Origin of the sequence: Anaerococcus porci, from assembly GCF_009696575.1 — a bacterium.
GTDB classification, from domain to species: Bacteria; Bacillota; Clostridia; order Tissierellales; family Peptoniphilaceae; genus Anaerococcus; species Anaerococcus porci.
This window is the reverse complement of record NZ_VULQ01000005.1, coordinates 1-115,343: the sequence shown is the minus strand read 5'-3', so window position 1 is coordinate 115,343 and position 115,343 is coordinate 1. Positions and strand designations below refer to the sequence as shown.

The window sequence follows — 115,343 nt, the reverse complement described above, 5'->3', positions numbered from 1 at the left end:
TGTTGGTGCTGAATACATAAACGAATTTGGTGAAGATGCTGAAAATCCCGGCAAAAATATTCCGCTAGCTATGATAATTTCAACTGTATTGGTTTCAATAATATATTTATGTGTTGGTTTTGTAGCAACTGGAGTACTTCCTATTGAAGAAGTTGCTTATAAAACTTTAGGAAATGTAGCAAATGAAATATTCACGAAACCTATTTACTATTTCTTTATGGTAGGTGGTGCTATGTTTGCAGTTGCATCATCTTTAAATGCTGTTTTTGCGTGGGCTCCTAAAGGATTAGCTGTTGCTGTTGAAGATGGTTGGTTGCCTAAAATTTTAGCTAAAAGAAATAAGAAATTTAATACCCCTCACTTCCTTTTACTAATATTTTATATTCTTGGAATGATTCCAATAGTAACTGGTGGAACACTTGAAATAATTGCTGTTTTAGGAAATAATATAGGTCTAATATTTGCAGCGATGCCTATTATAGCTGTTATGTTTCTACCAAAAAGAAATAAAGATGCTTATGAAAAGGCTTACTTTAAACTTCCTAGATGGGCTATGACTGTTCTACCTATATTTTGCCTGTTTGTATTTGCAGGTGGGTTTTATTCTAATATTGACTTTATAGGTCCATTTGGTATAGGGGTTATGTTTATCTATTGTGTAATAGTCGCCATTTACGCTAAGTTAAGAGAACCATATGTAAAAATAAGGAGTAAAGATGATAAATAAAAAATCTTATGATTCTTATAAAAAATCAGCTGATTATATAAAATCAATAATAAAAGATGAAGTATCTTATGCAGTAGTTTTAGGAACAGGTCTTGGAAAGCTATTAGATACTATGGAAGATAAGATAGAAATACCATATACAGATATACCTGATTTCCTAGAATCTACCGTAAAAAGTCACCCGGGGAAGTTTATATATGGAAAACTTTCTGGAAAAAAAGTCTTATGTATGGCTGGAAGATTCCATTATTATGAAGGATATGAATATAGTGAACTTGCAAGACCAGTATATGTTATGAAACTTTTAGGTATAAAAACCCTAATTTTAACAAATGCAGCTGGTGCTATTAATTACAATATTCATCCTGGTGATATATGTCTAATAACAGACCACCTAAACTTTGCATCTGTTAGTCCAACCAGAGGAAATAATCTATATGAGTTTGGGGAAAGATTTTATCCAATAGATAACTTATATGATAAAGAATTAAGAAAAGTAGCAATAGAGTCAGCAATCGAAGAAGGTTTTGCCTTAAAAGAAGGAGTTTACTTCTATACAGTGGGGCCTTTTTTTGAAACACCAGCAGAAATTAGAGCTATGAGACTTTTAGGTGCAGACATGGTTGGTATGTCTACCTTAACAGAATCACTTACAGCAGGCCATTGTGGTATAAAGGTCTTATGCCTATCTCTTGCAACAAACTACAGTTCAGATAGGATAGAAAATATGGACGGAAGTGAAGTGGAAGAAGTTGCTGAAAAAGCATCAGATAAATTCCAAAGACTTATTTTAAATATCTTAAAGAAAATATAATAGAAAGGATTACTCATGGAAAGATACGATTACAATTTGCCTTATATGCTCCAATATGAACATGTGGCTTGGTATGAAGAAGGAGAAGTCAAAATCTTAGATAGGAGAATATATCCAAAAGAAGTATCATACGTTAATTGTAAATCATACATGGATGTTCGCCAAGCTATAAAGGACATGGTAACCCAAAGTGCAGGTCCTTATACTGCAGCTGGAATGGGAATGGCTCTTGCAGCTTATCAGGCAAGAAATCTTAAAGATGATGATAAAATAGAGTTTCTAAAAAATGCGTCCGAACAAATTGCAACCGCTCGCCCAACTACAGAAAATAGGATGAGAAAAATTACTGAAAATAGTCTGGATATTGGAATTAAAGCTATAAAAGAGAAGAAAGATCCAGCTGAAGCTATTAAGAATGATACCATAAAATCTCTTAATAGAAGATATTCAACTATGGAAATTGTAGCTAAAAATCTATGTTTACTTATAAAAGATGGGGATAAGATTCTAACTCAATGTTTTGGCGAAACAATTATCGGAATGATGTTAAGAATCCTAAAAGAAGAAGAGAAAAATGTAAGTTTTTACTGTGCCGAAACTCGTCCATACTATCAGGGAGCAAGACTTACAGCAACTTGTTGTAGTGAAATGGGATTTGAAACAACCATTGTTACAGATAATGCCATAGCATATCTTATGGAAAATATTGGTATAGATTTATTTACATCTGCAGCTGATACAATAACAAGAGATGGAAATGTTGCTAATAAAATAGGAACCTACCAAATAGCTATACTTTCTAAACATTTTAATATTCCTTACTATGTAACAGGTATACCAGATGATGATAAATATACAAGAGAGGATATTACTATAGAAATGCGTGACCCAAATCTTGTCCTAGAAGGAAGAACAGCAAAAAATGTCAAAGCACTGTATCCTTCATTTGATATAACAGGAAAGGAATTTATAGATAAGATAGTAACTGATAAGGGAAACTATGATCCTGAAAATCTCCACACATATTTTGATAGTGAAACCAAGAGATTTTATTAGTTTTATAACACAAAAATAGAATTTTTATTAATTTATAAAAAGCGAGATTAAAAACTCGCTTTTTACTATGATATAAAGTCTTCTTACTTAAACAAAATCGCTACTATATAGAAGACTCTATAATATATCATTAACAAAGTATTTTTAATCTTTTTGTTATTTCCATAAAAATAAAATCATCGAAAAAAGAAATGGTCTAATAAGAATTTTATATAAAACTTACTATAAATTAAATATTTAGAAAATTAAAGATTAGTGTTAGTCTTTCTTAAGTATATTGTAACATTAATCATAAAAAGCAATATTGCGAGAACTACAATAATTACTTGTTCAAATTTTTCAAACTACATTTATATTAGACTAATCAATAATAGTTGTAATTGTAGTACTTTTTAGTTTTAACATTATTAATTACAAAAACTATTTATCAAAAAAATAATTTTATAAAACTAAGTTTAGTATTAGTAGATGAAAATTTAAAGCTCATAAATTTCAAAAAGTCCGAATTTATATTGTGGAAGATTTATTAGGAAAAATTCTTAAAAGTACTGAAATAAAATAAGATAGCTTATTAATATTGAAATTAAGCTATCTTATAAAAATTGGTGGAGAATAGGGGACTTGAACCCCTGACCTCATGGCTGCCAGCCATGCGCTCTCCCAGCTGAGCTAATTCCCCATGAATTTAATAAATATAATATATCATATTGAACTTAAAAAGTCCATATAAAAATACCCTAATAAATAAGATAATTCTACTAATTTAAATAATCCTATTTTAATAAATATTCAATTTAAACATTTAACCATCAGATTTTTTCAAGTTATCGATTTGTGTCTTTAAATCCTCACTTAAGCTCTTGCGGACCCTTAAGCTATCCATATCCAATAAAGCTTTACTTTCCTTAATATTTTTACTTCCAGTATTTGCTAATCATAAGTCAATAGCCTTATTAAGATTAATATTTTCTTTAGCCTTTGCTTTTGAATTACCATAGTGTGTATATTTTGCCCACTTTAAAGCAAACTGGCTTATTTTAAATTCAAATGATTCAAGCTCTATATTATCAAATTATTCTTTAAAATAGTAAAATAATTCATATCACAAGATATAAAAAGTAAAAAATACCAGAGAAAGTGTTAAACTAGCTCTGGCATTTAGTTCAAAATTATGAAATTACTATAAATAGTTAAAATTCTTATTAAATTAAGTCTATGACATTGTCCATCCACCATCAACTGGTAGGGCATGTCCTGTTATATAAGATGATTGATCACTAGCTAAAAATAGAGCTGCTTTAGCTATATCTTCAACAGTTCCAAATCTTGCCATAGGTATTGGTGAAAGATAAGCATTACACATATCTTTATCTTCTAGAGCTTCTTTTGTCATTCCTGTCTTTGATGTACCAGGACATATTGCATTAACTCTTATCCCATCTTTGGCATAATCTACTGCTAAAGCTTGAGTTAGAGAAATTACTGCCCCCTTACTTGCACCATAAGCTACTGCTTGAGGAAATCCTATGATTCCACCAGCTGATGCGGTATTTACAATCACTCCTTTAGATTCTTTTAAATATTTCATAGCATACTTACATGCTAAAAAGATAGAATCAACATTTACACCGAAAGAAGTTTTGAAATCATCAAAGCTTACTTCTTCAACATTACCTGGCTTAAATACACCAGCGTTGTTAAAAAGTATATCTATCTTTCCAAATTCATTGACTGCTTCTGCTATAAAGTTTTTAACATCAGAATCCTTTGAAACATCTGCCTTAACAGAGATAGCTTCTCCTCCATCTTTTTTTATTTCTTCTACAGTTTCCTTTGCAGATTCTTCATTATAATCTACTGCCACAATCTTAGCTCCCTCTTTTGCAAAAAGCTTTGATGTAATCTTACCAAACCCTGAGCCTGCACCTGTAATAACTGCTACCTTATCTTTTAATAACATAGTATACTTCCTTTCTTAATTTTCCATCTTAATATATACCCTATTTTTTCAAAAAATCACCAAAAATAAAAATATTATTAATTCTTCAATATAAATAAAACTATCTCATTTTATAAATAACAAGTTATTTAAACTTTTCCTAACTAATACAAATCATAATAATATATTATTGAACTTATTAAAAGAAAATCTTTAAATTAAGTATTATTTTTATTGCACTCTTTTCTAAATATATCTAAGATTTGTTATATAATATAGCAATAGCTTGATATATAATTTTAAGAAATATCTAACAAGTTTAAGTGAAATCTAGCTATATTATAGAAAATTCTAGAGTATGAGAACTCTTCAAATACAATAGTTAAAAAAATGCGAATTTTGATAAATAGGAGATTTGAAACTTTTATGCTTCTTCAAACTTATATTTTAATACTCAATTTTAACTTATTTTACTATTATATGAACAAAACTTATAAACACTGTATAACTTAAGTAAAAAATTATTTTCGTTTATTTTCTATTGGTCAACTCAAAGATTTATCTTACTATTCAACTAATTTATTATACTTTTTTATAATTTTCTCATCAAATTTGTCTGTTTTTTATGGTTATCATTGTATAAAGCTTGGTAAATAGTGATATAACTAGGTAATATAAGACCTTATCATGATGATTTTCTATAGAAAATTCTATTCCTACCCTATCGTCAAAATCTGCCAAAATTTTTTCTTTTGCATCTTGGAATATTTCTACAAAATTATCATACACAGCTTTTAGGGTAAAAGTTTTTACCTCAATTTCGATTCCTTTTGAAATTTCATCAATTTGCAAGGCTTGTTTGAATATAATAATTGTTAAAAGTTGGGCTATAGAATCTCTATAATACTTTTTCTTAATAGGCTCCTTAATATGACCTTGCTTTACATAGTTATTTATCATTGATGATGTTATGAAATTTTCTCCATATATAAAAAGAGGCTCTAAAATATTTTTAACAAAACTTATTAGCTCTTCTTTATAAAGCCCATCATTTGGAATGTTTTTCCAACTTGGTAAAGTAAGCTTTCTTAATTGTTCCAATTCTTTCATCGTTCCTATATTTTTCATAAGTCACCTCAAAGCTATTATACTTTATCTAGTATTTGAAAGTAATATAAAAATAAAAAATCATTATTCAATTAAGCTTTTATTAAATCACTTAAAACTAGTGACTTAGTTCTAATATCTTTATTTATAAAAAATTCATAAGGAATTTTATTCTCATTTTCTTATATTAAACTTCTAAATCTATAATTTTATATGCCAAAACATCAACAAGACCTAAATCAGTTAAACCTAATTTTGGCACTACTGGAAGAGCTATAAAACTTAGGGTCATAAAAGGTGATTTCAAATCACAGCCTAAGTCTTTTGCTATCTTATTCAAAGCACTTATTTCACTTTCTACTTCTTCTACACCTTTCTCGCTCATAAGTCCACCAATAGGAAGTTTCATTTCGCCAATTATTTCACCATCAAGGCTTATTGCTATACCACCGTTTATCTTCTCTATATGATTTACAGCCTTGGCCATGTCATAATCATTTTCTCCTACTACAACTATATTATGGTTGTCATGACTCATTGAGTAAGCTAAAGCTCCCTTTTTAAGTCCCATCCCATGAACAAAACCTAAACCTATATTTCCATTTTTTCCATATCTTTCAATAACTGCAATTTTTATAATATCCCTAGCAAGATTATTTTGAATTTCTCCTTTTTTTACATCAAGCTCTTGTATTAGAATATTATTTATAATTTGATCTTTGATAAGATCAATCACCCTTACCATAGTCTTGTTTTCTCTATTAGATTTTATTGAGAAAGACTTAAAATCTATAGGATTTAAAAGCTTTACTGTATCTTTAATCCAAGCCGGATACTCTCTTTTTTCAATCTTTCTAAGCATCTTTCCATTTTCTGCTACTAAATCTCCTTCATAAAACACCATGTCAGGGTATTTTTGACTTAAGTCTTTTGATATTACTATATCTGCAAGTCTTCCTGGAGATATAGAACCTATTTCATCTTCTATTCTAAAGTGTTTAGCTGCATTTACACTTGCAATCTTTATAGCATCTATCATATCCATTCCTAGTTCTATCGATCTTTTTACGTTGTAGTTAATATGACCTTCTTCTAGGGTATCGTCAACATGCTTATCATCAGTACAAAACATGAAATTTTCTATAGGAAGATTATGATTAAGAATAGCCCTAATCATTGTATCAAGATTTCTTTCAGATGAACCTTCTCTTATAAATACGCTCATTCCAACTCTAAGCCTTTGAATCATTTCTTCTTTTGTTACACATTCATGATCATCTAAAATTCCCGCTGATGCATAAATATTTAAATCATGATCTAATCTTCCTATAGCATGACCATTGACTATTTTTCTTCTTTTAATTGTATTTGAAATCATTTGGATATAGTCTTCATTTATAGATAAGATTTTAGCAGGATCAATCTCGCCCATACTCAAACTTTCATTTTTTTGCATAAGTCTATCCATAGATCCTACATCTATTATATCTCCTGTTGTCTCAAGACCTGGTGCTGCTGGAACACATGAAGATACTTCTACAAACATATGATAAGGAAGATTTTTAGAAGAAATTAACATCTCTTCTATTCCCTTTTCACCAGCTACATTTGCAATCTCCATCATATCAGAAAATATACTAGTTACTCCAAATGGAACTATAAGATTTGCCAAAGCTTCCGGTGAGAGCATTGTTGATTCAAAATGCATATGGGAGTCTATAAGGCCAGGATAAGCATACATCTTCTTGCAATCGATTTCTTTTCTTGCATGTAAATTTGTATTTGGATCTATAGATACTATTCTTTTATTATTTATGTAAATATTGGTTTCTAATATTTCTTTAGAATAAACATTTATTAGTTTAACATTATTAAGAACCAAATCGCAATCTTCTTTACCTAGTCCAACTTTGATATTTTTTATTATTTCATCTTTACTTCTCATCTTATGAGCCTCCATATATGTATATTTAAATATATTATATCACATATCATTAAGGCATTATACTAAAAAAGGGATATTGCTAAACGAATTAATCGTTCTATCATTACAAGATTCTCAAAGACAATTTGGCCTCCATGAGCTGAAATGATATTCTCAAATTGTCTATAAGTAACTTGTAATGATAGAAATTCATAATTTTGCAACAGTCCCTTAATTGTTTATTAAGCTGTCATTATTTTGAGATCATCTTCTACATTTGTAATTGGTGCAATATTGAAGTTTTCTACTAAAAAGTTTACTACTGTTTCTGAAAGAAATGCAGGAAGTGTAGGTCCAAGGTGGATATTTTTAACTCCAAGACTTAACAAGGCAAGTAAAACTATAACTGCTTTTTGTTCATACCAAGCTATATTAAATTCAAGTGGTAGGTCATTTACGCTATCAAGTTCAAATGCATCTTTAAGTAAAAGTGCAGTTTTAACTAATGAGTATGAATCGTTACATTGACCTGCATCGAGTACTCTTGGTATTCCATTTATATCTCCAAGATTTAATTTGTTATACCTATATTTAGCACAACCTGCAGTCAATATTACATAGTCTTTTGGAAGTTTTTCAGCAAATTCTGTATAGTAAGACCTATCTTTAAATCTTCCATCACATCCTGCCATTACTACAAATTTTTTGATATTTCCTGCCTTTATTTCTTCTACTATATTGCCTGCCAAAGCTTCTACTTGATTATGGGCAAATCCACCTACAATTTTTGTATCTTCTAAGTTTTCTGGAGCATTGCACTCTTTAGCTTTCTTAATTATTTCAGAAAAGTCTTTGTATCCATTTTCATCAGCACAAATGTGTTTGGCTCCTGGATACCCTGCATTTCCTGTCGTATAAAGCCTATCAAGATAATCATTATCTTTTTTAAGTGGAACTATACAATTAGTTGTCATTAGAATTGGTCCATTAAATTTTTGGAATTCATCATTTTGAGTCCACCAACTATTTCCATAATTTCCATGGAAGTGTTCATACGTCTTGAACTTAGGATAATAGTTTGCTGGAAGCATTTCAGAATGAGTGTAAATATCTACTCCACTGTCCTTTGTTTGTTCAAGTAGCATTTCCATATCATTTAAGTCATGACCTGATATAAGTATTGCTGGTCTATCTCCTGCAGAAAAATCAACTTCTGTTATTTCTGGATTTCCAAACTTTTCTGTATTAGCACGGTCAAGGGTTTCCATCGCCATAAGACCATGTTCACCAGTTTTTATAGTTAAATCTATTAGGTTATTTATATCCTTATCATCTTTTAGACTTTCTTCTAAAGTTTTTGCTATAAACCTATCAACTTCTTTATTTCTATATCCTAGGACATTGGCATGATGATTGTAGGCTGCCATACCTTTAAGTCCGTATGTTATAAGCTCAACTAGAGATCTTTCGTCCTCATTTACTATATTGAGTACACCTACTTCTATCGCCTTTCTTTTTAGCTCATTCCTATCGTCAGTTGTGTAAAGAGCAGCCTCTGATAATCCTGCTAAGTTATTTTCTTCTATTAACTTATCTTTTAACTTTATAGTATCTTCTACCTTATCTAGTATATCTTCCTTATCAAAGTTTGCATTTGTGATTGTTACAAACATATTGTTTGAAATTAAATCATAGTATTTTTCATCTACATTTTCTATATTATTAAGAACTTCAGCAAGTCCTTTTGTTACATATATTAATAAATCTTGGCTATTTGCAGTATCTTCATTTTTTCCACAAACTCCAACCTTAGTACAGCCTTTGTTGCCAGCTGTTTCTTGACATTGAAAACAAAACATAATCAAAAATCCTTTCTTTTTCTTTAACTTACATACCTATCATACAAAAGATGAAATTTTAAATCGGTAACCTATGTTACATGGGTAAATTTTTATTGGAAAATGTAAAAGTATAAGTAAGAAAATCATGATTTTATAAGTTTTTATATATTTTTTATAATTAAATGACTTTAAGAATAATTATTAGATAATATAGGGATATCTAAAAATAAATTCTACTTATTTTTAAACAAATAGTGGATAAATTTGATTAAAAGATTCTGTAAAAAAGCATTCTATAGTAGATTTCCTAATAAGATAAGCTCCAAGCTAACATTAGTTTGGAGCTTATCTTTACCTATCTAATTTTTTTAAATGCTCTTTTGCATACTTTATATACTCTTGCATAACCTTGATTCTTGCATATTTTTTTTGGTTTCCCTCAACAATAATCCATGGTGCATAGTCTACATTTGTCCTTTCCAGCATCTCATTCATAGATTCTATATATTGATCCCACTTTTTTCTATTTCTCCAATCTTCATCTGTAATCTTATATTGTTTATCTGGCTCTCTTTGTCGATCTTTAAATCTTTTTAATTGTTCATCCTTATCAATCATTACAAAAAATTTCAAAATCAGAGAACCATGATCATAGATTTGTTTTTCCATATCAAGTATTTCATCATAGGCTCTATCCCATTCATTTACCTTGGCAAAGCCCTCTACCCTTTCAACCATAACCCTTCCATACCATGATCTTGAAAATATTCCTACATATCCATCCTTAGGAAGTTTTTTGTAAAAACGCCATAAATAGTTATGATCAAGTTCCTCTTTTGATGGAGCTGATATACCATGGACTTCAAAAAGTCTTGGATCGACTTCTTTTATAAGCCTTTCAATCGCCCCGTCTTTTCCTGCCGCATCAACCCCTTCAAATACAATAACTTGACTTATTCCCTTTTCATAGTATTTATACATAATTTCAGCAACCTCTTTTTGAAGTTTATTTTTTTTCTCTTCATAATCCTCGTCAGAAATTGCCTTTGATAGGTCAATAGCTTGCAAAATATTACTTCTTAGCCTATAATCACGCTCAACATTCTCATTTTCTTCCCTTTGTCTTATAACCCTCTCAATTCCTTGGGTAATTTTGTCTATGGCAAGTCCTAAGACTTCCTTACTGGCGGACTTTTTGTCATTTGCATCTATAATATCCCAGGGAGAGTAAGAAAGATCTGTCATCTCAAGCATTTTTGAAAAGTGTTTTTCATATTCTTTGTAATTTTCTTGTTGATCCCAATCAAGACCATCTAGGTAAAAATCTTCCTTCACAGAATCTTCTAATTTCTCAATTCTTTTCTTTTGCTCCTCTTTATCAACATTTAAGAAAAATTTAAGGATAATAGTTTGGTCATCATAAAGAGCTTTTTCTATAGACTTTATAGAATCGATTCTTTTTTTTAGCTTTTTCCCATCAAAATTCTTTTTCTCAAATAACTTATAATAAAAAGACCTATCAAATATCTTAATATGACCCTTCTTAGGCGTATTTATCCAAAATTTTCTTATAAAAGGATATAAATTATCCTCACGCTCATCCTTATCAAAAACTTCAACATCATAGTTTTTGGCCGCAAATTCACGAGTCAAGTCTTTTATAACATATCCACGGCCTGATGATTCCCATCCATCTACGATTATTAATATTGGAATAGAAAAGTCATTACAAATTCTTGCAACACGACCAAGTCTTTCAGCAAGCTCTGATCTTTTAAAATTTTGAAACTTCTTTTTTCTATTATCATCAATTAATTTACTCATAAAGCCCCCTTTTGAATATTTTTACCCGAAAATTAGACTAATTTATAAAATTTAATAAACTTAGCTTATAAATATAAAAAATCAAAACTTTGAAAAAAATTTGATACTAACTTTTTTCTATTGAACTTAATTATTGAAATATTGCTTATATTTATATCTTAGCAAATGGTATAAATTATTCAGAAGTCAAGATTTACATAGCTTATGAAAGTTTTTATTATTACAAACAAACCTTCAAATAGAATCAATATATAACTGATTATGAAATATTTGTTAATAGTATGGATATTAAATACTTACAAATTACTTTTGGAGATATTAACGATATAAATAAAAATGAGCTAAAAGATATAAGAAGATCTAGAAAAAAATAATCTTAAATTAACAGGAAATGTGCTTTTACATATTTTAGAAAATTTATTTGTAAAAAGTGAAGAAGATTCAAAAAACAATTTATGGATTTAGCCAAAAGTATTATATATCTAGATAATAATGATATAAAAATATGAAGATATAATTATATAAGGAATAATTGAAATATTAAAATATGAAAATATCGACGATATAACTAGAAGATTATTACCAAATAAAATGAAGCTTATAAATTATTATAGAAACAACGCTAAAGAAATTGATAGGTTATAAAAATCAACATATATTGTGAACTTTTTATTAAATTATATTTGAGATTTTACCATCTACTATTTCAAAATTATAAAATTTCGTCTCCACTATAAACTTTTCTAGCTCCTATTCCTCTTTAGATTTGTAAGCCATTTGAGATCTTTGAAAAAATGCTTGTTTTCTTTTCCATAAATTTTCCTCTTTTCTCAAATATTTTTAATATTATTACCCATAAATTTATTATATAAAACATTTTTTATAGCCATTAAAGTAGCCATGATTTTGATAGTTATTATATTTTAAAATCATGGCTTAGGTTAGTTTATAAGTTCTCTTCAATTAATTTTACAATATTTTTTACACCACTTTCAGTAGGAGCGTATGCATTGAATGGTATTTGGACTATTTTTTTATCATTTTCATTGGCGATTTTTTCAAATTTTTTAAAATTCATTCTCATTTGAGGACTCAACAGATAAAGATCATATTCTCCATCTTTGATAATAGTTTCCCCTTGCATAACTGTTGTAGCAGTTACTTTTATTTCCTTATTTTCTTTTTTAAAATAATCAAAAGCTTTTTTTGCTATCAAGGAACTTGACATCCCTGCATTACATAAGACTAATACTTTTTTCATTTAATATCCTCCATTTTTTTAAATTTTAAATAAATTCTTTTGAATCGTTCAGCAAATTCTATACTTGTGCTTGCCATTGTAAAATGATCTTGAGCATGGATTAAGAATATATTTACATCATTCTTATCTCCACCCGCTTCTTTATTTAAAAGATCAGTTTGCAAATTATGACAAACTACCAGTTCATTTTTAGCCTTTTCTAACATATTCTCAGCCTCAATAAATTCATAATTTTCTAAATAATTAATAGATTCATTGGCTAAGCTTCTAGCTTCTCCTGCATGCATAATAATTTCAAAAATACCTTCATAATCTTTTTCATTAATTTTATCCATATTATTTATCTCCGTCACTATCTTTTATATCTACTTCATTTTTTAGCTCATCTTTTTCCATTACCTTAAAGAATGGATAATAAATTAGTACTGAAAGTATTAATATAAGTATTTGTAAGATTGTTGATTTGAAAGATAAGTTCATCAAGTATCCTTGAAGAAAAAATGGTGTATATCCTGGTGATTGTATGAAAGCTCTTTCAACTATTCCTGATTCAAAAATCTTATAAATTGGTAATGTTATTAAGGTTGGACCTATAACATATGGTATAAATAAGATTGGATTATAAACTATTGGAGTTCCAAAAGTTATAGGTTCATTTATACCAAATACAGCTGGAAGCAGTGAAATTTTTCCAAGCTCTTTATATCTTTTTGACTTTGAAAATAGCATAAGGATTAATAAACCAACTGTTATTCCTGAACCAGACATTAGTAAGAAATTGCTAAGAAATGTTTCGGTAAATACGTGTGGTATAGGTTTTCCCTGAGCATAAGCAGCTGCATTTTCTGTAATATTTTGAAGGGCTACTGGTAAGAATATTGGTCCAAGAGTAGCATCGCCATGTATACCAAACCACCATAAAAGTTGGATTAAAAATACTAAAAGCATTACACCAAATACATTATTTAGTCCAATTGATAATGGTTTCATTATAGATAAAATTATTTCAGGCACCAAACTTCCTGTTAACTTGAATATCAGTATTCTAATTGATAGGAATACTAAAGAATTAACTATTAGTGGAATGATTAACTCAAAGTTTTTAGATACCATGTCAGGGACGCCTTCTGGCATTTTAATTATGAAATTTTTCTCCTTTAATTCTCTAGAAATTTCAACACTAATTATAGCTACAAATATTCCTGTAAACATTCCTTTTGAATCTAAGTATGTCATGTCTATACCAGATTCTGTTACCGATGAATTTAAAATTAAATACATTACCAAACCATTCAAGCAATCTCCGATTGTATACATATCATAAGATCTTGAAAGATTATATGATACAAAAAGAGCTGTAAATAATCCCATAAGACCCATCGAAAAGTTAAATAGGGTCATTATTTCCAATTCATAGCTTGATACAAAGTTTGCATAAAAAGTATTTTGGAATACTTGAGCAAGATTTACTGCAACAAGAGTAAAAGAGCCAATAATTGTTACTGGTAATAAGGCAAGCATAGAGTTTTTTATAGCTTGAAGGTGAACTTGTCCTTCCATTTTTTCAACAATAGGTAATAATTTCTTTTCTAGAAATTCTACAAATTTATTAAATCTGTTCATAATCTCTCCTTATGATAATTCTGGCCAATAGCCTTTGTTTACTACTATAAATTCATCTAAAACTTCTTTAGCAAGTTTTGCATTTGGAACAGTTTGATTTAGTGTAAATGCTTCAAGTGCCTTTTGATATGAATTTTCAAAAAATGCATCTACTAATAGTTTTTCACTTGCAACTTGAGCTTCCATGAGTCCTTTATGAAAATCTGGAATATCAAATCTTAATGATATAGGTTCTGCTCCATTTTTATTGATATAACAAGGTATTTCAACCACTACATCATCTCTAAAGTTTCTTATTGCTCCTTTATTAGGAACTATAATCATAAACCTTTCATTTTTGTTATTAATTATAGATGCACAAATATCCACTATATAGTTTCCATGAGAAGATGATTCATAATCTATGGTATTTAGGTCTTTGTTATTTTCAATTTTTCTGACGGTTTGTTTGATTTTTTTAAGTCTACCATCCATAATTTCATTAGCTCTGGTATAATCTTTGTTTGATTGCTCAACTATTTGTTCTGAAAATAGATAGTATTCAAGATAGTTGTTTGGAAGATTTGACGGAAAGTATTCTAAGAGATTTTTATATCTTGTCCATGTTTTAGCCCAACTTTCTTCCTCATCGTCAACATATAAACCTTCTGACTTAATTTTTTCAATAATCTCTGGCATAACATCTCTATTAAGTTTTTTATCATAAATTGAATTATAAAAGCCAAAATGATTTAAACCATAGTAAACTGGTATCCAGTTTTTCCTATCATAATCAAAACTTTTACAAATCATATCCTCAATTCCTATAGTCATATCACAAGCATTTATAATCTTTAAATTAGGATATTTTCTTCTTACAGACTCAGCTATAATTGTTTCAGGATTCGTATAATTTAAAATCCAGCAATCTGGTGCATATGTGTGTATCTTTTCAACTAAATCAAGAAATCCATTCATTGACCTTAAAGCATAGGAGAATCCTCCCAATCCACATGTCTCTTGACCTATAAGACCGTATTTTAGAGGTATTTTTTCATCCATTTCTCTCATTTTCATACCTCCAACCCTTATTTGAGAAAATACAAAATCTACATCTTCAAAGGCTTCTTTTGGGTCTTCTGTCGACATAATTGATATCTTATAATTATCTTTTTTTATCAAAAAGTTAATTATGATATTCATATCATCATTTCTCTCTTTCTCTATATCATAAAGTCTAATTTCATCTATATCTAGCTCATCATGATTTAAGAGTGAAAGTACTATTCCTGGTGTATGTCCACTTCCTGCTCCTGCAACAGCAACTTTTAATCCTTTTTTCATTTTATTGCTCCTTATCTATAAATATTTCCATAAATTCTTTAATATTATCAATTTTACTAGCCCTATCAATTGACTTTTCATTATCTAAAAACCTTCCTAGATAATCATAAAAAATATTTAAATCTTTTGCTTTCTCATTTAATACCAAGGATACTATTAACTTAACCTCTAATCTATCCCATATAATGGGACTATCTAAACTAATAATAATTAAAAATGTATCAGCTTTGGTCGTTTGAAGTATATGAGGAATTGCTATCATTTTTTCATATTCTGTAGCTCCCATTTCTTCTCTTTGAATCATTTGTCCTAAAGACTTATCAATATCGATACCAGATTTCAACTTTATAATTTTTGCTATTTTTAAAAGAACTTGATCTTTTGTTTTTATATTTGAATCATTTATAAGAACAGATTTTTTAAATATTTTGTATATACAATCTAGATTATCTTTTTTAAAGGCATTCTTAATATTATAAAGATCATTTTTTGTAAATAAAATATCTACATAAACTATTGGTGTTTTTGTATTTATATCTAAATCAACTGATGAAATGATAAAGTCATAATTATCAAGTTTATATCTTTTTAAATTTCTTAAATCTGTTATTGTTATCTTTTCAATATTTTTCTCGAATTGTTTTTTTAGTTGTGCTTTCATTATTTGAGCAGATGAGTTTCCAGAACCACATACAATAAGTATATTTTTGTTCTTATTTGATGAGCTTTCTATAGCAGCCATTATATGAAGAGCAATATAACCTATCTCATCTTCAGACAGCCTCGTCCTATATTTATTATTTATAACATTTGCTCCAACTGAAGCTATAATAAAAGAAATTTTATTTTCCTTTATATCTGAAAGAATTGGATTTTTCATGTTAAATCCATATTTTATCCTGTTAATTAAAGGACCTAGATGAATTGCAAGTGCAAAATATAATTCAATATTTTCTCTAAAATCATATTTTGTTACTTTATAAATTTCATCAATTATATCTTGAGATAATTTTAAAATATCTGATGATATTTTTTCTTGGTCTTTTACTATATTTTTTGCGATTAAGTGCATTGTTATATATACTAGTTCTTCTTTTGGAATTGTTATTTCAAGTTTGCCTTGAAGTTCTTTTACAATTTTATTAGCTATCTTAAATTCTTCATAAGATACAACTTTCTTTTCCATTTCTTTTGAAAGTTTGATGTATTTTTTCTGTCTTATTCTTAGTATAGATATATAGATATGTATAACTAAATTTTTGAAGTTTACATATGGCATATAATAATCTTCTCCAAAATCTAGTTCATCAACTATATCTTGAATCTTATTAAATAAAACCTTATTTTCATCATCATCAAATAATGAGGGATCTTCACCTATTTCATTTTTGATAGCAAGTCTTATATTTTTCTCACTCCCTTCAATTCTCATGCCATAATATGGCTTAGATACTAATTCTAGATTGTAATCTTTTAAGGTATCCCTAATAATAGGTAAATCCTTATTTATTTGAGATTCACTCACATGAAAGTTTTCAGCTAGTTCATGTTGTTTTATATAAGAGCTTGAAAATAAAAACATTCTTAAGATATTTTCATATCTTAATTCCTTATCTCCACTTTCTTCTTGAAAGTAAGCATATTTGTACCAATCATTTTTAAGGAAATTTTTAAACTTTTTTTCATCTAATATTTTGAAAAGATATCCCTTTCCTGTTTTAGATTCTATTATCGCCCCCTTATCTTTTATCTTTGAATTTAATAGATTTATCTCTTTTCTTATGGTTTTAGAAGATAATTCCATTATCTCTCCTATTTCCATAGACGTGTGATAATCATAGTCCGAAGTCAAGTAGTCAAATATTTGTTTTAATCTAGTTTCTATCATATAACCACCTTGTAAAATAATTATAACCAGTATTTAAGATAAGCTCCACTCAAACATTTTCCTTAAACTTACGGAAGATGTTTATTTGATTAAATTATTAAGTAAAATATAATCATAGAAAAGACAATTTTAAATATTATATTTTTGAAAAGATAAAGATGGAGGAATAATGAAAAAAATTATTGCTGTTGATATAGATGGAACTTTGCTGGATTCTAATAGACAGATTAGTCAGAGAACTAAAGAAGCCTTGATTAAAGCTCAAAAATTAGGTCATATAGTTGTTATAGCCTCAGGACGTGATCCTTTTGGAGTGTTTCCTTTTGCTAAAAAACTAGAGTTTGATAAATATAATGGACTTTTGTCTAATTTTAATGGTGGTAGGATTACTAATTTTCAAACTAAAGAAGTATTGATTAACCATGCTTTAGATATAGAACTTTCCAAGGAAATTCTAAAATTCAGTGAAGATAATATAGATATGGGCTATATTATTTATACAGATGATGGTATTATTACAAATTCTCACGATACCTATGTTTTAGATGAGGTTTGTGAAAAGGCCTTTACAACATATAAGGTTATTAAAAATTTAGCAGATACATTGGATTTTCCTATAAATAAAATCATGTTTTCCCAAGACCCAGCCCTCATAGATAAGGATGCTGAAAAGCTTAAGGATAAGTTTTTTGATAAAACTGCCCAAGTTAAGTCTACTCCTTATTATTATGAAATTATGCCAAAAGGAATTGATAAGGGAAGATCTTTGCTTGAAATTGCAAATTATTATAATATGGATATGAAAGATGTCATAGCTTTTGGCGATGAGGAAAATGACCTTACAATGATTGAAATGGCAGGGGTTGGTGTAGTAATGGAAAATGGAACTGATGAAATAAAAAAAATAGCAAACTTTGTTACAAAGTCTAATGATGAAGATGGTATAGCTTATTATCTAGAAAATTATGTTTTTTAGGAAACTTTATCATGTTAATTTTTTTTGACTTTGGGTATAAATATCTAGTACAATATTTTCTAACTAAGGAGGAAATATGATTATAGGAATACCTAAAGAAATAAAAGATCAAGAATCTAGAGTTGCTATAGTACCTGGCGCTGTAGCAGAGTTAGTAAAAGCAGATCATGAGGTTTGGATTGAAAAGGATGCAGGCCTTGATTCAGGAATAGATAATAAAGATTATGAAAATGTAGGAGCGAAGATTGTAGACAGTGCCAAAGAAATTTGGGAGAATTCTGATATGATTTATAAGGTTAAGGAACCTTTAAAAGAAGAATATAAATATCTAAGAGAAGGTCTTATTCTTTATACATATCTCCACCTTGCAGGAAATAAAGAACTTACAGATATACTAAGAGAGAAAAAAGTTACAGCCATAGGATATGAAACTGTTCAACTTGATGATAAGCTTCCACTTCTTAGACCAATGAGTGAGATTGCTGGAAGGATGTCTGTGCAAGAAGGTGCAAGATATTTAACAAAACCTGAAGGTGGCCGTGGAATACTTCTCCAAGGAGTTCCAGGAGTTAGACCTGCTCATGTAGTTATAATTGGTGCTGGTACTGTAGGAACTGCTGCAACAAGAATAGCAGCTGGTATGGGAGCTAGAGTTACAGTACTTGATGTAAATATAGATGCTCTAGCACATCTTCAAGACCTTTTCCCAGATAAGATTGAAACAGTTTATTCTAATCCGATGAATATAGAGTCATCTGTAAGAGATGCAGACTTGGTTATATCAACTGTTTTAATCCCAGGAAGACGTGCACCTCAACTTATTAAAGAAGATACAGTAAAACAAATGAAAGAAGGTTCTGTAATAGTTGATGTTGCTATAGATCAAGGTGGTTCTACTGATATTACAAAAGGTCATGCAACAAGCCATACAAATCCAGTATTTACGAAACATGGTGTAATCCACTATGCAGTAGCTAATATTCCAGGTGCAGTTGCTATAACTTCAACCTATGCCCTATCTAATGCTACAACAAAATATGCTAAAGCAATAGCAAACCTAGGTTTAAAAGCCGCTTGTGAAAAATTCCCAGAATTAATTTCTGGTATCAATACCTATGATGGCTACGTTACAAACGAAGGTATAGCTGAAGATACTGACAATGAATATAAAGAACTTAATATAAAATAACAAATTAATAGGCTCTTGCAATGAATAATTCATTTTGCAAGAGCCGTTTTTTAATGCTTTTTTAAATTTATTTGAGTTATTAAGGATACAGATATTAATATGAACAATTGTATAAATGTAAGAATCAAGAGATTTTTTTCATTTATATCCCCTACATTAATAAATACAAGTGTTAATATTATAGCTATTATTCCACCATAAAATGAATATTTAGATGCTAATTTTTGAGCTTTATACCAAGATTTTTCATCCTTCATTGAAAGTTTTGTCCTAAAACCTGAGTGTTTACTTATCTTAGATTTAGCCTTATATGATAAATAAATAGACAATATTATTAAGGTGATTGGAATTATAAAACTCACTATTAATATATACATATCTATCTCCACTAATCTTTATTTTTAAATCTATATGAAAGTTTATTTCTTTTAGAAAGTTTACTTATATTCCTTTCAAGCTTTTTATATTTTTTTATCCTTTCTTTATAATACCCATTTATAATTTGAATTAATCTTTCTTTATTTTCTTCTTTTCTAAACTCATAAGATTCTATTAAGCTAAGGATCCTGTTTCTAAATCTAAGTTCTTTATCTTTAGATTTTTTTACATAATCTTTTATATTCTCACTAAAGTTTCTTTCTAACTCTCTTCTTATTTCAAGACTATCATCTTTTATTTCATCTATTTTTTCGTCTAGATTCTTTCTTTTTTGATCAAGATTTTCTTTTAACACTTTCTTATAAGCTTCTGCTTTTTCTTCCATTTCTATAAGCTTTCTAAATCCATAAGCATCTTTTATAGAAAGATATGTATCGAGTAAAAATAAAAATATTAAAATATAACTTATAAAACTAATATTTGAATTTTCATATATCTTTATTTTAGGCATTACAAATTTATAGGTTAAATCATATAAAAATATAGATATGAATCCCCAAAAAAGCGAAGATCTCAAGCAAATATACCCCTTATAATTTAAGAATCTTTCATCGTAATCCCAGTATCTTATCTTAAATAATTTTTCTATTGCCCAGCCTGTTATAAGTTCTAAAATCGTTGCAATTATACTTCCTACTATAAATATAGATAATTTATTGTAAAGATTTCTTGTTGAAAATATTACACTTATAGCACCGAAACCATATATTGGTAGAATAGGTCCCTTTAAAAATCCCCTATTAGCAAATTTTTTTTCATTTAAACTAACCCAGGCTGTCTCCCATACAAATCCTAGAAATGAAAAGAAAAAGAATAAGTTTATATATCCCATAATTACTAACCTCTTTTTTATATTTTACCCTTATTATAGAACCTTTCTATTGATAAAAAAACACCAAAGTTACTATGTTAATAACTTTGGTATTACTGTTTAATTATTAAATTTCTTCTTTCAAATTACCATCCACTATTTTAAATACCCTATCACAATAATCTACAAGCCTAATATCATGAGTTACCATCACAATTGATACATCTTCTTCTCTACTTAAATTTTTAAGTATTTTAACTACATCAATGGCTCTTTTTGTATCAAGACTTGCTGTGGGTTCATCTGCTAGGATTAGGTCAGGAGATGGATAAAGAGCCCTTGCTATAGCAACTCTTTGCCTTTCTCCACCAGAAAGATCTGTTGGATACTTATCCTTTCTTTTATATACATCAAGTTTTTTCAAAAGATTTTCTGCTCTTTTTTCATCAAATTTGTTTTTCCCAAACTTATCTACCAATTTAAATTGATCCATAATAGTAAGGTATGATACTAAGTTTGATGATTGAAGGATAAAACCTATTTTATCAAACCTAAGGTTTGCAAGGTCTTTCTCACTTTTTTTGCTTATATTTTCATCTTTAAAACTTATAGAGCCTTCACTTGGTTTTTGAAGTCCTCCCATCATAGTAAGCATGGTTGACTTGCCAGAGCCTGATGGTCCTATAACTGCTACAAGCTCTCCCTTATTTATTGAAAATGATGTATCCTTTAAGGCTTCTATTTTTTCATCTCCATCTTTGAAGTATTTTTTTACATTATCAAATTTTATAATTTCCATTATTCTAAAGCCTCCAATGCTTCTACTTTTGAAACTGCTCTTACTGAGAAAATTGCCCCAAGAAGACTTGTTATAATCATAAGTAAACTTATTATTAGGTAATTAGTAAAATTCACTTTAAAAGGAACTTTAGCTGGCAAGAATATATTTGATATATATGTCAACCCTAACCCTATTAAAACTCCCAAGAAAACTAATATCAATGTTTGAAATATAACTGATTTCGATATATAGTAACTTGATATTCCTTGAATTTTAAGAATAGCAAAAGTTTGTTTCTTTTGCATAGTTATTATATAAATAAAAACTCCTAAAACTATTGATGATATAACTATCAAAAATCCTATCATCATTATAAAGGTAAGGTTTTGTGCTGTATATCCTGGCAATTTTTTTATAAATTCATTAATCTCTACTATATCATAATTATCATTTTCAATTTTTTTGTCATCATGGACAATTATTCCTGAAATTCTTTCTGGTGAATTATGGGGCATCTGAGGCGATGTATCTGCATCTTCTTTTTTATAATTCATAGCTTGATTTGATGCACTTTCAACAGATGTATAAAATACTGGTCTTACTGAAAACTTACTTTCTTCTGTAAACCCAACTATTTCATACTCTTTATCATTTTGAGAAAGTCTAATCTTATCTCCTAATTTAAATCCTTCTTCATCTTTAAGTGATTTAGAGCCTACAATCTCCTTAGTAAAATCTTCTATATCTCTTCCTTCAACAATACTTGGCCTTGCCTTAGATTTCTTATCAAGTCCCATAATGAATATTGAATAAGTTGTATTCTCACTTGTATCTCCATTTTTATAGGCTACCGCACTTAATACATTTATCGGAGATATGTCATGACCTTTGAACTTATCAATATCTTCTTTTTCTAGAACAGATGATAGAATATTCTTGTTTGTTCCTTTTTGTAAAATAACTCTATTTCCATTCCATAAGTCTACTGCCAATCTATCTGAAGATGAAAGGCCATAGGCAAGGGATGTTAGGAAAAATACCAAGTATGATATTAAAACTACTATTGATATTATAAGAATGAATCTTCCTTTTTCCTTTTTCATTTCTTTTAATGCTAAAAACATAATGCTTCCTTAATTTTAGATTTGTTGAACACGTGCCCTCATTCTTATGTTATACCGCATTTATTTGTATAAGGTAAATCTTTATAGATATTTCCCTATTGCTATAAAATGAAAATAAAATGTTTAAAGTTCTTTGTTCAAATAAAAAAAAGCAAGACTAAGCTTGCTCATATTTATTTGCCCAACATGAAGTTATTAAGGGGATTACTATAATAGTAAATATAACTGATGCAGCAACCTGAGCTGTTGCTATTTCTACAAAAGGCATCCAAGTCTTGTCTATTGAGCCAATGATTGCAGGAACTGCTATGGCGTTGGCTCCTGTTGTTGAAATTGCCCAAGCAGAATGTCCTCTCCTTTTATTTATCTTCATATCTATAAATACTGTAAATGAACCCATTATAAATACTACTATTACGCCAAGAAGAATCCCTGAAAGTCCTCCCTTAAATATATCAAATATATTTATTCCAGCTCCCATGCTAAGACCTAAAAATACTATTATATATTTTTGACATTTCCTTAAATTTTCTCCAAATTCATGGTCTATATTTCCAATAATCATACCAAAAATAAGAGGTACTATGGAGTCTATAATATTTAATACTGAAATATTTGCCATACCACTTGATCCAAATATCAAAAGAGCTAAAAAAGGGCCTGTAATAATGCCCGCAATTCCTGCGCCCGCATTATCAATTTCATCCCCATATTCAAGATTTAAGGAGATAAAAACTGAATTGTTATGATTTAAAGTCCCACATACTAAGGCAAGGATTGATATACCAAATATACCTTCTTTTCCAAAAAATTTAGATACTAAAAATACTATCACTACCCCTATAAAAACTCTGGCTATAGATATAATCCCTGTTCTTTTTACTGCAGTTGCTAGATTTTCAAATCTAAGCCCTGTTCCAGATATGGTTAGATTTAATGCCATAAGTCCAACCATTCCTTCTGTTGTAAAAAGATGTTTGGAAAATTTTCCTATAGTAAATAGATTTGGAAAAAATGAATTTAATATTGCTGTTATAAACAAGGGAATCATCATATTCCCTGCTGGTATTTTTTTAAATAATTTTTCTATCATAAAAACTCCTCAAATATAAACTTACTCTAAAACAAAGATTTTTCTATTTATATATTAAAATTAAAATTTTAACAATATTTTTATAAGTTTTAATATTTTAAGATTTCAATTTAAAAAGGCTCTTGCATGAATTACTCTTGCAAAAGCCTTGTAAATATTGGAAGATCAAGTTATTTTTTATTTAGATTTTACTAGTTCAAGTGGACTTGCCACATACTCTTCTACTTTTTCACCTTGAAGATATTTTATTGCAGTTTCCAAAGCAATCTTGCCCATTTCTTTTGGTTTTTGAGCAACTGTTGCCGATAACTTTCCTTCTTCAACAGCCTTTAAGGCATCTTCATTTCCATCAAAACCTACTATGGTTATATTTTTGCCACTTGCCTTAATTGCTTCAGCAGCCCCCATTGCCATTTCATCATTTTGTGAAAATACTGCCTTAAGTTCTGGATGAGCTTGAAGTAAGTTCTCCATTACACTCATTCCTTCTGCCCTATCAAAATTTGCAGTTTGGCTAGCTACAAGATCTATTTTTCCATCTGTAGCATTCTTAAATCCTTCTCCACGTTCCCTTGTTGAACTTGCTCCAGGTATTCCTTCAAGTTGAACTACTTGGGCTCCTTCTCCAACAGCTTTTAGTATGAATTCTCCAGCCATTTCTCCACCTTTTACATTATCACTTGCAACTAAAGATACTACTTTACCTTCATCTGATTTTCTATCTACACAGATTACTGGAATGTTTGCATCATTTGCATTTTGTACAGATGGTGATATAGCTGTTGAGTCTACTGGGTTTATGATTATTAAATCAAGTCCTTGGGTTATAAGATCTTCTACTTGATTTGATTGAGTTGATGAGTCATTTTGAGCATCCATTATAACTACATTTACCTTCTTATCTTTAGCTACTTCTTCTATACCCTCTCTTACTGACACAAAAAATGGGTTATTTAGTGTAGACATTGATACACCTATTTTTATATCAGCTAAGTCTTCTTTCTCATCTTCTTTTTCTTCTTTTGTGATAGCTTTATTTGAACTATCATCTGCCTTGTCCTTTCCTCCTTCAATAGAGCATGCTGTAAATACAAAAAGTCCAAGCAATAAGCTTAATAATATTTTAGATATTTTTTTCATTTTTCTCTCCTATTTGCTTCTCTTACGGTCGATTAAAACTGCTATAAAGATTACAATACCTTTAACTATTTGTTGGTAAAAACTTGAAACTCCCAATAGGTTAAGACCATTGTTCAATACCCCTAGTATAAGTACACCTATAAGTGTACCAAAAAGTGAACCTTGACCACCTGACATAGAACATCCACCCAAAACTACTGCTGCTATGGCATCCATTTCATAACTTGTACCTGCTGTTGGTTGGGCTGAGTTAAGTCTTGATGTTAATACTAGTCCTGAAAGTACACTCATTAAGGCTGATATCATATAAACAATTATTTTTACTTTTCCTATATTTATACCTGATATAAAACTTGCTTTTTCATTTCCTCCTACTGCATAAACCCTCCTACCAAAGGCTGTCTTATTTAACACTAGAGAAAGTATTATAAATACTATTAAAAATAGAATAACTTGGAATGGAATACCTAAAACTCTTCCTCTCCCTAAGAAGGCAAATACAAAGTTATCTCTTTGTCCTGGAATTGGTCTACCATCTGTATAAACTAGTGTGATTCCCCTATAAATGGTCATTGAGGCAAGGGTTACTATAAATGGCGCAAGTTTTCCTTTTGTTATAAATAAACCATTTATAAAACCTAATAACAATCCTAAGGCTATAGCTATAAAAATAGCTAAAAATACATTAATACCACTTGCTAAAAGCCCTGCAAAAATAGCAGATGTTAAAGCAAGCATAGAACCTACTGATAAATCTATTCCACCAGTAAGTATTACAAATGTCATACCCAACGCTATAAAACCATTTACTATAAGTTGTCTTAAAAGATTCATAAGATTTGATGGCCTTATAAACCTAGGGTTTAGAACTGATACAAAAACAATAAGCACCAAAAGTGCAATTATAGTTCCTACATTCTTATTGGATTTCAAGAAACTTTTTGACTTCTCTTTCATAAACTTCCTCCTGTTGCAAGAGTCATAATTTTCTCTTGGTTTGCATCTTCTTTAAGTATTTCACCTTGAAGAGAGCCTTCATAAATTACATAAATCCTATCAGATAAACTTAAAAGCTCTGGAAGATCTGATGAGATAAGGATAACTGAAAGGCCTTTTTCAGTAAGATTTGAAATTAGATTATAAATTTCTCTTTTAGCACCTACATCTACCCCTTTTGTTGGTTCATCTAAAATTAGAATTTGTGGATTTATGGCAAACCACTTGGCTATTACAACCTTTTGTTGATTACCTCCTGAAAGATCACCTGTCTTTGTTTCAATATCCATAGCCTTTATCTTAAAATCATCTTTTAATTTTTGACTTAGGGTCTCTTCCTTTTTTTTATTTATAAATCCACCATCAAGGATTTCTTTAAAATTTATCAAAGAAATATTCTCCCTAATAGATTCATCTAATACCAAGCCTTCTTCCTGTCTATTTTCAGTAACAAAAGCAATTCTATTTGCTATAGCATCTTGTGGGTTTTTAATAGTTATATGTTTTCCATTTAAGATAACCTCGCCACTATCTTTTGGGTCAAGCCCAAAAAAAGACCTCATAATTTCAGTTCTTCCTGCCCCCATAAGTCCAGAAATACCTAAAATCTCACCCTTTTTAAGTTTTATATTTATATCTTTAAAATAATTCTTGCTTGTAAAATTTTTAAGCTCAAGTATTACATCACCAGGTCTATTTTCTATCTCAGGATAAAAATCTCCTATATCTCTACCCACCATAAGAGATACTACTTCATTTTCATTAGTCTTTTCAGTATCAAGAAGGGCAACTGACTTTCCATCTCTCATTACTGTTATTTTATTAGAAAGAGAGAAAATCTCCTCCATCCTATGAGATATATAAATCATAGCTACATTGTTTTTCTTAAGTCTTGACATTAATTCAAATAGCTTTTTTATCTCATTATTAGTAAGAGCACTTGTTGGTTCATCAAGGATTAAAAGTTTAACTTCATTTAGGTTGGCTTTTGCAATTTCCATCATCTGCCTTTGACCTACAGATAAATTTCTTACTTTCTCTTCTGGATTAATATTTATATCTAGAGAGTCAAAAAGTTTCTTACATTTCTCTTTCATTTTTTTAAAGTCAAGAAAAAACCCCTTTTTTATCTCTTGATTCATGAAAATATTTTCATAAACTAAGAGATCTGGAAAGTCTATCAGTTCTTGATGAATAAAGGAAATTCCAAGATTTTTTGCAATATCCTGCTTGTCTATAGAAATTTTTCTTTCATCGACAATTATCTCACCTTCATCTTTTTCTAAAATTCCTGATAGGATGTTCATAAGAGTTGACTTTCCAGCCCCGTTTTCTCCTACAAGGGCATGTATATCCCCACCTTCTATAGAAAAATCAACCCCTCTAAGTACGTGATTTTTTCCAAATGACTTATATATATTATTCATTTGTACTTTCATATTAAACTCCTAGAAAATATTTCCTGATTCGAGAATAATATTAGAGTAAGGAGTAGTTTCTCCTGTTCTTATTATGAACTTACAAGCTGAAAGCTTTCTTTTAAAGTCTTCATGACTAACATAGCTTGGTTTGATGTTTGGAAGGAGCTTTTTTATAGCTGCTTCTTGCTTCTTGTTTTTCTCTTTAATCTCACTTGCCAAAATATATCCTTGACAGATATACTCATTGAGTAATGTCTCTAAAACATCAATAAATTTAGGTTCTCCTAACTTTAAGGATATGTCAATTTTTTTATCACTTTCTATTGGAAGCCCACAATCTCCTATGGCTATGAGATCAGTATGTCCCAAATCTGAAAGAGCTTTGGAAATCTCTGAATTTAAAATTCCATTTTTTTTCATGATAAATTCTCCCTGAATTTTTTAACTTCTTCTATACTTGGGATAGAAGTTGAAGCTCCATCTTTCATACAAGCTAGAGCTGATGCTATTGATGCCAAATCCATAGCTTTTTTTATATCATCTCCCTTATAATAACTTCCTACAAAAAATCCCATAAAGGTATCTCCAGCCCCAGTTGTATCAACAGTATTAACTATATATGCCTTTTGTTTAATAAGTTCATCCTTATCAAAATAAATAGAACCATTTGCCCCAAGAGTTAAGATTACCTTCAAATCTGGATAAGTCCTTCTAAAAAATTCAATTATCTCATCATTGTTAGAAAACTTGCTTATATCCTTAGCTTCTGTTTCATTTAGGACAAGTAGGTCTAGTTTACTAAAGTCAAGATTAAAAATAACCTCATTTATAGGTGATGGATTAAGGACTATTTTCATCCTCTTCTCCTTTGCCTTATCTACTATATAGGAAAGAGATGAAATCTCATTTTGTAAAACTAAGACATCATCTTTTGAGAAATAATCCAATACTTCATCTACAAATTTCTCATCTATATCAAAGTTTGCTCCCTTGTATAAAACAATTGAGTTCTCTCCATTCTTATCGACTTGAATAAGAGCGTTTCCTGTATCACTATTAGACCTTCTAAAAAATTTTGTATTAATTGAATTTTCTTCAAACAAGTTTTTAATAAATTCTCCATCATTACCAAAAAGACCAGCATGATATAAATTATCATAAACTTTTTTTAAGGCAATCGATTGGTTTAATCCCTTACCGCCTGGCTTTTTTTTCAATGAAATTGATGAAATAGTTTCTCCAGGCCTTGCAATATGATCAACCTTAAAATAAGAATCTATATTTACAGAACCAAAATTTAATATATTCATATAAGCACCTCTTTTATTATGCCTTTTATCCAAACGTTTGCGACCTATTAAATATAAATTTATAAAGACTCTTTGTCAAGTATTTTAAAAATTTTTATATTTAGCAAAGTATTATGTTACTTTTCTCTTCTAACAAAGCTATCCCAGTCTTTTTTGAAATTTTCTATTCCTTGACTTGTTAGTGGGTGGGTCCACATTTTCTCAAATAATGTTCCTGGTATTGTTGCTATATCACTTCCTGCTAAGGCTGCTTCTTCTAGATGTTTGTTTGTTCTTATTGATGCTGCTATTATTTCACTTTCAAGTCCATAGTTTTCTAGAACTTGTTTTAATTTATAGATTAGTTCTACTCCATCTTCTCCCATATCGTCTATTCTTCCTATAAATGGTGATATATAGCTTGCTCCTGCTTTTGCTGCCATTAGTCCTTGGCTTACTGAGAATATTAGGGTACAGTTTGTCTTTATCCCTTCTTTTGAAAGGGTGTTTATTGCTTTTAGACCTTCTTCTGTCATTGGTATCTTTACTACTATATTTTCTGCCCATTTTGCTATTTCTCTTGCTTGTTTTACCATCTCATCGTATGTGTAGCTTGTAACTTCTGCTGATATTGGGCCATCTACTATTGATGCTATTTCTGTTACTACTTCTTTGAAGTCTCTTCCTTCTTTGTTTATGAGTGAGGGATTGGTTGTTACCCCATCACATAGACCTAGGTCATTTATTCGCTTTATTTGTTCGACATTTGCTGTGTCTAGAAAAAATTTCATTTTTTACTCCTTTGTAATCATTATTTAGTATACTCTTACCCAACTTAATAATTTAATCTATAAATTTTACTATGATATAATAAAAAGCAAATAGTCCAGGAGGAATAAATATGAAAATAATTCTAGCTGTTGATAGGGATTTTGGAATAGGAAAGGATAATAAACTTTTATTTAGATTAAAAAAAGATCTAGCCCATTTTAAAAAGCTTACCCTAAATAACATAGTAATAATGGGTAGAAAAACATATGAGTCTATGGGAGGAGGTCTTCCTAGAAGAGAGAATATAGTTCTAACTCGTAATAAGGATTACAAAATAAATGACGGACTTGTTTTTAATAATGTAGTAAAACTTTTATCCTATCTTGAAAAAAATAAAAATGATAGGGATATTTTTGTAATAGGAGGAAATGAAATAGTAGAGCTTTTACTATCTTTCTGTGATGAAGCTATTATCACAAAAATAGATACTAAAAAAGATGCTGATACTTTCCTTCATAATTTTGATAATGACAAAAATTTTGAAATTTATAAGGAATCTGACATAATAAACGAAAATGATACTAATTTTAAATATGTATATTATAGGAGGAAATCATGATTGAAATATTTGTATCAGAAAAATGTCCACATTGTACTGAAGTTATAAAAAATTTTGAAAATGATGAAAATTATTATGGAAAAGGAGCAAAACTCATAAATATAAACGGACCTTTATCCAATCTAAAGAAATTTCTATCATATAGGGATAAGCTTGAAGGATTTGAAAAAATAAAAGAAGAGGGGAAAATAGGAATTCCATCAAAGGTTGTCGATGGAAAAGAAGTTTTATTTTTTGAACAAGTTTAGAAAATATAATTTATAAAGTAAAAATATTACAAATACCAGTTTAAGCCAAGTCTTATCCTGGTATTTTTTATTTCATATTGACAGCTATCGATATGAGCTTTATACTAATAATTGGAAGGAGTTATTATGGATTTAGAAAAACAAGCTAAAATTTATAAAGCCTTATCTGAAGAAAATAGGCTTAGAATAATAGGTATTCTACAAACAGAAAAAAAATGTGCTTGTGAAATATTAGATTACCTTGAAATAAGTCAGTCTACCCTATCTCACCACATGAAAATTCTTTGTGAATGTGGGCTTGTGGAATGTCAAAAAAAGGAAAAATGGTCTTATTATAACCTATCAAAAGATATGACCGATGAAATTATAGAAAGTTTACAAAGCTTATTTAAAAAAAAGGAGAGAAGATGAAAGATAGTAAAAAGGAAATTAGTTTTTTTAATAGGTATTTATCTATATGGGTTATTATTTGTATGGTTATAGGAATATTCATAGGACAATTTATACCTCAAATTCCTAATTTTTTAAATAAATTTCAATATGCTAACGTATCAATACCTATGGCAATCCTAATATGGCTTATGATATATCCTATGATGATGAAAGTAGATTTCCAATCTATTAAAAATGTCGGCAAAAATCCCAAGGGTTTATTTCTTACTTGGCTTGTAAATTGGGCTATCAAACCCTTTACCATGTTTTTAATAGCTTGGTTTTTCTTTTTTGTTGTATTTTCAAGAGTTATTGATGTAAATCTTGCACGTGAATATCTTGCTGGTGCTGTACTTTTGGGAGCTGCTCCTTGCACTGCCATGGTGTTTGTATGGAGCCATCTGACAAAAGGGGATCCTGCTTACACTGTTGTTCAAGTAGCAAGTAATGACCTTATTATACTTATTGCCTTTGTTCCTATAGTTAAATTTTTGCTAGGAGTTACAAATGTTTATGTACCTTGGGATACTTTAATCTTATCTGTGGTTTTATTTGTTGTAATTCCACTCATAGCTGGCATTTTTACCAGACATATAGTAGAAAAAAGTAAAGGAATTTTTTACTTTGAAAATAAATTTATAAAGAAGTTTGATGGATTAACCACTGTTGGTCTTTTGCTTACCTTGATTTTGATTTTCTCATTTCAAAGCGATACCATTGTTTCAAATCCAAGTCATATTATTCTTATAGCAATTCCTCTAACCTTACAAACCTTTTTAATCTTCGCTATAAGCTTTATATCAAGCAGACTTATAAGACTTCCTTTTAAAGTTGCAGCACCAGCTTGTATGATAGGTGCCTCCAACTTTTTCGAACTTGCAGTAGCTGTAGCCATAGCACTTTTTGGTATGGACTCTCCAGCAGCTTTAGCTACGACAGTTGGAGTTTTAACAGAAGTTCCAATAATGTTACTATTAGTAAACATTGCCAATAAATCAAGAAAGTTGTTTAAATCATGAAAAAAATAGCCTTTATCTGCACACATAATTCGTGTAGAAGTCAAATTTCAGAAGCTTTAGCTAAGCTTTATAATAAAGGAGAATTTAAAATATTCTCTGCAGGGACTCATTTAAAAAACGAAATTAATCCCGATGCTATTAGGCTTATGAAAGAGATATATAATATAGATATGAGTAAAAGTCAAAAACCTAAATTAATAGAAGATATTGGAAAAGTAGACTATGTTGTAAGTATGGGGTGTGGTGTTGTGTGTCCTTCTATGGATTATAATTATGAATATATAGAGTGGTCAATAGATGACCCTAGCGGAAAAGATGATAGCTACTTTAAAAAAATAATTTCTGAATTAGATTCTAAAATAAGAAATTTCTTAGATTCAATATAAAAACTTTCTTATTTTATGGACTTAGAAAGCTTATAAGATAAAATCCCCTTAATTGGGGATTTTTTATTTGATGAAATCTTCTAATTTTACATAGTCAAACATACCATCTGTAAACTCTTGTTCTATTTCTCCTTTTATTAAAGGAAGGGTATAGGTTAAGATTTTCTCTTTTAATATTTTTCTATCGTCAAGCCATTCTTGAGGGATTTTTTTCTCCTTGTTGGCGATATTTATAGGTTCAGTTGTATCATATATAAGCTTATAAGGATTATCTCTTTCTCGTTTTAGTATTGGAATTAGGTTTGTATTATCCTTTCCTTTTTTGACAGAAAGATAACCTAGCTCATAAGCTTCATTAGAATCTTGTTTTGATATTAAAAAACTTGTTCTTTGGATTATATTAAGTTCAACACAACGAGTTTTTATATCAAGTTCATTGTGAATATAGTCTGATATTTTTTGCCCTATACCAGCTATTACTGGGTGGTTAAAACCTTGGTCAAATGATTTTTTCTTATCATTAGAAAGTATTTTTTCCCTATCCATAAATCCTTCTGATACAGCAATTACAAGGTTATTATCTTCTTCCAATTTTTTATTTATTTCTTTTTTTATATCCTCAAGTGATTTAGAATCTTCTGGAAGATAGGCTAGGTTTACTATATCCTTATTTCTTTTGTAATTTGCAAGATAAGATGTAGCTGTAAGCCAGCCTGCATTTCTGCCCATTATTTCTACAAAGGTTATGGATTTTATAGGATAAATATCACAATCAAGTCTAATTTGCCTTAAAGCTGTATTTACGAATTTAGCTGCAGAGCCAAAACCTGGTGAGTGATCCATCTCACATAAATCATTATCAATGGTCTTAGGACATCCTACAATATTTATCCAATCTATGGTCTCTTTTTTTATATAAGCATTTAATTTCATTACTGTGTCCATCGAGTCGTTTCCACCTATATAGACAAAAGTTGAAATTCTGTATTTTTTTAAGCTTTCAAATATATTTTTATAAACTTCATCATTTAAGTCTTCTGGAAGTTTAAACCTACAAGATCCAAGTATAGAAGATGGTCTTTTCTTAAGCCTATCTTTAGCATCAACTTTTTCAAATTTTTTCCTATCGACTTCTTCAATCCTATCATCTAATAGCCCAACTATTCCATTTAAAGAAAGATATATTTCATCGAAGTTCAAGTCAATCCCTGCTTGGATAGCTCCTGCCAGGGATGAATTAATAACAGCCGTAGGTCCACCCGACTGTCCAATAAGACAATTCATAAAGCCTCCTTATATAATTAATGTCTTCATATACTTTACCATTTTCTTTATATTTTGTTAATCACTAAATCTTTCCATAAATTAAAGACCTAGATATTTCCAGGTCTTTAATAAAGTAATTATTTTTTAGGATAAGTTATATGTTTTTTAAAGTTCAACTAGTTCTCCACTTTCAAATGATTCTTTGCATTTGTAAGCTATTTCTGATACTGCAGTTCCATCATATACTGTAATTTCTGGTTTCCTACCTTCTTTTACACAAGAGATGAATTCTTTCATTTCATCTTTGAAACTATCTGAAAATCTTTCTATAAAATCTTGGCTTATTTCTTTCCTTATACCAGTGCTATCTAGTATTTCTACTAGGTTTTTTTGCGGAACTGAACCAATTCTTATAATGCCCTCTGTACCCATTATTTCAGTTTCAACGTTGTAGCCATGAGGTGCAGTTCTTCCTGCAAATAAGAAACCCATAGCATCATTTTCAAACTTCATAAGTGCTGATACATTGTCCCCATCATTCCAATCAGCAAATTCAGGATAAGCATAACAACCACCTATAGCCCAAACTTTTTTAGGTTCACTTCCTATAAACCATCTCATTAGGTCTATATCATGAACACACATATCTAAGAATTCTCCACCTGAATGTGGTCCAAAGGCTATTGCTCCTTCAATTTTTGCTGTAGGATCTTGAGAGTAGGATCTTACCATGTATACTTTTCCAATCTTTCCAGCTTCAATTGCCTTTTTAGCATATTGATAAGACTTGTCAAATCTTCTCATAAAACCAAGCATGAAAACTTGGTCTGGATTTTCTTCTACAGCCTTTTCTGCTAATTTGCATTGTTCAACTGTTGTTCCCAGTGGCTTTTCAGAAAATACGTGTTTTCCAGCCTTGAGAGCCTTAGAAATTTGTTCTGTATGAAGGTGAGACGGACTAGTAATAGTTATAGCATCTATCTCATCATCTTTTATCATTTCATCAAAATCAGTATAGGTTTTTTTAACATTTAATCTTTTTGCCTCTTTTGCCAATTTTTCTTCATCTAAATCACAAAGAGCAAAAAGTTCTGCATCATTCATTTGGCTAATATTTTCTGCATGGAAAAGTCCCATTCTACCAAGTCCTATGTGTCCAATTTTAATCATAAAATCTCCTTTATAATTGATCTAACATTATTTTTTCAACGTTCATGCTTAGATAATCAGTTTCTGATATAAGTTCTACTTTTGTATCTGTAGAATCAACTCTTCTTAGGTATTCTTTAATATGGTCTTTTAGTATATGTGCATTTGGTGCTACAAGTATATGTGTATATTTTTTTTCATTTAGATTGTCGACAAAGGTATTTAAACTTGCAAGCTCAACACATGCACATGACTTAGACATATTTATAAAGTGTTGAAATCTTTCTTTAAAAAGCTGAGCAGATATACCAGTTTCAGCTATTATAAGAATTTTTTTCTTATTTGCCATTAGTCTATCATCCTTACTTTAGCAGGTTTTCCAGAATCAAGTGATTCTTTGGCAGCTATGGCTATTCTTTGTGCCATAATAGCATCTTCTATTGTTACGGATGTTTCCCTATCATTAAATACAGCATCAGCAAAGTCATTAATTTCAGCATTATAAGCACCTGTGTATCTTTGTAGGAAGAAGAATTCTGGATTTGGAATATGGTAACCATCTTTATCAGCAAGTATAACATTTGCTTCAAGGTCATTTTCTACCATAGTTGTTCCCTTAGAACCGAAAGCTTCAACTCTTTGGTCATAACCATATGCTGCTCTTCTTGAGTTTAAAATAACTCCAATTGTTCCATCTTCAAACTTAAGATTTATTATAGCAGTATCAACATCAATTCCTTCTATTTCTTTATTACATCTGACGGTAGCTTGAGTATAAACTTCTACTACTTCTTGACCTGTTAAAAATCTAGCCATATCAAAATCATGAATAGTCATGTCCATGAATAAACCACCTGAAGATTTAACATAGTCAAGAGAAGGTGCTTCTGGGTCTCTTGAGTCTACTCTAACAAGCTCAAGATCTCCTACTTTTCCTTCATCAATGAGTTTTTTAGCATAGGCAAAGTTTCTATCATATCTTCTGTTTACACCAATTTGGAATTTAACTCCAGCTTTTTTTACTGCCTTATATGCCCTCATAGATTCTTCATCAGAAAGTGAAACTGGTTTTTCGCAGAAAATGTGTTTACCCTTTTCAGCTGATTTTACTATATAATCTACGTGGGTATCTGTTGGTGTACAAATTAGTACAGCATCAATTTCATCATCATTAAAGATTAAGTCTGGGTCTGTTTCAAGTTTTATACCAATTTGTTTTTCAAAATCTTTTAATTTGTCGGCAAAAGGATCGACTATTCTTTTGATTACTATGTTTGGATTTGTTACTAAATTCATTGCATGGATTTGTCCAATTCTACCTGCTCCAAAAATTCCTACATTTAATTTTTTCATTTTTTTCTCCTTAAATTTATATTCTTGCTATTCCCAATGGTGAGAAGAATAAGTATGTTGATATTACTACGATAGTAATTACAATAGACAATACTTTTACTTTAGACCAAGGTTCTACTTCCACTTCTTCTGCTATTGAATAATGACTTATTTCAAAGGCATTACCCTTAAATGTAAGTTTACTTACTATTATGTAGATTAATAAGTCTACAAAGAACAATCCACTTAATACATATAGGTAATGAATATCTTGTAAAAATATTTTTGATAGAGCGTAAACTACTACGTGAAAAATCATTGTTGTTTTTGCCCCTGTTGCAGTTGCTTGTTTGAAATAAAAAGCACCTACAATCATAATTAAAAGTGGCATATTGTATAGACCATTAAACTCCTGTACAAAAGCATAAAGTCCAGAACCTGCCTTTGATATAAATGGCGCCACTATTATGGATATAACTCCAAGTGTTATATTTGTTATCCTACCTACTCTTGCCATTTGTGAATCTGTCGCATTTTTATTGATTATAGGTCTATAGAAGTCCAATGCAAAAAGTGTTGATGTTGAAGATAAGCTTCCTGCAAATGATGAAAGGATTGCTCCAAATATAACTGCTCCAAAAAGTCCCATAGCCCATGTTGGCAATACATCTACAACAAGTTGTGGATAAGCTCCATCTGGAAGTGATAAGAACTTATCACCAAATAAATTTCTAGCTACTACTCCTGGAAATACTAGAAAAAGTGCTCCAAATATTTTAAATGTCCCTACTAACAAAGCACCTTTTTGTGCTTCCTTTAAGTTTTTAGCTGCAAATGCTTTTTGTACTATCATTTGATTAGTACACCAGAAGAAAAGGTTATTAAAAAACATTCCAGTAAACAGTGTTGGCCAAGGAACTATCTTTGAATCTACACTACCAATGGAGTTTAATAACTCTGGTGTATTTTGTGTTACATGTTCAATTCCCGCTAAAAATGATCCATCCCCTAAAAGCCTTAATCCTAAGAAAGGGATTGCAAGACCACCAATAATTAATCCAAATTGGTAAATTGTATCAGAGTATGCTGAAAGTGTCATACCACCTAAGAATAAGTATAAAACTCCTACAACCCCTATAAATATAACCATAATTGTAATAGCTGCTATTGGTGATATACCAAGCATTTGGTCTACCCTAAAGATTTTATTAAATACTAATGCTCCCGAATATAAAACTACTGGCATAAATGATACCATGTAAGTTATGATAAAAAGTATAGATACTATTCTTTTTGTCATAGTATCATATCTTATTTCTATAAAATCGGAAATCGTATTTATACCATACCTAAAATATTTTGGTAAAAATACTGAAGCTAAAAGTGCAATTGCGACCGCTGCTGTGACTTCCCAAGCCATAACTTGCATACCTGCAACATAGGATTGACCATTTTGTCCTACAATCTGCTCTGTTGATAGATTGGTCATGATAATCGTACCAGCTACAACCGGAGCTGTAAGACTCTTGCCACCTAAAAAGTAACCTTCCGATGATGTCGTATCCACTTGCCCCATAGTCTTCTTATAGGCAATAAAACCTATAAGACAAACTATTATGGCAAAGCTTGCTATTATAAAAAACATAATCTATAATTCCTACATATCTGCTATTAATTTATTAGTTATTAATAAATCCATGTAGTCTTTAGCTTTTTTGTGGTATAAAAACGGATTTGCTAAGCTTGGGTCTTGTTCAGCTTCTACTACTATCCATCCATCATAATTATTTTCTAGAATTAGGTCTATAATCGGTTTGAAATCAATACATCCATCTGATGGAACTGTAAATGTCCCTTGAAATACTGATTTTAAGAATGACCAATCTTCTTCTTTAGATTGTTTTTGTTTTTCAGGTCTAACATCCTTGAAATGGATATGTTTAATTCTATTTGCATACTTTTTATAGAAAGCTATTGGATCTTCTCCAGAAAATACTAAGTGACCTGTATCATAAAGTAAGAATACTTTTTCTGGATCTGTCATCTCCATTAATTTATCAACTTCTTCTGTTGTTTGAACACCTGTTCCCATATGGTGGTGATAAACTATCTTCATATCTTTTTCTAAGGCTAAATCACCTAATTTGTTTAGTCCATCGGCAAGTCTATCCCATTCTTCATCAGTAAATGTTGGTTTTTTAGAAAATACTGGTGTATCCATTTGTCCTTGAACTGAATGTCCTTGCTCAGCAACTACTATTACTTTTGCTCCCATTGCATGTAGAAAGTCTCTATGTTCAATAAAAGCTTTTTTTGTTTCTTCATATGGTTTTGTTGTTAAAAACGCTGAAAACCAAGCTGAAGCTACTTCTAAGTTTCTAGGCTCAAGGTATGATTTAAGAATTTCTGGATCTCTTGGGTACTTATTTCCTACTTCTGTTCCTTGATATCCTGCAAGTGACATTTCTGATATACATTGTTCAAATGTATTTTCTTTTCCTAGTTCTGGTAAATCATCGTTTGTCCAAGCAATTGGTGCACACGCAAATTTAATAGTCATAATTTTTCTCCCTTATTTATACTTTATTTTTTATAATAGACTAGTATTTTCTAGCTTCGTTTCTTCCTTTTATTATTTCCTTATAAACTTCTTCTTGCTCTTTATTTTTACCTACTTCAGCCACTCCAACATTCCACCAAGATTCATATCCATCAATCATAGTTTTTGGAATAACTTTTAAATCGATTATTACTGGTTCTTTAACACTTTTAGCATCTTCTAGAGCTTTTTTAAATTCATCAAGAGTTTTGCAAGTATAGCCTTTAAAGCCATAGGCCTCTCCAACCTTTGTATAATCTGTTGTTAAAAGCTCTCCATCAGGTTTTTGACCATTTCTTTTTCTAAATTCTGTAGCAAGTGATCCAACTGCATGATTCATTTGAAGATTGTTAATACAACCAAAGCCTGAATTATCAAATACTACTATAGTAACTTTTTTGCCTTCTTGAATTATTGTAGAAAGTTCAGAGTTTAGCATTTGGAAAGATGCATCTCCAACTACTGCATAAACATCTGCATCCTCATCTGCCATTTTTACACCAAGGGCTGCTGCTACTTCATATCCCATACAAGAGTATCCATACTCAGCATGGTAGGCATCTTTTTTATCTGTAACCCATAATCTTTGCAAATCACTTGGCAAACTTCCTCCAGCCGTAATTACTATTCCATTATCTTTTATAAATTCATTCAAAGCTATAATTGCTGAAGTTTGGGTTATAGTACCATTTGTTTTTTCTATATATTCTTTTACAGTTCTTGGGTCTTGAGGTTTTATTAGAGTTTCAAAATTTTTACCATATGTGTAATTCTTAAGTCTTTCTACTTCCTTATCCCATTTAGCCTTGGCATCTTTTATTTCACTTGTATAGGCTGTTTTATAGTTCTTACTTTCAAGTACTTTATCAATTTCTTCTATTGCAAGTTTTGCATCTGCTACTAATTGATGCGCATCCATTTTATAAGCATCAAATCTATTAACATTTATTGATACAAATTTACAATTTTTATTTTGAAAGAGTCTTTTTGATGATGTTGTAAAGTCTGTCATTCTAGAACCTATAGCTATAACTAAATCTGCTTTTTTTGCTATAATATTTGATGCATAAGTTCCAGTAACTCCTATACCTCCTAGGCACATCTTTGATGATGATTTTATAGCTGACTTGCCTGATTGAGTTTCGCCAAAAGGTATTTCATATTTGTTCAAAAACTTATCTATAAGCTCTCCTGCCTCAGAGTATTTCACTCCTCCACCTATGATAGCTATTGGGTAAGATGCTTCATTTATAAGCTCAGCTATTTCATCTACATCATCTTTTACAGGAACAATTCTATTTATCTTGTGAATTCTTTTTTCAAAGAAATAATCTGGATAGTCATATGCTTCACCTTCTACATCTTGTGGCATAGAAATAACACATGCTCCTGTTTCGGCAGGATCTGTCAAAACTCTCATTGCATTAATTAAAGCTGACATTAATTGTTCTGGACGATTTATCCTATCCCAATATTTACTTACTGGTTTAAATGCATCATTTGTAGTGATTGTTAAATCATATGCTTGTTGAACTTGTTGTAATACTGGATCTGGTTGTCTTGATGCAAATGTATCTGAAGGGAACAATAATAAAGGAATATTATTTACTGTCGCTGTTGCTGCAGCTGTTACCATATTTGCACTTCCTGGTCCTACTGATGATGAACAAGCAATAATCTTTCTTCTATTGTGTTGTTTACTAAAGGCTGTTGCCACATGGCACATACCTTGTTCATTTCTTCCTTGGTAAACATTTAGGTTGTGATCATCTTGGTCTAGAGCTTGTCCTAAACCCACTGCCATACCATGACCAAATATTGTAAATATACCATCTACAAACTTACTAACCTCACCATCATATTTTATATATTGCTTATCAAGAAATTTAACTATTGCTTGAGCCATAGTTAATCTCATTTTAAATCACCCCTTGCTACGAATTCTCCATATTCTTTTTTAGATTCTCTTATAAATTCTTCTAATTCTTCTGTGTTTGGAAGGTCTGATGATGAATTTGACCTTATCATCATTGAAGCTTCAGCAGATGCATATTCTAGACATTCTATAATTTCTTTTCCATCAAAAAGTGAATAAAGAAAAGCTGATGCATAACCATCTCCACCACCAAAACCTTTTCTTGCTTTTATTGGGAATGGTTTGATTGAGTAAGACTCACCATTTTTAACATAAGCATTTGAACCTCTTTTACCATGTTTTATAACAAGAATCTCAGCATTTTCTTCAAACCATAGTTTTGCACTTTCTTCATCATTTAAGCTTTTATCTACTATAAGTTTTTCAGTTAAGTCAAATTCTTCACGAGAGCCCATAATTATATCTGATTGCCTTGCAACTATAGAGTAATAGATTGAAATTTCATCCTTGTTTTTCCAGTTATAATTTCTAAAATCTATATCAAATATTACCTTACAGCCTGCTCTTTTTGCGAAGGATATCGCTTTCAATACTGCCTCTCTAGATGGACTTTCAGCAAGAGCTGTTCCTGAAACAAGTATAGCCTTTGCCTTTTTGATATAATCATAGTCAATATCGTCAACATCTAAGGCTAAGTCAGCTATCATATTCCTATACATAAGGATTGAAGATTCATTTTCTGACTTCATTTCCGTAAAAGTTAAACCAATTTTTTCACCATTTTTGGCACGACTTATGTGGCTTGTATCTATGTTTTTTTCATTATTTAAGTAGTCTAGACAAAAATCACCCAATTGATCATCTGATATTTTTGCAATAAGACCTACTTTTAGACCATGTCTATTTACACCTATGGCTGTGTTTACAGTTGAACCACCAATATATCTTTCAAATTTCACAACTTGACTTAGTGGCTTGAATCCTTCCTCTGGGGAAGGATTGAAGTCAACTGCCACTCTTCCAATAAGTATGAGGTCTAAGTCTCTATCTTTTGGAAAATCTATATATTTCATTACTTATCAAACTCTCCTGTTTTAAGTTGGCTTGTTACTACCTTTCTTCTTGTATAGAAGTAGATTGCATCTTTACCATTGCAGTGAAGGTCACCATAGAATGAGTGTTTCCATCCTGAGAAAGCGAAAAATGCTACAGGAGCAGGTACTCCAAGGTTAACTCCTAGCATGCCGGCATCTATATTTTCTCTAAAGTATCTAATTGCTGCGGCATTGTTTGTAAAGATACAAGAACCATTTGCAAATTCATTTTGTTTTGCTATTTCAATTGCTTCTTTGAGGCTTTTAACTCTTATGATTGAAACAAATGGTGCAAATATTTCGTCTGACCAAATTTTCATACCAACTTTACAATTATCAAATATAGTTGGTCCTACAAAGAATCCCTTTTCTGGTATGTTTTTTCTACCATCAAGAACGAGTGTTGCTCCTTCTTCGATTCCTGTTTCTATATACTTAAAAGTTCTCTCTTGGTTTTCTTTTCTTATAACTGGTCCTAAGAATACATCATCATCTTTTGATGCATCACCAACTTTAAGTTCTTTTGCAGCTTGGGTGAATTTTTCTACAAATTCATCAGCTATTTCTTCTTCAACCAAGATTACAGAACCTGCCATACATCTTTCTCCAGCAGAACCAAATGCTCCACCTATAGCCTTTGTAACTGTATCTTCTATATCTGCATCTTTAAGAACTATTGTGTGGTTTTTAGCTCCAGCTAGGGCTTGAACTCTTTTATCATGTTCGCATCCCTTCCTATAAACTAATTCACCAACATTTTTACTTCCAACAAAAGAAATACCAGCTACTTGTGGATTTTCTAATAGTTCATTTACTACATCAACACCACCATTAACTACATTTAAAACTCCCTTTGGAACTCCAGCTTCTTCACAAAGTTCTGTTACTCTTTGCATAAGAATCGGTGTTTTTTCACTTGGTTTCATAACTACTGTGTTACCACAAGCTATTGCCATTGGGAACATCCAAAATGGTACCATCATCGGAAAATTAAATGGTGCTATACCTCCTATAACACCTATAGGATATTTGTAGTTTGCTACTTCTACATCAGTAGCTATAGTTGAAAGATTATCTCCCATTAATAGATTTGCTATGCTTGAAGCATGCTCTACATTTTCAATACCTCTTCCAACTTCACCCTTAGCTTCTTTAAAATTTTTGCCATTTTCTAAAGTAATAAGTCTTGCAAGCTCATCTGTATGTTCAACTAAAAGTTGTTGTAATTTAAAAAGTATCTTTTGTCTTTTTAAAACTGATGTTTTACCCCAATATTTGAAAGTTTCATAAGCATTTTCTATAGCTTCTTTAGTTTCTTGTCTTGTTGATAGAGGACATTTTGCAATTACTTCTCCATCACCAGGGTTATATATGTCTTCAAAGTCACTTGTTTTTGATTCAATCCATTGCCCGTCTACATAATTTTTAATAAGCCTCATTATTCTACATCCTTCCTTTCAAGTATCCATTCATGATCAGCTTCATTATGGAACTTCCAATTTTTATTAGGTCCTGCCATTACATTTAAATAATATGAATCATATCCATAAGGTACAGCCACTGGGTGGTATCCTCTTGGAACCATTACAGCATCATGGTTGTAAATACTCATAGTCTCGTCAAGTACTCTATCATCTGTATAAACTCTTTGGAAAACAAAACCTTGTTCTTTATCCATTTCATGATAATATATCTCTTCAAGGAATGTTTCAGTCTCTGTTTCTGTATCATGTTTGTGAGGTGGATATGAAGACCAGTTTGCCTCATCTGTATATACTTCTACAACTATAAGTTTGTCAGAAATATCTGATGAGTCTGGAAGAATATTATTTACAAGTCTTTTATTCATTCCCTTTCCTCTTCTTTCAGTTGTGTTATCACTCGCTTTAATTAATTGTGATTTCATAACCTTATCAGTTACTGCATATGAGATAATAACTCTTGCCTTAGAATCAGATGTAATCTCATAAGAATCTTTATTTGTAACATAAACTGAATCTGTAGGATTTCTGTCGAAATTCTTTTTTCTTTGTCCTAAATCTTTGTATTCGTTTTCATTAACCTTAACATTTGCCTTACCACATATAACTGTGATACAAGCTTCAAATCCGTTCAAGCTTTCCTTAAAAGATGATTTCTCATCTATCTCAATAGCCTTCAATCCGATATAGTTTAGAACTGTTTTTTTTGGTTCTATATGTTGTAATAATTTAAGTCCTGCTATATCAATATTTAAGTTTTCCCTCTTTAAGTTTGTCAAAAGTGACTCCTTTCTTAGCAAACAATCATTTTTTTGATTAACTTTATCAAGTTAACTATATTATATGAGCAATTTGATAAGATGTCAAGCAAAAAAATGATTTTTTTATTTGCTTTTGATGATTGATTATAATATAATAAGTATAGGATAAATTATTTTGATGGAGAACTTATGGAAAAAGATAGAATTTCAAGCATGGGCAATTATATAATTGAACAGGGCGAGGTAACTACAGAAGAATTATCTAAAAAGTTTGATGTCTCTATAGTTACAGTTAGAAGAGACCTTAAAAAACTTGAAAAAGATAATGTAATAACAAAAATATATGGAGGAGCCAAGGCTAAGTCTGATAAGCTAGAAACCTTTATCAAAAGAAAAAGCCTAAATGCAGGTTCAAAACACTATATTACAAATATAGCCAAGGATTATATAGAAGATGGAGATAGGATTTTTATAGACTCTGGTACAACAGTAGAAAATCTATTGAATCTTCTGGATGATAATATTCACCTTACGGTCTTTACCAACAATTTATCTGTAATAAATGTTGCAAGTAAAATGCCTAATGTAAACTTATTTATAGTAGGAAACTTTTACAATAATATCAGTAATTCTTTTACATATTGGGGAAAGAGTTCAGAACTTTATTCTTTTAATATTGATAAGGCTTTTATGTGTACATCAGGCTTTACGATAAAAGATGGCTTAACAAATAAAAATCCAATAGAACAAGAAATAAAGGATATGATTTGTAAGCTTGCTGATTATATAATTCTTTTAGTGGATGACTCAAAAGTAGGAAAAACATCCTTAATGACCTATGCTGATGTTAAGGATATTGATATGATTATTACTAATAAAAAACCGAGTAAAGAATATATAGACTATTTTGACTCTCATGATATTAAGTATAGATATTGATTTAAAGCTATAAAAAGTACCGTTACATACATAGTGCAACGGTACTTTTTTTATTATTAAAAATAATTCCTATATAAATAATTTTTAGGCTAAAGTTTGTTTTAAAATTCAAATTTAGCTAACAATACCAACAATATAATAATTGTATATTCTTTTGATAGAGGTAAAGTATATAAAGTAAATAGTTAAAAAATCTACAGGAGGATTAAATGAAAACTTATAATATCGAGGATAAGGTTGCAGTTATAGTTGGAGCAAGTTCAGGACTTGGAGCAGATGCTGCAAGGTGTTTTGCTAAAGAAGGTGCAAAACTTGCAATTCTTGCTAGAAGAAAAGAAAAACTAGATACTTTAAAAGAAGAGATTTTAAATGACACTGATGTAATAGCAGTTTCTTGCGATGTGACAGATGAGGAAAGTGTAAAAGAAGCAATAAAAACTGTTATAGACCACTATGGAAAAATAGATATCCTATTTAATAACGCAGGTATTGCAGTAAGAGGCGGTGTTCATGAATTAAGTTTAGAAGATTGGAACAAATCTATAGAAACTAATCTAACAGGTATTTATTTAGTTTCTAAATATGTAGTACCACACATGATTGAGAAAAATTATGGTAAAATCATAAATACATCTTCAGTAAATTCAGTTATAGCAGATAAGCTTGATGTATTTATAAGACATGGATATAATGCTTCAAAAGCTGGAGTTCTTGGCTTAACAAAAGGTATGGCAGCATCTTATGCTAAATATAATATCACCGTAAACGCAATAGGGCCAGGATTATTTGAATCTGAAATGACAGCAAATACTCTTATGAAATCAGAAGAATTCTTAAAAGCTTATAATATGGCAAATCCTACAGGAAGACCAGGAAAAAGAGGAGAACTTAATGGATCAATTTTATTCTTCGCATCAGATATGTCTTCTTATGTTACAGGTCAATTCATACTAGTTGATGGTGGAGCAACAATAGTTTAATATTTAATAAAAATACCCCTTTAATGGTTTTGTCCAGTAAAGGGGTACATAACATGCCAGGATTTAGTTTAATAGACATAATAATTTGCATACTATTATAGAATAAATTTAATCATTCATCATCTTCGCTTATATTTAAACTATCTATATAATCATTTACATATATTATTTGATTTTTGGCTTCCTCAATTAATTCTTTCAAATCTTGTTCTGATAAATTTCCATTTTGTAAACTTAATGCAACGCTTAATAATAGTGGTAAATTCAACCCAGTTATTAGATAATAATTTTCTCTTGGAATTTTTTTAGCAAATTCTTGGTTAACTGAACCGCCTAACATATCGGTAAAGACGAATATTTGTTCATCTTTATCTATATTTTCTAAAGCATCATTTACTAAATCTTCTAGTTTCCTTTCATCAACATAAGCGGGTATAGCTATTACATCTTTAAATGATGGTAATATATAACTTAATGTATCTTTTAATCCTAAAGCTAGATTGTGATGAGATGATATTATTATTTTACTCATATTTATTAACTCCTTAAAATATTTTGTGCTTATTTAAGGTGCAACACTCAATATATTAAAGTAGGAGCACACTAAACATACTATAATTATCCCAATTATTATTCCTAAAAATCCAATTTTTTTCTTTTCCATTAGCCAATAAACTAAACCTACTAGCAATACAGGTAGTAATGAAGGTAATACCGCATCAAATATTTGTTCTTGTAAATTCATTGTTACATCACCAAATTTAAATTCAACTGATGTATACACTTTAATGGCTGTAGCTATAAGACTACCTACTACTGATAGTCCCATTACGGATGCAGCATCTGTAAATACGTTTAATTTTTTTGATAAATCTGTCACTAGTCTTGTACCTGAATTATAACCTAATTTATAGAATTTTAATCTCATTAGTACTAAAAAACAGTTAAGTATTATCCAAATAATAGCTCCTAAAGGATTACCCTCTAGCGCTAGATATCCTCCTATTGATCCCATGATTGTTGGATATAAAACCCATAATATAGAATCTCCAACACCAGCCAGCGGTCCCATTAGTGATGTTTTTATAGATCTTACGGCCTCTAAAGAATCAGATTTTTTTTGCTCTTGCATAGCTACATCTGCTCCCATTATTAGTGGAATCACATAAGGTGTTGAATTGAAATATTCATATTCAACGTCCATTGCTTTTATAAACTCATCATCATCTGGATATATTTTTCTAAGTGCATCATGAATTGCCCATGCATATCCTGTTCCTTGAAGAGTACCATAGTTTATATTGTTACTACCTATAAAAGAACATTTTAAAGCCGTTTTTGTATGATCTTTTTTTGTTAGTATTTTTTCCTTATTTTCTAAATTATTATTCATCCCAATCATCCCCCATTTCTTCGATTGTATTATGATTCAAAGCTACTTGATTTCTATTTATTAAGTAATTATAAGTAAATAAAGCTAAAGCTAAACCAAGGATTGAAACTCCTAATATAGGTAACTTCAAATATGCTGAGAATACAAATCCTATAAGAACCGCCCAGAAATATTGTTTAATAGGCATGTATCTTAGAAGCATCACGACTCCGACTACCGGTAACATTCCTCCTGCAATATTCAAACCATTTGTAACCCATTCAGGAATTATTTTCACTATGCTAGTAACTGCTGTTTGCCCCCATAATACCAATATTATCATTGGAATAAATCCTTGCAATGCAACAAATAATATTGAAATGAAATTTATATATTTAGATTGTGCGAATTTCTTTTGATGCAATAATTGTTTTGATTTATTTGTAACAAATGAGTTTAGTGTTCTTGTTAGTATATCTAAGTTAATAGCCAAAATTCCTACTGATAAACCAACTGTTACAGATGCCCCTATATCTATCCCACTTCTTCCATGTAAGTATATTGCTACTACTGTAGCTAGTGCATAGTCAGGTACTGAAGATCCTCCTAATGCGGCAACACCCAGGCTCATCAATTGAAAAGTTCCGGCTATATGAAGAGCAGCTTTTAGATCTCCCATTATCAAACCAGCTATTAATCCAACTGTTATAGGCCAGTGGTTTATTATTGTTATTCCTCTATTATCGATTAATGCCCACATTGGCAATAAGATTATTAAAATATTTTGTAAAACTTCACTCATAATAACTCCTTAAATATATTTGCTAAGCTCTTCTTTTGGATTTGTAGGTACATATTGAAAATAAACTGGAACACCTAATTCTTCTATTTTTTTTAAATCCTTCTTTTGTTTATCATTCAAATATACTTGATTAACTATTGGCTCACTGTTAGGTGTATTAAATACTATTCCTATATCAACTTCAGGTATTTTTACTCCACCTTCGATTAATTTTAAAACAGTTTCTGGTTCTTTTACTACTATTAATACATTGTGATTATCATATTTTCCTATACCGAAATTTTTAATGGCTGTTTCAGTGCTTATTATTGACATTCCTGTTCCTGCAGGTTTACTCATTCTCATTAAATTTTTTTGAGTTTCATCATCACATATAACATCATCAACCACCATAATTCTCTTAGCTTTTGTTGCGCTTGTATATTGTGTAACAACTATTCCATGAACTAATCTTTGATCTATTCTAACTAATTGTAACGACATTTAAATCCTCCTTTAACTTATCAAATGCTGAAGAAATATAATCGAAGTATTTACTGTTTTCTTTAATAAATATCGGTATAACTTCTAAGTTTAATTTAATCTTGTTCTTGCCTTTCAAGGCTTTATTTTTTGTGTAAGCATCAACCCAGTTATCATCTGGTATTAATACATCCATTTCTTTTATGTTATAATTTGTAACTGGACAAATTATTAAATCTTCTCCAAAAAAATACTGATATCTTTCATCCCAAGTTTCTTCTATATTAGGATATTCTAAAAATAATGGTCTTACTAAAGGCAATCCTCTGTCAGAAGCTTCTTTATATAAGTTATAAATATATTCAATCAAATCTTCTCTTAACTTTGTATAAGAAATTAGTATTCTTTCAACCTCCGGTCCAAACGACCAGATTTCATTAGCTGATCCACTGGTTCTTACTCCACCTCCACTATTTCCAATTCTTCCAAAGTGAGGTTGTCTATCACCATGCATTCTTAATATAGGAGAGAAAACTGCAAATTGAAACCATCTAATTAGTAGCTGTCTAAAATAATCACTTTCAGAGTTTCCACTATGAAATCCACCTATATCACTGGTCCACCAAGACTGACCTGATAGACCTACGCTTATGGCAAATTGTATCTGTCTTTTTAGTGATGAAAATGTAGAATCTATATCTCCAGACCACAATAATGTTCCATATTTTTGTGATCCTAACCAAGATGATCTAATCAGAGTAGGATAATTTTGATTTGTTACTGAGCTAATTGTCTTAGCATAATATATTGGATATAAATTGGCATTTTTACTCATATTCTCATTTGAAAATCCATAGTTAAAATGATTGTACTCATCCATCTCAGGCTCAGCTTGATCAGCCCAAAATAAGTCAACTCCTTTATCTATATAATTTTTCTGAAGCTTATCAACAACAAATTCATTTGCTAATTTCTTAGAGAAATCTAGTATATATTTACCATTAAATATTTTTGAATTCTCTCCATCTAATAATAATGAATTTTTATTATAATATTGGAAATTTTCAGATTTCCTGGCAACTGTAGGCCAAACTGAAACCATCAATTTAGTACCATTTTTGTGCATAAAATCTGCTACTTCTTTAATATTTTTCCAATATTTGTCATCAAATTTAAAATCTCCTTCTTCTGTCCAATGAAAATAATCAATAACCATTACAGAAGGTATTATATTTTTGGATAAATATTTTTGATATACATCTAAGAGTTCCTCTGAAGTTTGATATCTAAGTTTACTTTGCCATAAACCAAGAAGACTTTTATCTATCATAGGAGCTTTTCCCAAAAAACTAGATATGGTTTCTATTATTTCTTTTGGATTTTCGCCAATTACTATTGTATAGTCAATAATATCGCTATTAAAAGATTCCCAAAAAAATTCATTATTACCAAAAAATACTTTTCCAACAGCAGGACTATTCCAAATAAATCCGTAACCTTTATTAGAAAGATATGCAGGCATTGTTGTTTGTGAATTTCTTTGCATTAGCTCCAATATCTGACCATTTTTGTTTAATTTTTCGCTTTGATAACCACCCATACCAAATATTTTTTCATTCTTATCACCATAAAATCTAAGATTTGCTTTACATATATTTTTTCCTATATTTAAAAATTCATAAGCACCTATATTTAATGAAAAAGATTCTTCTATATCCTTTAATGGCACCAACTTATAATTTTCCATTGTTCTTCTTACATTATTTTGTACTTTTGAGTATTCTTTTAAAAAATCTATACCATTATTAAATGTAAGACTATTACCATCAAATTTTGTTTGTAATTTATTATTAATAAATACCAAATTTTCTTCTTTTTTTTCAAAATATAATTTACAATTTTTGTGATTTTCGTATTTTAGATTTACATTTTTTTCTTCTAAACTATCTAGTTGCTTGGACGCCCTAACCCTAATAGCATTTTCTCCAACTGTTTGCAACTCTAAATAAAAATTCTCTTTATATATTAAAGCTCGATAATCATCTAACTTTATTTCAAAATCATTTATTTTGCTCATATCACTTTTACTTATTTAAAAAATCAACTAAATCTTTAAATTTATCTAAAGCACTAAATTTAACAAATACTGGTATTTTATCAATTGGTGCATTTATAATATATGTTTTACCGCCTTCATATATTTTTTTATCAAATATATCTATCCAATTGTTATCTTTTGGAAAATATACTTTTCTTTCATAACAATTTTCATAAATAATAGGAGCTACTAATAAATCTTCTCCAAACATATATTCATTGTCAGTGTTCCATGATTCTTTATCGCTAGGAAATTCATAGAATAATGTTCTCATTAGTGGATTTCCTGTTTCATGTGCATCAACCATCAAATCATAAATATATTCTCTAATTATTTCTCTTATATTTAAATATTTTATAAATATATTTTCGGCTTCTTCTCCATATGACCATATCTCATTTGGAGCACCTGTAGGCATTTTTCCTCCTCCGCTATTTGATAAAGATTTACTGTGAGGAAGTCTATCACCGTGCATTCTCAAAATCGGTGAAAAAGTTGAATATTGAAACCATCTAACAATTAATTGTCTAAATGTAGGATTTCTTGGATCTCCACCATGAAATCCACCAGTATCTGTAGTCCACCAAGGAAGTCCAGCTAAACCAACATTTAATCCTGTATTAACTTGATTTCTCAAAGCCTTAAAAGAGCTATCTATATCTCCTGACCATGCCAAAGCACCATATCTTTGTGCTCCTGCCCATGCTCCTCTTACTAAGGTAACTACAGAATCAACATAATCCTTATTGCCATCATATATCATTTTTAGATAACCAATGGGATATAAATTACCTACTTGTTGTACTGTTCCTTTGTAGTATCTATAATTATCAAAGTCGTATACTGCATAACCTGGTTCAGCTACATCTATCCAGTAATAATCTATTCCCTTGTCCTTATAGTTTTTCTTTAACAAACTCCAAACATATTCTGTTGCTTCGGGATTAGTTGTGTCAACAAAAACTGTTGTACCTTGAATTTGCATTGTCAATCTAACACCTCTATTAACATTTACCATATAACCTTCTTCTAAGTAAACATCATAATTTTCTGCATCAGATTGAACTGTTGGCCATACTGAAATTATTGGCTCAACTTTGTAATTATTTTTTAATTCATCTACTAGCTTCTCAGGATTAGGCCAGAAATTTTCATCAAACCTATATTCTCCTTGATGTGACCAATGAAAATAATCTATAGCTATAGTAGATAATTGAATATTTTTTTCCTTATACCTCTTTACTACATCTAATACTTCTTCTGGAGTTCTATACCTTAATTTACTCTGCCATAAACCAAGAAGTTTTTTTGGCATTATTGGTACCCTACCTGTAACTTCAGTATAATTATTAATTAGTTTTTTAGGTGTATCTTCTGACGTAATCCAATAATCAATACTATAAGTAGATTTCATATTCCACTCAGTTAGATTCTTTGCAAAATTAACTATTCCTATACCAGGATTATTCCAAAGAAATCCATAGTTCAAATTAGATATATAAAAAGGCACAGAAATTTGAGAATTTCTTTGAGCTAATTCTAAGCTTGTATATTTTAAATCTAAAAACTCATGTTGATATTGACCCATACCAAATATTTTTTCAGAATTATTAGATTCAAATCTTGTAGTTATTTCAAAATCTCCACCAAAATTCGCTCTATATTGTCTTGATTTCAATTTCAAAGTAGAATTAAAATCGCGAGTTACTTGAATTGTTCCAACATCTTCTGAACCATCATCATGTTTTACTGCTCTTAACCTTATAAACTCTTTTAATAAAATATCTCCATTATTGTTATAATATGTTATTCTATCTCTGTGATCTAAAATAGCATAAATATTTCCATTCCTAATATAATATTCTTCAGAATCAAGTTTCTTAATCTCTACTTCTTCGTAATTATTTTCAGGAACTAATAACGCAAAGTTTTCATCTATAAGTTTACCTGCCGGAAAAGCTCTAAATCTCAATGAATTATTTCCCCATGGTTCTATGATTATTAATTCACCATCATATTTTTTTATTAATTTATGATCACTTGTAACAATCAATTTAACCTCCTTAATGACACCAAAAATAGTTTGTTTGTATATTTTACTAACTGAAGTATAGCATATATTTTTTAAAAAGTAAAGCATTCTAATTTTATTTGATAATAGTGATATCTATTATACAGAATACTTTTCATCCTTAACTACACTATTTTCAATGATTGCAAAACTTACTTTATGTTTTAAAAATTAATTAGATATTTAAAAATCTTTACTTTTTTTAAAATAGTATTATAATATAAACAAATAGTTTGTTTTAATTATTTACTAACTAGTGCATTAAAAAGGAGAAAAAATGACTTTTTTTAACAATATTAAAGAAATAAAATATGAAGGAAAAGATTCAAAGAACCCATTTTCTTACCGCTACTATAGTCCAAATGAAGTAATTCTTGGAAAATCAATGAGGGAACATTTAAGATTTGCTCTTGCCTATTGGCATACTATGACAGCTGACGGTTCTGATCCATTTGGTGTTGGAACTTATAAAAGAAATTGGTTTGGAAGAACAACTAAAGAAACTACAAAAAATAGAGCTGATGCCTTTTTTGAAATACTATCAAAAATGAATGTTGATTTTTTCTGCTTCCATGATGTAGATATTGCTGATCAAGGGAATAGTTTACAAGAATTTTTCGATAATCTTGATGAGATGACAGATATAATCAAAGATAAGATGAAAGAATATGATAAAAAACTTCTTTGGAATACTGCAAATATGTTTACTCATCCAAGGTATGTTAATGGTGCTGCTACAAGTAATAATGCTGATGTATTTGCTTATGCAGCTGCTCAAGTAAAAAAAGGTATTGATATTAGCAAAAAACTTAATGGTGATAACTATGTATTCTGGGGAGGTAGAGAAGGATATGAATCCTTAATTAATACAAATTACGGATTAGAATTAGATAATATGGCAAGATTTTTCCATATGGCTATAGACTATTCTGATAAAATTGGACATAAAGTGCCATTTTTAATCGAACCTAAACCAAAAGAACCAATGACACATCAATATGATTTTGATGCCGCCACTGCCCTATCATTTATAAACAAATATGACCTTCAAGATAGATTTAAATTAAATATTGAAGGTAATCATGCTTCTTTAGCAGGCCATACTTTTGAGCATGAATTAAGGGTTGCTAGGGAGAACAACGCTCTAGGTTCTATTGATGCAAACCATGCTGAATGTCAATTAGGATGGGATACTGATGAGTTTCCATATGATATATTCCACATAACATTAGCCATGTACGAAATTTTAGAAAATGATGGATTAAATCCAGGTGGCATAAACTTTGATGCTAAACTAAGAAGAACTTCGACAAGCCCTGATGATATATTTTTAGGTCATATTTCTGGAATTGATACCTTCGCTAGATCATTAAGAGCGGCAGCTAAGATAAAAGAAGATAATTTCTTAGAAAATATACTTGATAAAAGATATGAATCTTACGATAGTGGGATAGGAAAATCAATTGTTGAAGGTAAAGAGTCACTAGAATCTTTAACTAAATATGCTTTAGAACATGACCAAATAAATGTAGAATCAAATCATCTAGAGTATATAAAAGCTAGAATTAATGATTATCTAGTATAATATTAAAAAAAGTTTTCGTATCAATAATTTACGAAAACTTTTTTTGAAAGGAGAAAAAATGAATTATATTCTTGGAATAGACTTAGGAACAAGTTCTTTAAAAGGTGTAGTTTTTGATGATAAAGCAAACTTTATAGGTTCATCGTCAGCATCCTATGATGTTTATAATCCTAAAAAAGGATATTCTGAACAAGACCCTAATGATTGGATTAAAGCATTTGAAAAAGTAGTTGATAATTTAAATAATTCTTTAAATATAAAGGATAATTTAGTAGCCTTAAGTTTTTCAGGACAAATGCACAGTTTGGTTTTATTAGATAAAAACTCTATCCCTCTTAGAAAAGCTATATTATGGAATGATGTAAGAAATAGTAAACAATGTGATTATATAATGAATGAATTTTCTCAAGATCTTTTATGCATGACTAATAATATAGCCCTAGAGGGCTTCACTCTTCCTAAAATATTATGGGTTAAAGAAAATGAACCTAAAATTTATGAAAATGTAAATAAAATTCTTTTACCTAAAGATTATTTAAGATATTATCTTACTGGAAAGTTCAATATGGATTATTCTGATGCTTCTGGTACTCTTTTATTAGATTTAAAAAAACATAAATGGTCCGATGAAATTCTAGATAAATTTGAGATTAATAAAGAATGCCTTCCAGATTTAGTTAACTCCACTGATTTAATTGGTAGTATCAGGGAGGATTTAAAGAAAAAATATGGTTTTAAAAATGATGTAAAAGTATTTGCTGGTGCCGCTGACAATAGTGCTAGTGAAATAGGAAGTGGTGTAATAGGTAAAGAAAATTCTATGCTATTAAGTATAGGAACTTCAGGTGTAATATTATATCCAGAAAAAAATGTCCATAATTTATATAAAGGTAAATTACATTTTTTTAATAGTATAAATAAAAATTTATACTACTCGATGGGTGTTACACTTGCAGCGGGACAGTCTTTGAGTTGGTTTAAAAATAATTTCGCAAAAGATGAGAGCTTTGGTAAGCTCACAGAAAATATTGATAAAATAAGTCCAGGATCAGATGGGTTATTATTTACTCCTTATTTAAATGGTGAAAGGAGTCCTTATTTTGATAGTAAAATTAGAGCAAGCTTCATAGGTCTTGACATATCCCATACTAAATTACATTTAGTCAGATCTATTTTAGAAGGCATAACTTTTTCTTTAAAAGATAACTTTGAAATTATCAATAATTCCTTAGATAGTAAAATAGATAATATAATATCAACCGGAGGTGGTAGTAAAAACAAAGACTGGCTTCAAATTCAAGCTGATATATTTAATAAAAATATACTAACTATTGATATTGAAGAAGGCCCAGGATTAGGAGCTGCAATGATTGCAGCATTAGGTATGGGTTATTACAAAAATTTAGTTGAATGTTCTAAAGCTTTCATAAAATATAATAATTTAATAAAGCCAAATTTAGAGAATGTAAAAATTTACGAAAAGCTTTTTAAAGAATATAGAAAAATTTATACTAACACTAAGGATATATGCAAAAATCTTTCAATAATATAAGAATTTTAATATGAAATATATAAATAGAAACAACAAAACTAATTTATAGCTTATGCTTAAATATATGATATACTATTTATATAGTTAGGTGATTTATATGAAAAGAAATAAAACACAAAATAAAATTTTAAAAGTATTATTTGAAAATCCAAATTTGTCTAGAGTTGATTTATCAAATGTTCTTAACATAAATAAAAGTACAATTTCTACTAATGTTCAAAGACTATTAGATTTTAATTTTTTAAAAGAAACAAGTAAGGGAAATTCTACTCCAAAGGGCGGAAAAAAACCTATTAACTTAATGTTAAATTATGATAAAAAATTATTTTTGGGATTTGATATTTCAAAAAATTATATATCATATGCCTTAACAAATTTAAATCTTAATATAATTAAATATGGATTAAAAGAAACATCTATTAGCAAAGAAAATATATATTATGAAGTAAATAGAGTTTTAAATAATCTTAAGAATTACTATATAGATAAAAAAGAAAATAAGTTATTTTCTATTAGTATTTCTATTCATGGAATAATTTTTAACAATAAAATTACATTTACTCCTAATTATGATTTAGATAAGTCTGATTTTATTAGTAGATTAAAAAGAGAGAATGATGGAGTTAATATTTATCTAATAAATGAAGCAAATGCAGCCGCTCTTTGTGAACATCATTTTAATAAATATAAAAACTTAGCAAGTATAAACATAAGAACAGGTATAGGCTGCGGTTTAGTTATTAATGATAAATTAATAGAAGGTTTTGAAGGTTATGCAGGTGAAATAGGACATATGATAGTAGTTCCAAATGGAAAACTTTGTAGATGTGGTAATAATGGCTGTTTCGAACAATATTGTTCAGAAAGCGCTGATATTTCTTACTTCAATACCATTTCAAAAGAAAAAATATCATCTGTACAAGATCTTACAGCACTATATAAGAATGGTAATTATGCCGCAATTGAAACAATAAATAGGAATATATTCTATATGTCAATAGGTATTAATAACTTAATAAAAATTATTGCTCCTGAGATAATCTTTATAAATTCTTACTTGGCTTATAATATAGATAATTACATTGAAAGAATTCTAAAGCATATGAATGAATCTTTCAAACAAAATGTAATTGTAGAGGTATCTACTTTCTATAAAAGATCTACACTACTTGGATGCATTTACTATGGTATTAAAAAATTCATAGAAAATAAATAATATAAAAATATCTTAATTAAACTATAAAATTATTTTATTGGAAAATATACTGATAAGGTAGAATAGTATAAAATATATTATTTAAACTACTATATAATAATTTGCTAACATATACTATTTAATCTGGAAGAAAGCGCTTTTTAATCAAGTCTGTTAAAAATTTTATGCATCAACCTAAATCCTAATTAATATAGTAAGGATTGATACAGAAAATAATTTACAGGCCAAAAAATCTTATGGAATTTATATAAAAAACATTATCACACTTTCACAAAAAAATTCACTTTTATAGTGGATTTTTTTTAATTTTATTACATATTAAGTTTGTATATAAAAGAATTATTAGAATTAAAATATATTTGACAGCTAACGATTGTTATCCTATAATAAAGCTAACAAGTATTAGCTTAGGAGGTGAATGTGACTACTAGAGAAATAATTTTAGATAAGGCTTTATTTTTATTTTCTAAGTTTGGTTATTCAGACGTTAGTATGAAAGATATAGCAAACGAGGTTGGGATTAAAGCTCCATCTATTTATAAACATTTTAAATCAAAGGAAGAAATTTTTGATACCATTTTAAATAATGCAATAATAAGCCTAGATGAAAAGATTCATGATGCTGAAGATTATAAAATTATTAGAGATGGTAAAAAAAGTCTAAATATCGAAAAATTAGCAATAGATATTTTTTCCTATCTGCTTAACGATTCTTATGTTTCTAGAGTAAGAAAGATGATTTCTATAGAAATGTATAAAAACCCTCAAGCCATGAAATTTTATGTTGATAGATTCATAGAAACTCCTATGAGAAAACAAGAAGAGATAATAAATTACTATGGTTTAAGTAAATATGGAAGTTTAAAAGTTATTTCCACAATATTTTATTCCCCAATACTTTTCGCAATAAAACTTCATGATGCAAATCCAGAAAAAGAAGAGGAACTGCTTGAACTTTTAAAAGATACATATAAAAAATTAGAATACATTTTGTAAATAACTAAAATTTTAAAGGAGAAATTATGAAACTTAGTTTAGATCAAAAAATGAAAGCTTATGGATTAGATAAGTTATTAAAATATGTACACAAAGATCCAGAAAACAATTTACCAAAGGCGATAGATTTTGCGAAAAAAATTTCACCTAACGATTTTAAAAGTCAAATAGATTTGATAGAGCAAACTGTAAATGATAAAGATAATGTCTATTATAAATATATACTTGACATACTTGATAGAATTGATTCGGATGTTGTTGATACTTTCATTGAAAATTTCTTATTAAATGCTACATTATTTTCTGAAGAAATAAAACAAGATACTAGGACTAAATATAATTGTAATGTTCCATGGACTATACTTTTAGATCCCACAACAGCTTGCAATCTAAAATGTAAGGGTTGTTGGGCAGCAGAATATGGTTATAGTTTAAATTTATCTAATGAACAAATAGATGATATTATAAATCAAGGTAAGGATATGGGTATATATTTCTACATTTTTACGGGTGGAGAACCTTTGGCTAGAAAAAAAGATATCCTAACAATATGTGAAAAACATAAAGATTGTGAATTTTTAATTTTTACAAATTCAACTTTGATTGATGAAGATTTTGCTAAAGAAATGCTAAGAATCAAAAATATAATACCTGCAATATCTATAGAAGGATCTGAATTTACTACAGATTCTAGAAGAGGTAAAGGTACTTATAAAAAAATTATGAATTCTATAGAAATATTGAACAATTATAAACTTCCATTTGGTATATCTTGTTGTTATACTTCAGAAAATTATAAATCTATAGTTAGTGAAGAATTTGTTGATTATATGATAGATAAGGGTGCTTTGTTTGCTTGGTACTTTCATTTTATGCCTGTAGGAAAATCAACGAGTAAGCAATTACTTCTAAAACCTTATCAAAGGAAACATGTGTATGAACAAATTAGAAAATTTAGAGCAACAAAGCCACTATTCTTCTTAGATTTCCAAAATGATGCAGAATATGTAGGTGGTTGTATAGCAGGAGGAAGAAACTATTTTCATATAAATGCAAATGGAGATATGGAACCTTGTGTATTCATTCATTATTCTGATTCTAATATTAAGGATAAAACTTTAATAGAGGCTTTGCAATCACCATTGTTTGTGGCATATCGTAACGGACAACCATTTAATGATAATATGTTAAGACCTTGTCCAATGCTTGAAAATCCAACTCTACTTAGAGATATGGTTAAAAAATCACAAGCTAAATCAACAGATATATTAGTAAAAGAAGATGTAGATGATCTTTGTGGAAAATGTGACGACTATGCTGAAGTATGGAAAGAAACAGCAGATGAAATTTGGTATTCAAATAAAAAATAGACAAATAAAATAATGACCTCAAAAAGTTGAATTTTGGCTTCCAACCTTTTGAGGTTATTTTATTGACTACTTATAAATGTTACTTTTTATTTTATCCAAATATTAAATTTAATAAAACAATAGTAACAAATCCTACTGCCCATGCTATAGTTGATATAATTGAATATCCTTTAATTTGTTCTTTTGCATCTGTTAAGCCCAATGATCTATTAACAACCCAAAAGAATGAATCATTAAAATATGAGAAAAAAAGTGAGCCTACACATGCTGATAGTGTTGCAAATACAGGATTAACACCTAAAGGTAATACTATTGGTGCTGAAATTGAAGCTGATGTAAGCATGGCTACTGTTCCAGAGCCTTGTATAAATCTAATTAAGGTAGATATAATAAAAGGAAGTAATAGAGGGTTTATATTCATTTTCGATATAGAATTAGCTATATCAGCCCCTACTCCTGATTCAGTTAAAACTTTACCTAAAGCTCCACCACCACCTGTAACTAAAATTATAATTCCTGCAGATTGTATCCCAACTTCTAACTCTTTTATTACCTTATCTCTACTCATGCCCTTAGTTAATGTAATAATAGCTATTATTAAACCTATACCTACAGCTACAATAGGTGTTCCTAGGAATGACAAAGCAGAATAAATTCCTTTTATTTCTAATCCTGATACTTTAGAAATTGTTGATAAAATTGTGTTTATTAGAATTAAAATTATTGGTATTATAATCGGTAAAAACGCTATCAGTGTTGATGGCATTTTTTCATTATCTTCAATTGTATAATCATTAATATCTGCTAAAGATGATTTCTCAGGCCTTATCCAATTGCCTTCCTCATCTGGTATTTGATAAATCTTTTTTCCATAAAATCTTGCATATAACAATGTTGCAATAACCATAGGTATAGCTATAACAATACCCCATAGGATTACTGCCCCTACATTAGCTTCAAAAATTCCAGCAGCTCCAACAGGGCCAGGTGTTGGAGGTACAAGAGTGTGGGTTATAACTAAACCTGAAGCCAAAGCAAGTCCTAATGTTATTATTGATTTTCTTGTATTCTTTGACAATGCTTTTGCCACAGGAAATAATATAACAAAACCAGAATCACAATATATTGGTATAGATACTAAGAATCCAGTTATTGCCATAGCTAAGTCTTCCCTTCCCTTACCAAATATCTTGATAAAAGTTAGAGCCATCCTTTTTGCTGCATTTGATATTTCAAATAGCTGCCCCATCATAACACCAAAACCAATTATTATTCCTATAGAACCTAAAGTTCCACCAAATCCATCGGTTACACTTTTTATTACATTTTCGTAAGGCATACCCCCAGCAATACCTATAAACAAAGCTGATATTATTAATGCTAAAAATGTATGTATTTTTGTCTTAACAATTAGACCTATTAATAAAATAAGTCCAATTATTAAAGCAATTATTATCCTATTATCTGACATAATAAACTCCTAATTTTTTCTAAATTGTGGTCCATATTTAGCTGCTAATTTTACAGCTTCTACCATGCTAACCTCTGATGCTACATTTTTCCCAGCAACATCAAATGCTGTACCATGATCTACAGATGTTCTTAAAAATGGCATAGAGTTTGTTAGAGATATAGTTTTCATAAAATTATATGTTTTTGTGGCTATATGACCTTGATCATGATAAAGTGATAATACAGCTGCATATTTTCCTTGAAGCCCTTGAGCAAAAACCGAATCTGCTCCTATTGGTCCTACAACATCATATCCTTTTTTCTTAGCATCTTCTATTGCAGGAATTATCTCATCTACTTCTTCATATCCAAATAAGCCATGTTCTCCTGAATGAGGATTAAGTCCAGCAACTGCTAAAGTTCCTTCTACTCCTAACCTATGCATTGCTTCTGTACATCTTTGAATGTATTCATAAATCTTGTCATATTTAACCTCATCTATGGCATCCCTCAAAGATAAATGTCTTGATAAAAAGAAAACTCTTAGACCTTCAACTTCAAACATTGTTAGAGGATCTGATACTTTAGATATTTCTTCAAACATTTCTGTATGACCTATGAAAGGTATTTCTGCAGCTCTTAATGATTCTTTGTTAATTGGTGATGTCGCTACTGATTCAACCTCTCCATTCATCGCTAATTCCCCTGCTTTAAATATATATTCATATGCTGCTTTACCACATTCAGCGCTAACTTTTCCGAATTCATAGTCTTTACTCATATTATTAAGATCTATTAAATCTATTGTTCCATATTCATATAGACCATCTTTAACATGATCTATTACATTAATTTTTAAACCAAGCTTGGTAACTTCTAGAGCCTTTTCTACTACATTTTTATCACCTACTAAAACTATATCTGCATCTTCATATAATTCTTTTTTAGCAAATGTCTTTACTACTATTTCTGGGCCTATTCCTGCTGGATCTCCAAGTGTTACTGCAATTCTACTTTTTTTCATGTTATTCTCCTTTGCTTAATAATCTAGCTATACATTTAACCATAACCGAGTCACTTCCTACCATTCCACCCTTACTAACAATTTTTAGACCATCTACTTCTCCACCAATAAGTCTTCCATACGCTACTAAAGGCTCTATTTCTTCTCTAATTTCTATTCCTTGACTACCTAATTCTTCTGTTACTGCTATCGTTACATCACCTCCCGATGAAAATATTCCTGAAATCGATTTATCTTTTGTAACTATTGATTTACCAATTTTTGCAAGTCCTCTTGATATCATTAAGGACAAATCATCTATACTCATATCCCTACTTTCAGATATTTCCTTTAAATTTAATCTTTGAGAAATATCATCTGGTGTAGTAGTTATAATAATGAGATTATTATCATTTAGCTTTTCTCTAGCCAAAAGACTACATCTATCAATTTCATTTAATGCTAGATTTATATCAATTAATTTTAAAGGATCTACTTCAATTTTAAAAATATCAAAGTTTCCATATAAGGCTTTCATCTGATTAATGGTTACATTTGTTACCGATCCAATAATGGCTAATGATTTAGTACTAATACTACTTTTTTTATACATCACTTTAGTAACTTCTTTTGTAAATGGACCTGGGTCGACACTAATAAATCTAATATTAGTACTTACACTTGCAATTGCAATATTTTCTATTTGCTTATTAGTAATTGCATCAAATATTATCAAGTCTTTATTTTTATTTTCGATAATTTTTTTACTAATATTTTCTATACCTTTTTCTATTTCATCTATAGAAATATGTATTATTTCACCTTTATAATCCTTACTAAAATTTTCTGTTACAAAATTTGAAACAGCTGATATCTTTGAATCCTTACCAGCATCCGTATTCATTAAAGGAACTCCATCAACATACATAAAATCATTTACTACAATTCTTTTCGAATCTGGAAAAGATGGCACACATATAGCTAAGTTATTAGTCTCTAATGCATCTTGAAATGCCCTAAGTTCTGATCCTAGATTTCCCCTTAAGGTAGAGTCTATTCTTTTTGAGTATAAGATTACATCTTCTTTTTTTAATTTTCTTACTCTATCATATACTCTTCTATAAGCTTGATCTTTAGTCATAGCTCTTGAATCTGTTGTAAATGCATAAACATCAATATCTTCATCAAGATGTTTAATGTCATCTCCAGTAACGCTTGCAGCTCTTAATCCTATACTCTTCATTAAAGCACAATTAGCATTAGCTCCTGTTAAATCATCAGCTATAATAATAACTTCACTCATATATGCCTCCAAAATTTATACATTGCTTAACCCCTCTATTTTCTTATCGCTTATAAAATAATCGAAATTTTTACTTTTATAAAATGAGTATAAACCAGTTTTACCATACTTAGTACTATCACATAACAATATGCTTATTTCTGAATTAACAATCATCATATTTTTTATTTTCCCTTTATTTTCAGAGGTAGAATAAACATATTCATCATCAAAGGCATCTGTACCTATAAAGCAAATATCCCCATGAAAACTTGATAAATTTTGAAATCCTTCAATAGACAAAGAAGTCCTTGTTTTCTTTTCTATATAACCACCTAATAAATATGTATTTATAGAATTGTATTTAGATAAAAGAGTAGCTATATCTAAATCATAAGTAATAACCATTACATTTTTTAGTTTAGATATATACTCTATTAGCATTCTAGTAGTGGTCCCAGCATCTAAGAAAATTGTAATATCATCTCTTAGATATTTTCTAGCTTTCTTAGCTATAATTTTTTTTAAGCCTATATTATCTAAAATTTTATTATCTATAGGATTTTCTAATACATGCTCTTTAACCTTTATAGCTCCTCCATGAGTCCTTATAGCTATTTTTCTATCTTCAAGTTCTTTAAGATCTTTTCTAATAGTTACTTCGGAAACTTTAAGTTGTTCCGATAAATCAGATACATTTACCCTATTTTTTTCATTTAATTTATTAGTGATAAAACTAAGCCTTTCTTCTAAAAACATTTCGTTTTATTTCATTTCCTTTCGTTTTCTTTTTTTATTCTAACATATATTTATAACGTTTGCAAGAAAAATATATGTTTTTTAAAAATTCAAAAACTTAAATACAAATTTAAGAAAGTATAAGTTTTTTATATACTAATAGTTAAAATTATAAGAAAGGTGATGTTACAGAACAGATAATTCTATTCTGCAACACCACCTTTATTTAGAATAAGAAATAAATTTTAAACTCCAGATAAAATTTGGAAAGGAAATATAACTATTTGTGGAAATATAATCATAAGAACTATAATTATTACTTCAACAAGTAAAAATGGAAGAACTGATTTTACTACTCTCTCCATACTTATGCCACCTGCAGCACTCGCTACATTTAATACCGTCCCTACTGGTGGAGTCAGAAGTCCCATAACTATAGATATTACAAATACTACTCCAAAGTACACTTCATTAATTCCTGCTTCTCTTATAACTGGCATAACAACTGGTGCTAATATTAGTATAGTTGGATTTACATCCATAGTTGTACCAATTATTAATATTAATCCTAGTATTATAAGCATTAAAATTCTAGGGGACCCTATAAAAGGATGTAATAAATTTGAAACTAATAATGGAATATTTGCAACAGTCATTACCCATGATGAAATTGCGGAAGCAGCAACTAAGAACATTATCGTAGCAGCCGATTTAGCTGAAGATATTAATCCTTCAATTAAATCTCTAATTTTTAACTCTTTATAAACTACAAGTCCTATTATCATTGAATAAACTACTGCAACCACACCTGCTTCTGTAGGAGTAAAAACCCCTGTTTGCAAACCCAACAAAATTCCAACTGGCATTAAAATAGCCCATATTGCATCAACCGTTGCCTTTATTCTTTTTTCTACAGGAGCTTTAGGAAGAGGGGCTACACTTCTTTTTTTAGCCACTATAAACCACATTATAGATAATCCTACAGATATGTATATTGCAGGTGCTACTCCGGCTAAAAACAAATGTGATACAGGTATATTAGCTGTTACACCCAATACAATCATTGGTGCTGATGGTGGCATAATTGGTGATAAAAGATTTGAAGCAGCTACAAGACCAGTCGCATCATCTCTATCATAATTTGCTTTAACCATCATCGGTATTAGTATTCCACCTAAAGCTGCTGTAGAAGCCACTGCTGAGCCTACCATGCTTGCAAAAAGCAATGTTGCAATTATTGTTACATATCCCAGACCACCTCTAAAATGGCCAACCCATGCACCAGCAGCATCAACTAATCTATTTGTAAGTCCACCTCTATTCATCAAGTCTCCAGCAAGCATAAAAAATGGTAGAGCCATCATTGAATAGCTATCTGCTCCATTAAACATGTTTTGAGAAATTATTTGAACATCAAAACCATTAAGATATGCAAGCATGCTTACACCACTAAAAATCAGGGCAAATGCTATAGGCAATCCTATTGCCATGGAGCCTAATAAAGATATTATAAATACTATAAGAGTCATATATTTTTCTCCTTATTATCAATTTTTTTAAATTCCTTTTCTATATAATCATCTTCGCAAAAATCAATTTCATTTGGATTTATAATAGCAGTATATATTTTTTCGATTGCTATAACTCCAATTAAAACTGCTGAAACTATGCAAATAGAATATAAGAATGAAAATGGGATTCCAAGAACAGCTGTTCTTGCTCCAGAACTTTGAATTACCATCTTTATAGATCCTAGTGATAAAATTATCATCATAGCAATTATTATCAAATTTACTATAATAAAAGATATAAGTTGTCCTTTTCTAGGAAATCTTTTTACTAACATATCCACACTTAGGTGTTCGTTCTCTCTCATAGCAACTATTGCACCTATAAATGTCATAAATACAAATGTATATCTTGATATCTCCTCTGAAGAAGCAAGTCCTGTATTGAAAATAAATCTTAAAACTACATTCAAGAATACAAACGCTACCATTATCCCCATCATTATTCCTAATAAGATATCAATAGCTTTATATATTTTATTAAACTTTTTCATTTAGTTCTCCTACTTTACTTGTTCAATTCTTTTAATTAGGTCTTCAGCCCAATCATATTTTTTATATAAATAATCATATACTGGCTTAGCCATTTCTTTCATTTTTTGTCTATCTTCTTCTGTAGGTTCGGTTATATTTAAACCTTCTTTTTTCAAGAACTCCTTATCGTCTTCTATACTTTTCTCATATATATCCCAAGCTCTTTGAGCTGTTTTTTTTGCTACTTTTTCAAAAATTTCCCTATCTTCTTTAGGCAGACTATCTAAGAACTCTTTATTGCCCAACATTTCTATAGAGGATACCATATGATTTGTTTCATATATATCTTTTGAAACAGTATACCATCCTTCTTGTCTAAATGTTGATAGTGGGTTGTCTTGTCCATCAATAACCCCTTGTTCTAACGAAGTAAATACTTCACTCATATCCATAATAACAACGTTTGCACCTAAGGACTCAGCTAATTTAACGTGGATAGGATTATTAGGCATTCTTAATTTTTGACCTTTAAAATCTTCTATTTTTTTGAGATCTTTAGATGAAGAAAACACTCTTGCTCCATTTGGAGCCCAAGCCATAAACTTAAGTGGCTCCCTATCTTCTAAATATTTAGCTATCTCATCCCCAATTTCTCCTTCATATACTTTCCTAGCATGTTCTACATCTCTAAATATAAATGGAAAATCTGGCGTAGCCATCATGTCTATTTCAGACCACATAACAGTACCTACTGCAGATATTTCAATAATTCCTGATCTAGTATAATCGTAGAGTTGTTTTTCTCCTCCAAGTCTACCAGAATCATATAGTTGAACATTATATCTACCATTAGTTTCCTCTTCAATCATAGGTAAAAAAACTTCTCTCATAGCTATATTTACAGGGTGAGTAGGTGCTACAACGGTGGCAACTTTTACAAGCTGGCCACCATTACCAGAAGTATCATCACTACATGATGTTAGAGAGAACAAAAAAAATATTGCTATAATTAAGCTAAATAATTTATTCTTTCTCATTTCTATCCTCCAGCTTTAGTTTTCCAAAGTTAATACTATTTTTTCTGTATATATATCTTTATCTATAATCATTTTTATAGCTTTTTCAGCGTCTTCAAATTCCATTTCATGACTTACTAAATCGTCAAATGATAATTTTCCAGTATTATATGCCTCAATCACTTCAGGAAATCTCTTATTGCTTAATCTTGAACCAAGAATATCTAATTCTTTTGAAGTAATATCAACTGATGCTATTTGTGAAGGTTGTGTTGAAAAGCCCAAATTTATAACTCTTCCAGCACTTGCTGCTGATTTTACAGCTATTTCAAATGTTTTAGGAGTACATATAGCATCTACTACAACATCAGCAAGTCTGCCTTCATTATTTTCTTTAATAAATTCGATAGGGTCTTGAGTATTAACATCTATTGGAATCATTCCAAATTTCTTTGCTCTTTCAAGTTTTTTTTGATCCATATCAGATGTGAAAACTTTAGCTCCAAAATATTGAGCTACTCTGGCTACTGTTTGACCTATTGTTCCAGCTCCCATAACAAATACTACATCATCTTTTTTAACATCTGCTCTTCTATTTGCTTGAAAACCTATAGAAAATGGTTCTATAAGTACACTCCTGTTAAATGGCATATCTTTATTAACTTTATAAGTTTGATAATCTTTTACTACAATCTTTTCACTAAATCCACCTTCAACATGTACACCTCTTACTTTAAGATTTTCACAAATATTTGGTCTTCCATTTTTGCAGTTTTTACACTCACCACAATTTATAACAGGATCAACTACAACCTTATCACCCTTTTTAAAATTTTTAACTTCTTTTCCAACTTCTTCTACAATTCCTGTCATTTCATGACCTATTACTCTTGGATATTTTGCCATAGGATTGGAACCTTTATATATTCCTACATCAGAACCACATATTCCTACAGCTTTGATTTTTATTTTCACATCATCAGGTTCTTTTATTTGAACTTCTTCTAAATCTACTATTTCTAAGTTTTCTACTTTATTAATCCTTACTGCTTTCATCGTATCCTCCGTTATTGATATCTTGAATTCTAGTATACTAGTACACTATTAGAATAGCATCAAAGTAAAACGATGTCAAGAAAAAAATATTTTTTTACATATTTCCTAAAATACAAACTATTCTGATATAATATAAGAGGTGATAAAATGAATTTTAAAATATTAGAAAGAAAAGATAGAGAAAAAACAAAAGACTATGTAATAAGAAATATGAGATACAATATTTTGTTTTTTAATTTAGTACCTGGTGAAAAAATAAGTGAAAATCAGATATCTGACCTTTTAAATTTATCTAGAACTCCTGTTAGAGAAGCTTTCATTGACTTAAACTCTAGCTTACTTTTAGATATAAAGCCACAAATTGGTACTTTTATTTCTTTTCTAAATATAGATATGTCAAAAGAACTGCTATTTTTCAGGTCAAGTTTAGAACAAAATGCAGTTATAGAAATATGTAAAAAAGGAAATTTAACACTTGAAAAAGAGTTTAATGAAATAATTGAAAAAGAGCAAATGTTACATCAAACTAATGATTTTGAAAAGTTAATAAAATTAGATAATAGATTTCACGAATTAATATTTGAAGAGCTAAATTATAAAAAAATCCCAAAAATAATAGAGAATAATACTTCATATCTTATAAGAATGAGAATATTAAGGTTAAAAGCTAATATTAGACAAACAAATTATATTGATGAGCATAAAAATATATTAGAGTTAATAAAAAATAACTCTCCAAAAGAAGCTTCCCGTTTAATAACAAGCCACATACTAGAACTTATAGATGATATGAAAATTCTAAACAACAAATATCCAGATTACTTTAATTAAAATCCAAAGTTCCGCAATTAACAAATCTTTGGACATCTAGAGACTTTGTAAACTATCCTATAATATTAGTCTATAATAAATCGTATTGGTGAAAGTAGATGATACTTTTAATAATGCGATTTTTTATTGAAAAAAGTATACTTATTTAATCATTTACATTTTTTATTAAGGCTATTTAATCCTATTGGTTTTAGAGCTTTTGTTAATTTTAGGACTATAATTTTTATGACTAGAATTTTAGTTTTAAGAAATCAAAAAGCAGGAAGTAGCATGTTCTACTTCCTGCTTCTTGATTGTGTTTATTTTTGTCTACCAAGACCATTTGATAAAGGACCATTCTTTCTTAAGAAATATTCAATTTTTTCTCCAAGTTTTTCTTCAAAATACATTTCGTATTTTTTTAAGATTTTGTATTTTTCTTTTTCAAAAGGAATCTTACCATATTTTTCTTTTAGAATTTCTTGTTTTTTCTCTATCCCTACGAATGTATCTGTTATTGAATTATCTAATAGCTGAATTAATTTATCATAGTCATTGTAATCGTGAGATATTAAAAAATTTTCTAATATTTTCCTATCTCTTTTTCCTATATTATCGTCTCCTACATATGCTTTGATATCTTTTATTATAAAAGAATGACTGATGGAAATTTTTGCAGGAAAAAAGTAGGCTTCATTACGAAGCATATAGAAGCTTTCCATTATCTGAGAAAGACCTGTTTTCCTTTTGCTTTTTCCTATATCATGAAGAGAGCCTATAGCGTAGGCAATATCTTTATCAAGCCCTATCTTATCTGCAATGTCTCTTGCACTTTTTCCTATAAGCTTTGAATGGGAAACCCACTCTCCTAAATTTTCATTACTTTCTATTAGGTAGTAGTGAATTTTATCTTTATTTGGAATATTTCCGTAATTTTTCTTATACATTTCTTCTTCCTATCTTTCCATAGGTGTAAATTTTCCCATCTTCACTTATAATCCTATAAGATTCTTCATTTTCTTCTTTTCCAATTTCTCCAAGAACAAAGTTCTTATCTCTAATTTCATTTTTATAGACTATATTTATATATCCTATATCTTGGTCTTTGATATCTGATATTTCCCTTATAAGGTCCATATAAGATGCATTATTTACATGACCATTTATGTCTATATCATTTTTTCTTATATAAATTTTTTGAGCTTCTTCAAAGTTTTTGGAATATTTTTGTCTTTTTCCTATATAAGCCGGTTCTTCTTTCCCATATGCTTTTATTAAAAAATCAGGAATTTTTATAGCTCTCATCTTGTTTAAATCAAAAAGTAAGAAAGAACAAAAAGCAAGTCCTATAGTTTCTCCATCTCTTTCTATAATAAAGTTTCTATTAGCATAAAATCTTTTCATATCTATGGCAAATGTTGTTATTTTAAGCTTATCACGTGCCTTTATAGGCTCATTTATTTTTATATCCCAAGAGTAGACTATCCATCTTTTATCTTTCATTAAATTCTTATCTTCTAGTTTATCTGCTTGGTCAAAGGATACTTCAAACATAAGTCCCAATAGATATTTCATTTTAAGATAGCCGTCACTATTTGTTAGAAAGTTTTCTATTATAAATTCTTTACTTGTTTTCATTTTTATCCTTTAATTTTCCCTTCTAAATATATTTATGAGTATTCCACAAGCCATTACAAGACTTATGCTAAGTACTAAGATTAAAAAGGCCTCCATAGACCTTGTTTTGTATCCTAAGATAATAAGTGATATTATAGTTGTTGATATTATCATAGATAAACCCATAAATATGAGTGCTTGACTTTTTTTATTTTCTACATTTTCATATGATTTTTTCTCTTCTATAGATTTCTGATTTATTAGCCTAAAATCACCATTTGAAAGTTGTCTTAATATGTTTAAGGAACTTTGTGGAAACTCCTTTATTAGTGAATATATATCATAAAGCTTTGGTCTTAGTCTATCTGATACAATTTTAGGATTTATTAATTTAAATACCATCTTTTTTGCTATTGGTAGAGCTAGTTCTATGAAAGATTCCTTGTAAACTAATTTTTCAATAAGACCTTCTAAAGTAAAGATTGTTTTGGCAAAGTTTGTAAGTTCCGATGGAATTTTAATCGAATAATCTACAAGTAAAGTATAAAAATCATTTATAAGGTCTGCAAGCTTAATTTGATTTAAACTAATTACCATATACTTATCCAAAAGTCTTTGTATTCTTTTCTCAAAGTCAGATATTTGCTTAGAATCAAATTCCAAAAGACCCATACCTATAATGGCATCAGTTATCATCTTTACCTCATTGAAGCTTGCTCCCAAAAACACTTTCATTATCTGATACCTGTAATTTTCAGAAAGACTTGCAACTATCCCAAAATCTAAAAGATAAATTTCAAGCTTATCATTTACGAATATATTTCCAGGGTGAGGATCTGCGTGAAAGTAACCATAGGAGAACATTTGATTTACATAAGCTTTAATGATATCTTCTCCTATCTTTTTTCTTATATCTGATCTTTTATTGTAGATAGATCTTACAGACTCTCCTTCTATGTATTCCATAGTAATGACTTTTCCCCTACAATAATCCTCATAAACATCTGGTGCCTTAAGATCATCATCTCGAGTGTTTAGGGCCCTATATTTTTTGATATTTTCTTTTTCTATATTAAAATCTATTTCCTTATTTAAAGAAATTTTAAATTCTTCTATTATCTCACCAAGATTAAATGATTTAATTCCTTCAAGTCTTCTTTCAAGCCTTTTATAAAGGTCTGTTATTATTTCAAGATCAATCCTAACTCTTTTATCTATATCTTTTCTTTGAACCTTTACCACAACTTTTTTCCTTGCTGACCCGACTTTAAGATAGGCCAGGTGAGTTTGGGCAATAGAGCCTGTAGCTAGAGGCTTTTTATCAAATTCATCGTAAATTTCTTCTATTTTTTTACCGAATTCATCTTCTATAACTTCTTTTATATGATCATAGTTTTCTTCTTTTACCTCATCTTGAAGTTTCTCAAGTTCATTTATTATATTTTCTGAGAATATATCTCTTCTAGTCGATAAGAGCTGACCAAATTTAATAAAAACAGGACCCAAGTCTTCGAATAATGTCCTAAGATTTTTGCCAAACCTATGTTCTCTTTCTATGTCCTTTTGTGTTTTGTCAGTTTTTTTCTTAAAAACTTCTCTTGCATCTATCAGTAGATTTAGGTTTAGAAATTCCCTAATTATATCAATCTTTCTTTTTTTATATCCCATTTTTTTCAACTTCTATTTTCAATTTGCTTTAATTTTATGTTATTTCTTTGCAAAAGTGTTAAAGCATAATCATCTACCCTATATGCATTTGAATAATAAATTTCCTTAATTCCTGCTTGAATTAGTGATTTAGTACAATTAAGACAAGGAAAATGGGTCACATAGCACTTGGCATTTTTGACTGATATTCCTTCTTTTGCACAATATAAAAGAGCATTCATCTCAGCATGGATTGTTGCTATACAGTGATCATCTCTCATAGTATGGCCCACCTCATCACAGTGAGGATTTCCCTTGATTGAGCCATTGTATCCAGTAGAAATTATTCTATTTTCACTATTTACTATTACACAACCTACATAAGCCCTATCACAAGTCCCACGCATAGCAACCATATGGGCAAGTTTTATGAAATATTCATCCCAAGTTAGTCTATCTTTTGCCATAATATCACTCCTTAAACTATCTGTATATACTATTTTACCAAATTTGTAAGTAAATATCAGCAATTAAAGAGCTGTCTAAGAATTATTTCTTAAACAGCCCCATTTCATAATATTACTTTCATATCAAGTTCATCTTTTTCTGCTTTAAAATTTATATCAATCTTTTTTCCAACACTTTCTACTTCTATAATTTCTCTAATTATAGGATTTATTTTTGAAGATGATATTTCTTCTTTTTTGACTATTTCTCCATCATAACTTTTACAAGTTATATTTTCAGTGTAGTTTGATTTTGTACTATAGTCCGGATTTGGTCTTAGGTCATTTATAATATATTCTAAAATAATATAGGATTTATCCTCATTTATTTTATCTTTTGAAAGAATCTTTTCACTTGACAAGTCATTTTTTGAAATCTCTTCAGCTTTTTGAATTGATATTTCATAGAATTCCCCTAATTTTCCTGTCTTTATTGGCATATCAACAAACTTTTGCTCTATCTCTATTTTTTTATAATCTTGACTTTTTTCTTCATTTGAAGCTTCTTTCTTTTTTAAATTATTATTTTGACACCCTATCAGTAAGAAAAGACTTAGGAGAAGTAATATTTTCTTTTTCATCTTATACCTTTAATTTCAGCTTAAATAAGATATTAAATATCTTTATAAATACATATGTGAGAATTATAAATATAAAGATATTTACAATTGAGAAGCCATCAAATACCGAATTTTGAAATATCAATGTCCCATAACTTGCTACAAGTAAAGTTATCATAACTTTTGCAAGAATTTCTATAGGCTTTATCATTATCATTATTCCAGAATTTTCTGTCTTAAGCCTATCTATAAGACTTAAGGCGATGAAAAATACTATTATTGAAAAGATTAATAAGCCCAAACGGCTCGCATTTGTACGGTCAAATTCATTAATCGGTCTAAGTATTGTCCTAATTACTGTATTTATCCTATTTCCTTCAGGAAATATCCTATCTATTATAGAATAGATTCCACCTTCCCATTCAAATCCACCTGTAAATATATTTTTAATATTTGCAAAGATTAAATCTAGAAGGTCTAGGAAGAATAAAAACATTACACTTAGACCAAAGTGACCTATGACATTTCCTGCAAGTATTCCAGTTGACATAAATATCACAAACATTACCAAAAGGTAGATAATATTTTTTAATATTGCTGGAATAAAGCCAAGTCCTATTTTTAATATATCAAAGTTAGATGTGCTTATAATCATATAAGAAAGGATAGATGATAGGATTGAAAAGATAAATATTATCCCACTTCCTATTAGAACTTTCATCAAAAAGTCTTTTTTTCTTGACCAAGGATACATCTTAGAGAATTCATAATAGCTTGTAGCATGCTCCATTGAAGTAAATAGAAAGGCTAAAGCTAGAACCAGAACAATTCCCAAGCCATCAAACATATACATATCCCTATTAAAAAGTAGTCCTTCCTTAGTGAACTTATAAGACTTTAAGCTACTTAGGTACTCTCCATTTTTTAAATTATACTCATCAAACTCTTTCTGTTCTTTTTCACTTGCCTCATTGTAATCAAAATCTTTATACTTATCAACTTCATATTTTTCAGAAAGCTCTTCATATAATTTTTCATTTTCATCGAAGAATTTCTTATCAATTCTTGTATCAAGACTATATTTTCTACCAGTTTCACCCATCAAATTAAGGTCATTTGCATTGGCAATTAAGGTCGAATGAGTAGAATCAAGTGAATTGTTTTGGATTATTCCTGTAAAAAGTAAGGCTAGTAAAAAGGTTAGTAATATCCAAAAACCATTTCTTTTTAAAAGAATTTGACCTTGTTTTTTTAAGTCTGTCATTATTTACTCCTTCCTTTCTCCCAATAAAAGCTATCTTCTATCTTTGAATCCAAGATGTCATATTGAACAATTGTTTTATTTTCATCTAAGATATTCCTTATATTGTCTTTATTTTCAAGTAAAATCACATAAACCCTACCCATATTAAACCTTAGGACAGAGTGGTTTAGGATAGCTTCATCGAGCTTATCTTTTACAACTATCTGAACTTTTATGAAAGAATTCTTACTCTTTGATATATTTCTAATCTTTCCATCTTTTGTTAGATATAGGCAAACATCAACAATTTTAGCTAATTCTTCAAGTTCGTGACTTGAGGCAAGGACAGTTCTTCCCTGATCCTTCATATCAAGAATATAAGAGATTATAAGTTCCTTATTTAAGACATCCATACCATCTAGGATTTCATCAAGTAGAACAATTCTAGCATTACTTGCTATAATCGCTAAAAGTCCAATAAGATTCTTATAACCTTTAGAAAAAGATCTCAAAGTTTTTTTACCATCTATCTTGTTTTTCTTAAGTTCTATTTTAAAAAAGTTATCATCAAAGTTTGGATAAAGTATTTTATAATAATCTTTAATCTTTAAAATACTATCATAGTCAAAATAATCAAACCTATCAGGCAAATATGCTATATTTTCAATTATATGCCTATCTTCTTTATAGCTTTTACCTAAAATTTTAAGACTCCCCTCGTCCATATTTAAAATATCCACTAAAATCTTAAGAAGTGTGGTTTTACCTGAACCATTTCTTCCAACAAGTCCATGGATTTGCCCATCTTCAAGATTAAAACTTAGCTTATCCAAGACTCTTTCACTTTCAAATGACTTAGATAAATCTTTTACTTCTAAAATCATATATCCTCCCTAGTTTTTTCATAAATTTCTTTAATCTTGTCAAAATTTATATTATATAGCTTACATTTTAAAAAAATTTGATATAGGTCTTTTATTATATTTTCCCTTTCATAATCAAATTTTTCTTCATCAATTGAAACAAAAGTCCCAAGTCCAGGTTTAGAAACTAAGATTCCCTCTTCCTTTAATTTGTTATAAGCCTTTTGTACTGTTGATTGATTGATAAGAAGACTTTTTGATAAGTCTCTTACACTTGGCATAGAATCTCCGTTTGCTAATATTCCCTTGGCTATCATAAGTTTTGTTTTTTCGACTATTTGCTCGTTTAAAGGAATCTCAGCTGAAAGATTTAAATCAAACATAGGCCCTCCTTTCTTCTTTTGATTGTGTGGTGTATGGTATATCTCCATACACTTCTTGATTTAATTATAACAGGTCTTAAAAAAAAGTCAAAAAAAAGACTCGATAAAAATCGAATCTTTTTTAAGCTCTACATCAAAGGAGCAAATGGTTTTGCTAGTATTGCCATTAATTTTTTGTTAAGTGGATATTTCTTTACATCTTCCATGCTCACTCTTTTTGATATGTCAAAGCATACTTTAAAATCATCAAGTATATCTGAAATTACTGGGTGATCATGAAGGTATACTCCACATTCGAAGTTTAAGTAAAGTGCCCTAAAATCCAGATTTACTGATCCTACTACCGCTTCCCTATGATCTGATACCCAAGTTTTAGCATGAATAAAGCCAGGTGAGTACTCGTATATTTTTACTCCTGCCTCTATTAATTTTTTATAATGGGACTTAGCTAAATAATAAGGAATTTTCTTATCTGGTATGGCAGGAAGAATCATCCTTACATCTATCCCCCTTTTTGCTGCAAAAGTCAAAGATTTCATCATCTCATTGTCAATAATAAGATACGGTGTCATTATATAACAATAGTCTTTGGCTGTATCTAGGATATGCATATAGACATTTTTAAAAAATCTTTCCTTTCTTATAGGATTATCTCCAAGTCCTACGACGTAACCTTCTCCATTTCTAGGATAGGTTTTTAAGTATCTTTTTAAATCTTCTTTCTCATCTGCATCCCATAATTGTAAAAACATTATAGTGAAAGTTTGAACGCAAGCTCCCCTTAGTCTTATAAAGGTATCTTTCCAATGACCAAATCTTTCTTCTACATTTATATATTCATCTGCTAGATTTACCCCACCTGTGAAAACTTCCTTGCCATCTATTACCAAGATTTTCCTATGATCTCTATTGTTATAGTAGGTAGATATGATTGGATAGATAGGCGAGAATACTTTGCATTTTATCCCCAAATTTTCCATTTCCTTAGGAAAATTTTTTGGAAGCCTAAGTATGGCATTTGTCCCATCATACATCAATCTTACTTCAACACCTTGAGCTGCTTTTTTGGTAAGTTCTTCAAGTATGGTTCCCCACATATAACCTTTATTTATTATGAAAAATTCTAAGAAGATAAAGTCTTTGGCACTTCTTATAGCCTCTATTATATCAGGCATAGCATCATCACCTACGCTATAATATTTAGCCTCATTATTATCAAAAACTGGGAAAGATCCATAATCATTTAGATATTTGACTAGCCTATAAAATTCCTTATCTTCTTTTTTTAAAGTTTGTACAAGTTCATCATCTACGGTGTGTAGGTAGTTTGTTTCTTCTTCGCTATCTATGATTGAGGATTCTTCTAACTTTTTTCCTATATCTATTCTCGATAAGATGAAAAATATAATTCCAAAACTTGGAATTACTGCTATTAGGAAAAACCAGGAGAGTTTTTGGTATGGATTTATATCCATAGATAGAATTACTAAAAGTGAGATTGCAGATAGTAACACTGATGATCCCAAAATTACCGTCGCATCTACTGATATGTAGTTAATTAAATAGAAAAATAGGAATATTTGCAAGCATATTATAAAGGCATAAATACCAACTCTAGAAAATATAAGACTTATTATTGAAGACTTAGTCTTTTTCACAAACCTATTTTTATTAAGGATTTCTTTTATTTTTTTGTATTTCTCTTTACTAATTTTAATATTATTCTTCATACTATAATTATAACCAATTGTGAGAAAAAATCCCATTTAATTGCTATTAATAATTTTTTACAAATATTATATATTCTGTCAAACCTTTATATTTCTTTAATATTTGCTTATTTTTTAAATAATCACTATAATGATAACATATAAAGAATTAAAAGGAGTTTTAATGGTAAAGAGAAGCGCTAAAAAGATTTTACTTATAAGTGATTTTTTATCCTGTGGAAATATAGGGGGCAATCTTGTTAGGGATGTGCTTTCTTTTTATACCTATAATGTTGATTTTGTTCCTACAGCTTTAATTTCAAATAAGTTTTCTATAAGTCCTATAGAAATTTCTATACAAAGTGATTATTTAAAAAATACCTTAAAAGTATTTAAAGAGCAAGAAAAAAGCTATGATGCTATATTTATAGGTTTTATAAAAAAAGACCAGGTAGATATTATTAAAGACTTTGTAAAAGATTATAAGTGTCCGATTTTTCTCGATCCTATTATGGGAGACAAGGGTTCTTTGTATAAGTCTTTGGATGAATCTATAATAAGGGTATACAAGGATATTTTAGACGTAGCTGATATTATCTTACCTAATTTTACTGAAGCAAGCCTTTTGACTGATTATAAGTTTGACAATCCTAGGTCCCTTTTAGACTATTTTTCATCTTTTGGGAAAAAACTCATTATTACAAGTGTTAAAGAAGGAAATAAATTTTACATCTATGCTAAGGAATTTGATTTTATTAAAGTAGAATTTAAATACATATCCCATTCCTTTGGAGGAACTGGTGACTTGTTCGATGCCTTATTTATAAATTTCTACCTTGCTGGATTTAGCTTTATTGAATCTATAGAAAAAACTAGGATAATGATTGAGAAAATTCTCAAAAAGCAAATGGAAATTGATCCAAAGACAAGTGATATAGATATAGGAGAGATTTTTAAAAATATTTAGAAAGAATGGTGGTATTATTTTGATTAAGAATAAGTATGTTAAAAGGGCCATACAAATTGCCTGGCCTTCTGTATTAGAGTCGTTTTTTATTTCACTTGCTGGTATCATAGATACCTTTATGGTATCAGGCATTGGTTCATCCGCAGTTGCAGCTATAGGTCTTACAACTCAACCTAAGTTTATAGCTCTTTCATTTTTTATAGCTATCAGTGTTTCAGTATCAGCTTTGGTTGCAAGGCGTAGAGGTGAAGAGGATAAGCATAAGGCCAATCAAACTATGGTGACAGCTCTTATATTTGCTTTAATCTTGTGTATGATAATTTCAACTATTTTTGTTGTATTTACTCCATCAATTATAAGGCTTGCAGGCAGTTCAAAAGATACTCATGACTTGGCTGTAGATTATTTTACAATAATTATGGCAGGATTAATCTTTAATGTAATATCTATGACTATAAATGCAGCTCAAAGGGGTTCGGGAAACACACAAATAGCCTTTACTACTAATGTAGTCTCCTCTATTGTAAATATTTGTTTTAACTTTTTACTAATTAATGGAAACTTTGGTTTCCCAAAAATGGGAGTTGCGGGTGCTGCTCTTGCTACTGTTATAGGAACTTTTGTAGCAGCACTTATGTCCATATCTTCCCTATTTAGAAGAAGTTCATTTATGTCATTTAGGTTAATAGTTAGAGATAAGCTTCACTTTTCAAAAGCTATTTTTAAAGAGATATTAGGACTTGGTTCAAATATATTTGTTGAAAATATAGCAGCAAGGATTGGATTTTTAGTAACAGCTATTACAGCTGCAAAGCTTGGTACAGATCAATTTGCAGCTCATAATATAGGTATGAACCTACTTTCCTTATCATTTTCATTTGGTGATGGTATGCAAGTTGCTGCGGTTGCACTAACGGGTAAAGCTTTAGGTGCAAAGCTTAAAAAGGATGCTGTTATATATGGAAAAACTTGTCAACAAATAGGTCTAACTATTTCTGTTATAATATCAATTATTCTTGTTCTTTTTAGGAAAAATATCTTTATGATGTTCTTTGATGATCCTCATATAATTGAAATGGGTTCAATCATAACATTCTACTTAATATTTATAGTGATATTCCAAATATCTCAAATTATATTTGGAGGATGCCTAAGAGCTGCAGGAGATGTAAAATATACTCTTGCAGTAAGTCTTATTGCTATAACTTTAATAAGGTCAGCGGCCACCCTATTTTTTGTAAATGTTTTAGGTCTTGGACTTCAAGGAATCTGGATGGGTGTTTTAGCAGACCAAGCCTCAAGATTTTTAGGTTTGTGGCATAGATTTAGACAAGGTAAGTGGGTTGACTTAGAAATATAAAATATTTATTATTATTAATCATATTAGCTAATTTGGAATAAAGTTCCACTAATATTTGAATTTTTTATTAATTCAGGTATATTATAATTGCTATCAGGAATGTAAGGTAGCAATATAATTTTAGGGGGATTTAAAAATGAAAATTAAAAAAGTATTACCAGTATTAGCATTATCAATTGCACTAGTTGGATGTGGAAACTCAAACAATAAAAAAGAAGAACCAGCTTCTACAACAACAACAGAAACAACAGCTCCAGCATCAAATGATGCTAAGTCAAATGATAAATCAAACGATAAGTCAAAGACTAAATCTGATGATAAATCAAATGCTAAATCTGATGACAAATCAAACGATTCAAGCAAACCAGAATCAAATGATGCTAGCTCAAATAAGTAATAAGTAAAAAAGAAAAAATCTATTGCAAATTAATGCAATAGATTTTTTTATACCTAAAAATCAAAAATCACCGTATATCTCAACGATGATTTTTATATTAATTTAGTTTTTTATCTGTAACTTAACAGTTGAAGTTAGTACATCTGAGTAACTGTAAGATACAGTTCTTTCTGTATTAAAATCATTATTTACTTTTATTGTAAAAACACTTGGGAAAGCGTCTAAAATCACACCATTTTTTGTGACAATTCTTTTCCTACCTTTATCAGCTTTAAGTGTAACTTCCTTACCTACATTTTCTTCAACAGCTGTCCTTATTTCATTTACTGATTTAAATTCCATATATCCACCTTCCATGCATTTGTAACTATTATACTATAGAAAGCATAAATTGTCAAATCAGCTTAATATTATACGACAGATTAAATATATTGTCAAATGTTTTTATAAAATGCTTTATATGCTGTAAATGTAGAGTAAAAGTCAGCTTTTGAGATTAGTTCAATTGGTGCATGCATGGATATAACTGGTGTCCCACAATCTACTACATCCATTCCATATTCTGCAAGTATATAAGCTATAGTTCCACCACCACCTTGGTCAATCTTTCCAAGCTCTCCTGTTTGGTAAATAACTTTCTCTTTATTAAAGGCAATACGTACTTCTGAAAGATATTCTGCATTAGCATCATTTGAGCCACCTTTTCCACCTGAACCTGTATATTTAGTTAAAGCTACACCATGAGATAATTGGGCTGCATTTTGGCTTTCTGTAGCATCGGGAAAATTAGGATCGTCAGCAAGAGTAACATCTGCTGAAAGTACCTTAGAATTTTTTAAGGCTCTTTTGAAAGTCACTAAATTTACTGCTTCTTTTAAATTCATCAGCTCAAGTAGGGTATTTTCAAAAAATTGTGATGTCATGCCTGTAGCTCCAACAGAACCTATTTCTTCTTTGTCTACAAAAAGCCCAACTAGAGTTTTTTTAGTTTCCTTTATATCAAGTAAGGCTCTTAAGGCCGCATACGAACACACCCTATCATCATGTCCATGAGCTGCAATCATTGACCTATCAAATCCAACTTCTCTTGATTTTCCAGCTGGAACTACTTCAAGTTCTGCTGTAATGAAATCTTCTTCTTCAATATTGTACTTATCATTTAATATCTTTAGGATATTTTTTTTAACTGGATTGTCATCCTCATTTTTTAAAGGTCTGTTTCCAACTATGATTGAAAGTTGCTCTCCTGTTACAACATCTTTAGCAGCTTTTGTAAGTAATTCTTTTGATAGGTGAATTAAAAGCTCTGAGATGAAAAATACAGGTTCATCTTCTCTTTCTCCTATAGAAATATCTATTTTTTCACCATCTTTTGTAAAGACTACACCATGTAGGGCAAGCGGGATGTTTGTCCAATGGTATTTTTTTACTCCACCATAATAGTGGGTCTTAAGATAGGCAATTCCATTATCTTCTTTAAGTGGAACTGGCTTTAAATCAAGCCTAGGTGAGTCTATATGACCTCCTACTATAGAAAGACCCTTACTGAAATCCTCACTTCCTATATGAAACATAGCTACTGCTTTGTTTTTATTTATAGCATAAACCTTGTCCCCTGCTTGGAGTTTTCCGTCTTTGATTTTTTCTTCGATATCAACATAACCATTTTCTTTGGCATATCTTACAATTTCACTACAATCAAGCCTTTCAGTTTTTGCAACATCAAGAAAATTCATATAATCTTTTGATAGATTCTCTAATTCTTTTTCTTCATCTGTTGTAAGATTTTGCCAAACATTTTTTCTCTTATACTCTGTCATGATTTCTCCTAAATTAATTTCCAAATATTTTTAGTATAGGTCATTGGATCTTCTATTTCTAGTCCTTCTAATAATTTTGCTTGGTCAAATAAGATATTTGTCAATATTTTTAATTCATTCTCATCTGCCTTTTTGAGTAGGTCATAAGCCTTAGAATTCTTATTTATTTCAAGAACTTTTTGAGCTTTGATATGAGGAGCATTTTCTTGCAATTTTAGGGTTTTCTCCATTTCTATAGAAACTTCACCCTTTTGCTTAATCATAGATATTACTTCATCAGATAGATTTTCAGATATCTTTACATCAACTACCTCATCTGGTAAAATTTCTTTCATCTTTCCTATAAGATCCTTGTCATCTTCTGATTCTTCTTCATTATCTTCTACTTGACTTATAGACTTAAACTCTATGTCCTTGTATTTTCCTAGCATCTTTATTAAGAATTCATCAAGCTTTTCATAAAGTAGAAGTACATCACAGTCTTTGTCAACTGATTTGAGGGCTGGTGATTCTTTTATTTTTTCCAAACTTTCTCCAACCGCATATAATATACTTTCATCAGTTGATTTCATATTTTCCTTGTATTCGGAAAGTGAAATTAGCTTATCTTCATTTCTTGAATAAAATAGAAGTAAATCTTCTAACTTATCCTTTTTTGCTCCGTATGATTCATATATAGCGACTTTAATATTGTTCCCAAATTCTTTGAAGAAAGTTTCATATTTTTCCCTGTCATTGTTCATTAAGTCTAGAAGATGAGATTTTATTCTCTTGTTTATTTGTTTGGATATAAACCTAAGCTCTCTTGTTTGTTGTAGGGTTTCTCTTGATATATTAAGTGATATATCATCACTTTCTACAACTCCCTTGGCGAAGGCAAATTCATCATCTAAAAGATCTTCATGTCTTTCTTTTATTTTTACACCATTTGAGTAAAGCTCAAGCCCTTTTTGAAAGTCTTTTGAATAAAAATCAAAAGGAGCCTTTCTTGGTATATAGATAATTGCCTTAAATCTAACCGCACCTTCTATGTCTAAATGAATCCATGAAAGTGGATCATCAAATCCATATCCTTGATCCTTATAGAAATTTATATATTCTTCATCTTTTAAATCTTTTTTATTCTTCTTCCAAATTGGAATTTCTGAATTTAGGACTTCAACTTCTGTATATTCTTCATATTTTGGATTTTCATCAGTGGAGTCTTCAGCCTTTCTAGACTTTGTAACTTCCATTTTTATAGGATATCTAATATAGTTGGAATATCTTCTTACAAGTTCTTTTATTTTATATTGGTCAATGTAGATGTCATAATTTTCATCTTTAGTATTCTCTTTTAAGAATAGGGTAATCTCTGTACCTTGGTCCTCTTTTTCTGAATCTTCTATTTCATAGTTTTCAGCATTTTCACTAATCCATTTATGAGCTTTGTCATCTTTTTTGGAATTTACTACAATCTTATCACTTACCATAAAAGCCGAATAGAATCCTACACCAAATTGTCCAATAAGATTATCTATATTTTCATCTTTGACATTTTTTTTGAATATCTCAGTTCCTGATTTTGCTATAGTTCCGAGATTTTCTTCAAGTTCAGTTTCATCCATTCCTATACCAGTATCTTTTATAGTAAGACTTCTCTGATCCTTATTTGGTATAATTTCTATATAATAATCACTTTTATCAACATTTTTATCTGATTTTAAATCTTTATAATATAATTTATCAATAGCATCTGAAGCATTTGAAATTAATTCTCTAAGAAAAATATCCTTATTTGTATAAATAGAATTAATCATTAAATCCATAACTTTTTTAGCTTCAGCTTTAAATTCTTTTTTCATAAATCCTCCTTAGCACTTTACTCTTTCGACTGCTAATATTATACTAATACTTATATCTTTTTCAATTGTTAATCTATTTCAAGTCTTTTGAAAGTTTAAATATTTCAACTTGAATTTTAATTTGCTCTTTTTTTAAATTTTCTAGTTCATCTTTTCTAGTATGCTTAATTATTAAAGCCTGAAAGAAATTTGCCATGATAAAAATAAGAACAAAAACTATAATTTTAGCTTGATTTGGAAGATTAAAAAGATTTGATACTAATACAAAGACTATAGCTGTAAGAATAGATTTAATAAAAAATAAAAGGAAATTCCCCTTATTTGATAATTCAATCATTTTTTCATCTATTTTTCTAAGTTCTTCTCTTAGTTCATTTATTTGATTTAATTTTTCCTTATCCATAATAACTCCTAAGTAAATTGTACTCCAATCCATAGTAAAATGCTTTGATTTTTTATATATCTTATAGTAAAATGTATCTATACTAAAGGAGGGTTATTTATGGCTTTAGAAGAGAAAAGAAAAGAAAAGGTAGAAATTACACACGATATGTTAATCGGTGATATAATACAAGCAAAACCAGAATCAATAAATAAATTCCTACAAGTAGGAATGGGTTGTATAGCATGCCCTTCATCATTATACGAAACCCTTGATGAAGCTTGTATGGTACATGGACTAGATCCTGATTATATGCTTGAACTTTTAAATAATTAATAAAAATCAGCTGACTTTATAATCAGCTGATTTTTGTTTACTTGTTTTTAATTTTCAAAATATTTTCTCCACTTATTATCATAAGTCCATTTATAATCCCCTCTTAAAGATCCATCCTTATACTTATCAAAATCTTTTAAAATCTTTCTATAAGTATTACTCATTATAATAAGTGCTATAACATTTGGTATTACCATAAGAGCATTGGCTGTATCGGCAACACCCCATGCGAATTTAAGACCACCGATAGAACCTAGATAACAAAATCCAATATAGGCATACTTAAAAATTTCTGACAACTTACTTGAACCAGTAAGATATTTTACACATCTTTGACCATAATAACACCATGATACAGCTGTTGTAAAAGCAAAAAGAATAAGGGCTACAGCTACTATATATTTCCCTAGAGGAAGAACTTTTGAAAAGGAATGAGCTGTTAAGGCTGCACCTTGAAGTTCTGGATTTTTCCAAAGTCCACTTGTTATAATTACTAGGGCTGTCATGGTACATATTATCATTGATGATACAAAAACTTCTACAGCTCCCCACATACCTTGTCTTATAGGATGGTCTGTATGGCTTGTGGCATGGGCCATAGGAGCTGTTCCGAGACCTGCCTCATTTGAAAAAATCCCTCTTGCTAGTCCCCATCTTATAGACACAAGAATTCCTCCTCCAGTAAATCCACCAATAGCTGATGATTTAGTAAATGCACTTATAAAAATTTCTTTAAAAGCTGGCAGTAATTTATCTATCTGAAGAATAAGAATTAAAATACAACCCAAAATATAAAAAATTGACATAAATGGAACTATCTTTGCCGCAAAAGCTCCTATTCTTTTGATACCTCCAACTATTACTAGAAACATAAATACTAAAATTATTATTCCAGTTATGTATAGGGGTAAACCTGTAATGCTATTAACTGATTCAGAAATTGAGTTAGACTGAACTAGGGCACCTGTACCAATTATTGCAATGAAGGCAAAAAAAGAAAAAAGTTTTGCTAAAAATTTAGATCCTGCACCTTTTGATATATAATACATAGGACCACCAATGAGCTTACCATCATAATCATTTTCTCTAGTAGCTACAGCCATCGACACTTCAACCATCTTTGTAGTCATACAAATAAGGGCTGCAATCCACATCCAAAATATAGCACCAGCACCTCCAAATTCAATAGCTGTTGCAACTCCAACTATATTCCCAGCTCCTATTGTTCCAGCAAGGGCAGTTGATACAGCCTGGAAGGGAGAAATTGAATTTTTATCACTTTTTGAATCTTTAAAAAGTCTTCCAAATGTATTTTTAAAAATATATGAGAAGTTCTTAAAGACCCAAAAATCAGATTTTATTATAAGGTAAATTCCTCCAAATAAAAGTACAACAATCATTGGATATCCCCATAAAAAGTTGCTTAGTTCTGTATTTATTTTTATAATTCTATCCATTGTTTCCATCCTTTTTAATTAAAAACTAATATTTTTATTATAAAGCAAAATGAAAATTTTAAAATCTTTTTTTATATTATTTCTTTAGACAAAATAAATAATTTAAATATTTTTTAAATAAAAAAAACTCTTGCAGTAAATTTTCTTTGCTGCAAGAGTATCATTATTTTTTATATATTCTTGGAACTCTTTTACTTACTGAGGTCATAAGCTCATAAACTATGGTATCAACCTTATTTGCTTCTTCATATATATCTGAATAAACTATTACCTTATCTCCAACTTTGCAATCTAATCCGGTAATATCAACCATAACTTGATCCATACAAACCCTACCTACTACCTGACAAGGCTTTCCATTTATAATCATTGTTCCACAATTTGAGAATTTTCTAAAGTAACCATCAGCATAACCGATAGATATAGTGGCAATTTTCATATTTTTAGGTGCCTTAAATGTTCTCCCATAGCTAATATAAGTCCCTTTTTTAACTTCTTTTATAAATGACACACTTGAATATAATTCAAAAGTTTTTTTAATTTCTATCTGATTTAATTCTCTCATATAATCAGATGGATATATTCCAAATAAACTTATTCCACTTCTTACCATATCCTTTGTAATATTGTGAGCTATTGCTGATGCATCATTTGAAATATGTACAAATTTAAAATCAAAGTCATTCTTTACTTTATCTATTATCTTATTGAATGTTTCATACTGAAACTTAGTATAAGACTTATCTTCTTCATCAGCAGTAGAAAAATGTGAGAAAGCAGATATTATATCTATATTATCTAGTTTTTTAAGCTCTTTTATCTTATCAATTTCAAAATCTCTAAAGCCAATCCTACTATGTCCTGTATCAAGAGCTAAGTGACCCTTTATTTTATTATCAATACAACTATTAATAGCCTTAGCTAAGTCCAAATCATAAATTGCTATATCAATATTATATTTTATGCATTTTTCTATATTTTCTACTGGAACATATCCAAGTATCAATATAGGAGTATCGATACTATTTTCTCTTAATTCTATAGCCTCAGAAAGTCTTGCTACAGCTATATAATCTATATCCCCCTCTATTTCTTTGGCAATTTTTACAGCTCCTAACCCATAGGCATCTGCTTTAAGAACTGCACAAAACATAGCATCCTTATCTAAATTTCTCATAGCATTGAGATTGTATTTTATATTACTTAAATTGACTTCTAAATAAGTTTCCACAAGTATTACACCTTCTATCCTTCTCTGTTATAAATAAATTTTATTATCTAATAAAGTAAAATAGCAAATTATTCTATTAAAAATATGTATAAAAAACCGAGACAAAGCACTTTATTAAAAAAAAGCAAATTTCTAATCTTACTTCAAAAAATAAGTCGGATAAATTTCTATACAATTATCAGTTAACTAATAACTTTTATATTTTTATTCTATTATTTAACCATCCTATTTGCAACTAATATTTTGCTTGTAATATAGAGTAATCCTTATTTTTGCTTAAATTTTTCTATAAAAAACCACTTGTCCCCTATAGGAACAAATGGTTAATTCGTGATGCCATCCTATACTTAAAGCTTTCGATTTTCTATCAGATAATTACAAATCCTATTTTTATAGATGAAGAAAGCAACTCAGTTACTTTCTTCAGCTCTCATTCATATCTCCATTCATCCTTACTCATCCTATAAGCTTCCAACCATATGCTTATTTTCTTTAAAGCCTTGTAGGGATTTCTTACTTCTAATCATAAATTTCATATTTAATTATCTATACAAATCTTTTATTATAAAGTCCTAAAATTTTGTCAAAGAATAAACCCACTATTATATTTACTGCTGCTGTTGGTATAACTAGAGCTAAAAACATAGCTGGCACTCCAACGCCTTTAGGAAGAGCTCCTGCTAAGTTCATTAAAAATAAAAATATAAGTCCAGAAAGACATGTTCCTAAAAAGTAAAGTGCTCCTTTTGATACTAGACTTCCTATTTTATTTTCAGCTATAAATTTACTTCCTGCATAAACAAATAAGCTTGAAATGACCTTATCTACAAAATTCGGAACAAATCCACCTGGAGCACTTGTTGTAATTCCAGCAAGGATTCCACCAGCAACACCTACTGCTAAGGCTGTTTTAATATCTTTATTTGCAATTATTATAGTAAATACGCAAACTAACATAAAATCTGGTTTTACCATATTTACGAAACCTGGTATAAGGTGAAGTATTGTTCCTATAGCTAAAAGTATAGCTGACTGTGTAATTGTTCTTGTTTTCATTATAAACTCCTTTTTTCCTAATATTTAAAAATTCCCAATAAAAAACCACTTGCTCCTATATTAGGAGCAAATGGTATAAATTCGCGGTGCCATCCTACTTATGCAAAAAAATCTGCACATCTTTATTCTGATACTAATCATAATAACTTTCATATCATATCCCTATAACGCGGGAAACGACTCGGCTACTATATTCACCTCGCACTCTCAGATCCATTCAGTCTTAGTTCCTTACTTGTTTCCACCACACACAAGCTCTCTATAAAAGAATTGTAAAACTTACTTACTTCTGATCAAAGTTTTAAAATAATCTAAAACTAATAACTTATAAGTTATTATGATTATATATCCATTTTTAGGATTTGTCAAATTAATTTACTATCTTTAAAATTCTATATAATTTCCCATAAATTCAAAATCATCAGCTTCCTTTTTCAATATATCTAAAAGTACTCTTACCTTCTTTTCTCTTATATTTCCATCAAAGTCAAAATAAAAAATAAATTTAAAGTCTGAACCTGGTATAGGACTTGACTCAAGTTTAGTCATATTTATACCTAAAATTTTAAAAAATTCTACTATTTCTATAAGAGATCCCGGTTTATCTAGGGCCTTTAGTCTTATGGAAATTTTGTTTGAATTTTCAAAGATTTTTATATCCTTAGCTACAATAATAAATCTAGTGTAGTTGTTTTCTTCATTTTGGATATTCTTATCAAGTATTTTTAATCCATACTCTTTTGCTGCAAATTTGCTAGCTATGGCTGCCTTACTCTTATCATTAGATTCTTTAACATACTTTGCAGAAAGAGCTGTATTAAAATACTCATTTTCCTTAAAGTTTCTTTCATAAATATAGTCCCTACACTGACCCAGTGCTTGGGGATGAGAATATACTTCTTTTATATCAGCTAAATTTGCATCTATATTTCCAAGTAAAAAATGATTTATGTCTAGCTTAAATGACCCAATAATATAAAAATTTCTCTTAAGCATAAGATTATAAACTTCTTTAACAGATCCATAAGATGAATTTTCTAATGGTAAAATTCCATACTGAGATTTTTCTTTTTCTATGCTATCTAGAATTTCTGAAAATCTCTTAAAATAAGAAATTTTCTTATCTTCAAAAATTATATTTGCAACCTGATCTGCATAAGAGCCCTTACATCCTCCTACTGCAATTTTACCTTTTTTAATAAAAGGATTTTTTGAAAGTTTTTGATATATTTTTTTTGAAAATTCTCCATCTTCTTTTGAAAGAAGTATATATTGATACCTATCTTTTATAATATCTTCAATTTCTTTTAGCTTATCTTCAGAAAATCTGTCTATGTTATTTTTTAAGTCATATATATATTTATAAGTCATTTAAGAAGTCCAATATTGTAAGGGCCATTATAGATTCTGCTATAGGTGGCGTTCTTAGGGCAAGGCATGGATCATGACGTCCCTTTATTACAAGCTCTTTTTCTTTTTTTTCTTTTAAGGAAAATGACTTTTGAGGAAGGGATATTGATGCTGTAGGCTTGAAAATAAGATCAAATACCACAGCCTCACCATTTGTAATTCCACCTACAACACCACCTGCATGGTTTGTTTTAGTCCTTACTTTTCCGTCTATTATTTCAAATTGATCATTATGTTCTGACCCTCTCATTTTAAAAGAGTCTAAGCCATCTCCAAAAGAAACTGCCCTAACTGCTGGAACTCCATAAGAAAGGTAGGCAATCCTTGATTCAAAAGAATCGTAGTTTGGATCTCCAAGACCTTTTGGAACTCCTGTTGCAAAAACTTGACAGATTCCCCCAACCGAGTCAAGATTTCCCCTTACATCTTCAAGTAAGACTCTTATCTCTTTTTCCTTTTTTTCATCAAGAACTGCAATTTCTTTGTTCTTTATTTTATCAAGCTCATCCATAGGAGGATTTAGCAGAGATATTTTCCTATCTTCTATTCCTCCTATATTTTTAAGTCTAGCATGAATTTTTATACCTTTTTTTTCAATTATTTGCTTAGCAATACCTCCTGCAAGGCAAAGCGGAGCTGTTATACGACCTGAAAAAGGTCCTGATCCATTCATATCCAAATCTTTTCCATATTTTATAAGGGAAGTGTAGTCAGCATGAGAAGGCCTTGGTACATCTATTAAGTTTTTATAGTCTTTTGAAAGATAATCTCCATTTCTTATAATCCCTACTATGGTCTTGGATACAATTTTATTGTCTATTACACCAGATAAAAACTCAGGTTTATCTACTTCTTTTCTCTTTGTAGTATATTTAGACTTTCCCGGAGCTCTTCTTTGCATAAAAGTGCAAAGTTTTTCATAGTCTATCTCAAAGCCCGGTTTTATATCATCCATTACTACCCCAATAAAAGATTGGTGACTTGAGCCAAATATAGTTGTCTTTAAATTTTTTCCAAAGCTTTGGGTCATTTATTTCTCCTATAAGCTTTTTCTTAATTCATGAATTTGTTTTGTTGCCTTTAATAGCATATCAAACTCATCTGGAATGATACATTGAGCTCCATCCGAGAAGGCCTTAGCTGGATTTTCATGTACTTCTATCATTAGTCCATCTGCTCCAACTGCAACTGCAGATAAGGATAAGTCTCTTACATATCTTGCTATTCCTGCCGCATGGGATGGATCAATAATTACTGGAAGGTGGGTTTTTTCGTGTAAGAAAGGTACAGCTGTTACATCAAGGGTATTTCTTGTTGCTGTTTCAAATGTTCTTATTCCTCTTTCACATAAAATAACCTTGGTATTTCCATTTGACATAATATATTCAGCAGCCATTAAAAGCTCTTCATAAGTTGCTGAAAGTCCTCTCTTAAGTAATATAGGTTTGTCAGTTTTCCCAAGTTCCTTAAGTAAGTCAAAATTTTGCATATTTCTTGCTCCTACTTGAAGGATATCTATGTCATCAAAGTATTTTAATTGATTTATTTCCATTATCTCAGATACTAAGGCAAGTCCTGTTTCCTTTTTAGCAGATACTAGGTAGTCTATAGCTTTTGGACCATAGCCTTGGAATGAGTATGGGCTAGTCCTTGGTTTGAACGCTCCACCCCTAAGTATCGTAGCTCCTGATTCTTTTATTTTTTTTGCAATTGATACAATTTGCTCTTCGCTTTCAACAGAGCATGGACCTGCCATATATACAAAAGTACCTCCACCAATTTGAGTTCCATTATTTAGTCTTATTATTGTATCTTCTGGGTGAAATTTTCTATTTGCTTTTTTGTATGGTTCTTGAATTCTTATAACATCATCTACAACCTCTTTTGATTTCATATCATCTTTTGATACTTTTGATGTATCTCCTAAAAGACCAAGGATAGTAGTATTTTCTCCAACTGCAGTGGATACCTTAAGCCCCATATCTTCAATTTCTTTAATTAGTTCTTCTATTTTTTCTTTTTTTACTCCATTTTTTAGTTTAATAATCATATTCTTTTCCTCCAAATTAAATAAAAAAAGCTTCTTGGCAATCTACCAAGAAGCTAAATTCAAAACTTAAAGTGTTTTTGGATTTTGCACATGATAAATAGCCTTACTCTTATTAAAAGTAAAGTAAAAAAAGTAAAAGCTATATTGTGCAAAATTTATGGTTTTCATTACTTTAATCTCCTCTAAGTTTTAATTGAAATTATTATAGCATGATTTTCCTAAAAAGTAAAATTAATTATTATGGCTATTTACAATTGCTTCAGTAATTTTGGGTATAACTTGTTTCTTTCTTGAAAGAACTCCAGGGGCTGATATTGTACCATTTTTAACCTTATTTCCAAACACATTTTCTATATCAGATAAATAATTACCTACAACTAAAAGTTCAGATTTTTTATTAAATATATCTGTAAGAACCAAGACAAAGGTGTTTTCTCCTTTTGATCTAATTTTCTCTTTCATCAGCTCTTCTAATTCTTCCTTTATAGGCTCAAGCTCTTCTGGATTCATAGTCATAACCTGACCTACCCTAATCTTATCTTCACCTATGGTAAAGGTCTTTACATCACCTTCTATCAAATCTTCTGGAGACTTGTTTTTGAGACTTGTACCTGCCTTAAACATCTTCATAGCAAAATCTTCTTCATCAAGGTCTGCTATTTTTGTAAGTCTTTTTAGAATTCTCTTGTCTGTCTCTGTGGTTGTAGGCGACCTAAACAAAAGGGTATCTGAGATAATAGCTGCAGAAAGAATGCCTGCAATCTCCTTTGATGGCCTAATTCCTGATTCAAAAAACATCTTTGCAACTATTGTTGCGGTTGAACCTACAGGTTCTGCCCTAAAGAATAGGGGTGAATTTGTAACAACATTTGCCACCCTATGATGGTCTATTATCTCTACTATTTCAGCATAGTCTATGTCATCTATTGACTGATTACGTTCATTGTGGTCGACTAGGATGAGTTTTTTCTTATCATCTGTTATAAGATGGTATCTAGAAATTGCACCTAAAACTCTCCCCCTAGTATCAAGGATAGGGTAGGATCTAAATCTTGTTTTACCCATAAGCTCTCTAACAGTATCTACAGTATCATCTGGTGTAAAATATACAATATTTTCTGTACTCATAACATTTGCTATAGGAATGGACATTGGAAGAAGCCTTGCCGTCATGAATGTATCATACTCTGTAGAAATTATTGTTATGTGATTGTTCTTAGCCATTTCCTTTAAATCTTCACTAATATCTGAGCCATTAGTTAAGATTATAAGAGATACATTTCTTTCTAATAAATACTCTTGAGCTTCTCTCCTATTTCCTGTGATTACAAGATCTCCATCCCCAATCAAATCATTTTGTGGAGAATCTTTCTCATTCATGGCAAATACCATCATCTTTCCTGTAAACTCTCTTGGATTTTCAGGATTTACTATAACCTTAGCTGATAACACATCAGCAATATTTTCTAAAGAAGTATGAGTTCTTCCTATTATCTTATCATCCCAAACTTCCATATATGAATGGGTGAGATTTGAAAGACTTGCTACTCCTATAAGTTTTTCTCTTTCATCTACTACAAAAAGCGAGTTAAGCTTATTTTCTTGAATTATTGACCAAGCATGTCTAATTGGCAAAGATTCATCCACATTATAAGAATTATCGTAATTTATATCCTTTATTTGAAGTTTCATTGAATCCTTGAATATAGGTGCCTTCATTCCAAAATAATCTAGGACAAATTGAGTTTCTTGATTTATATGTCCAAGCCTTATTGGTATAGCATCTGTTTCTCCTAGCCTATTCTTTAAATTAGCATAGGCAAGAGCCGAGCATATAGAGTCTGTATCTGGATTTTTATGCCCTGTAATATATACTGTATCTTTCATAATCACCTCTTAATTTTCATTAAATCTTACCCTAACTAAGTCAATTTTATATCTTTCAACCTTTTCACATATAAGGGTAATACCTGAAACTTTTACCAAATCACCAGCTTTAGGTAACCTATTTAAATAATCTATAACAAGACCACCAATAGAATCGTTCTTTACTTCTTGTAAATTTTTGTTGAAATAATCATTGAAGTCATTTATATGCATACTAGCTTCAATTATAAATTCATTGTCGGAAACTTTATAGATTTTCTCATTATTTAGGTCATATTCATCATAAATATCACCAACCAGCTCTTCTACTATATCCTCTATGGAAACAAGACCTTCTGTTCCACCATATTCATCAACTACAATTGCAAGGGAAACATTCATCTTCTTCATAGACTTAAACAAATCAATAATATTCATATTCTCATAGGCATAGTAGGTTTGTCTTAACATATCCTTTAATTTTGGATCTCTTCCTTCTGCTATAAAGGTTACTATGTCTTTCATATGAAGGACACCTACAATATTATCAATGCTTTCTCCATAAACTGGAATTCTTGAATGTTTACATTCTATTAAAAACTCATCTAACTCCTTCTTGCTTGCATCAATTGAGATAGTTTCCATGTTAGTCCTCGGAGTCATTATATCTGATGCAAAAGACTGACCAAAGTCAAATACATTATTTATAATTTCACTTTCTTCGTTATTTAGGACACCTTGCTCTTCACCAACATCTACTATGGTCTTTAAGTCTTCTTCTGTAACCTGGTTTTTATCAACACCCTCATCTGACATAAGCTTGGTTAAGTACTTTGTGAAAATTCCCAACAAAAATACAAGTGGTTTTAATATTAGTGATATAAAATAAATAGTTCTTGCAAATCTAAGGGCAATTTTTTCACTATTTATTTGAGCTGCCATCTTTGGAGTAATTTCACCAAAAATAAGTACTGTTATAGTAACAATAACTGTTGATATTGCAGCTCCTGCTGCCCCAAATATATCTGTAAAAAATAAAGTTGCTATAGTAGTAGTAAGTATATTTACTATATTATTCCCAACTAGGATAGTTGTTATTGTGTTTTGGCTATCTTCCACTAATTTTTTCAAAAGACTAGCATTCTTAACTTCTTTTTCTTCAAGCTGCCTTAGTTTAAACTTGTTAATCGATGTAATAGCTGTTTCTGATGATGAAAAAAATGCAGATAATAAAATACCTGTAATCATAGCTATAAGTTCTATAATGTTTTTTGTCGTCAAAACGCCCTCCTTAACATACATTATAATAGAAGGTTATAAAAAAATAAAGTGATTAATTAAAGCAATTATGGTATAATATGTGCCGTAAAATACTTAAGGAGGTATTAATGGTAAAGAATCAAAATTCACTTGCCGAAAGATTTTTTAAGCTCAAAAAAAATGGCAGTGATGTAAAAACTGAAATTATGGCAGGGATTACTACCTTTATGACTATGTCTTATATTTTGGCAGTCAATCCACAAATCTTAGGAGATGCTGGTATGGATAAGGGTGCAGTATTTACTGCGACAATTATCTCATCTATAGTGGCAATACTTGTAATGGGCCTATATGCCAATCTTCCATTTGGACTTGCTCCAGGTATGGGACTTAACGCATTTTTTGCCTATACTGTAGTACTTACTATGGGAAAAAGTTGGGAATTTGCCCTAACAGCAGTGTTTATTGAAGGAATTATATTTATACTTTTATCCCTTTTTAATGTTAGAGAAGCCATATTTAACGCAATTCCAAGAAGTTTAAAAACAGCAGTTTCAGTAGGTATAGGACTCTTTATAGCCCTAATAGGCCTTTTAAATTCAACAGTTATTGTAAAAACTGATGTTTCTTTAGGACTTGGAAACCTTGTAAGCAAAGAAAGCTTTATATTTTTCATATCCTTATTAATAATGGCAGTTTTAACTGCTAGAAAGGTAAAAGGGGCCCTCCTTATTGGTATAGTAGTATCAACAATTTTGGCACTTTTTACTGGGGTAAGCCATCTACCTGAAAATGGAATTGTACAGCTTCCTCCAACACTTAGTCCTATAGCATTCAAACTTGACTTCTCATCTATATTTTCATTTGAGATGTTCTCTGTTGTATTTGCCTTTTTATTTGTTGACTTATTTGATACAGTAGGAACCCTTACAGGTGTAGCAACAAAGGCTAATATGCTCGATGAAGATGGAAAACTTCCTAATGCAGGAAAAGCCCTTTTTGCTGATGCAGTTGGTACAACTATTGGTGCCCTATTAGGTACTTCAACTGTTACAACATTCGTAGAAAGTGCAACTGGGGTTGCAGAAGGTGGAAGAACGGGACTTACTGCTCTTTCAACAGGATTTTGCTTTCTACTAGCAATATTTTTCTATCCACTAATAGCAATAATCCCAGCACAAGCTACATCTGCTGCCTTAATTATGGTAGGACTTTTCATGATTGACTCAATAGTTGATATAAATTTTGGAGACTTTACAGAAAGCTTCCCAGCCTTTATGACAATTATAATGATGCCATTTGCCTATTCTATAGCAGAAGGGATTGCCTTTGGTATGATTTCTTATGCTATAGTAAAACTTCTATGTGGAAAGGGAAAGGAAGTTTCACCTTTAGTTTATATCCTAGCTATATTATTTTTAATAAGGTACATGATTCCACTATTTGCATAATTTAAAAGATTCCAAGCTCAAATGAGTTTGGAATCTTTTTTATCTTTTTCTTAATAGCTTATATAAAGTCTTGTTAAAGCCATATATAAAAATATAGTATCACATAATTATGAAAAAATAGAGATATATAATTTTACTAATTTGTGATAGGATTATATGATATAAATCAAAAGAAATAATACATGGTAAACAGCATATACACAAGAATAAACCCAATAGAACAAATCTGGAAACAATTTAGGTCTATAGATTAAAAAACGAATTCTTTAATTTCTTACTAGATGCTGATAGGTTGTGTAAAATAATAAATATTAACTAAAAGATTATTAAAAGCGTTAACCCTAGGGATTGATAGTTTAGAAAAATTAATTAGTATTATTATATTACTTTCACATCAGGCAAAGCAAGTAAAGCATCCGCAATATTTGCAATTTTTCATTCAATTTCTTCATATTTGTTTGATATATGGATAGAAAAAAGTTTATCGAGTTAATGCTTGACAAATCCTAAATATTATTGTATTTTATTAATTGATGTAACCGATTACATGATTGGTTTTTAACCTATGTAAACTTTTGCACATATCTTGTATCGGTAAATATTTTATAAGGAGAAATAAATGGATGATAAGAAACTTTATGTAGCAGGTCATGAGACCGAGCCTTACCATAGGGCCAAAATGTGGGAGATTGCTCTTTTTTCACTTAACAATAGTGCTTCAAACTTCTACCTCTTTGCCTTTGGATTTTTAGGTTTTTATGCAACAGGTGTAGCTGGCATGGCTACAGTTGTTATAGCAAGTGTACTAGGTCTTGCAAGACTTTTTGACGGTATTATCGACCCAGCAATCGGTACTATTATCGATAATGTAAACACAAAATGGGGACGTTATAGACCAATCATGCTTCTATCTAATATAGGCTTGATTTTATCTTTTATATTTTTATTTAATATACATAGGATGCCTATACCAACAGTAGTTGCCTTATTTATAGGACTAATATTTCATAAAATTGTGTATTCATTCCAACAAACAGTTACCAAGGCAGCCCAAGCTTCACTGACTAATGATCCAGAACAAAGACCTTTATTTTCGATCTTTGACTCTATATTTAACTTAGTCGTGTTTACAGGTGGCCAACTTTTTGTTACTAGGATTCTATTTGCTCGTATAGGTGCATACAATATGGAATTTTATGGTAATTTCCTACCTCTTCTTTGTGCTATATCCTTTGGCTTTACAATTCTTGCCATGTTTGGTATCAAAAGAAAGGATAATCCAAAGTACTTTGGTCTTGGAGAAGAAGAAGGTGAAAAACAATCTCTTAAGGAATATTTCTCAATCCTTAAAGATAATAAGCCTCTAAAAGTCCTTGCATTTTGTGGAGCTATGATTAAGTTTGCAGCGACAGTTATAGGAGATCAAAACTTCCTTGCCATCTTCTTTGGTATAATAGTTGGCAACTACATGCTTTCTGGTGATATAGCAGCTTGGACAATAATACCACAGCTTGCTTTTGTATTCCTATTTACAAGATTTGCCCAAAAGAAAGATCTTAAATTCTCATACAAGTCCTCTGTTACTATCGCAAGTATTGGACTTGCAGCTGTTATAGGACTTTTACTTATAGCTCCAGATACAAGAAGCCTTTCTAGCTTCTCAACCTTATCTATTATATTTATAGTACTTTGGATCTTAGCTAAAATTTCTGTCCAATATCCTACTTCTATAGTCCTCACTATGAGTGCTGATATCACAGACTATGTTACAGCAAAGACTGGTAAGTTTGCCCCTGGCCTTATAGGCACTATCTTCTCACTAACCGACTCAATAGCTTCTTCACTTGCACCAGTTGTTATCGGTTGGATAGTAGCTGGTATTGGATATGCAGATGGCTATCCTCAACCAGGAGATACCCTAACACCATCTATATTTATGGGAGGGCTCATTATACTAGGTGTTGTGCTTGCAAGCATTATAGTTACAATGATTGTCATCAGGCACTACCCACTCGATAGAAAAGAGATGGAGCTTATAGCTGAAGATATAGCTGTAAGAAAGAAGGTAAAAGAAGACCATCTAAATAATGAAGAGCGTACAGAAATTGAAATTAAATAATACTAATAGAACCTTAGGCTTTTTGGATTAGGATTTTTTAAAAACTAATTAAAAGAAGTTTTTAGACAAAAAAGATAAAAGGCTATGAGTTTATTCGCTCATAGCCTTTAAAAAATAATTTATTTGAACAATTTTTAAAATTTTTTGAGTCTATAATAATCGTGTTGATGAAAGTAAATAATACTTTTGCTAACACAATTATTATAGAAGCTTTTATACTACATTTTATCTTCAACCGATTTAATTTTTTGATCAAGGCTGGCTTTTTTATCTCGCCTATCATCTATCTTGATTACCGAGTAAACTCTGTCTGCACCATTTTCAAAAACAGATTCTTGACAAGCTCTTATTGCTTCAAAGGCTTTATCTATATCTCCATAGATGACTGTTCCCATTGGATTTAGCCTTATTTCGAGATCAGGATAGTTTTGTAATACTTTTTCACATCCTGCCACATATTTTGATACTGATGTTTCTTTTGTTCCAATTGGTACTACTGTTAGCTCTAATACTGCCATTTTTATTCCTTTCTTTTTATAGCATCTATGCCACATTACATAGCTTTTAATGATGACTTGTAAATATTTCCTGTAACAAAAACAAACTCTTTAATAACTTAAATCCTCTAAGATTATAACTTTTAAAATAATCAGTATTTCTTATTGTAAAAATCTTTGAAAATTTCTATAGCTTTTATATGGTCTTCTACACCTGCAAATTCTCTTATAGAATGCATAGCTAAAATTGGTGTTCCTACATCTATTGATTTTATCCCAGACTTAGCAGAAACTATCGGTCCTATGGTTGACCCACCAACTTTATCAGACCTATTGTGGAATGTCTGAACATTAGCTCCTACATTTTGAGCATGTTTTAAAAATCTAGCCCTAGTTTCAATATTCGTTGAATAAGCTCCATTGGATGCTATTTTTATAGCTATACCCTTGTTTATCCTAGTATTGTTTGTTGGATCGTAAAGACTTGTATAGTTTGGATGGATAGAATGAGCTAGGTCAGCTGATATTAGGTATGAATTAGAAATTGCAATCATATAATCTTCTTTATCATAGCCTAGATTTAGAGAAATTCTTTCTAAAACTTCATCTAAAAATGGAGATTGTGCTCCTGCTCTTGTCCTTGAACCTATTTCTTCATTATCATTTAATACACAAACATTAAATTTATTATTTTCACTTTCCACTAAAGCTCTTATAGATTGGTGAACACTAGCTAGATTGTCAAGTCTTCCTACTTGAATAAACTCATTGTTTGCACCAAGAATAGAGCCTTTTTGTCTATCAAAAAGGGCAAGATCCAAATCTACTATAGATTTATAATCTATTCCTATTTCATCTGCAATAAGCTTTTGTAAAAAACCATTTTTTTCAAAATCATCTTCAACTAAAGCTAGAATTGGTGATAATTCATCTTGTATATTATATTTATAAGCTGAATTTAAGTCTCTATTAATATGAATAGCACAATTTGCTATAGTTAATAAATCTCTATCAATTTTTACAAGTTTTGATTTAAGCTTATCCCCATCTTCAAATACCACCTTGCCAGCCAAAGATAAGGTCCTATCAAGCCAAGTTGAAACAATCATACCTCCATAAGCTTCAACATTTAATTTCAAAAACCCATTCTTAGTCATTTCTGCCTTAGTCTTAATTTTAAAAGTTGGAGAGTCTGTATGTGAACCTATTATATCAAAGCCCTTTCTTAAATCATCTCCTACGCTAAAGGCTATAAGAGCAGTACCTTCTCGGTCTATAAAGTACTTGCCACCTCTTTTAAGCTTCCATTTTTCATTATCCTTAAGTTCTACAAAACTATTTTCTTTTAGTAGATTCTTAGAATTTTCCACCGCAAAATAATTCAGTGGACTATTATCAATAAATCCTAACAAATCTTTAATTATATTATATTTATCCATATTATTATCTTACCCAAAAAACACTTTATATAAAGTGCTTTTGACTTTTAAAGCCCCTTTGCTTTATAATAATAGAAAGATTATGGAGGTAAATATTTATAATGAAAAAATTAGAAGAAATAATATTGAGCCATGGAGAAGTCTATGGTAAAGATATTTTAAAAGTTGATTCATTCCTAAACCATCAAATAAAACCAAAATTGATTCAAGAAATGGCAGAAGAATTTGCAGATCATTTCAAAGATAAAAATATAACAAAGATTCTTACAGTTGAATCATCAGGTATAGCCCCTGCCCTTTTAACAGGATTAAAGCTTGGCTGTGATGTGGTATTTGCAAGAAAGCAAAAATCTCTTACAACTGATGATAATACATATTCCTCTACTTGTTATTCCTACACAAAAGAAGAAATGAAAAGATTAATGGTATCTAAAAACTTCCTTAGTGAGGAAGACAATGTTTTATTAATAGATGATTTTTTAGCAAATGGTCAAGCAGCAAAGGCCATGGTTGCAATCTGCAAACAAGCTGGTGCAAATGTATGTGGTATAGGAATAGTTATAGAAAAATCATATCAAGATGGAAGAGCCCTTCTAGATGATATGGGTATAGATGTTTACTCTTTAGCAAGAATAAGTCATATGGATGGAAAAGAAATAGATTTTATTGATTAATTTTTCATATTTAAGATGGTTAAAAGCCATCTTTTTTTATTTTTAATATTTTTTTAATATTTTCAACCACTAATAAAATTGTTATACTAATACCTATTTAACTCCATATATTGTATCCAATCTCTATGATTTATACTTTTAACCATTTCTTTAGTAAGGTGATTTATAGTTTCACATAATCTATTTACAACATCTGTCAATGAATGAAAAAACTCATTTCTAAATCCCATTGACCTTATTTGTTTCCAAATTTGTTCTATGGGGTTCATTTCTGGAGTATAGGGTGGTATATGTATTATTTCTATGTTTTCTGGGATTTTAAGTCCATTTGATTTATGCCATGTTGCACCATCACAAACTAGTAGTATTTTATCTTCCTTATAATCTTTTGATAACTCTTCTAAAAACACGTTCATGCAATTTGTGTTGCAATAAGGAAGTACTAAAAAGAAATTTTCGCCAATAATTGGCTCTACCGCACCATATGCATATCTATATTCCCTTATGTGGTGGCATAGGACTTGTGGTCTTATCTTTTTATTGCACCAGCAATATTTTGGCTTGTTTATGCGTCCAAATCCTGCTTCGTCTTGAAATATGATTCTTACTCTTTTATTCGGGTTAACGTTTCTAATTTCTCCTATTTTGGATTTAATTTTTTTGAGGCTTCTATAGCCTCTTCGTTTGCTTTTTTGGGATGTCTACTCCTTGGCATTATTTTTCTGAATCCGTGTCTTTTTAGAACATAATATATTTGTCCATTACCTATAGAGTGACCAACTAGTTCTCGGTAAGCTTTTTCTATTTCTTTGGCTGTTATTATTTGACCTTTTTCTGCCCTTTCTTCGAATTGTCTTAAAAATTCTTTTTCCTCTTCGAATGTCAAATTTCTATTATTACCAATTCTTTTTTTATTTTTGAGTCCATCAATAGAACTTTTTTTATATTTTCTTAACCATTCAAAGATTGTAGACATTGCAACATCAAGCTTTTCAGAAATTTCTCGTGTTGTTACCCCTTGAAGTTTTAAAATCATTGCTTTTAGTCTAACTTCTTCTTTTTTATTGTTTGTATTTTTTCTGGCTTTTTCAAGCTCATAAATTTCTTTTTTTGTTTTTTCATCTATTATCTTTTTCATATTCTTATTATACACTTTTAATTAGGTTTTAGTATTAGTAGAAAGATTTCAGGCTAGAAATTTCCATATTCTTTTCATTTCAAAAGTACAAAGATTTATTTTATTATCTAATTGTCAATAATATCAAATGTGTTAAATTATTAAAAATATCCATATATAATTATAATCTTTTGAAAATTTCTTAGCCAATATCCCCGAATTTTTGAAGATAAATTCATGTGACTAATTTCTAATAAAAAACTTATAAATTTCTTCACAAAAAAGAGGCTGCTGCAGAATGAATTAATAGTTTCAAGATCATTATTACAACAATTTGACCTTAATAAACCTACAGGCTATTCTCAAATTGTCTATGAATAACTTGTAATGATGGAACTATATAAATTCATAATTTTGCAATAACCTCTCTTGGAGTGTAAATAAAGTAGATAGAATTTTAAAATTTTATCTATTGTATACAATCTGAAATCGCTAAATTAACTATCTATTATTACTCCAACTTGTTCAAGTAAAACATCATTATTATGTCCTGTAAGAGATGAATAAGCAAATACAAGACCTTCATCATCTATGTTTAGGGTTTTTGTAAGCTCTTTGATATGTTTTTTAAGGTGTGTTTTAGGAATCTTGTCGTATTTGGTTGCTATAACAAAACCTGTAAATCCAGAATCTATTATCCAATCATACATTTGCATATCTTGTTTTGTTGGAGCATGTCTTATATCAACTAAAAGAAAAACTTCTTTTAGGTTTTCTCTTGTATAAAGGTAATCGTGGATTAGCTTGTTCCACTTTTCCTTTTCCTTTTTGCTTACCCTTGCAAAACCATAACCTGGAAGGTCTACAAGCCTAAATTTGTCATTTATCTTGTAGAAGTTTATAGTCTTTGTCTTTCCAGGCTTTGATGAAGTTTTAGCTAGGTTTTTCTTTCCCAAAAACGAATTTATAAAGGAAGATTTACCAACATTAGACCTGCCTGCAAAGGCAATCTCATCAAAATCATCTTTTGGAAATTGGCTAGGAAATCCTGCCACTTGGTCTAAGTTTACACTTTTTATCTTCATATTAATGCTTTCCTTAATACTTCTTTTACATTGGAGACAGGTATAAAGTTTATCTTATCCCTTATATCCTTGTCTATATCATCTATATCTTTTATATTATCTTTTGGTATTATAACCTCTGTAATATTGTAAGAGTAGGCTGCAAGAGCTTTTTCTTTGAGTCCTCCTATAGGTAGAACTTCTCCTGTTATTGTAACCTCTCCTGTCATGGCAAGATTGCTTCTTACCTTTTTATCTGAAAGAGCACTTGCTATGGCTGTAGTCATGGTAATTCCAGCAGAAGGTCCGTCTTTTGGTGTCGCCCCTTCTGGAACATGAACATGGATATCCTTTGTTTTGTAAAAGTCCTTGTTTATATCAAAATCTTTGGAGTTTGCTCTAAGATATGTTATAGCTGCTTGAGCCGATTCTTTCATTACATCTCCCAATGAGCCTGTAAACATATTGTTTCCTTTTCCCTCCATAGCATTTACTTCAATTGTAAGGATGGTACCACCTACTTGTGTCCAAGCAAGACCATTTGCAACGCCCACCTTATCTTCTTTAAGTCTTTGATCTTCAAAGAATCTTTCCTTACCAAGGTATTTTTGATAGTTATTTAGGCTTACTTGTACCCTTTCTTTTCCTTGTAAAATCTCTTTTACTGCACGCCTTGCTATTTTTGCTACATTTCTTTCGAGATTTCTTACTCCTGCCTCTCTGGTATAAGATTTTATAATTTTTTCTATAACATTATCAGATATTGAAAGCTCATATTCTTTAAGACCATTGTTTTCTTTTTCTTTTTTTATAAGATATCTTTTGGCTATTTCCTCTTTTTCCCTTTGGGTATAACCTGATATTTCAATAATCTCAAGTCTATCTATAAGTGCTTGGGGAATTTGAGATATATCATTAGCTGTTGTTATAAAGAAAACCTCTGATAGGTCAAATCCTATATCAAGATAACGATCTATAAATTTATCATTTTGCTCAGGATCTAATACTTCTAGTAAGGCTGATGATGGATCTCCTCTAAAATCTGATCCAAGCTTATCTATCTCATCTAACAAGAATACTGGGTTTTTGACCTTTACTCTATTGATATTTGATAAAACTCTACCCGCCATAGCTCCTACGTAGGTTCTTCTATGGCCTCTTATTTCAGACTCATCTGTAACCCCACCTAATCTCATTGATACAAATTTACGGTTTAGGGCACGAGCTATGGACTTAGCTATAGATGTTTTTCCTACTCCTGGAGGACCAGCAAGACAGATTATAGAGCCCTGGTTGTTAGCCTTTTTCTTTCTTACTGCAATAGATTCAAGGATTCTTTCCTTTACTTCATAAAGTCCGTAGTGATCTTCATTAAGTACTTTTTGAGCATGGTCTATATCAAGGTTATCTTTTGATTTCTTAGCCCATGGAAGTCCCAAAACAAAGTCAAGGTATGAAGTTATAACACCATAGTCAGGACTCATCTCTGGTATCATTTCAAGCCTATCTACACTTTTAAGTAAGATATCCTTGTCTTCTTTCGGTATTTTAAGTTTAGATATTTTTTTCCTAAATCCATCAGCCTCATTTAGGTCTTTTCCTATTACCTCATTAAGTTCTTTCTTGACTGCATCAAGTTTTTCTCTTAGATAATATTCCTTTTGACCCCTATTTATAGATTCTTGCACCTTTTGGTCTATCTTTTTGGATAAATTTTTAATTTCAATTTCCTTTTGGATAAACTTGTGAAGATTTAGCATTTTTTCTTCTATATCAAGTTCTTTTAAAAGTTTGTAATTTTCGGAGGGAGATAAGGGAAGGTAGTAGGCTATAAGATTTGATAGTTTGTCAAGGTTATCAACTTCTATAAGAGAGAATACAACTTCTGCAGGTATAGAGTTATCTATTGCAACATAAGCTTGAAAGTCTTCTATAAGAAGCTTATTCAAGGCTTCAAGAGTTGGATTTAATTCAAAGTCTTCTTCATTAAAAATATACTCTTCGACTTCTGCCTTAAAGAAACCTTCCTTAATTGTTATATCCTTAATCTTTGCTACAGACTTAGCCTCTATTAGAACCCTAAGCTCTCCATTTTGAAGGTTAAAGGTTTGTTTTATAGATGCAACTGTACCAAAGTCGTATACATCATCTTTTTTAGGATTTTCTTCTAAGATATCCTTTTGATTTACCAAGAATATGTCTGTTTCATTTAAAAGTGCATCTTCTACCGCTTTTTTTGAGACTGATCTTTGACAATCAAAGTGGACTAGCGTATCAGGAAATGCCCATAACCCCCTAACTGGGACCATAGGATATTCATTTGTATCTATTTTATAGATAAGATTCATCTTAACTCCTTATGTTGGAAAAGGGAGCACCCACGTCTCCCTTTACTTATATATTAATTTATTATTATCTTTTATTGCACCTTTTGGTACTATCACTTCTTTTATATCAGTTTTTGAAGGAATATCAAACATCACATCAAGAAGTAAGTCTTCAAGTATTGTCCTTAGACCTCTTGCTCCAGTTTCTTGCTTGAAAGCTTTTTCTGCTATTTCTTTTATAGCCTCATCTTCAAAAGTAAGCTTTACTCCGTCTAATTCAAAAAGCTTTTGGTATTGCTTGATTAGGGAGTTTTTTGGCTCTTTTAAAATTCTAACAAGACTATCTACATCTAAGTCTTCAAGCGATACTACTATAGGAACCCTTCCTATAAATTCTGGTATAAGTCCATATTTAAGGAGGTCTTCTGTAGATACATCATTTAAAGAAATATCCTTATTTTCGCTATCTTCTGCTCCAAAACCTATAGATTTTTTGCTAGTTCTTTGCTTAATAATATCCTTTATACCATCAAAGGCTCCGCCTACTATAAACAAAATATTTGTAGTGTCTACTTGAATATATTCTTGGCTAGGGTGTTTTCTGCCGCCTTGTGGTGGAACATTGGCTACTGTACCTTCAATTAATTTAAGTAAAGCTTGTTGAACACCTTCACCACTTACATCACGAGTTATAGAAGGATTCTCACTTTTTCTAGTTATTTTGTCAATTTCGTCTATATAGATTATTCCTGTTTGAGCAAGCTCTATATCATAGTCTGCAGCTTGTACCAATTTAAGGATTATATTTTCAACATCTTCACCAACATATCCTGCCTCTGTTAGGCTTGTTGCATCTGCAATCGCAAATGGTACATTTAGCTTTTTAGCTAAAGTTTGGGCAAGAAGGGTCTTACCAGAACCTGTTGGTCCAAGCATCAAGATGTTTGACTTTTGAAGCTCAACATCTGAGTCTTGAGCATAATTTGAATTGATTCTCTTATAGTGGTTATAAACTGACACTGAAAGGGTCTTTTTTGCCATTTCTTGTTGGATAACATATTGGTCAAGATAGTCTTTTATCTCACTTGGTGTAGCAAGTTCTAGCTCAGAATAGGTATTTTCCACCATATTCTCCCTTTCTATAATAGATGAGCAAAGCTCGATACATTCATTACAAATGAATACATCAGGTCCTGCGATTAGTCTATCAACCTCATCAGCCCTTTTCCCACAAAAGGAACATCTATTTTCTTCTAATTCCATTCTACTCATACTAATTACTCAATAACCTCATCTATTAAGCCATATTCTTTAGCCTCATAGGCATCCATAGCAAAGTCTCTATCTGTATCTTTGTGAATCTTATCAATTGATTGACCAGTATTATCAGCCAATATTTTATTAAGTCTTTTCTTAATCTTTAAAATTTGTTCAGCTTGAATTTGTATATCGCTAGCTTGTCCTTGAGCCCCGCCTGATGGTTGGTGGATTAAGATATTTGAATTTGGGAGAGAAAATCTCTTTCCTTTTGCTCCAGATGATAGGAGAACTGCTCCCATTGACGCAGCTTGACCTATACAAATTGTTGATACATCTGGTTTTATATAGTTCATGGTATCATAAATTGCAAGTCCTGCTGTAACAACTCCACCTGGTGAGTTAATATAAAATTGAATATCCTTGTTAGGATCTTCGCTTTCTAAAAATAGTAATTGAGCTATTATAATATCACTTACTCCATCTTCTACAGGTCCTGTTAGGAATATAATCCTATCCTTAAGAAGTCTTGAATAAATATCATAGGCTCTCTCTCCCCTATTAGTTTGCTCTATAACTGTTGGAACTAAAAAGTTTTTTGCGTTCATAAAATCTCCTTCTATATTCTTGGAGTTTATGTTACTAATCTTCCTTACTTTCTTCTTCCTTTTTAGGAACTAACTTTACATTTTTTTCTAGAATTTCTACAGCCTTTCTTCTCTTAATGTTTTCTTCAACTGTGGCTCTAGAAATGTTTTTTTCGAAGATTTCTTTGAATTTTTCGTAATCATCTACTCCATATTGTTTAGCAGCATCTTTAATTTCTTCTTCTACTTCTTCATCTGTAACTTCAATGCCTTCTTTTATGGCTACTTCATCCATTACAAGATTTGACTTTACTTTATCTTCAGCAATCGCTCTATATTGGCCTCTTATAGCATCTAGGTCCATCTTAGTCATTTCAATATATTGTTGAAGTGAGATACCCATTTGTTGTAATCTTTGATCAAGATTTTGCATTTCAAGATCAATCTCTTGTTTGATTAATGCTTCTGGTGCCTTTACATCTGATTTTTCAACAAGGGTTCTTATAGCCTCATTTTGAATTTGTGTTTTTACTGCTTTTTCTTTTCTATCTTTGAGGTTTTTTCTAATGTCTTCTTTTAACTCATCTAAAGTTTCAAATTCTGAAATATCTTTTGCGAATTCATCATCAATTTCTGGAAGTTCTTTTCTTGAAATCGAATTAATCTCAACTTCAAACTTAGCATTTTTGCCTTGGAATTCTTTAGCTTGATAATCTTCTGGGAAGGTTACATTAACTTCAAATTTATCTCCTACTTTGTGACCTTCGACTTGCTTTTCAAAATCATCTACAAATGACTTTGATCCAAGTACTAAATCATATCCTTCGGCTTTTCCACCTTCAAATCTTTCCCCATCAAGAAATCCATCAAAGTCAATATTTACTGTATCTCCTTCTTTAGCTTCACCATCTTCTATAGGTATAATTCTCGCATTTTCATCTTGTTGGTGAGAAAGTTCATGTTCTACATCGCTATCTGTAACTTCTGTTGGAATTTCTTCAACTTCAAGCTCTGAATAGTCTCCAAGTTCTGGATGTGGTTTTGTTTCGACTTCTATCTTAAATACTACATCCTTTCCCTTTTCAATATCGTCAAAATCTACTGATGGTTGATCTATTACTTCAAGCTCTAATTCATCAATAGCCTTGTTATAAGGTTCAGGGAAAACTTGTTGAATAGCCTCATCATAGAATACTTCTGGACCATACATCTTTTCTATGATTTTTTTAGGCACTTTTCCTTTTCTAAATCCATCTATCCTGTATTTAGACCTATTTTTTCTATATACATTGTCAACAGCCTTAGCAAAGTCATCTGCTGATACTGTTAGGTCAAATTTTGCTATATTATTTTCATGTGATTTTAATTCTGTCATCATTTCCTCCTAAAACACTGCATACTCATTATTTTAATATACTACTATTTTCTATCAACTTCAATGTAGTTATTCTTTATATATTTAATAATTTCATTTTTTTTATTTACTAATAACTCATTAAAAACTAATTCATATACATCATTTAATATGATACCTATTATCTTACCTTCTTTAAAGCCCAAATTCATTATATCTCTACCATCTATTGCTAGGTCTTTTTTCTTTGTAGGTAAATTTTCTGCATAGATTTCCTTTAATAAAACCTTGGCATTTTTTATATTTTCTATATATGGATTTACAGTTGCGGCTGTATCTGCCCATTGAAGCTCAAATAAATCATAGATATTATCATCTCCAACTTTTCTAAGTAATTTTCTTACTGACTTTTTAGTATATGTATTGGTATTATCCATATGATGAGCTACAAGTTTTTCACAATCTTTTATAAAATTTTTGGGATATTTTAAAATTCTCAATCTTTTTTTTACAATTTGTGCTGATATATCTTGATGACCAAAAAATCTTCCCTCACCATTTTCATCTATAAACATAGAAGCAGGTTTTCCTGAATCATGAAAAAGGGCTGCCATTCTCACCTTTAAGTTTTTGGGAGTATTATCTAAAACTTTCATTGTATGATCAAACAAAGAAAGGTCATGGTGAGATGACTTTTGATTAAAACCTACCATAACCTTTATTTCTGGGAGTATTTCACCTAAAAGATTACACTCATCTAAGAGTCTAATTCCATAAGAAGGAATATCTGAAAGAAGGATTTTGTTGAACTCCTCAGAAATTCTTTCTTTAGCTATATAATTAATATACTCTGCTTCTTTTTTTATAGCTTTTTTTAAATCATCATCAATGCTAAAATTAAGAATTGTAGCAAATCTAATAGCTCTCATACTCCTTAGATAATCTTCTTCAATCCTTTCAAATGGATCTCCGACAGACTTAATGACCTTCAATTTCAAGTCATCTCTTCCCTTATATAGGTCAATAATTTCTCCGAATCTTTCAGCCATCGCATTTATAGTAAAGTCTCGTCTTTTAAGATCATCTTCGATTTTGTCAGAAAAAACAATCTCATCAGGATGTCTTCTATCCTTATATTTAGCCTCTCCCCTAAATGTTGTTATTTCATATTCTTTTGAATTATATATTACTTTAATAGTTCCAAATTTTTTCCCTATATCTATAAGTTTCATGTCAGAGAATATTTTCATAATGTCTTTTGGTCTTGCTCTTGTAGCAATATCGGCATCGTGAATTTCTCTTCCCATAAGTTTATCTCTTACAAAGCCTCCGACAAGATAGGACTCAAAGTCATTTTCCTCAAGTCTTTTTAAGATTTTTTCATAATCTTTCATTTTACTTTCCTACTTTAAATGAAACATTCACATAACCATCATTATCATTTAAGGATATCCCATTAGGAATTTCAAGCTCCACACTTTTTTCAAAATTCTTATCACTAATCTCAGATAGGTTAATCTTTTTAGTAGAAATAGAATTGATTTTTTCAACTACAGCCGCCTCTCCCTTTATTACTACCTTTTGAGGATTAATATCCTCTTCTTTGATTTGCATATTATTAGGAAGGCTTCCTACAGTATCAAGTTTAACATCAACTTCCTTACTTGCTAAAACATCAAAAGAAATTGAAACATCATTTTGAGAAAGTTCTACTTTTTCGACCAGATTTCCATCTTTATCAACAGGTATTATACCTATGTCATGAATTTTTCCATCTAGCACCTTCTCATCTTTTACTTTAAGCAAGATTTTTTCTACCTTATCAACATTTTTTCTAAGTCCCTTTACAGAAACTTCTGTAGGAGATTGCTCAGCAACTTCAATAATCTTTGAATCTTTAATCTTATCATCAATCTTTATGTCAACAGGTAATTTCTTTTCTACAATCTTTTCGATCTTAAAATTTATGTTTGAAGGAGTAATACTTTCAACCCTTATCCCACTCGGTCCATTGACCTTTACATTTACAGTCTTTATTCCTTCACTAGCTGAACCTAAGTCAACACTTGCTATAAGGTCTTCACTTGAAAGTCCTATTAAATCTGACCTTGCCCCTTCCACTCTCACATTTACACTAGAAACCTCATCTTTTCCAACAATAGCATAACCTTGTTCTTGGATTTGTTCTTGGTTTTTAATAGTAAGTGGAACAGATCTTATAGTCTTCGATAAGGATGGATTAGTTGAAGTCATAACAAATGCCCACATTATGATTGCAACAAGAATGGATAAAATCATTAACTTTCTATCATTTTTTTTATTCATCTTTATCACTCTTTCCAAAATCAAATATTGAATCTTCACCCTCTATTAGCTCTTTCTTAAGCCTATCTTTTAAAGATTCATCATCAAAGTACCTATTAATAACTCCATTTTCTACAAGAGAAATAGTTCCTGTCTCCTCACTTACTACTACAACAACACAGTCGCTTTTCTCACTAATTCCTATAGCTGCTCTATGCCTTGTACCAAGCTCTTTTGCTACGGTATTGCTCGAAGTAAGTGGGAGATAGCAAGCTGCAGCCTCAATTATGTCATTTCTTATTATAACTGCTCCATCATGGAGTGGTGTGTTAGGTATAAAAATATTAATCAAAAGCTCGCTTGATATCTCAGCTGAAAGATTGGTTCCACTTTCAATAATATCATTAAGTCCAACCTTTCTTTCAAGAACTACTAGAGCTCCTATTTTTTGCCTAGATAGAGAACTCATAGCTGAAACAAGCTCATCTATAGATCTTTCATTTTTATTATAAGAATCACTTACAAAAAAATTCTTCCCCCTACCTATTCTTTCAAGAGCAGATCTTAACTCTGGTTGGAAAACTACAATTATAAAAATAAGTGCTACTGTAAAAAATTGATTCATAAGCCAAGATACTGTATTAAGATTAAAAATATCAGCTATTGATGCAAAAAATAAGACAAAAATAAACCCCTTCATTACCTGTTCAGCCCTAGTATTTTTCAAAAGTGAAAATAGCTTGTAGGTAATAAAGGCAATCAAAGCTATATCAATAATATCAGTTATCCTAATAAGGGACAAAAATGATATAAAATTTTCCACATAAGTCATAAATACCCTCCCTTTCTTCCTAATATTATTATATACTTAATTGTATTTTTTTGTAGAAATTAGTGAAATAAAAAATCTTGCAAAATATTCTTTATCTTGCAAGATTAAAAATAGGATACCACTTTAATTGTGTAGAAATAAAAAGATGAGTATTTAGATAAGAAAGCATAACTTTAAACGTGTTTATAAAACAAAAATAGGTACTTTAAATCTAAGAGTATCAAAAACTAGAGATAGTAAATCTAAAATTAGAACTTTTAAAGAAATATATACTCTAAATTAATTGTATCTCCTAATAAAAATATATTAGATAAAGAAAAACACAAAAGAATCAGAGAAGACTTGAAAGCAATTTTAAAAATAACAAATATAAAACTAATCATAAAAATGAAAGAATAAATATCCATCAAATATGAATAAGATAATAGCTAACAAAAAAGATTTGAAATACTATATGAAAGATTCGAAAAGTCTTTTTTACTTAAACGAAGAAGAAACTGACTCCTATTAATAGGTTCACTCCTCGTTTATATAATCGAGGAGTGAATATGGTTTTCTATAATTTATATAAGACTATAATATTAATAAATATCGAAATAGATTAATCTACAAAATATAATAATCTTGACTTTGTGGATAGACTCAACTAAGTTTTTTTGTTCTATTTTTTACATAAAATTTTACACTTCTTATTCGAGTGTTTTTATTAACTCAATTTAAAATTTTCTTATTTTCTTAATATTTTTTAATCAAATCTTCATAATTAGGAAGATCTATTTTATATTCTTCTTTAAATTTTTCTATCTCTTCCTTTGAATATTTATTGAAATCAAGTTTCATATTTCCTGTATCAACTGGATCCCTATAAAGAATCTTAGCTTCAATAAAAATTGGTTTGCTATTGCCATTTTCTTGTAATTTATTGACTTCTTCTATAGCTTTATCTAATTCTTCTTTAGTTTTTACACTAAAAGCTATAGCTCCCATAGCTTCAGCAGTCTTTGCCCAATCTGCATCTGCTATCTTTATACCAAAAGGATATTCTAAATTTTCTTTTTGTGAATGTTCAATAAAACCAAAACTTAAATCTGTAAGCAAAATATTAATAATTGGTAAATTATATTTTGCTTGAGTTACAATCTCTTGCATATTCATGGCATAGCCACCATCTCCTTGAATAGTGAAAACTTCCCTATCAGGATATGAAATTTTTCCTGCAATACCTCCTGGTAGACCATAACCTAAAGTAGCGAATCTACCGCTCATAATCATCTTTTGGTTCTCATTAAAAGGTAAATTTCTTATAGCATGAGCCTTATTATTTCCTACATCAAGAGCAAACAAGGAATCATCCTTAGCTAGTTTATCCTTTATAGCAAGCATTACTGTTTCCCCAAGTAAATGTGGTGCTTCGCTATCAGCAATTTGCCTTAGCCAATCTCTCCAATTTTTCATATTTTCTCTTGCAGCAAGTAAAAATTTGCTTTCTTTTCTTGTTTCTTTTCTATCTAATAAAGCATTCAAGAAATCTCCACTGTCTGCTAAGATTGACAAATCTGAAGGCATTTGTCTACCCAAATCTCTATATGAATTATTAACTTGAATGAATTTTATAGATTTATTCCAATATCTGGCAAACGGAAAATTTGAACCAACATATAAAACTAAATCAGTATTTTGCATTATTTCAAAAGCAGGCTTTGTTCCGAGTCTACCAAAAGCACCAAGATAATTTTTATGCTCACTTGGGAAAGAATTCCCAGTAGAAAGAGCTGATGATAAAGTAGGTAAATTAAATTTTTCTGAAACTGCAACAGCCAAATCTCTATATCCTCTAACCCCTTCTCCAAGATATAAAACAGGATTTTCCGCCTTTAACAGAGAATCAACAACCTCGTCAATTTGCTCATCCTTTATTGGATAATGAGGTGATTGAAATTCATTTAACGGAGTTCTTAGTGGTTTATATTTAATTTTCTCCTCCATAAAATCATTGTGCAAAATTATAACAGCTGGTCCCTTATATTCATAAGCTGCCCTAATTGCATCTTCTACCATATAAGGAATAGATTTAGCATTCATAGCTTTCCTATTGTAGATACCTACATTTTCATACAAAGGTAAAACTTCTGTTTCTTGAAAACCACTTGTATTTTGTAAAGTAGAATCTCCTTGGGCTACAAGAGCAAGCATAGGAACTCTATCAAGCTTTGCATCATAAAGTCCATTAAGCATATTGCTAGCACCAGGCCCGCCTGAACCGAATGCTACCCCTATTTTATGAGAAAATTTATAATCAGCAGTAGCTGCCATAGCACCTGCTCCTTCTTGCCTTACTTGTATATAGCTTATCTTATCTTTTTCTTTTTCAAGTGCATCCATCATTCCATTTAAAGAACTTCCAGGTATACCATAAATATGATCAATTCCCCAACGTTCCAATTCTTTTAACAAAGCTTGAGCGGCACTAATTTTCATATGAAACTCCTTTCACTGTTTAAATACTAAAATTAAATTCTTTATTAACGAATCATTTAATCTTACATTTTTTCCTTTATTTAGTTTATTTCTTAATGCAGCAAAACGATAATTTTTATACATCTATAATTTTCTTACTTATCAGCCACATCAAGTTTCACTCATAGTCTTACATACTACAATAAAAATAGACGCTAAAGTACTTGCACAATTACTAAAATATTAATACATCTCAACTTTTTTAATGAATAAATATCCGATTTTTACAATACTTTATGATTTTAATTATAATATTCTATTTTAAATATTATACTGATTAAAAAATTTTTTTCAATTTATTATATTTTGTTGAAAATCAAAACAAAAAACAGGTATAGTTCTGTTTAGAAGAAGAAATAAAGAACATTTATTTACAATTTATTTAAGAAGGAGAATACTAAAATGGATATTTCAAAAAGTGCTTTAATATTAATAGATTTGCAAAAAGGAGTAACTGCTGTTGACTTAAAACCTCATAAGGCAGAACAAATTATTGCAAATACTAACAATTTGATAAAAAATTTCAGAAAAGAAAATGGCTTTATAGCCTTTGTTAGAACTGCTTTTATAGATAATATAGACATTTTACCTGCAGATAAGAACTTACGATCTCTTTCAGATTTAAAAGAAAGTTTTGATCAAATTGATAATAGATTAGATTTCAAACAAAACGATTATCTCGTTACAAAAAGAGGTTTTAGTGCTTTTTTCGGAACAGACTTGGACTTAGAATTAAGACGTCATAATGTAGAAAATCTTGTTTTTGCAGGAGTTTCTACCCATATAGGTATAGATACAGCTGCAAGAGATGGATATCAACTAAACTACAAGATATATTTTGTTGAAGATGCAATATCAGCTCCAAAAGAGAAACAACATGAGTTTGTAATAAATGAAATTTTTCCACTATATGGAGAAGTTCTTAAAACAGAAAATTTAATATAAAATTTTGAAAATAAAAATTGAGATAGAGTCCGTATAATTGTGTAAAAAGAAAAAGGTCATTTGAAACCTAAACTAGTACAATGTTTTTAACAAGCCAAAACTAAACTAGGAGGTATCAAATGACCCAATTACATTTTACAATTAATCAAGAAGAAATACAAAATTTAATTAATGAATCTGTAGATGATAAAATTGCCAAATCCATCTTAACAAAAGTTTTTAATGAACTTATGGAAAAAGAGAGAGATGAATACTTAGAAAATACAGCATATCAAAGGGATCCTAACAGAATCACCTACCGCAATGGCTACTATGAACGTGACTATACAACCAAAATAGGAACATTAACCTTAAGAGTACCTAGGACAAGAGATGGTAAATTCTCAACAGAAATCTTTGAAAAATATCAAAGAAATGAAAAAGCACTACTTTCAA

Annotated in this window: 106 protein-coding genes, 1 tRNA gene and 1 other annotated feature (1 of these 108 running past the window's edge); of the genes, 27 read left to right on the top strand and 80 right to left on the bottom strand. The window is 30.0% G+C overall.

The genetic code is table 11. From position 1 onward, the window contains the following. The 3 genes in view from FYJ26_RS05495 to FYJ26_RS05485 are tightly spaced (at most 15 nt apart) and all read left to right on the top strand, a layout consistent with a single transcriptional unit that may run on beyond the window. Positions 1–727 carry the 3' portion of an APC family permease gene (locus FYJ26_RS05495; RefSeq protein WP_154540449.1) on the top strand. It extends 587 nt beyond the left edge of the window, so the window shows 727 of its 1,314 coding nt (coding positions 588–1,314); its start codon lies beyond the left edge, outside the window; the stop codon is at positions 725–727. Next, positions 717–1,541, top strand: a complete 825-nt coding sequence (locus tag FYJ26_RS05490) for a purine-nucleoside phosphorylase (protein WP_154540447.1) — start codon at positions 717–719, stop codon at positions 1,539–1,541. The genes FYJ26_RS05495 and FYJ26_RS05490 overlap by 11 nt, the downstream gene beginning before the upstream one ends. Positions 1,542–1,556: 15 nt before the next feature. Next, positions 1,557–2,597, top strand: coding sequence for a s-methyl-5-thioribose-1-phosphate isomerase (locus tag FYJ26_RS05485; protein ID WP_154540445.1), 1,041 nt, complete (start codon positions 1,557–1,559; stop codon positions 2,595–2,597). A 603-nt stretch (positions 2,598–3,200) separates the two neighbouring features. Here the strand turns inward: FYJ26_RS05485 and FYJ26_RS05480 are convergent. The 11 genes from FYJ26_RS05480 to FYJ26_RS05430 all read right to left on the bottom strand — a co-directional run bounded on the left by FYJ26_RS05480 (position 3,201) and on the right by FYJ26_RS05430 (position 17,327). After that, a tRNA-Ala gene (locus FYJ26_RS05480) sits at positions 3,201–3,276 on the bottom strand. A 534-nt stretch (positions 3,277–3,810) separates the two neighbouring features. Next, a complete protein-coding gene (budC, locus tag FYJ26_RS05475) occupies positions 3,811–4,557 on the bottom strand; it encodes a meso-2,3-butanediol dehydrogenase (RefSeq protein WP_154540443.1) in 747 nt (248 codons plus the stop codon). A 585-nt stretch (positions 4,558–5,142) separates the two neighbouring features. Beyond that, on the bottom strand, positions 5,143–5,664 hold the full coding sequence (locus tag FYJ26_RS05470; RefSeq protein ID WP_154540441.1) for a DUF1836 domain-containing protein: 522 nt from the start codon (positions 5,662–5,664) through the stop codon (positions 5,143–5,145). Between the two features lie 166 nt (positions 5,665–5,830). Then, the gene (gene ade, locus FYJ26_RS05465; RefSeq protein WP_154540439.1) at positions 5,831–7,588 is read right to left on the bottom strand and encodes an adenine deaminase; all 1,758 of its coding nucleotides are present in this window, start codon (positions 7,586–7,588) and stop codon (positions 5,831–5,833) included. Between the two features lie 221 nt (positions 7,589–7,809). Then, positions 7,810–9,426, bottom strand: a complete 1,617-nt coding sequence (gene hcp / locus FYJ26_RS05460) for a hydroxylamine reductase (protein ID WP_154540437.1) — start codon at positions 9,424–9,426, stop codon at positions 7,810–7,812. A gap of 333 nt (positions 9,427–9,759) precedes the next feature. Beyond that, positions 9,760–11,232, bottom strand: coding sequence for a hypothetical protein (locus tag FYJ26_RS05455; RefSeq protein ID WP_154540435.1), 1,473 nt, complete (start codon positions 11,230–11,232; stop codon positions 9,760–9,762). Between the two features lie 946 nt (positions 11,233–12,178). Next, on the bottom strand, positions 12,179–12,493 hold the full coding sequence (locus FYJ26_RS05450) for a PTS cellobiose transporter subunit IIB (RefSeq protein ID WP_154540433.1): 315 nt from the start codon (positions 12,491–12,493) through the stop codon (positions 12,179–12,181). Beyond that, entirely contained in the window at positions 12,490–12,828 is a 339-nt protein-coding gene (locus FYJ26_RS05445) for a PTS lactose/cellobiose transporter subunit IIA (protein ID WP_154540431.1), read from the bottom strand. Before FYJ26_RS05445 ends, FYJ26_RS05450 begins: the two co-directional genes overlap by 4 nt. A 1-nt stretch (position 12,829) precedes the next feature. After that, positions 12,830–14,116, bottom strand: a complete 1,287-nt coding sequence (locus FYJ26_RS05440) for a PTS sugar transporter subunit IIC (protein WP_154540429.1) — start codon at positions 14,114–14,116, stop codon at positions 12,830–12,832. A 9-nt stretch (positions 14,117–14,125) separates the two neighbouring features. Beyond that, positions 14,126–15,439 (bottom strand): family 4 glycosyl hydrolase, encoded by a 1,314-nt coding sequence (locus tag FYJ26_RS05435; protein WP_154540427.1) that lies wholly within the window; start codon positions 15,437–15,439, stop codon positions 14,126–14,128. A 1-nt stretch (position 15,440) separates the two neighbouring features. Further along, complete coding sequence (locus FYJ26_RS05430) at positions 15,441–17,327, bottom strand: BglG family transcription antiterminator (protein ID WP_154540425.1); 1,887 nt, start codon at positions 17,325–17,327, stop codon at positions 15,441–15,443. Between the two features lie 169 nt (positions 17,328–17,496). Between FYJ26_RS05430 and FYJ26_RS05425 the strand changes: the two genes are divergently transcribed. Continuing rightward, positions 17,497–18,303 (top strand): Cof-type HAD-IIB family hydrolase, encoded by an 807-nt coding sequence (locus tag FYJ26_RS05425; RefSeq protein ID WP_154540423.1) that lies wholly within the window; start codon positions 17,497–17,499, stop codon positions 18,301–18,303. A 76-nt stretch (positions 18,304–18,379) separates the two neighbouring features. Beyond that, a complete protein-coding gene (gene ald / locus FYJ26_RS05420; RefSeq protein WP_154540421.1) occupies positions 18,380–19,492 on the top strand; it encodes an alanine dehydrogenase in 1,113 nt (370 codons plus the stop codon). 50 nt (positions 19,493–19,542) lie between these two features. On the opposite strand, the gene FYJ26_RS05415 is transcribed toward ald, so the two are convergent. The 11 genes from FYJ26_RS05415 to fsa all read right to left on the bottom strand — a co-directional run bounded on the left by FYJ26_RS05415 (position 19,543) and on the right by fsa (position 29,376). Next, a complete protein-coding gene (locus tag FYJ26_RS05415; RefSeq protein ID WP_154540419.1) occupies positions 19,543–19,869 on the bottom strand; it encodes an SdpI family protein in 327 nt (108 codons plus the stop codon). An 11-nt stretch (positions 19,870–19,880) separates the two neighbouring features. Continuing rightward, positions 19,881–20,762 (bottom strand): putative ABC transporter permease, encoded by an 882-nt coding sequence (locus FYJ26_RS05410; protein ID WP_154540417.1) that lies wholly within the window; start codon positions 20,760–20,762, stop codon positions 19,881–19,883. Positions 20,763–20,868: 106 nt separating this feature from the next. After that, the gene (locus FYJ26_RS05405) at positions 20,869–21,540 is read right to left on the bottom strand and encodes an ABC transporter ATP-binding protein (RefSeq protein ID WP_154540415.1); all 672 of its coding nucleotides are present in this window, start codon (positions 21,538–21,540) and stop codon (positions 20,869–20,871) included. Then, complete coding sequence (locus tag FYJ26_RS05400) at positions 21,540–22,646, bottom strand: ABC transporter permease (RefSeq protein ID WP_154540413.1); 1,107 nt, start codon at positions 22,644–22,646, stop codon at positions 21,540–21,542. The genes FYJ26_RS05405 and FYJ26_RS05400 overlap by 1 nt, the downstream gene beginning before the upstream one ends. A gap of 157 nt (positions 22,647–22,803) precedes the next feature. Further along, positions 22,804–23,739 (bottom strand): 2-keto-3-deoxygluconate permease, encoded by a 936-nt coding sequence (locus tag FYJ26_RS05395; RefSeq protein ID WP_154540411.1) that lies wholly within the window; start codon positions 23,737–23,739, stop codon positions 22,804–22,806. Positions 23,740–23,916: 177 nt separating this feature from the next. Beyond that, positions 23,917–24,879, bottom strand: coding sequence for a D-ribose ABC transporter substrate-binding protein (locus tag FYJ26_RS05390; protein WP_154540409.1), 963 nt, complete (start codon positions 24,877–24,879; stop codon positions 23,917–23,919). A 9-nt stretch (positions 24,880–24,888) separates the two neighbouring features. Beyond that, complete coding sequence (locus tag FYJ26_RS05385) at positions 24,889–25,836, bottom strand: ABC transporter permease (RefSeq protein ID WP_154540407.1); 948 nt, start codon at positions 25,834–25,836, stop codon at positions 24,889–24,891. Then, positions 25,833–27,314 carry a sugar ABC transporter ATP-binding protein gene (locus FYJ26_RS05380; RefSeq protein WP_154540405.1) on the bottom strand — a complete coding sequence of 494 codons (1,482 nt, stop codon included), beginning with the start codon at positions 27,312–27,314 and terminating at the stop codon, positions 25,833–25,835. The genes FYJ26_RS05385 and FYJ26_RS05380 overlap by 4 nt, the downstream gene beginning before the upstream one ends. Positions 27,315–27,323: 9 nt before the next feature. Next, positions 27,324–27,716: a D-ribose pyranase gene (gene rbsD / locus FYJ26_RS05375; RefSeq protein ID WP_154540403.1), complete on the bottom strand. Its 393-nt coding sequence runs from the start codon at positions 27,714–27,716 to the stop codon at positions 27,324–27,326. Continuing rightward, positions 27,713–28,606 carry a ribokinase gene (locus FYJ26_RS05370; protein WP_154540401.1) on the bottom strand — a complete coding sequence of 298 codons (894 nt, stop codon included), beginning with the start codon at positions 28,604–28,606 and terminating at the stop codon, positions 27,713–27,715. Before FYJ26_RS05370 ends, rbsD begins: the two co-directional genes overlap by 4 nt. A 116-nt stretch (positions 28,607–28,722) precedes the next feature. Further along, on the bottom strand, positions 28,723–29,376 hold the full coding sequence (gene fsa, locus FYJ26_RS05365; RefSeq protein WP_154540399.1) for a fructose-6-phosphate aldolase: 654 nt from the start codon (positions 29,374–29,376) through the stop codon (positions 28,723–28,725). Positions 29,377–29,486: 110 nt separating this feature from the next. Between fsa and FYJ26_RS05360 the strand changes: the two genes are divergently transcribed. The 5 genes from FYJ26_RS05360 (at position 29,487) to FYJ26_RS05340 (ending at position 32,060) form a co-directional block, all read left to right on the top strand. Further along, positions 29,487–29,975, top strand: coding sequence for a dihydrofolate reductase (locus FYJ26_RS05360; protein ID WP_154540397.1), 489 nt, complete (start codon positions 29,487–29,489; stop codon positions 29,973–29,975). Further along, a complete protein-coding gene (locus FYJ26_RS05355) occupies positions 29,972–30,223 on the top strand; it encodes a hypothetical protein (RefSeq protein WP_154540395.1) in 252 nt (83 codons plus the stop codon). The genes FYJ26_RS05360 and FYJ26_RS05355 overlap by 4 nt, the downstream gene beginning before the upstream one ends. Positions 30,224–30,349: 126 nt before the next feature. Next, positions 30,350–30,634 (top strand): ArsR/SmtB family transcription factor, encoded by a 285-nt coding sequence (locus tag FYJ26_RS05350; RefSeq protein ID WP_154540393.1) that lies wholly within the window; start codon positions 30,350–30,352, stop codon positions 30,632–30,634. Beyond that, a complete protein-coding gene (gene arsB / locus FYJ26_RS05345) occupies positions 30,631–31,674 on the top strand; it encodes an ACR3 family arsenite efflux transporter (RefSeq protein WP_154540391.1) in 1,044 nt (347 codons plus the stop codon). The genes FYJ26_RS05350 and arsB overlap by 4 nt, the downstream gene beginning before the upstream one ends. Continuing rightward, on the top strand, positions 31,671–32,060 hold the full coding sequence (locus FYJ26_RS05340) for an arsenate reductase ArsC (RefSeq protein WP_154540389.1): 390 nt from the start codon (positions 31,671–31,673) through the stop codon (positions 32,058–32,060). Before arsB ends, FYJ26_RS05340 begins: the two co-directional genes overlap by 4 nt. Positions 32,061–32,123: 63 nt before the next feature. Here FYJ26_RS05340 and FYJ26_RS05335 read toward each other — a convergent pair whose 3' ends face one another. The 10 genes from FYJ26_RS05335 to iolB form a co-directional block, all read right to left on the bottom strand. Continuing rightward, a complete protein-coding gene (locus FYJ26_RS05335) occupies positions 32,124–33,344 on the bottom strand; it encodes a diphosphate--fructose-6-phosphate 1-phosphotransferase (RefSeq protein ID WP_154540387.1) in 1,221 nt (406 codons plus the stop codon). 147 nt (positions 33,345–33,491) lie between these two features. Continuing rightward, complete coding sequence (gene iolG, locus FYJ26_RS05330; RefSeq protein ID WP_154540385.1) at positions 33,492–34,496, bottom strand: inositol 2-dehydrogenase; 1,005 nt, start codon at positions 34,494–34,496, stop codon at positions 33,492–33,494. A 10-nt stretch (positions 34,497–34,506) separates the two neighbouring features. Beyond that, positions 34,507–34,824, bottom strand: coding sequence for a hypothetical protein (locus tag FYJ26_RS05325; RefSeq protein WP_154540383.1), 318 nt, complete (start codon positions 34,822–34,824; stop codon positions 34,507–34,509). After that, complete coding sequence (gene iolG, locus FYJ26_RS05320) at positions 34,824–35,828, bottom strand: inositol 2-dehydrogenase (protein ID WP_154540381.1); 1,005 nt, start codon at positions 35,826–35,828, stop codon at positions 34,824–34,826. The genes FYJ26_RS05325 and iolG (FYJ26_RS05320) overlap by 1 nt, the downstream gene beginning before the upstream one ends. A 16-nt stretch (positions 35,829–35,844) precedes the next feature. Continuing rightward, positions 35,845–37,452 carry a solute:sodium symporter family transporter gene (locus FYJ26_RS05315; protein ID WP_154540379.1) on the bottom strand — a complete coding sequence of 536 codons (1,608 nt, stop codon included), beginning with the start codon at positions 37,450–37,452 and terminating at the stop codon, positions 35,845–35,847. 12 nt (positions 37,453–37,464) lie between these two features. Continuing rightward, entirely contained in the window at positions 37,465–38,367 is a 903-nt protein-coding gene (gene iolE / locus FYJ26_RS05310; protein ID WP_154540377.1) for a myo-inosose-2 dehydratase, read from the bottom strand. Between the two features lie 40 nt (positions 38,368–38,407). Beyond that, positions 38,408–40,324 carry a 3D-(3,5/4)-trihydroxycyclohexane-1,2-dione acylhydrolase (decyclizing) gene (gene iolD / locus FYJ26_RS05305; protein WP_154540375.1) on the bottom strand — a complete coding sequence of 639 codons (1,917 nt, stop codon included), beginning with the start codon at positions 40,322–40,324 and terminating at the stop codon, positions 38,408–38,410. Further along, positions 40,321–41,355, bottom strand: a complete 1,035-nt coding sequence (gene iolC, locus FYJ26_RS05300) for a 5-dehydro-2-deoxygluconokinase (protein ID WP_154540373.1) — start codon at positions 41,353–41,355, stop codon at positions 40,321–40,323. The genes iolD and iolC overlap by 4 nt, the downstream gene beginning before the upstream one ends. Next, complete coding sequence (locus FYJ26_RS05295; RefSeq protein WP_154540371.1) at positions 41,355–42,815, bottom strand: CoA-acylating methylmalonate-semialdehyde dehydrogenase; 1,461 nt, start codon at positions 42,813–42,815, stop codon at positions 41,355–41,357. Before FYJ26_RS05295 ends, iolC begins: the two co-directional genes overlap by 1 nt. Then, complete coding sequence (gene iolB / locus FYJ26_RS05290; protein WP_154540369.1) at positions 42,815–43,636, bottom strand: 5-deoxy-glucuronate isomerase; 822 nt, start codon at positions 43,634–43,636, stop codon at positions 42,815–42,817. The genes FYJ26_RS05295 and iolB overlap by 1 nt, the downstream gene beginning before the upstream one ends. A 171-nt stretch (positions 43,637–43,807) precedes the next feature. Here iolB and FYJ26_RS05285 point away from each other — a divergent pair, with 171 nt between their 5' ends. Both FYJ26_RS05285 and FYJ26_RS05280 read left to right on the top strand, forming a co-directional pair. After that, positions 43,808–44,557: a DeoR/GlpR family DNA-binding transcription regulator gene (locus FYJ26_RS05285; protein ID WP_154540367.1), complete on the top strand. Its 750-nt coding sequence runs from the start codon at positions 43,808–43,810 to the stop codon at positions 44,555–44,557. A gap of 209 nt (positions 44,558–44,766) precedes the next feature. After that, complete coding sequence (locus FYJ26_RS05280) at positions 44,767–45,537, top strand: SDR family NAD(P)-dependent oxidoreductase (RefSeq protein ID WP_154540365.1); 771 nt, start codon at positions 44,767–44,769, stop codon at positions 45,535–45,537. Positions 45,538–45,649: 112 nt separating this feature from the next. Here the strand turns inward: FYJ26_RS05280 and FYJ26_RS05275 are convergent, their stop codons facing one another. The 6 genes from FYJ26_RS05275 to FYJ26_RS05250 are packed head-to-tail and all read right to left on the bottom strand — an operon-like array spanning position 45,650 to position 52,324. Then, the gene (locus FYJ26_RS05275) at positions 45,650–46,069 is read right to left on the bottom strand and encodes a PTS sugar transporter subunit IIA (RefSeq protein WP_154540363.1); all 420 of its coding nucleotides are present in this window, start codon (positions 46,067–46,069) and stop codon (positions 45,650–45,652) included. A gap of 33 nt (positions 46,070–46,102) precedes the next feature. Beyond that, positions 46,103–46,930 carry a PTS system mannose/fructose/sorbose family transporter subunit IID gene (locus FYJ26_RS05270; protein WP_154540361.1) on the bottom strand — a complete coding sequence of 276 codons (828 nt, stop codon included), beginning with the start codon at positions 46,928–46,930 and terminating at the stop codon, positions 46,103–46,105. Next, positions 46,923–47,711 carry a PTS mannose/fructose/sorbose/N-acetylgalactosamine transporter subunit IIC gene (locus FYJ26_RS05265; protein WP_154540359.1) on the bottom strand — a complete coding sequence of 263 codons (789 nt, stop codon included), beginning with the start codon at positions 47,709–47,711 and terminating at the stop codon, positions 46,923–46,925. The genes FYJ26_RS05270 and FYJ26_RS05265 overlap by 8 nt, the downstream gene beginning before the upstream one ends. Positions 47,712–47,720: 9 nt before the next feature. After that, entirely contained in the window at positions 47,721–48,194 is a 474-nt protein-coding gene (locus FYJ26_RS05260; RefSeq protein ID WP_154540357.1) for a PTS sugar transporter subunit IIB, read from the bottom strand. Further along, a complete protein-coding gene (locus tag FYJ26_RS05255) occupies positions 48,175–50,250 on the bottom strand; it encodes a glycoside hydrolase family 31 protein (protein ID WP_154540355.1) in 2,076 nt (691 codons plus the stop codon). The genes FYJ26_RS05260 and FYJ26_RS05255 overlap by 20 nt, the downstream gene beginning before the upstream one ends. Positions 50,251–50,257: 7 nt before the next feature. Further along, a complete protein-coding gene (locus tag FYJ26_RS05250; RefSeq protein WP_216629241.1) occupies positions 50,258–52,324 on the bottom strand; it encodes a glycoside hydrolase family 31 protein in 2,067 nt (688 codons plus the stop codon). Between the two features lie 295 nt (positions 52,325–52,619). Between FYJ26_RS05250 and xylA the strand changes: the two genes are divergently transcribed. From xylA to FYJ26_RS05225, 5 genes are all read left to right on the top strand, one after another. Continuing rightward, on the top strand, positions 52,620–53,927 hold the full coding sequence (gene xylA / locus FYJ26_RS05245) for a xylose isomerase (RefSeq protein ID WP_154540351.1): 1,308 nt from the start codon (positions 52,620–52,622) through the stop codon (positions 53,925–53,927). Positions 53,928–53,985: 58 nt separating this feature from the next. Next, positions 53,986–55,479 (top strand): xylulokinase, encoded by a 1,494-nt coding sequence (gene xylB, locus FYJ26_RS05240; RefSeq protein ID WP_154540349.1) that lies wholly within the window; start codon positions 53,986–53,988, stop codon positions 55,477–55,479. 97 nt (positions 55,480–55,576) lie between these two features. Beyond that, positions 55,577–56,695, top strand: a complete 1,119-nt coding sequence (locus FYJ26_RS05235; protein ID WP_154540347.1) for an ROK family transcriptional regulator — start codon at positions 55,577–55,579, stop codon at positions 56,693–56,695. A gap of 420 nt (positions 56,696–57,115) precedes the next feature. Beyond that, complete coding sequence (locus FYJ26_RS05230; RefSeq protein ID WP_326831243.1) at positions 57,116–57,691, top strand: TetR/AcrR family transcriptional regulator; 576 nt, start codon at positions 57,116–57,118, stop codon at positions 57,689–57,691. Positions 57,692–57,717: 26 nt separating this feature from the next. Beyond that, a complete protein-coding gene (locus FYJ26_RS05225; RefSeq protein ID WP_154540345.1) occupies positions 57,718–59,061 on the top strand; it encodes a radical SAM protein in 1,344 nt (447 codons plus the stop codon). A 91-nt stretch (positions 59,062–59,152) separates the two neighbouring features. Here the strand turns inward: FYJ26_RS05225 and FYJ26_RS05220 are convergent, their stop codons facing one another. From FYJ26_RS05220 to FYJ26_RS05185, 8 genes are all read right to left on the bottom strand, one after another. Beyond that, on the bottom strand, positions 59,153–60,532 hold the full coding sequence (locus tag FYJ26_RS05220; RefSeq protein WP_154540343.1) for a GntP family permease: 1,380 nt from the start codon (positions 60,530–60,532) through the stop codon (positions 59,153–59,155). A 9-nt stretch (positions 60,533–60,541) separates the two neighbouring features. Further along, positions 60,542–61,537 carry a 4-hydroxythreonine-4-phosphate dehydrogenase PdxA gene (gene pdxA, locus FYJ26_RS05215; protein ID WP_154540341.1) on the bottom strand — a complete coding sequence of 332 codons (996 nt, stop codon included), beginning with the start codon at positions 61,535–61,537 and terminating at the stop codon, positions 60,542–60,544. Position 61,538: 1 nt separating this feature from the next. Beyond that, entirely contained in the window at positions 61,539–62,819 is a 1,281-nt protein-coding gene (locus FYJ26_RS05210) for a four-carbon acid sugar kinase family protein (RefSeq protein WP_154540339.1), read from the bottom strand. Between the two features lie 15 nt (positions 62,820–62,834). Then, complete coding sequence (locus FYJ26_RS05205) at positions 62,835–63,557, bottom strand: DeoR/GlpR family DNA-binding transcription regulator (RefSeq protein ID WP_154540337.1); 723 nt, start codon at positions 63,555–63,557, stop codon at positions 62,835–62,837. 224 nt (positions 63,558–63,781) lie between these two features. Continuing rightward, the gene (locus FYJ26_RS05200) at positions 63,782–65,065 is read right to left on the bottom strand and encodes a TRAP transporter large permease (RefSeq protein WP_154540335.1); all 1,284 of its coding nucleotides are present in this window, start codon (positions 65,063–65,065) and stop codon (positions 63,782–63,784) included. Then, positions 65,062–65,598, bottom strand: a complete 537-nt coding sequence (locus tag FYJ26_RS05195) for a TRAP transporter small permease (RefSeq protein WP_154540333.1) — start codon at positions 65,596–65,598, stop codon at positions 65,062–65,064. The genes FYJ26_RS05200 and FYJ26_RS05195 overlap by 4 nt, the downstream gene beginning before the upstream one ends. 9 nt (positions 65,599–65,607) lie before the next feature. Continuing rightward, the gene (locus tag FYJ26_RS05190) at positions 65,608–66,615 is read right to left on the bottom strand and encodes a TRAP transporter substrate-binding protein (RefSeq protein ID WP_154540331.1); all 1,008 of its coding nucleotides are present in this window, start codon (positions 66,613–66,615) and stop codon (positions 65,608–65,610) included. A 15-nt stretch (positions 66,616–66,630) separates the two neighbouring features. Then, entirely contained in the window at positions 66,631–67,650 is a 1,020-nt protein-coding gene (locus FYJ26_RS05185; protein ID WP_154540329.1) for a zinc-binding alcohol dehydrogenase family protein, read from the bottom strand. Between the two features lie 147 nt (positions 67,651–67,797). Here FYJ26_RS05185 and FYJ26_RS05180 point away from each other — a divergent pair, with 147 nt between their 5' ends. After that, complete coding sequence (locus tag FYJ26_RS05180; protein ID WP_154540327.1) at positions 67,798–68,481, top strand: GntR family transcriptional regulator; 684 nt, start codon at positions 67,798–67,800, stop codon at positions 68,479–68,481. A gap of 299 nt (positions 68,482–68,780) precedes the next feature. Here the strand turns inward: FYJ26_RS05180 and FYJ26_RS05175 are convergent, their stop codons facing one another. The 9 genes from FYJ26_RS05175 to cls form a co-directional block, all read right to left on the bottom strand. After that, on the bottom strand, positions 68,781–69,407 hold the full coding sequence (locus tag FYJ26_RS05175) for an HD domain-containing protein (RefSeq protein ID WP_154540325.1): 627 nt from the start codon (positions 69,405–69,407) through the stop codon (positions 68,781–68,783). Next, positions 69,400–70,098 (bottom strand): acyl-[acyl-carrier-protein] thioesterase, encoded by a 699-nt coding sequence (locus FYJ26_RS05170; protein ID WP_154540323.1) that lies wholly within the window; start codon positions 70,096–70,098, stop codon positions 69,400–69,402. Before FYJ26_RS05170 ends, FYJ26_RS05175 begins: the two co-directional genes overlap by 8 nt. Positions 70,099–70,107: 9 nt before the next feature. After that, on the bottom strand, positions 70,108–71,745 hold the full coding sequence (locus tag FYJ26_RS05165) for an ABC1 kinase family protein (protein ID WP_154540321.1): 1,638 nt from the start codon (positions 71,743–71,745) through the stop codon (positions 70,108–70,110). Positions 71,746–71,750: 5 nt separating this feature from the next. Continuing rightward, a complete protein-coding gene (locus FYJ26_RS05160) occupies positions 71,751–72,191 on the bottom strand; it encodes a deoxycytidylate deaminase (RefSeq protein WP_154540319.1) in 441 nt (146 codons plus the stop codon). A gap of 104 nt (positions 72,192–72,295) precedes the next feature. Then, the gene (locus FYJ26_RS05155; RefSeq protein WP_154540317.1) at positions 72,296–72,811 is read right to left on the bottom strand and encodes a hypothetical protein; all 516 of its coding nucleotides are present in this window, start codon (positions 72,809–72,811) and stop codon (positions 72,296–72,298) included. A gap of 1 nt (position 72,812) precedes the next feature. Continuing rightward, complete coding sequence (locus tag FYJ26_RS05150) at positions 72,813–74,054, bottom strand: hypothetical protein (protein ID WP_154540315.1); 1,242 nt, start codon at positions 74,052–74,054, stop codon at positions 72,813–72,815. Beyond that, complete coding sequence (locus FYJ26_RS05145; RefSeq protein WP_154540313.1) at positions 74,054–74,917, bottom strand: ATP-binding cassette domain-containing protein; 864 nt, start codon at positions 74,915–74,917, stop codon at positions 74,054–74,056. The genes FYJ26_RS05150 and FYJ26_RS05145 overlap by 1 nt, the downstream gene beginning before the upstream one ends. Further along, the gene (locus tag FYJ26_RS05140) at positions 74,914–75,279 is read right to left on the bottom strand and encodes a GntR family transcriptional regulator (RefSeq protein WP_154540311.1); all 366 of its coding nucleotides are present in this window, start codon (positions 75,277–75,279) and stop codon (positions 74,914–74,916) included. Before FYJ26_RS05140 ends, FYJ26_RS05145 begins: the two co-directional genes overlap by 4 nt. Before the next feature lie 128 nt (positions 75,280–75,407). Next, a complete protein-coding gene (gene cls / locus FYJ26_RS05135) occupies positions 75,408–77,009 on the bottom strand; it encodes a cardiolipin synthase (RefSeq protein WP_154540309.1) in 1,602 nt (533 codons plus the stop codon). A 163-nt stretch (positions 77,010–77,172) separates the two neighbouring features. Here cls and FYJ26_RS05130 point away from each other — a divergent pair, with 163 nt between their 5' ends. From FYJ26_RS05130 to FYJ26_RS05120, 3 genes are all read left to right on the top strand, one after another. Then, on the top strand, positions 77,173–77,955 hold the full coding sequence (locus tag FYJ26_RS05130) for a PfkB family carbohydrate kinase (protein WP_229771212.1): 783 nt from the start codon (positions 77,173–77,175) through the stop codon (positions 77,953–77,955). 19 nt (positions 77,956–77,974) lie between these two features. Beyond that, positions 77,975–79,315, top strand: coding sequence for an MATE family efflux transporter (locus tag FYJ26_RS05125; RefSeq protein WP_154540305.1), 1,341 nt, complete (start codon positions 77,975–77,977; stop codon positions 79,313–79,315). A 136-nt stretch (positions 79,316–79,451) separates the two neighbouring features. Continuing rightward, entirely contained in the window at positions 79,452–79,712 is a 261-nt protein-coding gene (locus FYJ26_RS05120; protein ID WP_154540303.1) for a hypothetical protein, read from the top strand. Between the two features lie 102 nt (positions 79,713–79,814). Here FYJ26_RS05120 and FYJ26_RS05115 read toward each other — a convergent pair whose 3' ends face one another. From FYJ26_RS05115 to FYJ26_RS05100, 4 genes are all read right to left on the bottom strand, one after another. Further along, a complete protein-coding gene (locus tag FYJ26_RS05115; protein ID WP_154540301.1) occupies positions 79,815–80,054 on the bottom strand; it encodes a Veg family protein in 240 nt (79 codons plus the stop codon). A 92-nt stretch (positions 80,055–80,146) separates the two neighbouring features. After that, the gene (locus FYJ26_RS05110) at positions 80,147–81,532 is read right to left on the bottom strand and encodes an aminopeptidase (protein ID WP_154540299.1); all 1,386 of its coding nucleotides are present in this window, start codon (positions 81,530–81,532) and stop codon (positions 80,147–80,149) included. Between the two features lie 8 nt (positions 81,533–81,540). Then, positions 81,541–83,376, bottom strand: coding sequence for a molecular chaperone HtpG (gene htpG, locus FYJ26_RS05105; protein ID WP_154540297.1), 1,836 nt, complete (start codon positions 83,374–83,376; stop codon positions 81,541–81,543). A 73-nt stretch (positions 83,377–83,449) separates the two neighbouring features. Further along, complete coding sequence (locus FYJ26_RS05100) at positions 83,450–83,779, bottom strand: hypothetical protein (RefSeq protein WP_154540295.1); 330 nt, start codon at positions 83,777–83,779, stop codon at positions 83,450–83,452. A gap of 99 nt (positions 83,780–83,878) precedes the next feature. Here FYJ26_RS05100 and FYJ26_RS05095 point away from each other — a divergent pair, with 99 nt between their 5' ends. After that, positions 83,879–84,094, top strand: a complete 216-nt coding sequence (locus tag FYJ26_RS05095) for a DUF1858 domain-containing protein (RefSeq protein WP_154540293.1) — start codon at positions 83,879–83,881, stop codon at positions 84,092–84,094. Between the two features lie 47 nt (positions 84,095–84,141). Here the strand turns inward: FYJ26_RS05095 and FYJ26_RS05090 are convergent, their stop codons facing one another. From FYJ26_RS05090 to FYJ26_RS05055, 8 genes are all read right to left on the bottom strand, one after another. Next, complete coding sequence (locus FYJ26_RS05090; RefSeq protein WP_154540291.1) at positions 84,142–85,551, bottom strand: alanine/glycine:cation symporter family protein; 1,410 nt, start codon at positions 85,549–85,551, stop codon at positions 84,142–84,144. 163 nt (positions 85,552–85,714) lie between these two features. Further along, the gene (alr, locus tag FYJ26_RS05085) at positions 85,715–86,782 is read right to left on the bottom strand and encodes an alanine racemase (RefSeq protein WP_326831242.1); all 1,068 of its coding nucleotides are present in this window, start codon (positions 86,780–86,782) and stop codon (positions 85,715–85,717) included. A 546-nt stretch (positions 86,783–87,328) separates the two neighbouring features. Beyond that, positions 87,329–87,838: a tryptophan transporter gene (locus FYJ26_RS05080; protein WP_154540289.1), complete on the bottom strand. Its 510-nt coding sequence runs from the start codon at positions 87,836–87,838 to the stop codon at positions 87,329–87,331. A 59-nt stretch (positions 87,839–87,897) separates the two neighbouring features. Further along, positions 87,898–88,144, bottom strand: a binding site (T-box leader). Between the two features lie 78 nt (positions 88,145–88,222). Continuing rightward, positions 88,223–89,209, bottom strand: a complete 987-nt coding sequence (locus FYJ26_RS05075; protein WP_154540287.1) for a prephenate dehydratase — start codon at positions 89,207–89,209, stop codon at positions 88,223–88,225. After that, a complete protein-coding gene (aroC, locus tag FYJ26_RS05070; protein WP_154540285.1) occupies positions 89,199–90,278 on the bottom strand; it encodes a chorismate synthase in 1,080 nt (359 codons plus the stop codon). The genes FYJ26_RS05075 and aroC overlap by 11 nt, the downstream gene beginning before the upstream one ends. 9 nt (positions 90,279–90,287) lie before the next feature. After that, the gene (aroF, locus tag FYJ26_RS05065) at positions 90,288–91,298 is read right to left on the bottom strand and encodes a 3-deoxy-7-phosphoheptulonate synthase (protein ID WP_154540283.1); all 1,011 of its coding nucleotides are present in this window, start codon (positions 91,296–91,298) and stop codon (positions 90,288–90,290) included. 231 nt (positions 91,299–91,529) lie between these two features. Then, positions 91,530–93,185: a putative manganese-dependent inorganic diphosphatase gene (locus FYJ26_RS05060; protein WP_154540281.1), complete on the bottom strand. Its 1,656-nt coding sequence runs from the start codon at positions 93,183–93,185 to the stop codon at positions 91,530–91,532. A 9-nt stretch (positions 93,186–93,194) separates the two neighbouring features. Further along, positions 93,195–94,445, bottom strand: coding sequence for a hemolysin family protein (locus tag FYJ26_RS05055; RefSeq protein ID WP_154540280.1), 1,251 nt, complete (start codon positions 94,443–94,445; stop codon positions 93,195–93,197). Between the two features lie 107 nt (positions 94,446–94,552). Between FYJ26_RS05055 and FYJ26_RS05050 the strand changes: the two genes are divergently transcribed. Both FYJ26_RS05050 and FYJ26_RS05045 read left to right on the top strand, forming a co-directional pair. Next, positions 94,553–95,875: an NCS2 family permease gene (locus tag FYJ26_RS05050; RefSeq protein ID WP_154540278.1), complete on the top strand. Its 1,323-nt coding sequence runs from the start codon at positions 94,553–94,555 to the stop codon at positions 95,873–95,875. A gap of 619 nt (positions 95,876–96,494) precedes the next feature. Continuing rightward, entirely contained in the window at positions 96,495–97,994 is a 1,500-nt protein-coding gene (locus FYJ26_RS05045; protein WP_154540276.1) for an MFS transporter, read from the top strand. A 218-nt stretch (positions 97,995–98,212) separates the two neighbouring features. Here the strand turns inward: FYJ26_RS05045 and FYJ26_RS05040 are convergent, their stop codons facing one another. After that, entirely contained in the window at positions 98,213–98,512 is a 300-nt protein-coding gene (locus FYJ26_RS05040) for an MTH1187 family thiamine-binding protein (protein WP_154540274.1), read from the bottom strand. 131 nt (positions 98,513–98,643) lie between these two features. Further along, the gene (locus FYJ26_RS05035) at positions 98,644–99,930 is read right to left on the bottom strand and encodes a M18 family aminopeptidase (RefSeq protein WP_154540272.1); all 1,287 of its coding nucleotides are present in this window, start codon (positions 99,928–99,930) and stop codon (positions 98,644–98,646) included. Positions 99,931–100,031: 101 nt separating this feature from the next. Between FYJ26_RS05035 and FYJ26_RS05030 the strand changes: the two genes are divergently transcribed. After that, on the top strand, positions 100,032–100,604 hold the full coding sequence (locus tag FYJ26_RS05030; RefSeq protein ID WP_154540270.1) for a xanthine phosphoribosyltransferase: 573 nt from the start codon (positions 100,032–100,034) through the stop codon (positions 100,602–100,604). A gap of 86 nt (positions 100,605–100,690) precedes the next feature. On the opposite strand, the gene FYJ26_RS10805 is transcribed toward FYJ26_RS05030, so the two are convergent. From FYJ26_RS10805 to FYJ26_RS04975, 11 genes are all read right to left on the bottom strand, one after another. Next, positions 100,691–101,203 (bottom strand): IS630 family transposase, encoded by a 513-nt coding sequence (locus FYJ26_RS10805; RefSeq protein ID WP_326831244.1) that lies wholly within the window; start codon positions 101,201–101,203, stop codon positions 100,691–100,693. A gap of 41 nt (positions 101,204–101,244) precedes the next feature. Continuing rightward, positions 101,245–101,742, bottom strand: coding sequence for a helix-turn-helix domain-containing protein (locus FYJ26_RS05020; protein ID WP_154540266.1), 498 nt, complete (start codon positions 101,740–101,742; stop codon positions 101,245–101,247). A gap of 476 nt (positions 101,743–102,218) precedes the next feature. After that, a complete protein-coding gene (yihA, locus tag FYJ26_RS05015; RefSeq protein WP_154540264.1) occupies positions 102,219–102,806 on the bottom strand; it encodes a ribosome biogenesis GTP-binding protein YihA/YsxC in 588 nt (195 codons plus the stop codon). Beyond that, complete coding sequence (lon, locus tag FYJ26_RS05010; RefSeq protein WP_154540262.1) at positions 102,803–105,133, bottom strand: endopeptidase La; 2,331 nt, start codon at positions 105,131–105,133, stop codon at positions 102,803–102,805. Before lon ends, yihA begins: the two co-directional genes overlap by 4 nt. A gap of 42 nt (positions 105,134–105,175) precedes the next feature. Beyond that, positions 105,176–106,384, bottom strand: coding sequence for an ATP-dependent Clp protease ATP-binding subunit ClpX (gene clpX, locus FYJ26_RS05005; protein WP_154540260.1), 1,209 nt, complete (start codon positions 106,382–106,384; stop codon positions 105,176–105,178). Between the two features lie 5 nt (positions 106,385–106,389). Next, positions 106,390–106,977 carry an ATP-dependent Clp endopeptidase proteolytic subunit ClpP gene (gene clpP, locus FYJ26_RS05000; RefSeq protein WP_154540258.1) on the bottom strand — a complete coding sequence of 196 codons (588 nt, stop codon included), beginning with the start codon at positions 106,975–106,977 and terminating at the stop codon, positions 106,390–106,392. Positions 106,978–107,011: 34 nt separating this feature from the next. Continuing rightward, on the bottom strand, positions 107,012–108,331 hold the full coding sequence (tig, locus tag FYJ26_RS04995; RefSeq protein WP_154540256.1) for a trigger factor: 1,320 nt from the start codon (positions 108,329–108,331) through the stop codon (positions 107,012–107,014). 44 nt (positions 108,332–108,375) lie between these two features. Beyond that, positions 108,376–109,704: a CCA tRNA nucleotidyltransferase gene (locus FYJ26_RS04990; RefSeq protein ID WP_154540254.1), complete on the bottom strand. Its 1,329-nt coding sequence runs from the start codon at positions 109,702–109,704 to the stop codon at positions 108,376–108,378. Between the two features lies 1 nt (position 109,705). Beyond that, entirely contained in the window at positions 109,706–110,635 is a 930-nt protein-coding gene (locus tag FYJ26_RS04985) for a CdaR family protein (protein ID WP_154540252.1), read from the bottom strand. After that, the gene (gene cdaA / locus FYJ26_RS04980; protein ID WP_154540250.1) at positions 110,628–111,446 is read right to left on the bottom strand and encodes a diadenylate cyclase CdaA; all 819 of its coding nucleotides are present in this window, start codon (positions 111,444–111,446) and stop codon (positions 110,628–110,630) included. The genes FYJ26_RS04985 and cdaA overlap by 8 nt, the downstream gene beginning before the upstream one ends. A 735-nt stretch (positions 111,447–112,181) precedes the next feature. Next, entirely contained in the window at positions 112,182–113,924 is a 1,743-nt protein-coding gene (locus tag FYJ26_RS04975) for a thiamine pyrophosphate-dependent enzyme (protein ID WP_154540248.1), read from the bottom strand. 441 nt (positions 113,925–114,365) lie between these two features. Here FYJ26_RS04975 and FYJ26_RS04970 point away from each other — a divergent pair, with 441 nt between their 5' ends. Further along, the gene (locus FYJ26_RS04970; protein ID WP_154540246.1) at positions 114,366–114,908 is read left to right on the top strand and encodes a cysteine hydrolase family protein; all 543 of its coding nucleotides are present in this window, start codon (positions 114,366–114,368) and stop codon (positions 114,906–114,908) included. Positions 114,909–115,027: 119 nt separating this feature from the next. Further along, positions 115,028–115,343, top strand: a 316-nt coding sequence (locus FYJ26_RS04965) for a transposase (RefSeq protein ID WP_195837848.1), incomplete at its 3' end; no start/stop codon positions are given.

Bases quoted from the DNA above. Each gene is read 5' to 3' on its own strand.
- FYJ26_RS05490 (WP_154540447.1), top strand. From the start codon at position 717: ATGATAAATAAAAAATCTTATGATTCTTATAAAAAATCAGCTGATTAT.
- FYJ26_RS05485 (WP_154540445.1), top strand. From the start codon at position 1,557: ATGGAAAGATACGATTACAATTTGCCTTATATGCTCCAATATGAACAT.
- budC (WP_154540443.1), bottom strand. From the start codon at position 4,557: ATGTTATTAAAAGATAAGGTAGCAGTTATTACAGGTGCAGGCTCAGGG.
- FYJ26_RS05470 (WP_154540441.1), bottom strand. From the start codon at position 5,664: ATGAAAAATATAGGAACGATGAAAGAATTGGAACAATTAAGAAAGCTT.
- ade (WP_154540439.1), bottom strand. From the start codon at position 7,588: ATGAGAAGTAAAGATGAAATAATAAAAAATATCAAAGTTGGACTAGGT.
- hcp (WP_154540437.1), bottom strand. From the start codon at position 9,426: ATGTTTTGTTTTCAATGTCAAGAAACAGCTGGCAACAAAGGCTGTACT.
- FYJ26_RS05455 (WP_154540435.1), bottom strand. From the start codon at position 11,232: ATGAGTAAATTAATTGATGATAATAGAAAAAAGAAGTTTCAAAATTTT.
- FYJ26_RS05450 (WP_154540433.1), bottom strand. From the start codon at position 12,493: ATGAAAAAAGTATTAGTCTTATGTAATGCAGGGATGTCAAGTTCCTTG.
- FYJ26_RS05445 (WP_154540431.1), bottom strand. From the start codon at position 12,828: ATGGATAAAATTAATGAAAAAGATTATGAAGGTATTTTTGAAATTATT.
- FYJ26_RS05440 (WP_154540429.1), bottom strand. From the start codon at position 14,116: ATGAACAGATTTAATAAATTTGTAGAATTTCTAGAAAAGAAATTATTA.
- FYJ26_RS05435 (WP_154540427.1), bottom strand. From the start codon at position 15,439: ATGAAAAAAGGATTAAAAGTTGCTGTTGCAGGAGCAGGAAGTGGACAT.
- FYJ26_RS05430 (WP_154540425.1), bottom strand. From the start codon at position 17,327: ATGATAGAAACTAGATTAAAACAAATATTTGACTACTTGACTTCGGAC.
- FYJ26_RS05425 (WP_154540423.1), top strand. From the start codon at position 17,497: ATGAAAAAAATTATTGCTGTTGATATAGATGGAACTTTGCTGGATTCT.
- ald (WP_154540421.1), top strand. From the start codon at position 18,380: ATGATTATAGGAATACCTAAAGAAATAAAAGATCAAGAATCTAGAGTT.
- FYJ26_RS05415 (WP_154540419.1), bottom strand. From the start codon at position 19,869: ATGTATATATTAATAGTGAGTTTTATAATTCCAATCACCTTAATAATA.
- FYJ26_RS05410 (WP_154540417.1), bottom strand. From the start codon at position 20,762: ATGGGATATATAAACTTATTCTTTTTCTTTTCATTTCTAGGATTTGTA.
- FYJ26_RS05405 (WP_154540415.1), bottom strand. From the start codon at position 21,540: ATGGAAATTATAAAATTTGATAATGTAAAAAAATACTTCAAAGATGGA.
- FYJ26_RS05400 (WP_154540413.1), bottom strand. From the start codon at position 22,646: ATGTTTTTAGCATTAAAAGAAATGAAAAAGGAAAAAGGAAGATTCATT.
- FYJ26_RS05395 (WP_154540411.1), bottom strand. From the start codon at position 23,739: ATGATAGAAAAATTATTTAAAAAAATACCAGCAGGGAATATGATGATT.
- FYJ26_RS05390 (WP_154540409.1), bottom strand. From the start codon at position 24,879: ATGAAAAAAATATCTAAAATATTATTAAGCTTATTGCTTGGACTTTTT.
- FYJ26_RS05385 (WP_154540407.1), bottom strand. From the start codon at position 25,836: ATGAAAGAGAAGTCAAAAAGTTTCTTGAAATCCAATAAGAATGTAGGA.
- FYJ26_RS05380 (WP_154540405.1), bottom strand. From the start codon at position 27,314: ATGAAAGTACAAATGAATAATATATATAAGTCATTTGGAAAAAATCAC.
- rbsD (WP_154540403.1), bottom strand. From the start codon at position 27,716: ATGAAAAAAAATGGAATTTTAAATTCAGAGATTTCCAAAGCTCTTTCA.
- FYJ26_RS05370 (WP_154540401.1), bottom strand. From the start codon at position 28,606: ATGAATATATTAAATTTTGGTTCTGTAAATATAGATTCTTATTTTAAG.
- fsa (WP_154540399.1), bottom strand. From the start codon at position 29,376: ATGAAATTTTTTCTAGACACAGCAAATGTCGAACAAATAAAGCGAATA.
- FYJ26_RS05360 (WP_154540397.1), top strand. From the start codon at position 29,487: ATGAAAATAATTCTAGCTGTTGATAGGGATTTTGGAATAGGAAAGGAT.
- FYJ26_RS05355 (WP_154540395.1), top strand. From the start codon at position 29,972: ATGATTGAAATATTTGTATCAGAAAAATGTCCACATTGTACTGAAGTT.
- FYJ26_RS05350 (WP_154540393.1), top strand. From the start codon at position 30,350: ATGGATTTAGAAAAACAAGCTAAAATTTATAAAGCCTTATCTGAAGAA.
- arsB (WP_154540391.1), top strand. From the start codon at position 30,631: ATGAAAGATAGTAAAAAGGAAATTAGTTTTTTTAATAGGTATTTATCT.
- FYJ26_RS05340 (WP_154540389.1), top strand. From the start codon at position 31,671: ATGAAAAAAATAGCCTTTATCTGCACACATAATTCGTGTAGAAGTCAA.
- FYJ26_RS05335 (WP_154540387.1), bottom strand. From the start codon at position 33,344: ATGAATTGTCTTATTGGACAGTCGGGTGGACCTACGGCTGTTATTAAT.
- iolG (WP_154540385.1), bottom strand. From the start codon at position 34,496: ATGATTAAAATTGGACACATAGGACTTGGTAGAATGGGACTTTTCCAT.
- FYJ26_RS05325 (WP_154540383.1), bottom strand. From the start codon at position 34,824: ATGGCAAATAAGAAAAAAATTCTTATAATAGCTGAAACTGGTATATCT.
- iolG (WP_154540381.1), bottom strand. From the start codon at position 35,828: ATGAAAAAATTAAATGTAGGAATTTTTGGAGCAGGTAGAATTGGACAA.
- FYJ26_RS05315 (WP_154540379.1), bottom strand. From the start codon at position 37,452: ATGTTTTTTATAATAGCAAGCTTTGCCATAATAGTTTGTCTTATAGGT.
- iolE (WP_154540377.1), bottom strand. From the start codon at position 38,367: ATGACTATTAAATTTGCGTGTGCACCAATTGCTTGGACAAACGATGAT.
- iolD (WP_154540375.1), bottom strand. From the start codon at position 40,324: ATGAGATTAACTATGGCTCAAGCAATAGTTAAATTTCTTGATAAGCAA.
- iolC (WP_154540373.1), bottom strand. From the start codon at position 41,355: ATGAAATATATAGATTTTCCAAAAGATAGAGACTTAGACCTCATACTT.
- FYJ26_RS05295 (WP_154540371.1), bottom strand. From the start codon at position 42,815: ATGAGGCTTATTAAAAATTATGTAGACGGGCAATGGATTGAATCAAAA.
- FYJ26_RS05285 (WP_154540367.1), top strand. From the start codon at position 43,808: ATGGAAAAAGATAGAATTTCAAGCATGGGCAATTATATAATTGAACAG.
- FYJ26_RS05280 (WP_154540365.1), top strand. From the start codon at position 44,767: ATGAAAACTTATAATATCGAGGATAAGGTTGCAGTTATAGTTGGAGCA.
- FYJ26_RS05275 (WP_154540363.1), bottom strand. From the start codon at position 46,069: ATGAGTAAAATAATAATATCATCTCATCACAATCTAGCTTTAGGATTA.
- FYJ26_RS05270 (WP_154540361.1), bottom strand. From the start codon at position 46,930: ATGAATAATAATTTAGAAAATAAGGAAAAAATACTAACAAAAAAAGAT.
- FYJ26_RS05265 (WP_154540359.1), bottom strand. From the start codon at position 47,711: ATGAGTGAAGTTTTACAAAATATTTTAATAATCTTATTGCCAATGTGG.
- FYJ26_RS05260 (WP_154540357.1), bottom strand. From the start codon at position 48,194: ATGTCGTTACAATTAGTTAGAATAGATCAAAGATTAGTTCATGGAATA.
- FYJ26_RS05255 (WP_154540355.1), bottom strand. From the start codon at position 50,250: ATGAGCAAAATAAATGATTTTGAAATAAAGTTAGATGATTATCGAGCT.
- xylA (WP_154540351.1), top strand. From the start codon at position 52,620: ATGACTTTTTTTAACAATATTAAAGAAATAAAATATGAAGGAAAAGAT.
- xylB (WP_154540349.1), top strand. From the start codon at position 53,986: ATGAATTATATTCTTGGAATAGACTTAGGAACAAGTTCTTTAAAAGGT.
- FYJ26_RS05235 (WP_154540347.1), top strand. From the start codon at position 55,577: ATGAAAAGAAATAAAACACAAAATAAAATTTTAAAAGTATTATTTGAA.
- FYJ26_RS05225 (WP_154540345.1), top strand. From the start codon at position 57,718: ATGAAACTTAGTTTAGATCAAAAAATGAAAGCTTATGGATTAGATAAG.
- FYJ26_RS05220 (WP_154540343.1), bottom strand. From the start codon at position 60,532: ATGTCAGATAATAGGATAATAATTGCTTTAATAATTGGACTTATTTTA.
- pdxA (WP_154540341.1), bottom strand. From the start codon at position 61,537: ATGAAAAAAAGTAGAATTGCAGTAACACTTGGAGATCCAGCAGGAATA.
- FYJ26_RS05210 (WP_154540339.1), bottom strand. From the start codon at position 62,819: ATGAGTGAAGTTATTATTATAGCTGATGATTTAACAGGAGCTAATGCT.
- FYJ26_RS05205 (WP_154540337.1), bottom strand. From the start codon at position 63,557: ATGTTTTTAGAAGAAAGGCTTAGTTTTATCACTAATAAATTAAATGAA.
- FYJ26_RS05200 (WP_154540335.1), bottom strand. From the start codon at position 65,065: ATGACTCTTATAGTATTTATAATATCTTTATTAGGCTCCATGGCAATA.
- FYJ26_RS05195 (WP_154540333.1), bottom strand. From the start codon at position 65,598: ATGAAAAAGTTTAATAAAATATATAAAGCTATTGATATCTTATTAGGA.
- FYJ26_RS05190 (WP_154540331.1), bottom strand. From the start codon at position 66,615: ATGAGAAAGAATAAATTATTTAGCTTAATTATAGCAATATTTTTTTTG.
- FYJ26_RS05185 (WP_154540329.1), bottom strand. From the start codon at position 67,650: ATGAAAGCAGTAAGGATTAATAAAGTAGAAAACTTAGAAATAGTAGAT.
- FYJ26_RS05180 (WP_154540327.1), top strand. From the start codon at position 67,798: ATGAATTTTAAAATATTAGAAAGAAAAGATAGAGAAAAAACAAAAGAC.
- FYJ26_RS05175 (WP_154540325.1), bottom strand. From the start codon at position 69,407: ATGTATAAGAAAAATTACGGAAATATTCCAAATAAAGATAAAATTCAC.
- FYJ26_RS05170 (WP_154540323.1), bottom strand. From the start codon at position 70,098: ATGAAAACAAGTAAAGAATTTATAATAGAAAACTTTCTAACAAATAGT.
- FYJ26_RS05165 (WP_154540321.1), bottom strand. From the start codon at position 71,745: ATGGGATATAAAAAAAGAAAGATTGATATAATTAGGGAATTTCTAAAC.
- FYJ26_RS05160 (WP_154540319.1), bottom strand. From the start codon at position 72,191: ATGGCAAAAGATAGACTAACTTGGGATGAATATTTCATAAAACTTGCC.
- FYJ26_RS05155 (WP_154540317.1), bottom strand. From the start codon at position 72,811: ATGAAAAAGAAAATATTACTTCTCCTAAGTCTTTTCTTACTGATAGGG.
- FYJ26_RS05150 (WP_154540315.1), bottom strand. From the start codon at position 74,054: ATGACAGACTTAAAAAAACAAGGTCAAATTCTTTTAAAAAGAAATGGT.
- FYJ26_RS05145 (WP_154540313.1), bottom strand. From the start codon at position 74,917: ATGATTTTAGAAGTAAAAGATTTATCTAAGTCATTTGAAAGTGAAAGA.
- FYJ26_RS05140 (WP_154540311.1), bottom strand. From the start codon at position 75,279: ATGTTTGATTTAAATCTTTCAGCTGAGATTCCTTTAAACGAGCAAATA.
- cls (WP_154540309.1), bottom strand. From the start codon at position 77,009: ATGAAGAATAATATTAAAATTAGTAAAGAGAAATACAAAAAAATAAAA.
- FYJ26_RS05130 (WP_229771212.1), top strand. From the start codon at position 77,173: ATGGTAAAGAGAAGCGCTAAAAAGATTTTACTTATAAGTGATTTTTTA.
- FYJ26_RS05120 (WP_154540303.1), top strand. From the start codon at position 79,452: ATGAAAATTAAAAAAGTATTACCAGTATTAGCATTATCAATTGCACTA.
- FYJ26_RS05115 (WP_154540301.1), bottom strand. From the start codon at position 80,054: ATGGAATTTAAATCAGTAAATGAAATAAGGACAGCTGTTGAAGAAAAT.
- FYJ26_RS05110 (WP_154540299.1), bottom strand. From the start codon at position 81,532: ATGACAGAGTATAAGAGAAAAAATGTTTGGCAAAATCTTACAACAGAT.
- htpG (WP_154540297.1), bottom strand. From the start codon at position 83,376: ATGAAAAAAGAATTTAAAGCTGAAGCTAAAAAAGTTATGGATTTAATG.
- FYJ26_RS05100 (WP_154540295.1), bottom strand. From the start codon at position 83,779: ATGGATAAGGAAAAATTAAATCAAATAAATGAACTAAGAGAAGAACTT.
- FYJ26_RS05095 (WP_154540293.1), top strand. From the start codon at position 83,879: ATGGCTTTAGAAGAGAAAAGAAAAGAAAAGGTAGAAATTACACACGAT.
- FYJ26_RS05090 (WP_154540291.1), bottom strand. From the start codon at position 85,551: ATGGATAGAATTATAAAAATAAATACAGAACTAAGCAACTTTTTATGG.
- FYJ26_RS05080 (WP_154540289.1), bottom strand. From the start codon at position 87,838: ATGAAAACAAGAACAATTACACAGTCAGCTATACTTTTAGCTATAGGA.
- FYJ26_RS05075 (WP_154540287.1), bottom strand. From the start codon at position 89,209: ATGACTTATAAATATATATATGACTTAAAAAATAACATAGACAGATTT.
- aroC (WP_154540285.1), bottom strand. From the start codon at position 90,278: ATGACCCAAAGCTTTGGAAAAAATTTAAAGACAACTATATTTGGCTCA.
- aroF (WP_154540283.1), bottom strand. From the start codon at position 91,298: ATGATTATTAAACTAAAAAATGGAGTAAAAAAAGAAAAAATAGAAGAA.
- FYJ26_RS05060 (WP_154540281.1), bottom strand. From the start codon at position 93,185: ATGAAAGATACAGTATATATTACAGGGCATAAAAATCCAGATACAGAC.
- FYJ26_RS05050 (WP_154540278.1), top strand. From the start codon at position 94,553: ATGGTAAAGAATCAAAATTCACTTGCCGAAAGATTTTTTAAGCTCAAA.
- FYJ26_RS05045 (WP_154540276.1), top strand. From the start codon at position 96,495: ATGGATGATAAGAAACTTTATGTAGCAGGTCATGAGACCGAGCCTTAC.
- FYJ26_RS05040 (WP_154540274.1), bottom strand. From the start codon at position 98,512: ATGGCAGTATTAGAGCTAACAGTAGTACCAATTGGAACAAAAGAAACA.
- FYJ26_RS05035 (WP_154540272.1), bottom strand. From the start codon at position 99,930: ATGGATAAATATAATATAATTAAAGATTTGTTAGGATTTATTGATAAT.
- FYJ26_RS05030 (WP_154540270.1), top strand. From the start codon at position 100,032: ATGAAAAAATTAGAAGAAATAATATTGAGCCATGGAGAAGTCTATGGT.
- FYJ26_RS05020 (WP_154540266.1), bottom strand. From the start codon at position 101,742: ATGAAAAAGATAATAGATGAAAAAACAAAAAAAGAAATTTATGAGCTT.
- yihA (WP_154540264.1), bottom strand. From the start codon at position 102,806: ATGAAGATAAAAAGTGTAAACTTAGACCAAGTGGCAGGATTTCCTAGC.
- lon (WP_154540262.1), bottom strand. From the start codon at position 105,133: ATGAATCTTATCTATAAAATAGATACAAATGAATATCCTATGGTCCCA.
- clpX (WP_154540260.1), bottom strand. From the start codon at position 106,384: ATGAGTAGAATGGAATTAGAAGAAAATAGATGTTCCTTTTGTGGGAAA.
- clpP (WP_154540258.1), bottom strand. From the start codon at position 106,977: ATGAACGCAAAAAACTTTTTAGTTCCAACAGTTATAGAGCAAACTAAT.
- tig (WP_154540256.1), bottom strand. From the start codon at position 108,331: ATGACAGAATTAAAATCACATGAAAATAATATAGCAAAATTTGACCTA.
- FYJ26_RS04990 (WP_154540254.1), bottom strand. From the start codon at position 109,704: ATGAAAGATTATGAAAAAATCTTAAAAAGACTTGAGGAAAATGACTTT.
- FYJ26_RS04985 (WP_154540252.1), bottom strand. From the start codon at position 110,635: ATGAATAAAAAAAATGATAGAAAGTTAATGATTTTATCCATTCTTGTT.
- cdaA (WP_154540250.1), bottom strand. From the start codon at position 111,446: ATGACTTATGTGGAAAATTTTATATCATTTTTGTCCCTTATTAGGATA.
- FYJ26_RS04975 (WP_154540248.1), bottom strand. From the start codon at position 113,924: ATGAAAATTAGTGCCGCTCAAGCTTTGTTAAAAGAATTGGAACGTTGG.
- FYJ26_RS04970 (WP_154540246.1), top strand. From the start codon at position 114,366: ATGGATATTTCAAAAAGTGCTTTAATATTAATAGATTTGCAAAAAGGA.